Annotated in this window: 91 protein-coding genes; 58 read left to right on the top strand and 33 right to left on the bottom strand. The window is 68.2% G+C overall.

Features of this window, described 5'->3' with window-relative positions; translation table 11 throughout:
* From BM199_RS25585 to hisG, 4 genes are all read left to right on the top strand, one after another.
* Positions 1–1,758, top strand: a 1,758-nt coding sequence (locus BM199_RS25585) for a vitamin B12 dependent-methionine synthase activation domain-containing protein (protein WP_177242786.1), incomplete at its 5' end; no start/stop codon positions are given.
* 23 nt (positions 1,759–1,781) lie between these two features.
* Positions 1,782–2,498, top strand: a complete 717-nt coding sequence (locus BM199_RS25580; RefSeq protein ID WP_281245756.1) for an HAD family hydrolase — start codon at positions 1,782–1,784, stop codon at positions 2,496–2,498.
* A gap of 75 nt (positions 2,499–2,573) precedes the next feature.
* On the top strand, positions 2,574–2,837 hold the full coding sequence (locus BM199_RS25575) for a phosphoribosyl-ATP diphosphatase (RefSeq protein ID WP_091676391.1): 264 nt from the start codon (positions 2,574–2,576) through the stop codon (positions 2,835–2,837).
* Between the two features lie 58 nt (positions 2,838–2,895).
* Positions 2,896–3,741: an ATP phosphoribosyltransferase gene (gene hisG / locus BM199_RS25570; RefSeq protein WP_091676389.1), complete on the top strand. Its 846-nt coding sequence runs from the start codon at positions 2,896–2,898 to the stop codon at positions 3,739–3,741.
* A 48-nt stretch (positions 3,742–3,789) separates the two neighbouring features.
* Here the strand turns inward: hisG and BM199_RS25565 are convergent, their stop codons facing one another.
* From BM199_RS25565 to BM199_RS25555, 3 genes are all read right to left on the bottom strand, one after another.
* The gene (locus tag BM199_RS25565) at positions 3,790–4,737 is read right to left on the bottom strand and encodes a ParA family protein (protein WP_091676386.1); all 948 of its coding nucleotides are present in this window, start codon (positions 4,735–4,737) and stop codon (positions 3,790–3,792) included.
* A gap of 147 nt (positions 4,738–4,884) precedes the next feature.
* Positions 4,885–5,661: a thioesterase family protein gene (locus tag BM199_RS25560; RefSeq protein ID WP_091676383.1), complete on the bottom strand. Its 777-nt coding sequence runs from the start codon at positions 5,659–5,661 to the stop codon at positions 4,885–4,887.
* 18 nt (positions 5,662–5,679) lie between these two features.
* Positions 5,680–6,633, bottom strand: a complete 954-nt coding sequence (locus BM199_RS25555) for a RecB family exonuclease (RefSeq protein ID WP_091676463.1) — start codon at positions 6,631–6,633, stop codon at positions 5,680–5,682.
* Between the two features lie 211 nt (positions 6,634–6,844).
* On the opposite strand from BM199_RS25555, the gene BM199_RS25550 reads away from it, so the two are divergent.
* Complete coding sequence (locus BM199_RS25550) at positions 6,845–7,957, top strand: site-2 protease family protein (protein WP_091676461.1); 1,113 nt, start codon at positions 6,845–6,847, stop codon at positions 7,955–7,957.
* Positions 7,958–8,050: 93 nt separating this feature from the next.
* Positions 8,051–8,875: a tRNA (adenine-N1)-methyltransferase gene (locus BM199_RS25545; protein ID WP_091676458.1), complete on the top strand. Its 825-nt coding sequence runs from the start codon at positions 8,051–8,053 to the stop codon at positions 8,873–8,875.
* Between the two features lie 51 nt (positions 8,876–8,926).
* Here the strand turns inward: BM199_RS25545 and BM199_RS34015 are convergent, their stop codons facing one another.
* Positions 8,927–9,721, bottom strand: a complete 795-nt coding sequence (locus tag BM199_RS34015; protein WP_177242785.1) for a nuclear transport factor 2 family protein — start codon at positions 9,719–9,721, stop codon at positions 8,927–8,929.
* Between the two features lie 87 nt (positions 9,722–9,808).
* Positions 9,809–10,594 carry a hypothetical protein gene (locus BM199_RS25535; protein ID WP_091676381.1) on the bottom strand — a complete coding sequence of 262 codons (786 nt, stop codon included), beginning with the start codon at positions 10,592–10,594 and terminating at the stop codon, positions 9,809–9,811.
* Between the two features lie 321 nt (positions 10,595–10,915).
* On the opposite strand from BM199_RS25535, the gene arc reads away from it, so the two are divergent.
* The 5 genes from arc (at position 10,916) to BM199_RS25510 (ending at position 16,356) form a co-directional block, all read left to right on the top strand.
* A complete protein-coding gene (gene arc / locus BM199_RS25530; protein ID WP_091676378.1) occupies positions 10,916–12,802 on the top strand; it encodes a proteasome ATPase in 1,887 nt (628 codons plus the stop codon).
* Between the two features lie 274 nt (positions 12,803–13,076).
* Positions 13,077–14,141, top strand: a complete 1,065-nt coding sequence (locus BM199_RS25525) for a glycoside hydrolase family 5 protein (RefSeq protein ID WP_091676456.1) — start codon at positions 13,077–13,079, stop codon at positions 14,139–14,141.
* 82 nt (positions 14,142–14,223) lie between these two features.
* Entirely contained in the window at positions 14,224–14,574 is a 351-nt protein-coding gene (locus BM199_RS25520; protein WP_091676376.1) for a hypothetical protein, read from the top strand.
* A gap of 146 nt (positions 14,575–14,720) precedes the next feature.
* The gene (locus tag BM199_RS25515; protein WP_091676372.1) at positions 14,721–15,647 is read left to right on the top strand and encodes an aldo/keto reductase; all 927 of its coding nucleotides are present in this window, start codon (positions 14,721–14,723) and stop codon (positions 15,645–15,647) included.
* A gap of 7 nt (positions 15,648–15,654) precedes the next feature.
* The gene (locus BM199_RS25510; protein ID WP_091676370.1) at positions 15,655–16,356 is read left to right on the top strand and encodes a hypothetical protein; all 702 of its coding nucleotides are present in this window, start codon (positions 15,655–15,657) and stop codon (positions 16,354–16,356) included.
* Between the two features lie 22 nt (positions 16,357–16,378).
* Here the strand turns inward: BM199_RS25510 and BM199_RS25505 are convergent, their stop codons facing one another.
* Positions 16,379–16,891: an NUDIX hydrolase gene (locus tag BM199_RS25505; RefSeq protein ID WP_245788675.1), complete on the bottom strand. Its 513-nt coding sequence runs from the start codon at positions 16,889–16,891 to the stop codon at positions 16,379–16,381.
* Positions 16,892–16,928: 37 nt separating this feature from the next.
* On the opposite strand from BM199_RS25505, the gene dop reads away from it, so the two are divergent.
* The 4 genes from dop to prcA all read left to right on the top strand — a co-directional run bounded on the left by dop (position 16,929) and on the right by prcA (position 20,719).
* Positions 16,929–18,431, top strand: coding sequence for a depupylase/deamidase Dop (gene dop / locus BM199_RS25500; RefSeq protein WP_091676368.1), 1,503 nt, complete (start codon positions 16,929–16,931; stop codon positions 18,429–18,431).
* Positions 18,432–18,727: 296 nt separating this feature from the next.
* Complete coding sequence (locus BM199_RS25490; protein ID WP_091676363.1) at positions 18,728–18,922, top strand: ubiquitin-like protein Pup; 195 nt, start codon at positions 18,728–18,730, stop codon at positions 18,920–18,922.
* Between the two features lie 83 nt (positions 18,923–19,005).
* Positions 19,006–19,857 (top strand): proteasome subunit beta, encoded by an 852-nt coding sequence (prcB, locus tag BM199_RS25485; protein WP_091676361.1) that lies wholly within the window; start codon positions 19,006–19,008, stop codon positions 19,855–19,857.
* A gap of 79 nt (positions 19,858–19,936) precedes the next feature.
* Positions 19,937–20,719, top strand: coding sequence for a proteasome subunit alpha (gene prcA, locus BM199_RS25480; RefSeq protein ID WP_091676358.1), 783 nt, complete (start codon positions 19,937–19,939; stop codon positions 20,717–20,719).
* A gap of 169 nt (positions 20,720–20,888) precedes the next feature.
* On the opposite strand, the gene BM199_RS25475 is transcribed toward prcA, so the two are convergent.
* Positions 20,889–22,316, bottom strand: coding sequence for a bifunctional phosphatase PAP2/diacylglycerol kinase family protein (locus BM199_RS25475; RefSeq protein WP_091676450.1), 1,428 nt, complete (start codon positions 22,314–22,316; stop codon positions 20,889–20,891).
* A gap of 135 nt (positions 22,317–22,451) precedes the next feature.
* Between BM199_RS25475 and pafA the strand changes: the two genes are divergently transcribed.
* The 12 genes from pafA (at position 22,452) to BM199_RS25415 (ending at position 34,980) form a co-directional block, all read left to right on the top strand.
* Positions 22,452–23,810 carry a Pup--protein ligase gene (gene pafA / locus BM199_RS25470; RefSeq protein ID WP_091676355.1) on the top strand — a complete coding sequence of 453 codons (1,359 nt, stop codon included), beginning with the start codon at positions 22,452–22,454 and terminating at the stop codon, positions 23,808–23,810.
* Between the two features lie 65 nt (positions 23,811–23,875).
* Positions 23,876–24,859: a helix-turn-helix transcriptional regulator gene (locus BM199_RS25465; RefSeq protein ID WP_091676353.1), complete on the top strand. Its 984-nt coding sequence runs from the start codon at positions 23,876–23,878 to the stop codon at positions 24,857–24,859.
* A complete protein-coding gene (locus tag BM199_RS25460) occupies positions 24,856–25,827 on the top strand; it encodes a helix-turn-helix transcriptional regulator (RefSeq protein ID WP_091676351.1) in 972 nt (323 codons plus the stop codon). The genes BM199_RS25465 and BM199_RS25460 overlap by 4 nt, the downstream gene beginning before the upstream one ends.
* Before the next feature lie 18 nt (positions 25,828–25,845).
* Positions 25,846–26,103 (top strand): bacteriophage holin, encoded by a 258-nt coding sequence (locus tag BM199_RS25455; protein ID WP_177242783.1) that lies wholly within the window; start codon positions 25,846–25,848, stop codon positions 26,101–26,103.
* Positions 26,100–26,450, top strand: a complete 351-nt coding sequence (gene tatA, locus BM199_RS25450; protein ID WP_091676349.1) for a Sec-independent protein translocase subunit TatA — start codon at positions 26,100–26,102, stop codon at positions 26,448–26,450. Before BM199_RS25455 ends, tatA begins: the two co-directional genes overlap by 4 nt.
* A gap of 98 nt (positions 26,451–26,548) precedes the next feature.
* A complete protein-coding gene (gene tatC / locus BM199_RS25445; RefSeq protein ID WP_091676447.1) occupies positions 26,549–27,526 on the top strand; it encodes a twin-arginine translocase subunit TatC in 978 nt (325 codons plus the stop codon).
* 4 nt (positions 27,527–27,530) lie between these two features.
* Positions 27,531–28,412, top strand: a complete 882-nt coding sequence (locus tag BM199_RS25440; RefSeq protein ID WP_091676346.1) for a diacylglycerol/lipid kinase family protein — start codon at positions 27,531–27,533, stop codon at positions 28,410–28,412.
* Positions 28,413–28,565: 153 nt separating this feature from the next.
* Entirely contained in the window at positions 28,566–31,400 is a 2,835-nt protein-coding gene (locus BM199_RS25435) for a DEAD/DEAH box helicase (protein WP_091676345.1), read from the top strand.
* Between the two features lie 157 nt (positions 31,401–31,557).
* Positions 31,558–32,232 carry a DUF4333 domain-containing protein gene (locus BM199_RS25430; protein WP_091676342.1) on the top strand — a complete coding sequence of 225 codons (675 nt, stop codon included), beginning with the start codon at positions 31,558–31,560 and terminating at the stop codon, positions 32,230–32,232.
* Between the two features lie 41 nt (positions 32,233–32,273).
* The gene (locus BM199_RS25425) at positions 32,274–33,473 is read left to right on the top strand and encodes a GNAT family N-acetyltransferase (protein WP_091676340.1); all 1,200 of its coding nucleotides are present in this window, start codon (positions 32,274–32,276) and stop codon (positions 33,471–33,473) included.
* A 170-nt stretch (positions 33,474–33,643) separates the two neighbouring features.
* Positions 33,644–33,937 carry a DUF4333 domain-containing protein gene (locus BM199_RS25420; protein ID WP_177242782.1) on the top strand — a complete coding sequence of 98 codons (294 nt, stop codon included), beginning with the start codon at positions 33,644–33,646 and terminating at the stop codon, positions 33,935–33,937.
* Between the two features lie 80 nt (positions 33,938–34,017).
* On the top strand, positions 34,018–34,980 hold the full coding sequence (locus BM199_RS25415) for a helix-turn-helix transcriptional regulator (protein ID WP_091676336.1): 963 nt from the start codon (positions 34,018–34,020) through the stop codon (positions 34,978–34,980).
* Positions 34,981–34,997: 17 nt separating this feature from the next.
* Here the strand turns inward: BM199_RS25415 and BM199_RS25410 are convergent, their stop codons facing one another.
* The gene (locus BM199_RS25410) at positions 34,998–35,948 is read right to left on the bottom strand and encodes a 5'-3' exonuclease (RefSeq protein WP_091676334.1); all 951 of its coding nucleotides are present in this window, start codon (positions 35,946–35,948) and stop codon (positions 34,998–35,000) included.
* Positions 35,949–36,045: 97 nt separating this feature from the next.
* Between BM199_RS25410 and BM199_RS25405 the strand changes: the two genes are divergently transcribed.
* The 11 genes from BM199_RS25405 (at position 36,046) to BM199_RS25360 (ending at position 46,079) form a co-directional block, all read left to right on the top strand.
* Complete coding sequence (locus tag BM199_RS25405; RefSeq protein ID WP_091676331.1) at positions 36,046–36,588, top strand: Clp protease N-terminal domain-containing protein; 543 nt, start codon at positions 36,046–36,048, stop codon at positions 36,586–36,588.
* A gap of 174 nt (positions 36,589–36,762) precedes the next feature.
* Positions 36,763–37,374 carry a winged helix-turn-helix domain-containing protein gene (locus BM199_RS25400; protein ID WP_091676329.1) on the top strand — a complete coding sequence of 204 codons (612 nt, stop codon included), beginning with the start codon at positions 36,763–36,765 and terminating at the stop codon, positions 37,372–37,374.
* Positions 37,371–38,645, top strand: a complete 1,275-nt coding sequence (locus BM199_RS25395) for an MFS transporter (RefSeq protein ID WP_245788671.1) — start codon at positions 37,371–37,373, stop codon at positions 38,643–38,645. The genes BM199_RS25400 and BM199_RS25395 overlap by 4 nt, the downstream gene beginning before the upstream one ends.
* Positions 38,646–38,811: 166 nt before the next feature.
* Positions 38,812–38,970: a hypothetical protein gene (locus tag BM199_RS34010; protein WP_177242780.1), complete on the top strand. Its 159-nt coding sequence runs from the start codon at positions 38,812–38,814 to the stop codon at positions 38,968–38,970.
* 488 nt (positions 38,971–39,458) lie between these two features.
* Positions 39,459–40,064, top strand: coding sequence for an RNA polymerase sigma factor (locus BM199_RS25390; RefSeq protein WP_091676326.1), 606 nt, complete (start codon positions 39,459–39,461; stop codon positions 40,062–40,064).
* Complete coding sequence (locus BM199_RS25385; RefSeq protein WP_091676324.1) at positions 40,061–40,537, top strand: hypothetical protein; 477 nt, start codon at positions 40,061–40,063, stop codon at positions 40,535–40,537. The genes BM199_RS25390 and BM199_RS25385 overlap by 4 nt, the downstream gene beginning before the upstream one ends.
* Positions 40,538–40,584: 47 nt before the next feature.
* Positions 40,585–43,185: a CHAT domain-containing protein gene (locus BM199_RS25380; protein WP_091676322.1), complete on the top strand. Its 2,601-nt coding sequence runs from the start codon at positions 40,585–40,587 to the stop codon at positions 43,183–43,185.
* A 296-nt stretch (positions 43,186–43,481) separates the two neighbouring features.
* Positions 43,482–44,627: a M24 family metallopeptidase gene (locus BM199_RS25375; RefSeq protein ID WP_091676319.1), complete on the top strand. Its 1,146-nt coding sequence runs from the start codon at positions 43,482–43,484 to the stop codon at positions 44,625–44,627.
* Positions 44,624–45,079, top strand: a complete 456-nt coding sequence (locus BM199_RS25370; protein WP_091676316.1) for an Lrp/AsnC family transcriptional regulator — start codon at positions 44,624–44,626, stop codon at positions 45,077–45,079. The genes BM199_RS25375 and BM199_RS25370 overlap by 4 nt, the downstream gene beginning before the upstream one ends.
* A 119-nt stretch (positions 45,080–45,198) precedes the next feature.
* A complete protein-coding gene (locus BM199_RS25365) occupies positions 45,199–45,519 on the top strand; it encodes a DMT family transporter (RefSeq protein WP_091676313.1) in 321 nt (106 codons plus the stop codon).
* Complete coding sequence (locus BM199_RS25360; RefSeq protein WP_091676311.1) at positions 45,519–46,079, top strand: TetR/AcrR family transcriptional regulator; 561 nt, start codon at positions 45,519–45,521, stop codon at positions 46,077–46,079. Before BM199_RS25365 ends, BM199_RS25360 begins: the two co-directional genes overlap by 1 nt.
* 57 nt (positions 46,080–46,136) lie before the next feature.
* Here the strand turns inward: BM199_RS25360 and BM199_RS25355 are convergent, their stop codons facing one another.
* The 6 genes from BM199_RS25355 to BM199_RS34290 all read right to left on the bottom strand — a co-directional run bounded on the left by BM199_RS25355 (position 46,137) and on the right by BM199_RS34290 (position 52,053).
* Entirely contained in the window at positions 46,137–47,216 is a 1,080-nt protein-coding gene (locus tag BM199_RS25355) for a GDSL-type esterase/lipase family protein (protein ID WP_091676308.1), read from the bottom strand.
* A 37-nt stretch (positions 47,217–47,253) separates the two neighbouring features.
* Positions 47,254–47,928, bottom strand: a complete 675-nt coding sequence (locus tag BM199_RS25350; RefSeq protein ID WP_091676305.1) for an ABC transporter ATP-binding protein — start codon at positions 47,926–47,928, stop codon at positions 47,254–47,256.
* Entirely contained in the window at positions 47,925–48,563 is a 639-nt protein-coding gene (locus tag BM199_RS25345) for an ABC transporter ATP-binding protein (protein WP_091676302.1), read from the bottom strand. Before BM199_RS25345 ends, BM199_RS25350 begins: the two co-directional genes overlap by 4 nt.
* A 241-nt stretch (positions 48,564–48,804) precedes the next feature.
* The gene (locus BM199_RS25340) at positions 48,805–51,378 is read right to left on the bottom strand and encodes a permease (protein WP_091676300.1); all 2,574 of its coding nucleotides are present in this window, start codon (positions 51,376–51,378) and stop codon (positions 48,805–48,807) included.
* A gap of 90 nt (positions 51,379–51,468) precedes the next feature.
* Positions 51,469–51,819, bottom strand: a complete 351-nt coding sequence (locus BM199_RS25335) for an HPF/RaiA family ribosome-associated protein (protein WP_091676297.1) — start codon at positions 51,817–51,819, stop codon at positions 51,469–51,471.
* Positions 51,820–51,873: 54 nt separating this feature from the next.
* The gene (locus BM199_RS34290; RefSeq protein ID WP_143101918.1) at positions 51,874–52,053 is read right to left on the bottom strand and encodes an RGCVC family protein; all 180 of its coding nucleotides are present in this window, start codon (positions 52,051–52,053) and stop codon (positions 51,874–51,876) included.
* Between the two features lie 221 nt (positions 52,054–52,274).
* On the opposite strand from BM199_RS34290, the gene BM199_RS25330 reads away from it, so the two are divergent.
* Complete coding sequence (locus tag BM199_RS25330; protein ID WP_091676295.1) at positions 52,275–52,781, top strand: GNAT family N-acetyltransferase; 507 nt, start codon at positions 52,275–52,277, stop codon at positions 52,779–52,781.
* A 10-nt stretch (positions 52,782–52,791) separates the two neighbouring features.
* Complete coding sequence (locus tag BM199_RS25325) at positions 52,792–53,166, top strand: MmcQ/YjbR family DNA-binding protein (RefSeq protein WP_091676292.1); 375 nt, start codon at positions 52,792–52,794, stop codon at positions 53,164–53,166.
* A 422-nt stretch (positions 53,167–53,588) separates the two neighbouring features.
* On the opposite strand, the gene BM199_RS25320 is transcribed toward BM199_RS25325, so the two are convergent.
* The 3 genes from BM199_RS25320 to BM199_RS25310 form a co-directional block, all read right to left on the bottom strand.
* Positions 53,589–54,872, bottom strand: coding sequence for an RNA polymerase sigma factor (locus BM199_RS25320; RefSeq protein WP_091676289.1), 1,284 nt, complete (start codon positions 54,870–54,872; stop codon positions 53,589–53,591).
* 10 nt (positions 54,873–54,882) lie between these two features.
* Positions 54,883–55,302, bottom strand: a complete 420-nt coding sequence (locus BM199_RS25315) for a YciI family protein (RefSeq protein WP_091676286.1) — start codon at positions 55,300–55,302, stop codon at positions 54,883–54,885.
* A 148-nt stretch (positions 55,303–55,450) separates the two neighbouring features.
* Positions 55,451–56,857 (bottom strand): KamA family radical SAM protein, encoded by a 1,407-nt coding sequence (locus tag BM199_RS25310; protein ID WP_091676283.1) that lies wholly within the window; start codon positions 56,855–56,857, stop codon positions 55,451–55,453.
* A gap of 152 nt (positions 56,858–57,009) precedes the next feature.
* Here BM199_RS25310 and BM199_RS25305 point away from each other — a divergent pair, with 152 nt between their 5' ends.
* From BM199_RS25305 to BM199_RS25295, 3 genes are read left to right on the top strand one after another with little or no spacing between them, the layout of a single operon-like run.
* Positions 57,010–58,629: an amidohydrolase gene (locus tag BM199_RS25305; protein ID WP_245788669.1), complete on the top strand. Its 1,620-nt coding sequence runs from the start codon at positions 57,010–57,012 to the stop codon at positions 58,627–58,629.
* Positions 58,630–58,637: 8 nt separating this feature from the next.
* Positions 58,638–60,242 carry an apolipoprotein N-acyltransferase gene (gene lnt / locus BM199_RS25300; RefSeq protein WP_091676439.1) on the top strand — a complete coding sequence of 535 codons (1,605 nt, stop codon included), beginning with the start codon at positions 58,638–58,640 and terminating at the stop codon, positions 60,240–60,242.
* A 2-nt stretch (positions 60,243–60,244) separates the two neighbouring features.
* The gene (locus tag BM199_RS25295; RefSeq protein WP_091676280.1) at positions 60,245–61,030 is read left to right on the top strand and encodes a polyprenol monophosphomannose synthase; all 786 of its coding nucleotides are present in this window, start codon (positions 60,245–60,247) and stop codon (positions 61,028–61,030) included.
* Positions 61,031–61,101: 71 nt separating this feature from the next.
* Here BM199_RS25295 and BM199_RS25290 read toward each other — a convergent pair whose 3' ends face one another.
* The 3 genes from BM199_RS25290 to BM199_RS25280 all read right to left on the bottom strand — a co-directional run bounded on the left by BM199_RS25290 (position 61,102) and on the right by BM199_RS25280 (position 63,992).
* Positions 61,102–61,446, bottom strand: coding sequence for an RNA polymerase-binding protein RbpA (locus tag BM199_RS25290; RefSeq protein ID WP_091676277.1), 345 nt, complete (start codon positions 61,444–61,446; stop codon positions 61,102–61,104).
* A 223-nt stretch (positions 61,447–61,669) separates the two neighbouring features.
* Complete coding sequence (locus BM199_RS25285) at positions 61,670–62,422, bottom strand: thymidine kinase (protein ID WP_245788667.1); 753 nt, start codon at positions 62,420–62,422, stop codon at positions 61,670–61,672.
* Between the two features lie 145 nt (positions 62,423–62,567).
* Positions 62,568–63,992, bottom strand: coding sequence for an MFS transporter (locus BM199_RS25280; protein ID WP_091676272.1), 1,425 nt, complete (start codon positions 63,990–63,992; stop codon positions 62,568–62,570).
* 184 nt (positions 63,993–64,176) lie between these two features.
* Between BM199_RS25280 and BM199_RS25275 the strand changes: the two genes are divergently transcribed.
* Positions 64,177–64,842, top strand: a complete 666-nt coding sequence (locus tag BM199_RS25275) for a transglycosylase family protein (protein ID WP_091676269.1) — start codon at positions 64,177–64,179, stop codon at positions 64,840–64,842.
* Positions 64,843–64,856: 14 nt separating this feature from the next.
* On the opposite strand, the gene BM199_RS25270 is transcribed toward BM199_RS25275, so the two are convergent.
* Positions 64,857–65,642, bottom strand: coding sequence for a glycerophosphodiester phosphodiesterase family protein (locus BM199_RS25270; protein ID WP_091676267.1), 786 nt, complete (start codon positions 65,640–65,642; stop codon positions 64,857–64,859).
* Positions 65,643–65,708: 66 nt separating this feature from the next.
* Between BM199_RS25270 and BM199_RS25265 the strand changes: the two genes are divergently transcribed.
* On the top strand, positions 65,709–66,089 hold the full coding sequence (locus tag BM199_RS25265; protein ID WP_091676264.1) for a hypothetical protein: 381 nt from the start codon (positions 65,709–65,711) through the stop codon (positions 66,087–66,089).
* Positions 66,090–66,465: 376 nt separating this feature from the next.
* The gene (locus BM199_RS25260; protein WP_218160437.1) at positions 66,466–66,891 is read left to right on the top strand and encodes a sigma-70 family RNA polymerase sigma factor family protein; all 426 of its coding nucleotides are present in this window, start codon (positions 66,466–66,468) and stop codon (positions 66,889–66,891) included.
* Positions 66,892–66,944: 53 nt separating this feature from the next.
* On the opposite strand, the gene BM199_RS25255 is transcribed toward BM199_RS25260, so the two are convergent.
* Together BM199_RS25255 and BM199_RS25250 are read right to left on the bottom strand one after the other, a co-directional pair.
* Positions 66,945–67,613: a GNAT family N-acetyltransferase gene (locus BM199_RS25255; RefSeq protein WP_091676261.1), complete on the bottom strand. Its 669-nt coding sequence runs from the start codon at positions 67,611–67,613 to the stop codon at positions 66,945–66,947.
* A 77-nt stretch (positions 67,614–67,690) separates the two neighbouring features.
* The gene (locus BM199_RS25250) at positions 67,691–68,671 is read right to left on the bottom strand and encodes an acyl-CoA desaturase (protein WP_091676258.1); all 981 of its coding nucleotides are present in this window, start codon (positions 68,669–68,671) and stop codon (positions 67,691–67,693) included.
* Between the two features lie 71 nt (positions 68,672–68,742).
* Here BM199_RS25250 and BM199_RS25245 point away from each other — a divergent pair, with 71 nt between their 5' ends.
* The 3 genes from BM199_RS25245 (at position 68,743) to BM199_RS34690 (ending at position 70,238) form a co-directional block, all read left to right on the top strand.
* A complete protein-coding gene (locus BM199_RS25245; RefSeq protein WP_091676255.1) occupies positions 68,743–69,315 on the top strand; it encodes a TetR/AcrR family transcriptional regulator in 573 nt (190 codons plus the stop codon).
* 66 nt (positions 69,316–69,381) lie between these two features.
* Positions 69,382–69,966: a class I SAM-dependent methyltransferase gene (locus BM199_RS25240; protein ID WP_245788665.1), complete on the top strand. Its 585-nt coding sequence runs from the start codon at positions 69,382–69,384 to the stop codon at positions 69,964–69,966.
* Positions 69,963–70,238: a hypothetical protein gene (locus BM199_RS34690; RefSeq protein WP_245788663.1), complete on the top strand. Its 276-nt coding sequence runs from the start codon at positions 69,963–69,965 to the stop codon at positions 70,236–70,238. Before BM199_RS25240 ends, BM199_RS34690 begins: the two co-directional genes overlap by 4 nt.
* Positions 70,239–70,278: 40 nt before the next feature.
* Here the strand turns inward: BM199_RS34690 and BM199_RS25235 are convergent, their stop codons facing one another.
* From BM199_RS25235 to BM199_RS25205, 9 genes are all read right to left on the bottom strand, one after another.
* Complete coding sequence (locus tag BM199_RS25235) at positions 70,279–70,749, bottom strand: hypothetical protein (RefSeq protein WP_091676253.1); 471 nt, start codon at positions 70,747–70,749, stop codon at positions 70,279–70,281.
* A gap of 43 nt (positions 70,750–70,792) precedes the next feature.
* Positions 70,793–71,608 carry a putative protein N(5)-glutamine methyltransferase gene (locus BM199_RS25230; protein WP_091676250.1) on the bottom strand — a complete coding sequence of 272 codons (816 nt, stop codon included), beginning with the start codon at positions 71,606–71,608 and terminating at the stop codon, positions 70,793–70,795.
* Positions 71,609–71,727: 119 nt separating this feature from the next.
* Positions 71,728–72,153: a VOC family protein gene (locus BM199_RS25225; protein WP_091676247.1), complete on the bottom strand. Its 426-nt coding sequence runs from the start codon at positions 72,151–72,153 to the stop codon at positions 71,728–71,730.
* A 93-nt stretch (positions 72,154–72,246) separates the two neighbouring features.
* Positions 72,247–72,540, bottom strand: a complete 294-nt coding sequence (locus tag BM199_RS35010) for an alpha/beta hydrolase (RefSeq protein ID WP_281245759.1) — start codon at positions 72,538–72,540, stop codon at positions 72,247–72,249.
* A gap of 10 nt (positions 72,541–72,550) precedes the next feature.
* Complete coding sequence (locus BM199_RS35005; protein ID WP_281245758.1) at positions 72,551–72,826, bottom strand: alpha/beta hydrolase fold domain-containing protein; 276 nt, start codon at positions 72,824–72,826, stop codon at positions 72,551–72,553.
* Positions 72,814–73,164, bottom strand: coding sequence for a hypothetical protein (locus BM199_RS34680; protein ID WP_245788661.1), 351 nt, complete (start codon positions 73,162–73,164; stop codon positions 72,814–72,816). The genes BM199_RS35005 and BM199_RS34680 overlap by 13 nt, the downstream gene beginning before the upstream one ends.
* Before the next feature lie 53 nt (positions 73,165–73,217).
* Complete coding sequence (locus BM199_RS25215; protein WP_218160436.1) at positions 73,218–73,862, bottom strand: LysE family translocator; 645 nt, start codon at positions 73,860–73,862, stop codon at positions 73,218–73,220.
* Positions 73,863–73,949: 87 nt separating this feature from the next.
* Positions 73,950–74,588, bottom strand: a complete 639-nt coding sequence (locus BM199_RS25210; protein WP_091676244.1) for a histone deacetylase — start codon at positions 74,586–74,588, stop codon at positions 73,950–73,952.
* Positions 74,589–74,660: 72 nt separating this feature from the next.
* Positions 74,661–75,458: an alpha/beta hydrolase family protein gene (locus BM199_RS25205; protein WP_091676242.1), complete on the bottom strand. Its 798-nt coding sequence runs from the start codon at positions 75,456–75,458 to the stop codon at positions 74,661–74,663.
* 389 nt (positions 75,459–75,847) lie between these two features.
* Here BM199_RS25205 and BM199_RS25200 point away from each other — a divergent pair, with 389 nt between their 5' ends.
* A complete protein-coding gene (locus BM199_RS25200; RefSeq protein WP_425425585.1) occupies positions 75,848–77,110 on the top strand; it encodes an RNA polymerase sigma factor in 1,263 nt (420 codons plus the stop codon).
* Positions 77,111–77,190: 80 nt separating this feature from the next.
* Here the strand turns inward: BM199_RS25200 and BM199_RS25195 are convergent, their stop codons facing one another.
* Positions 77,191–77,391: a cold-shock protein gene (locus BM199_RS25195; RefSeq protein ID WP_091676239.1), complete on the bottom strand. Its 201-nt coding sequence runs from the start codon at positions 77,389–77,391 to the stop codon at positions 77,191–77,193.
* Between the two features lie 361 nt (positions 77,392–77,752).
* Here BM199_RS25195 and BM199_RS25190 point away from each other — a divergent pair, with 361 nt between their 5' ends.
* The 8 genes from BM199_RS25190 (at position 77,753) to BM199_RS25155 (ending at position 84,202) form a co-directional block, all read left to right on the top strand.
* Positions 77,753–78,646, top strand: coding sequence for an acyl-CoA desaturase (locus BM199_RS25190; protein WP_091676431.1), 894 nt, complete (start codon positions 77,753–77,755; stop codon positions 78,644–78,646).
* A 78-nt stretch (positions 78,647–78,724) separates the two neighbouring features.
* Positions 78,725–79,300 (top strand): TetR/AcrR family transcriptional regulator, encoded by a 576-nt coding sequence (locus BM199_RS25185; RefSeq protein ID WP_091676236.1) that lies wholly within the window; start codon positions 78,725–78,727, stop codon positions 79,298–79,300.
* Between the two features lie 441 nt (positions 79,301–79,741).
* Positions 79,742–80,686, top strand: a complete 945-nt coding sequence (locus BM199_RS25180) for an NADP-dependent oxidoreductase (RefSeq protein ID WP_091676233.1) — start codon at positions 79,742–79,744, stop codon at positions 80,684–80,686.
* Positions 80,687–80,817: 131 nt separating this feature from the next.
* Positions 80,818–82,056, top strand: coding sequence for a helix-turn-helix transcriptional regulator (locus BM199_RS25175; protein ID WP_342741732.1), 1,239 nt, complete (start codon positions 80,818–80,820; stop codon positions 82,054–82,056).
* 64 nt (positions 82,057–82,120) lie between these two features.
* Positions 82,121–82,405, top strand: a complete 285-nt coding sequence (locus BM199_RS25170; protein ID WP_143101917.1) for a hypothetical protein — start codon at positions 82,121–82,123, stop codon at positions 82,403–82,405.
* On the top strand, positions 82,402–82,641 hold the full coding sequence (locus tag BM199_RS25165; RefSeq protein ID WP_091676226.1) for a hypothetical protein: 240 nt from the start codon (positions 82,402–82,404) through the stop codon (positions 82,639–82,641). The genes BM199_RS25170 and BM199_RS25165 overlap by 4 nt, the downstream gene beginning before the upstream one ends.
* A gap of 194 nt (positions 82,642–82,835) precedes the next feature.
* Entirely contained in the window at positions 82,836–83,327 is a 492-nt protein-coding gene (locus BM199_RS25160; protein ID WP_091676223.1) for a glycine-rich domain-containing protein, read from the top strand.
* Positions 83,324–84,202: a phosphotransferase family protein gene (locus BM199_RS25155; RefSeq protein ID WP_245788659.1), complete on the top strand. Its 879-nt coding sequence runs from the start codon at positions 83,324–83,326 to the stop codon at positions 84,200–84,202. The genes BM199_RS25160 and BM199_RS25155 overlap by 4 nt, the downstream gene beginning before the upstream one ends.
* The last annotated feature ends 40 nt before the right edge of the window (positions 84,203–84,242 follow it).

The following is an 84,242-nucleotide window of genomic DNA, read 5'->3' as shown; positions in this document are numbered from 1 at the left end:
TACGACCGGCGGCGGGAGGGTTATGACCCGTTGCAGAAGCTGATGAGCTTGTTCGAGGGCAAGACGGCGGCGTCGAGCCGGGAGTCGCGGGCGGAGGAGCTGGCGCGGCTGCCGCTGTTCGAGCGGCTGGAACGGCGGATCGTCGACGGTGAGCGCAACGGTCTTGAGGCCGATCTGGACGCGGCGATGACCGAGCGGCCGCCGTTGCAGATCATCAACGACACGCTGCTGTCGGGGATGAAGACGGTCGGTGAGCTGTTCGGGTCGGGGCAGATGCAGTTGCCGTTCGTGCTGCAGTCCGCCGAGGTGATGAAGACCGCGGTCGCGCACCTGGAACCGCATATGGACAAGGACGACTCCGGTGGCAAGGGCAAGATCGTGCTCGCCACCGTCAAGGGCGATGTGCATGACATCGGTAAGAACCTGGTGGACATCATCCTGTCCAACAACGGCTACGACGTCGTCAACATCGGCATCAAACAACCGATCACCGCGATTCTCGGCGCGGCGGAGGAGAACGAGGCTGACGCGATCGGCATGTCCGGCCTGCTGGTGAAGTCGACGGTGATCATGAAGGAGAACCTCGAGGAGATGAACTCCCGGGGTGTCGCGACCCAATGGCCCGTCCTGCTCGGTGGCGCCGCTCTGACCCGATCCTATGTGGAGAACGACCTGACGGACGTCTACTTCGGACAGGTCCGGTACGCGCGGGATGCCTTCGAGGGACTACGGTTGATGGACGCGATCATGGCGGCCAAGCGGGGAGAGTCGCCGCTGATCGACGCCGAGGCCGAGGCGAAGCGCGCCGAGCGCAAGGCCCGCAGGGAACGTTCACTGCGGATCGCCGAGGCCCGCAAGGCCAAGCAGGTAGAAGGGGAGCCACAACCGGTCCCAGCCAGGTCCGATGTGGCCACCGACGTTCCCGTTCCGACGCCACCGTTCTGGGGCTCGCGGGTGGTCAAGGGTATTCCGCTGGCCGAGTACTCGGCGATGCTCGACGAGCGGGCCACCTTCATGGGGCAGTGGGGACTGCGTGGGGCCAAGGGCGGGTCCGGGCCCACCTACGAGGAGCTGGTGGAGACCGAGGGCAGGCCGCGGCTGCGGTACTGGCTCGACAGGCTGGCCACCGACGGGATTCTGGCCCACTCCGCGGTCGTCTACGGATACTTTCCCTGCGTCTCCGACGGAGCCGACGTGGTCGTGCTCAGCGAGCCCGATCCGGACGCCGTCGAACTCACGCGGTTCGGTTTCCCGCGCCAGCAACGGGACCGGCATCTCTGCCTCGCCGATTTCTACCGGCCGAGGGAGCTGGCTCGTGCCTCCGGTGAGGTGGACGTCCTGCCGCTGACCCTGGTCACAATGGGACAGCCCATCGCGGACTACGCCAACGAGTTGTTCGCGAACGACGCCTACCGGGACTACCTGGAGGTGCACGGGGTCGGGGTACAGCTGACCGAGGCGCTGGCCGAGTACTGGCACCGGCGGGTCCGCCAGGAACTGCGGTTCAGCTCCGGTGCGTCGATGGCCGACGAGGATCCCTCGGAGATCGAGGAGTTCTTCAAGCTCGGTTACCGGGGAGCGCGGTTCTCGCTCGGCTACGGCGCCTGCCCGAATCTCGAGGACCGGGCGAAGATCGCCGAGCTTCTGCGGCCCGAACGCATCGGGGTGAAGCTGTCGGAGGAGTTCCAGCTCCACCCCGAGCAGTCCACCGACGCCATCGTGGCCCACCATCCGGAAGCGAAGTACTTCAACACCTGAATTTTCACAGTGGGGAGAACAAGGTGGCTGTACCGTCCATCGGGGACGGAAGCGGTGGGTTTCCCGCCGCCGTGCTGTGGGATATGGACGGCACGCTCGTTGACTCGGAAAAGCTGTGGGACGTAGCGCTGTACGAGGCGGCTGACTGGCTCGGCGGTGGGCTCACCGAGGCTGACCGCGCGAGTCTGGTGGGGTCCAACATGGACAGCACCGCCCGCTTCCTGCTGCGGATGGCGCAGCGGGAACCGCTGCCGGCGGCGATTGCCGAGGTGGGGGAGTGGATTCGCGGCCGAACGGCCACACTGTTCACCGACGAACTTCCGTGGCGGCCGGGGGCTCGGGAGGCCCTGGCCGCGATCCAGGTCGCCGGGGTGCCATCGGCGCTGGTGACCTCCACCGAGCGTGGCCTGACCGAGCTGGCGCTGAACACCATCGGTCGGGAGTACTTCGACGTCACGGTCTGCGGTGACGAGGTCGGCGGACAGAACAAGCCCCATCCCCGCCCGTACCTGCTGGCCGCCGAACTCCTCGGCGTCGAGGCCACACAGTGCGTGGCGGTGGAGGACTCGCCCCCCGGCGCGATGTCGGCGGAGGCGGCGGGGTGCACCGTGCTCGTGGTGCCCAACGACGTCGCGGTGGACGCCGGCGAGCGGCGGGTGTTCCGGCATTCGCTCGTCGGCGTGGACGCCTCCGTGCTCGCCGGCCTCGCCGATCCGCGTGGTGTTCAGTCGATGGAGTGAGCCGGACGTGACCTGTGGCGCATCGCCGTAGCCCGGCCACGTGGACGACGGGGGAGGATGGAAGGATCGGCGCCCGTGAAGACCTTCGACGAGCTGTTCGCCGAGCTGACCGAGCGCGCCCGCGCCAGGCCGGAGGGATCGGGCACGGTTGCCGCGCTCGACGCCGGTGTGCACGCCCAGGGCAAGAAGGTGCTCGAAGAGGCGGGCGAGGTGTGGATCGCCGCCGAGCACGAGTCCGACGACCGGCTGGCGGAGGAGATCTCCCAGCTGCTCTATCGCGTGCAGGTGCTGATGCTGGGCCGGGGAGTCTCGACCGAGGATGTCTACCGGTACCTCTGACGCGCCGGTTGCGCCAGAGGGAGTCGATCGCGGGCGAAGCCCGGCGAGGAGGAACGTGATGCTGCGAGTCGCTGTACCGAACAAGGGTGCGCTGGCCGGGCCCGCTTCGGAGATGCTCGGTGAGGCCGGCTACCGGCAGCGACACGAGCAGCGCGACCTCACGGTCCTTGACCCGGTGAACGAGGTGGAGTTCTTTTTCCTGCGTCCCAAGGACATTCCCATCTACGTCGGGTCCGGCGAGCTGGACCTCGGAATCACCGGCCGGGATCTCGCCCTGGACTCCGGTGCGCCGGTGGCCGAGACGTTGAAGCTGGGCTTCGGCGGCTCGACGTTCCGCTACGCCGCCCCGGCGGGTCGCGACTGGACGACCGCCGACCTGCAGGGCAAGCGCCTCGCCACCTCCTACCCGCGCCTCGTTCGTGACAATCTGGCGGCGCAGGGGATCGAGGCCGACGTTATCCGCCTCGACGGCGCGGTGGAGATCTCCGTGCAGCTCGGCGTCGCCGACGCGATCGCGGACGTGGTCGGCTCCGGGCGGACGCTGCGCCAGCACGACCTGGTGGCGTTCGGTGAGCCGATCTGCACCTCGGAGGCGGTGCTGGTGCACCGGGCGGACAGCCCCGAGTCACGGGCGAAGGCTCAGCTCGCGGCCCGCCTGCAGGGAGTCGTCTTCGCGCAGCAGTACATGATGCTGGACTACGACTGCCCCCGCGAGCTGCTCGACAAGGCCATCGCGATCACGCCGGGGCTCGAATCGCCCACCGTCGCGCCGCTCGCCGATGCCGACTGGGTGGCGGTGCGCGCGATGGTCTCACGCAAGAAGGTGAACAAGATCATGGATGAACTCGCCGAGGCAGGCGCGAAGGCGGTACTCGCCTCCGACATCCGCTCCTGCCGCCTCTGAGTCTCGTCCTCCGGATCGGCGCGCCGCGTACTGAGCCGCCTTGGTGGTTCAGCGCGGTGGGCGTGGGCGCTTGGGCATCAGGTCATAGAGCTTGCGCCGTGAGCCGTTGTCGTTGGCGTTACGGGCCTGTGAGACGTCGGCGATGAAGTCCTCGAAGACGAAATCGTCCTGCTCGGCCGGTGCGATGTGCTGCACCGGGTGCTGGGCGGCCTCGGCCGCCCGCGAATCCACGAGGTGCGCGATCTGCCGGAACGCCGCCGCCTGCACGGTCTCCGGCGCGAACGTGGTCACCGGCATGCCACGCATCGCAGCCTCGTTCATCACCACACCCAGCGGAAGATGTGGAAACACGGGGATGTCGAACTCGTGCAACTCCCGGAGCGCGACCGTCGCGTACCCCGACATCGGCCGCCGGTAGAGGCTGGGTACCAGTCCTAAATAGACGACAGGTGGTCTGCTGATCGTCTGCTCCACATAGGAGATCTGGTCCTTCAGTAACCGCAGCGCCCTGATGCTGGTGCGGTCCGGCTGGACCGGAACGAGGATGCCGTGTGTTGCGGCGAGGGCGTTGTTGGTGAGCACGTCCAGCGCGGGTGGGCAGTCGATGATCACGTGCTCGTAGTTGGCGAACTGGATCACCCTGGCGAGTTGCCAGCCGGGAACGCGGAACTGGTCCAGTCTGCGGATCAGATCGAACATGCCTGGCGAGGTGGGAATGACGTCGAACGCTCCACCCCGGCCGATGTTGCTACGCGGGTGGGAGACGATCAGCTCCTCGACCGGCCCCTTCCACGTCTTGGTCAGGGCCCTGGCCAGGTTCGGGGCACCCATCGGGGCCTCCGGCAGACCGAGAAGTTCGGTCGTGGCGTGGCCCTGCGGGTCGAGGTCGATGAGCAGTGCCCTGCGCCCACGTTCGGCGAGCGCGGCCGCTAGACCGACGCTGAGCGAGGTCTTGCCGACCCCGCCCTTCTGATTGACCACCGAGGTGATCTGCATGCCAGGCGACTCCATGCTGTTCGTCGTTCACGGCAGGTTAGTGGATAACGCCCGGCTCCGCTCTCTCCTCACCCCGTGTGTCCGGAAGTCGCCGTTGAGGCCCGGTCGGTGAACTCGGATCCGCGATCCACCGTTCGCTGTGCCCGCTCAACGCGGCCGGACCAGCAGCGCCTGTGCGCCGATCGCGACCTGTCCGCCCTCGTCGTGCAGCCTGCTCGTCGCGGTGCCGACGCCGTTCGGGCCGATCGTGGTGGTGGCGTCCAGACCGATCCACTCACCGGAGGGCGGGCGCTGCAGATGGACCGTGAGCTCGGAGTTGATGAACCACCACTCGGCAGGATCGAGCCTGCCGGAGACACCGCTGCCGGAGTCGGCGATCGCGAACAGCCGCTGCAGCCTGCTGGGCTTCTCACCGTCGACGAGCGCGACTCGCTGCCGCGCCCACACCGCAGCGGCACCGGGCCCCGCGACCTCACCGGAGATCACGCGCCACTCCACCGCCTGCAGGTAGCCGCCGAGCCAGCTCGACGGCCAGTCCGCCGGGGGACAGGTGCCCGGGGCGGGCGGCGCTTCGGCGAGTCCCGCGCTCACGTCGGAGGTGTCCGAGGCGGCGAGCCGCCACGCCGACGCGCGGGCCACGACTCGCTCGTCGGTCGCGAGCTCGGCCGACAGGTACTCGACGGCCTTGCCGGGGCGTTCCAGCCGGGCGGTCAGCGTCAGCTCGCGGAGCGGCGCGGGCCCGAGGATCTCCACGGTGACCCGGCTGAGCATCATCTCGCGCTGCGCCGGCACCTCCTCCAGCGCCCGGACGAGCAGCGCCGAGGGCGGTCCGAAGTGCTGGGCGTCCGGTGTCCACGGGCCCGAGGTGTGTTCCGTCGGCAGGAAACGGCCCGCACCGAGCGGTACGTAGAAGGCATCGGCCACGTCGTGCTCCTCGATCTGTCAGTCGGCGCGGTCGAGTGGGGATTCCTCGCCGGAGTCCGGTTCCGGCCAGCCCGGATACTCCGGCGGTGTTCCCCCGAACGAGGGGCAGCGTGCCTTGTGGTCGCACCAGCCGCAGAGCTTGCTCGGACTGGGCCGGAAGTCGCCCGTTCGGCCCGCCTTGAGGATCGCCTGCCAGATCGCCTCCAGTGTCCGCTCGAAGCGGCGGAGTTCGGGTTCGTCCGGCGTGTAGGCGAGGGACTGGCCGTCGGTGAGGTACATCAGCTTCAGTTGGCGGGGGACGGTCCCGCGCAGCCGCCAGAGCACCACCGCGTAGAACTTCATCTGGAACATCGCCTTGGCTTCGCCGATCTCTCTCGGCGCCGTGCCGGTCTTGTAGTCGACGACGCGGATCTCGCCGGTCGGCGCGACGTCAAGCCGGTCGATGTAGCCGCGCAGGAGCACGCCGGAGCCCAGTTCCGTCTCCACATGCAGCTCGCAGGCCTCGGGGTCGATCCTGCGCGGGTCCTCCAGGCCGAAGTAGGTGTCCACCAGTTCGGCCGCGGACTCCAGCCACGCCGTGACCTGCTCCGTCTTGCCGTCCCCCTCCGGGAACAGCTCCGTCCATTCCGGACGATCTTCGGCGAGCTCCGTCCAGGCAGGAGCGAGGAGATCCTTGGCCCGTTCCGGGTTCCGGTCGGACTGCGGCAGGGCGAACAACCTCTCCAGGACCGAGTGCACGAGCGTGCCTCGCAACTGGGCTTTCGTCGGGGTCTCGGGCAGCCGGTCGACGGCGCGAAAGCGGTACAGCAGCGGGCATTGTTTGAAGTCCGCCGCACGCGACGGCGACAACGCCGGGCGTCTGGAGCCCTGCCTGCCCACCTGTTGGCCCGCCACACAGGACGCCTCCGTGTTCGGAGTGTCGGGCGGGGCCGACGGCTCGGCCGCCTCCTCGCCCGATCCGGTGGTTGCCATGAACCCGCTCTGCGCCGTGGGCGTGCTCTGTGACATGTGCGCAGCGTAACGGTCACCTCCGACAACGCGGCCGAGGCAGGGTGCGGGTCGTCCTGTCCGTTTTCGGCGCGGTGTCACCCTCATCTGACACCCGGGGTTCTACGCTGTCCGGGTGGAGGCGACCGGCGGGCAGGCGCAGGGCGCGCCCGGGCGTGGTGCGTCCGGGCGGCGTCTGGTGCCCGACGGTGGGTTGCTGCTGTTCCGTGTCGACGGGGTTCCGGTACTGCTCGCGCCGTCGTGGTGGATCGGCTCCCTGGTCGTCGTGGTGCTGTACACCCCCCTCGTGGGACGGTTGCTCCCCGGCGCCGGAACAGCGACCGCCTGGGTACTGGCCGCCGCGTTCGCGGTGCTGCTCGGGCTGTCAGTACTGGCGCACGAACTCGGCCACTGCGTGGTGGCCCTCCGACTCGGCATTCCGGTCCGCAGAGTCCGGCTGTTCCTGCTCGGCGGGCTCTCCGAGGTGTCCCGCACCCCGCGCAAGCCCGCGCATGAGGGGCTGGTCGCCGCGGCAGGGCCGCTGGTGTCCATCCTGCTCGCGGCGCTCTGCGCGCTCCTTCTGCTGGCGGTGCCCTCCGGGGGAGCGGCCTGGCTCCTCGTCGCGCAGTGCGCGGTGGCCAACCTCGCCGTGGGCGTGTTCAACCTGCTGCCCGGCCTCCCGCTCGACGGCGGGCGGATGCTGCGGGCAGGAGTGTGGGCGCTCACCGGTGCCAGGGTCAAGGGCACGAAGGCCGCCGTGGTCGGCGGGGGCATTGTCGCGGTGGGCCTGCTGGTCTGGGCGCTGTGGGGACTCGCGGAGGGGAGTCCCGACCGCTGGCTGCGCCTTGGCGTCTGCGTCGTGACGGCGTGGTTCGTCGCGGCGGGGGCCAGCGCCGAGCTGGCGGCGGAGAATCGCAGGAGCTGGCCGGACGGCCTTGCCGTGACCGATCTGGTGCGGCCGGTGCTGCAACTGCCTGCCGAGAGTCCGGTTTCCGATGCGCTGGCGGCCTCGGCGGGCCGAGGGGTCGTGCTCGTGCGGGCCGACGGGGTGGCTGCCGGGTTGCTGGACGAGGCGTCGGCACAGCAACTGGCGATGTCGTCGCCCCATTCGCCCGCCGAACTGGCGGCCGAACCGATCAGGGCGGAGACCGTGCTGCTGGTCTCGGAACCGGGGGAGGACATCGCCGAGCGCGTGCGCGAGACCGCGGCGTGGCAGTTCCTCGTGGTCGACGACGAGGGCAGGCCGGCGGGCGTGCTCCGGCGGGAGGACCTGCGCGCCGCGATGTCGCCGCGCGGTCGTTCCTGGTGACCCCGGCCCCACCTCGGGCGGCCCGAGGTGGGGCAGACCTGGCTGATCTGCGACGATCTGGCGCTGGCTGTTTCGCGCGATCATGGAGGTGCAGTGTCCGCAGGGGGTCCGTTCCGTCCCGGTGACCGAGTCCAGTTGACCGATCCCAAGGGGCGGCATTACACGCTGGTACTCGCCGAGGGCGGGGAATACCACACACACCGCGGCGCGCTCCCGCACGACGACATCATCGGGAAGCCCGAGGGGTCGGTCATCACCTCCGGCGGCGGCACCAGCTACCTCGCGCTGCGGCCACTGCTGCCGGACTATGTGCTGTCCATGCCGCGCGGCGCGCAGGTGATCTATCCGAAGGACGCCGCGCAGATCGTGATGTGGGGTGACATCTTCCCCGGCGCGCGGGTGCTGGAGGCCGGAGCCGGCTCGGGTGCGCTGAGTTGCTCGCTGCTGCGCGCGGTGGGGCCGGAGGGCAGTGTCACCTCCTACGAGGTGCGGGAGGACCACGCCGAGCACGCCGTCCGGAACGTGGAGAAGTTCTTCGGCGAGCACCCGTCGAACTGGGACTTCCGGATCGGCGACCTGGCCGGGCACGAGGGCGAGGTGGACCGGGTCGTCCTGGACATGCTCTCCCCGTGGGAGATGCTGCCGACCGTGCGGGCGAACCTGGTGCCGGGCGGGGTCCTCGTCGTGTACGTCGCCACCGTCACCCAACTCTCCAGCATCACCGAAGCGCTGCGTGAGCAGCAGTGCTGGACGGAGCCGCAGTCCTGGGAGACGCTGATGCGCCCGTGGCACGTCGTGGGGCTCGCCGTGCGTCCCGATCACCGCATGGTCGCGCACACGGCGTTTCTGCTCACCACACGCAGGCTGGCCGACGGCGTCGTCCCACCGCGGCCGCGCAGGCGGCCGAGCAAGGGCTGAGCCACTGCTCCGGCCGGGTACACGCCCGGCCGGAGCAGTGGTCGATCGACACTAGCCGACGCTGGCCCAGCTGTAACTGGCGCACCACTCACCGTCGCGCTTGAGCAGCGCGAACGTGAAGTCGTCCTGGCTGTTGCCCTGCTTGCCGCGCATGGTCCCGGTGGCCGTGTCGCCCTGCACGGTGGGGGGCTCGACGACCGTGAACTCCGGCTTCCCCGACGCGGCCGCGGCGTCGAACTTCTTCGCCTCCTCCGCGGACGGCTGCTCACAGGCGATGGGCGCGAGTCGGGCACTCTGGCCGCTGCTGAGTGCGGCGGCGTACTCGTCGGCGAGTGCGACCGCGGCGGCGGTGTCACTGTCCCCCGGGGGCGCCGACCGGGACGACTCGCCGCCCGGTTCCCCGTCAGCTGTGGGCAGGCCGGACGTTGGTGCACCCGGCGCGGAAGACGTGGCCGGCGGTGCCGCCGCGTCCCCATCCTCGTCGTCGCCGGTCAGTAGCAGGAAAGCGGTGATGCCGCCGCCGATGAGTACCGCGGCCGCGACAACCAGTCCGATGATCAGGCCGGTCTTCTTCTTCGGCGGTTCACCACCGGGACCTCCAGGACCCCCCGGGTATCCCGGATGGCCGTACTGGCCGTAGCCCGGTGCGGGTGGCTGACCCGGGTACTGCGCGGTCCCGTACGGGTCCGGCTGGCCGTACTGCGGGGGCTGGCCGGGGTACTGGCCCTGCGGTTGCTGCTGGGGCGGTCCCTGCGCATAGCCGCCTGGCTGCTGGCCGTACGGCCCCTGCTGGCCGTAGGGATCGGGCTGGCCGTACTGGCCTGGTTGTTGAGGGGGGTATGTCATCGGGCGCCTTCTGTTGTCGAGCCGGATACCGGGCCGGGTGGTCGGGGCCGGAGAACCGGCCCCGACCGGCGGGGGATCAGTGGCAGATCAGCCCGCGACACACCAGCGGTCGTCGTCGCGCTTGACCGGGAGCGGAACGTCCCGCTCCTGGCCGTTCTCGCCCGCGCGAACGGGAACCTCCGCGGTGTCGCCGTCGATCACCGGCTCACCGACGATCTCCAGCGTGGCGTTGGCGGGTACGTCATCGAACTCGTTGCCCGAAACCGAACTGGGGTCACAGGACACCTCCCTGGCCAGGTCGGTGTTTCGCGTGAGAATGGCCTCGACGGCCTTCTCCGCGACCTCCTTGACGGCCGCGACGTCCTCGGCGGAACCACCGGAAGCACCGGAGTCCCCGGACTCGTCGGACGGCTCGGCGGCACCGGTCTCGTCGGTCGACGTCTCGCTGCTGGGCAGCGCGGGTGCGGAGCTGGCCGAACCCGGTGTGGTGGATGGCAGCCCGCCCGCCTGGGGATCCTCGTCGTCGCCGCCGGTGAGCAGCAGGATCAGGGTCACCACCCCGCCGATGAGCACTACCGCCGCGACAACCAGCCCCACGATCAGGCCGGTCTTCTTCTTCGGTGGTTCACCACCGGGGCCGCCCGGGTATCCCTGTTGCTGGCCGTACTGGTCGAAACCGGGCTGCGGGCCCTGTCCCGGCTGCCCGAACTGCTGCGTGCCACCAGCCGAAAACTGCTGGGTGGGGTCGGGCGCGCCACCTGGCTGCGGAACCGGCCCTGGCCCTCCCTGCGGGTAGCCGCCCGGTTCCTGACCGTGCGGTCCTTGCTGGCCGTAGGGGCCGGGGTGGCCCGGCGGCTGCGGCGGATACGTCATGAACTGCCCCTCACTGAACTTCCTGCGGAATCCCGGCCATCAGGCGGCTGAGGGGAATGATGCTATCGCCGCGCAAGGCCCCCAGGTGGACCGGGAGACCACCGGGAACCCCCGTCGCTCGTGTGGCAGATTCGAACACGATGGGTGATGGGGACACACCGTAGTCGGCGAGCCGTCCACGCGCACTCCGGTTGGCCGCTTGTGCTGCCGTGAGCCACGTGCTTCCCATTGCGACGCGCCGATCTTGTGATGCGGAAAGGGCTTTTCTTGTCGGTGATCGCCGGTACCGTGGGAAGAAATGCATTCCGAGGAGGTGCCGAAATGCAACATGACCTTCCCGGAGGTCGGCACGAGGAGGCCGACCCGAACGATCCGGCAGGAACGGCAGGGAACTCGGACTCGGCTGGCCACCTGGCTGAACAGTCAGCGGCAGGAGCGGCGGAGTCCGGACAGATGTCAGAGTCCGAGCAGGCGCGGCAGGTTCGGTTCCTTCAGGAAGAAGTCACTCTGCTCCGGCGCAAACTCACCGACTCGCCACGGCAGAACCGGGTGCTCGAACAGCGCCTTGCCGAGGCGACGGAGCGTGTGAGCCAGCTCACGGAGCGGAACAACAAACTCATCGAGACCTTACGTGAGGCCCGCGGCCAACTGCTGGCCCTGCGTGAGGAGGTCGACCGGCTGGCGCAGCCGCCGAGCGGGTACGGCGTCTTCGTCGCAGCCTATGAGGACAACACGGTGGACGTCTTCACCTCGGGCCGCAAGATGCGGGTGTCCGTTTCGCCCGCGGTCGAGGTGGATTCGCTGCGCCGCGGTCAGGCGCTGCGCCTGAACGAGGCGCTGACGGTGGTGGAGGGCGGCGACTTCGAGCGCACCGGCGAGGTGTGCGCGTTGCGCGAGATCCTGCTTCCCGACGTCGAGGGAGGCAGTTCGCGCGCGCTGGTCGTCGGGCACGCCGACGAGGAGCGGGTGGTGTGGCTCGCCGATCCGCTCGCGGAGGCCGTGCTCAAGCCCGGCGACTCGCTGTTGGTGGACTCGAAGGCGGGGTACGCCTACGAACGGGTGCCGAAGGCCGAGGTCGAGGATCTCGTGCTGGAGGAGGTGCCGGACGTCCGGTACGAGGACATCGGTGGTCTATCCCGGCAGATCGAGCAGATTCGTGATGCGGTGGAGTTGCCCTTCCTGCATGCTGATCTCTACCAGGAGTACCAGTTGCGCCCGCCCAAGGGCGTGCTGCTGTACGGCCCTCCCGGGTGCGGGAAGACGCTCATCGCCAAGGCGGTGGCCAACTCGCTGGCGAAGAAGGTCGCCGAGTTCCGCGGTGCCACAGGCGCGGCGCAGGACCCGTCGGAGGCGAAGTCCTACTTCCTCAACATCAAGGGTCCCGAGCTGCTGAACAAGTTCGTTGGCGAGACCGAGCGCCATATCCGGCTCATCTTCCAGCGGGCGCGGGAGAAGGCGTCGGAGGGCACACCGGTCATCGTGTTCTTCGACGAGATGGACTCGATTTTCCGCACCAGAGGAAGCGGTGTCTCCTCGGATGTGGAGACGACCATCGTTCCCCAGTTGCTGTCGGAGATCGACGGTGTCGAGGGCCTCGAGAACGTCATCGTGATCGGTGCCTCCAACCGGGAGGACATGATCGACCCGGCGATCCTGCGCCCCGGCAGGCTGGACGTGAAGATCAAGATCGAGCGTCCGGACGCCGAGGGCGCGAAGGACATCTTCTCGAAGTACCTGCAGGACGGTCTGCCCGTGCATGCCGACGACCTGGCCGAGTTCGGTGGCGACACCAAGGCCACGTTCGACGCGATGATCCAGCACACGGTCGAGCGCATGTACGAGGAGAGTGACGACAACCGGTTCCTCGAGGTGACCTACGCCAACGGGGACAAGGAAGTGCTCTACTTCCGCGACTTCAACTCCGGCGCGATGATTCAGAACATCGTGGACAGGGCCAAGAAGTCGGCGATCAAGTCCGTCTTGGAGACCAAGCAGCCCGGGTTGCGGGTACAGCACCTCCTCGACGCCATCGTCGACGAGTTCGCCGAGAACGAGGACCTGCCGAACACGACCAACCCGGACGACTGGGCCCGGATCTCCGGCAAGAAGGGGGAGCGAATCGTGTACATCCGCACCCTCGTCACCGGCAAGAACCAGGACTCCGGCCGTGCGATCGACACAGCGAGCAACACCGGCCAGTACCTCTGAGTCCACCCGATGGCCCCGGCCGATCCACGGATCGGCCGGGGCCATCGGTGTTCGTGGACGGTGCGATGTGCTCCGTTGCCGCCTGCCCGCCGTCGTGGCCGTGCCTCGTCCGGCCGATTGACCGGAAATCGGCATGATGGCTATGTTCGGCAGGTCGAGGAGAAACGTGGTGGACCCTCACCACAAAGGACGTTTCATCTCGACGGCCAGCCGCCGCCAGCGCACGGCCGTTTCCTTATCGGATGCGGCCATGACCTCCGTGAAGGAGAAGCTGATGAGGTGGCATGCACGCCTGCGGGCGTTGGCGGTACTCACCGCGACAGCACTGTTGCCGGCCACGTTCGCCCAGGCGATTTCGAGTTCGTCCCCGCCTGATCCGATGAGCGCAACGGCGGCGACTCCGGTCCAGATCAACGGCAAGGTGTCGGTCTGCGGGCTGACGTTGTGCAACAGCAGCGGCAGGCCGATCCAGCTGCGCGGGATGAGCACACACGGCCTGCAGTGGTACGCCCAGTGCGTCAACAGTGGATCGCTGGACGCGCTCGCCGACGACTGGCGCGCCGACGTCCTGCGGATCTCCATGTATGTGCAGGAAGGCGGCTACGAAACGGATCCCGCCCGGTTCACGGCGATGGTCGATCGCTACATCGAGGAGGCCACCCGGCGAGGGCTGTATGCGATCGTCGACTGGCACATGCTCAATCCGGGCGACCCCCACCACAACCTGCAGCGAGCGAAGACCTTCTTCAGGGAGATCGCGGACAGGCATCGGGACAAGGGCAACGTGTTGTACGAGATCGCGAACGAGCCAAGCGGTGTGAGCTGGGACCGGATCCGGCGCTACGCCGAGGAGGTCATCCCGGTGATCAGGGCACAGGACCCCGATTCGGTGATCCTCGTCGGCACCCGAGGGTGGTCCTCCCTTGGTGTGTCGGAAGGTGCGGACGAGCGGGAGATCGTCGCGAACCCGGTCAACGCACGCAACATCATGTACACCTTCCACTTCTACGCGGCTTCGCACCGCGAGGCCTATCTGAACACCCTCGCCAGAGCCGCGGCGCGGTTGCCGATCTTCGTGACCGAGTTCGGCACGCAGAACTACGCGGGGGAGGGGGCCAACGACTTCGGGCAGGCGCGGCGGTACCTGGACCTGTTGAGGTCAAGGAAGATCAGCTGGGTGAACTGGAACTTCTCCGACGACTGGCGTTCGGGGGCGGTGTTCAAGGACGGCACGTGCGGAGCGGGACCGTGGACCGGAACGGCTCCGCTGAAGGAGGCAGGGGTGTGGATCCGTGATCAGCTCCGTGGATCGGCGGCGCTGTTCTCGGACAGGCGGTGAGGCGCGCCGTGGGCGGGGCCAGCGTCCCGCCCACGGAGTGTCGCGCCCCGGATAGGCGTATAACAACCTATACGCTGCTGCCATGGACAATCCGGAATACCCCGTGCCGCACGCGCCCGTCACCGGCAGGGCGGTGCTGAACTGGCTCGAAGACACCGCGGAGTCCGTCCGCAGGGGAGAGGTGTCGCCGGAGGATCTCATCGTCCTGCTCGGCGAACTGCGCCGCGCGTCCACGGCCTGCGCGAACGCGTCGGACTGGACGTTGCTCGCCGCGCGGGAAGCGGGTGCGAGCCTGCGGCAGATCGCTCCGGTCTTCGGAAAGGGTTACGTCCGGGCGCCTGCGGCCCGGCTGGAGAAGCTGCACAGGCAGGTGCTCAACTCCGACCAGTTCCTCGAGTTGCTGCGCCGCCGGGAGTCGGACGATCGGGGCTGACCGCGTCGTCTCCAACTTCGTGTGTATAACGTCCTATACGCTGCCGCTTTGGCGGTACGGTTCGCGCCGGTCCGTACCGCGTCTCCAGCCAGATGACTCGACAAACGCAAAGACAGGCACGGGCGGTGGCGTGCGAGCATGAAGCCATGAGGTCTGCTGATCTGAGCCGTGTCGCGATCGGTCTGGCCGCACTGGGGCGTCCGGCCTATATCAATCTCGGGCGGGACCTGCCGAAGGACCGGTCGGTCGCGAGCCTGCGCACGACTACTCGCCAGGTGCTGGACGCCGCCTACGAACGCGGGGTACGACGCATCGACGTCGCCCGCTCCTACGGACTGGCGGAGGAGTTCCTCGGCGGCTGGCTGGCTGATCGTGGTCATCGCGACGTCATCGTGTCCAGCAAGTGGGGCTACGAGTACGTCGGAAACTGGCGGCTCGATGCGGAGGTGCACGAGTCCAAAGAGCACTCACTGACGCGGTTTCGTACACAGTGGCGGCAAACCCGGGAGCTCCTCGGCGACGCGGTGTCGTTGTACCAGGTGCATTCCGTCACTCCGGAAAGTCCGATCTGGACGGATCGGGCGCTGCTGGCGGAACTCGCCGGGCTCGCGGACTCCGGGGTACGTGTGGGCATCTCGACGTCCGGACCCGCACAGGCAGAGGTGATTCCCAGAGCACTGGCGCTCGAGGTCGACGGCATCCGGGTGTTCACCGCGGTTCAGTCCACGTGGAACCTGTTGGAACGCTCGGCGGAGAAGGCGCTGATCGACGCGCACGGAGACGGCGTTCTTGTGCAGCTCAAGGAGACACTGGCCAACGGGCGGCTCGCGGTCGACCCGCCGGCCTCCGTGTCGGCAGCCTGCGCCGAACACGAGGTGTCTCCAGCGGCGATCGCGATCGGCGCCGCGCTCGCACAAACCTGGGCGGATGTTGTGCTGATCGGTCCGTCCGGAACCGGTCAACTCGCGGACAACCTCGCCGCACTCGAACTCGATGACGTGGAGGTGCCGGCGCACCTGCTGGAAGCCCCAGAGCGTTACTGGGAGCGGCGCTCCGACCTGAAATGGAGCTGACCGGACCGTGCACTACTGTCGGTCCCTGCCCGCCGATCCGCGTGGTGGGCCCGAATCCCCGAGCCTGCCGGAGGTCGAGACGGTGCGTCATGGGCGGCTGTTCGCGGTCACGGCGATCGCGCTGGCTGGATTGTCCGGCTGCGCCGACCGGCCGAACGACCTGGACACCTACTACGAGGATCCGACCCAGAACGCCGAAACCAGTGCGCGCACGGCGAACAGCTCGCCGCGGCCTGTGGCCCCACCGGTCACGACGACACCTCCGCCACCGCCGATCGAAGCCCTGACCTCGGTGGTGTTGACCGACGCGGACGTCGCCGCGGAGGGAGTCAGCCCGGCTGACACACCGTCCGCAATGGAGGGCTGTCTGGCCGAGCTCCAGGCAGGGCGGTCGACTTCGGCCGGGTGGCGGTATCCGACCGGGTCCGAGCTGACGCAGCACGTACTCGGCTTCGGCGAGAGCACCGCCGCTGTGGTCGAGGAACTCCGATGCGCCGATGCCGAGCCGCTCCCGCTCACCGCGCCGGAAGGCACGACCGCGCACCAGGCCTGGTGCGCCGCGGCAACTTGCACGGTTGTACTGAGCAGGGACGAACTGGTCTCGGCGGTGCAGGTAGCGGCAAGCAGTCCGGATCGGGCGGCGGAGGCCGCTGTTCGGCTGGCCCCTGTCGTCGGCACGGCACTGGCCCGCGAATCGACGCAGCGCTGACGGTCACAGCACGCACGACCACTCAGCCGAAGCGGCGAAACCACTCGAGCAGCCCCACCCGGCCGTCCGGGACCAGCGGCCCTTCCGGGTCGGCCGCCCACGCCATGAGTTCGTTAACCGGCATCCAGCGGCCATCGACGATCTCCTCTGGCTGGTGCACGATCGGCCCGTCCCAGCGAACCTCGAAAGCGAAGTTGTGACAGCGGATGGGAGGAACATCGAAGACGTGGGTGAACAGCGGCGCGGGCGGCACACCACTGATGCCGAGTTCCTCGGCGAGTTCCCGCCGGGCGCACTCCGCCGGGGTCTCGCCCGCGGCGACGACGCCGCCTGCCCAGCAGTCGTAGGCGCCGGGGTAGACGTCCTTGTCCGGTGACCGCAGGTGCACGTAGACCTGGTTGCCGTCGCCCGAGCGCACAAGCACCACGCCCGCCGCGTGCCAGAGGCCGTCCGCGCGGACCTTCGCGCGGTTGGCCTGGCCGACAACGGTGCCATCGGCGTCGTAAACCGCAACGAGTTCGTCACCGGGTAGCACCGCAGCATCATCGCATGGCGGGCCGTAGGGTGGACATATGCGGCGGATCATGGGAACCGAGGTCGAGTACGGCATCGCGGTGCCGGGAGACGCGACTGCGAACCCGGTACTGACCTCCACTCAGGTGGTGCTGGCCTACGCGGCGGCGGCGGACATACCGCGGGCGCGCAGGGCGCGCTGGGACTACGAGGTGGAGTCGCCCCTGCGGGACGCGCGTGGCTTCGATCTGGCGGGCCCCGGCAACCAGGGGCCGGACCCGGATGTCGAGGATCTGGGCGCGGCCAACGTCATCCTCACCAACGGCGCGCGGCTCTACGTGGACCACGCCCATCCCGAGTATTCCGCTCCCGAGGTGACCAACGCGCGGGACGCGGTGATCTGGGACAAGGCCGGGGAACGGGTGATGGAGGAGGCGGCGATCAAGGCCGCCACCGTGCCGGGGCAGCCGCCACTGCAGCTGTACAAGAACAACGTGGACGGTAAGGGTGCGAGCTACGGCACCCACGAGAACTACCTGATGGCCAGGTCGACGCCGTTCACCGCGGTGATCGGCGGGTTGACGCCGTTCTTCGCGTCGCGCCAGGTGATGACGGGGTCGGGCCGGGTCGGTATCGGTCCGCAGGGTGAGACCGCGGGGTTCCAGTTGTCCCAGCGCTCGGACTACATCGAGGTCGAGGTCGGGCTGGAGACGACGCTCAAGCGCGGGATCATCAACACCAGGGACGAGCCGCACGCTGATGCGGACAAGTACCGCAGGCTGCACGTCATCATCGGGGACGCCAATCTCGCCGAGTACTCGACGTACCTGAAGGTCGGGACGACGGCGCTGGTGCTCGACATGATCGAGGCCGGGGTGCGGTTCGACGATCTCAAGCTGGACGAGCCGGTGCGGGCCGTGCACCAGATCAGCCACGATCCCACCTTGAAGGTGAAGGTCGAACTCGCCAACGGCCGGAAGTTCACCGGGCTGGACCTGCAGTTCGCCTATCACGAGATGGCGGCGGCCCACCTGGACAAGCACGGCGGTGACACGGTCGCCAAGGACGTGCTGCGGGTGTGGGGTGAGGTGCTGGACGCGCTCGCGCGGGATCCGGCGGAGTGTGCCGACCGCCTGGACTGGCCCGCGAAGCTGCGGTTGCTCGAGGGGTACCGGGGCCGGGACCAGCTCGGCTGGGCGGCGCCGCGGTTGCACCTGGTGGACCTGCAGTACTCGGACGTGCGGCTGGACAAGGGGCTGTACAACCGGCTGGTGACGCGGGGCTCGATGAAACGCCTGGTCACCGAGGAGGAGGTGCGTGCGGCTGTGACCACGCCGCCGTCGGACACCCGGGCGTACTTCCGCGGCAGGACGCTGGAAAAGTACGCGACCTCGATCGCCGCGGCCTCCTGGGATTCGGTGATCTTCGATGTCGGACGGGAGTCGTTGGTGCGGATTCCCACACTGGAGCCGCTGCGTGGCACGAAGGCGCACGTGGGAAAGCTGCTGGACGACTCGGCGACCGCAGAGGAACTCGTGGAGGCGTTGACCGGGTCCGACTAGCTGCTGACCAGGCCGGACTGGCCTTTGCGTCGGGTTTCCTTGATCGGGACGACGCGAAGATGCAATCCGATCGGCAGTGTCTTGCCCGCGCGCGGACGGACGAACGTCGACGGGCCCGTGGGTACCAGTGGCGGCTGATCCGCGACCAGGGCCCGCCGCCGCCCGCCCGTGCCTCCGGCAGGCGCGCGCCTTGTGGTTTCCTTGATCGGGACGACGCGAAGATGCAATCCGATCGGCTGCAGTGATTGTCGGTGGCACTGGGTAGGCTTGCAGCAACGGCCACATCGGGAGGCGAGATGGCGCAGGAAAAGGTCGAGAAGCACGGCGGCGGAGACTCGGACGACGAAGTCGAAGCCGGCGGTCCAGCTGGCCAGGAACGGCGCGAGAAGCTCGGCGAGGACGTGGACACGATCCTCGACGAGATCGACGATGTCCTCGAGGAGAACGCTGAGGACTTCGTTCGCGCGTACGTGCAAAAGGGCGGCCAGTAGTTAGTCAGATCTGTACCGGACCGCTCGCGTGGTGGCCCGGGCCCGTCCCTGCCGAACTTCGTTGATGGGAACTACGAGCACGTATGGACAACATTTCCGGTCACTCCGGCTCCGCGCTGCCCTCGGCGTACCTGGCGTCGACGACGTCGTCTTTCACGGACTTCCTTCGGGTGCAGGCGCCGGATCTGCTTCCCAGCTCCCGGTCGATGCCGGGTGCCGCCGGTGCCGGGCCGGACGTTCCGCACGGTACGACGATCGTGGCGTCCACCTTCAGCGGCGGTGTGCTGATCGCCGGTGACCGGCGGGCCACGTCCGGGAATCTGATCGCCTCGCGTGACCTGGAGAAGATCTTCGTCACCGACGAGTACTCGTCGGTGGGGATCGCGGGTACCGCGGGCATCGCGATCGAGCTGGTGCGCCTCTACATCGTGGAGCTGGCGCACTACGAGAAGATCGAGGGTGTCTCGCTGTCCCTCGACGGTAAGACCAACAAGCTGGCCAACATGGTGAAGGGCAATCTCGACGCGGCGATGGCGGGGCTCGCGGTGCTCCCGTTGTTCGTCGGTTATGACGTCGAGGCAAGCGATCCCAAGCGTGCGGGCCGGATCATCTCCTTCGATGTGACCGGCGGCCGGTACGAGGAGAACGCGGGCTATCACGCGATCGGCTCGGGTTCGCTGTTCGCGAAGTCGTCGCTGAAGAAGCTGCACGATCCGGATGCCGATGCCGATGCGGCGGTGCGGGCCGCGATCGAGGCGTTGTACGACGCCGCGGACGACGACACCGCGACCGGCGGCCCTGATCTGGTGCGCCGGATCTATCCGAACGTCGTGACGATCACGGCTGAGCACGGCGCCGTCGCGGTGCCCGAGGAGCAGACCTCGGCCGTCGCCGAGGCAGTGGTCCAGGAGCGCACCGAGCGGGCCCGGCACTGACTGCGCGGCCCATCCACACTTACCAGTCCCGTGATTCCGGCAAGGCCGGAGTCCTGACCAGCAGAGCGGAGCCAACGCTGTGACGATGCCGCTGTACGCCTCACCCGAGCAGTTGATGCGCGAGCGTTCGGAACTCGCGCGCAAGGGCATCGCGCGGGGACGGAGCGTCGTCGCGCTGAAGTATCGCGGCGGTGTGCTGTTCGTTGCGGAGAACCCGTCGACGACGTTGCACAAGGTCTCGGAGATCTACGACCGGATCGGTTTCGCCGCGGTCGGCCGCTACAGCGAGTTCGAGAGTCTGCGCCGCGGTGGAATTCGACACGTGGACCTGCAGGGCTACGCCTATGACCGGCGTGATGTGTCGGCGCGGCAGTTGGCGAACGTGTACGCCCAGACGTTGGGCACGATCTTCACCGAGCAGCTCAAGCCGTTCGAGGTGGAGATCTGTGTGGCCGAGGTGGGGGCGACGACGGCGGACGACCAGCTGTACCGGCTGACCTATGACGGTTCGATCGGGGACGAGCCGCGGTTCGTGGTGATGGGTGGTCAGGCGGACACCATCACCACGAAGATGAAGGAGACGTTCGAGGAGGACATGGATCTGGCCTCGGCGCTCGGTGTCGCGATTGTCGCGTTGCGGGCGAGTACCGCGGCCACCAGCAACGGCACTGAGGGCGAGCCGGGCAAGCTCGAGGTGGCGGTGCTGGATCGTGAGCGGCCGGGGCGCAAGTTCCGCCGGATCACCGGTGCGGCTTTGGATGCGCTCCTGCCCTCGACGGATGCGGCGTCACCGGCCGAAGCCGGCACCCCGGCCGCCGACGCCAAGCCGGACACCGACAAGGACGCTCCCCCCGAGTCCTGATCACTCCCGACTCTGCCGTACCCGGCCAGGTTGGAGTGTCTGCAAGTACGCCCAAGCAAGATCCACAGCGCACTTTTCCGCTGCCGAGTCGCCTCGGGTTGGCGGCGGTTGACGCCGTTTTCGATCTTGCTTGGTGGTACTTGCAGGCGCGCCGAAGGTGGAGGGGTGGTCAGAGGCGGTAGATCGTCAGGGCGCTGGGGCGTGAGCGGAAGCGGAATTCGTTGCCCAGCGGGCCCACCTCGCCGTCCGTGGCGACCCTGCGGTTGCCGTTGAGGAGGCGTATGTGCAGGTCGGGTAGGTCGGCCTGGCGGTAGACGTGGCTGGCGTTGAGGGTGTTGGTGAGGGCGGCGAGGATGAAGCGCGCCCTGGAGTACGGCAGGTCGGCACGCAGGTAACGGACGTCGAGCAAGCCGGTGTCGAGTGCGGGCCGGGCTGAGGGGACCAGTCCCTTCGGGGCGTAGGTGCCGTTGCCGACGAAGAGCAGCCAGATCGAGGTCGGTTTGCCGTTGAGCACGACTTCGAGTGGTTTGGCCCGGCGCAGGGTGCGCACCATCGCGATCGCGGCTGAGGGCCATTTCGGGTGATGTTGCTGGATGTGTTCCCTGAGCCGGACCATTTCGGGGTAGCCGCCGAGTCCTGCGGTGTTGACGAACCAGCGGCGGGCGGTTCCGCCGGTGCCGTTGATTTCGATCTCGCCGAGGTCGATGCCAACGGCGGCGCCCTTTTCGGTGGCGGTGTCCGCATCGGCCATGGATCGGACGCCGACGTCGCGGGCGAAGTGGTTGAGGGTGCCCGCGGGGATGAGGGCCAGAGGGAGGCCGTGGTCGGCGGCGACCGACGCGACCGCGGCGACGGTGCCGTCACCTCCGGCCACGGCGAGTGCGCGGATCTGGCCTGCTGCTTCCCGGATGTGCGTGGCGAGTTGGGTGCGGATGTCGAGGCCGGGCTGGGGGTAGACGATGGTCGCCTTGGGCCAGGCGTAGACGGCGTCCTGGATCGGGTCGTGCGCGTGGTCTCCTGAGCCGGGGTTGACCAGCGCGAGCATGTCCTCGCCGTCGCGCATCACCGGCGCCTCGGCCCGGTGGGCCGTCTCCGCCGGGTGTTGGGCGGGGAGGGGCCACCAGTGCCGGGTGGCGAGACCGACAGCGACGCCGAGGGCGGCGCCCGCGGCGACATCGCTGGGCCAGTGGGTTCCGGTGTGGATGCGGGAGTAGGCGACCGCGCCGGCGACGGGAGCGAGCGCGAGTGCGGTTCTCGGCGACTCCATGGCGACCGCGGTGAGGTAGGCGGCTGCCGATGCGGAGTGCCCTGATGGGAAGGACGAAGATGTCGGGCGCTTGACCAGCTGCCGGTGCTCGGACACCTCGTCGGCCGCGGGGCGGCGGCGGGGGAACAGGGGTTTTCCGACGAGGTTGGCCAGTGTGGAGGCGCCGCCGACGGCGGCCGCGCCACGCAGGGCGGCCCGGCGGGTGCTGCCTCTCCTGCTGGCCAGGAGGAGGGTGACGGCCCACCACAGCCTGCCCTTGTCGGCGGACCTGGACAGTACTTGGAGTGCGTGATCGGCGGGGCTGGGCCGGATTGCGGCACTGCGCCGCATGAGGGACCTGTCGGTTCGTCCGACGGTCCGCAAGGGGCGCTTGATGTGCGACAACACGAACTGCAACGTAGCCGACGGCGTGTCGCCGCCCGAACGGCCCACCGGTACGGCGGGTGAAGCGCCTACCCTTGAGGGATGCAGCGGCGGATCTTTGGGATCGAAACCGAGTTCGGGGTCACCTGCACGTTTCACGGGCAGCGCAGGCTCTCACCTGACGAGGTGGCCAGGTATCTGTTTCGGCGGGTGGTGTCCTGGGGGCGCTCGTCGAACGTCTTCCTGTCCAACGGTTCCCGGCTTTATCTGGACGTGGGCTCGCACCCGGAGTATGCGACCGCGGAGTGTGACGACCTGACGCAGCTGGTCACGCATGACAAGGCAGGGGAGCGGATTCTCGAGGACCTGCTGGTCGACGCGGAGCGCAGACTGGCGGACGAGGGCATCGGCGGGGACATCTTCCTGTTCAAGAACAACACCGACTCGGCGGGCAATTCCTACGGTTGCCACGAGAACTACCTGGTCACGAGGGCGGGTGAGTTCTCCAGGATCGCCGACGTGCTGTTGCCGTTCCTGGTGACCCGGCAGCTGATCTGTGGCGCGGGCAAGGTGCTGCAGACGCCGAGGGGGGCGGTGTACTGCCTTTCCCAGCGTGCGGAACACATCTGGGAGGGCGTTTCGAGCGCCACCACCAGGTCGCGGCCGATCATCAACACCCGGGACGAGCCGCATGCCGACGCGGAGCGGTACCGCAGACTGCACGTGATCGTCGGTGACTCGAACATGGCCGAGCCCACCACGCTGCTCAAGGTCGGTGCGGCGAATCTGGTGCTGGAGATGATCGAGCAGGGCGTGCAGTTCCGGGACTTCACGCTGGACAACCCGATCAGGGCGATCCGCGAGATCAGCCACGACCTGACCGGTCGCAGGCAGGTGCGCCTCGCGGGTGGCCGGGAGGCGTCGGCGCTGGACATCCAGCGGGAGTACTACGCCCGTGCGGTGCAGCATGTGCAGGCGAACGACTCCGGCCCCGTGGCCGAGCGGGTCATCGAGCTGTGGGGGCGTGCGCTGGACGCGGTGGAGCAGCAAGACTTCAGCAAGATCGACACCGAGATCGACTGGGCGATCAAGCACCGCCTGGTGGAGCGCTACCGGAACAAGCATGATCTGGACCTGTCGAGTCCCAGGGTGGCGCAGCTGGATCTGGCCTATCACGACATCCGGCGTGGCCGGGGGATCTTCGATCTCCTGCAGCGCAAGGGCCTGGTCCGCCGGGTCACCGATGACGGTGAGATCGAGTTGGCGAAGGACACTCCGCCGCAGACGACCAGGGCGAAGCTGCGTGGTGACTTCATTGCCGCCGCTCAGCAGGCGGGCCGTGATTTCACGGTCGACTGGGTGCATCTCAAGCTCAATGACCAGGCACAGCGAACGGTGTTGTGCAAGGACCCGTTCCGTGCGGTGGACGAGCGGGTGGAGCGGCTGATCAGCTCGCTGTAGCGGCACGGGCGTGTCCTACCGTGGACCTCCTGAACGGCGCGGGCCGGGAGGGTTAGGGTTGTCGTGTGTCCACTGCACGCGCGGAGCGCCTGGTCAACCTGGTGCTTGCCCTGCTGTCCACCCGGCAGTTCCTCGCTGCCGAGCGGATTCGCGGGATCGTGTCCGGATATGCCGACGCCGTGTCGGACGAGGCGTTCTCCCGGATGTTCGAACGGGACAAGACCGAGTTGCGAGAGCTGGGGATCCCGTTGGAGACGGGCCGGAACTCCGGCTTCGACCCCGTGGAGGGCTACCGGATCGCCCGGCGTGACTATGAGCTGGGCGAGATCGACCTCGCTCCGGACGAGGCGACCGCGGTGGCGCTCGCGGCCCGGTTGTGGGATTCGCCCGAACTCACCGGTCAGGCCAGGGGCGCGCTGGTGAAGTTGCGCGCGGCAGGCGTCGAGGTGGATCAGAACGCGCAGACGGTGGTCGAGCCGAGGGTGCGTGCCGAGCCGGCGTTCGCGCCGTTGCTGGCGGCTGTGCAGAAGGGCCAGGCCGTGCGGTTCGGGTACCGGCGCAGCGGGTCCCCGGAGCGCGCAAGCCGGACGCTCGAGCCGTGGGGTGTGGTGTCGTGGCGCGCTCGCTGGTACGTGGTGGGGCACGATCGGGATCGTGACGCGCCCAGGTGTTTCCGGTTGTCCCGGATTCTTGGTGACGTAATGCCGGTGGGTAAACCCGGCGCGGTGCGCAGGCCGCCCGATGTGAACCTCCTGGAGTTGGTTTCCGTCACCGGCGGGCAGGAGCCGGCTCCGGCCGCGCGGGCCCGGCTGTGGATCGCCGATGGGCGGGCCGCCGGGGTACGCAGGCGGGCGACGGTGGTCGACCGGATGACCGTGGGGGGCATACAGGGCGACGTGGCCGAGTTGGACCTGTACTTCCCGGAGAGTGCGGCCGACTGGATCGCGGGTCACGGGCCGGACGTGCTGGTGCTGGAGCCCGACGTGCTGGCGAAGTCGGTACAGGACCGGCTCGAACTCGCCCTGCATCACCAGGCGGACCGGCGATGACCGGATCGACCGAGCGGATGCCCCGGTTGTTGGCGCTCGTGCCGTACCTGCTGGCGCGGCCGGGGATTCGGATCGACGAGGCCGCGCGCGATTTCGGGGTGACTTCCAAGCAGTTGCGCCGTGATCTGGAACTGCTGTGGATGTGCGGACTGCCCGGATACGACCCGGGTGACCTGATCGATCTCTCGTTCGACGAGGACACCGTGTCGGTCACCTACGACGCGGGTATGCGCAGGCCGCTGCGGCTCACCGGGGGCGAGGCGACCGCTCTGCTGGTGGCGCTGCGTGCGCTCGCCGAGACGCCGGGGGTCGTGGACACCGACTCGGTGCAGCGGGCGATCGCCAAGATCGAGGGAGCGGCCGGCGAGTCGCGACCGTCCGGTGTGGTGGTCGGCAACGGCGTCCGGGAGCGGGCGGAGACGGCCAGGACCCGCGAGACGATCCGGCAGGCATTGCAGCAGCGCAAGGCGTTGCGGATGCGCTACTACACGGCGTCGAAGGACGAGATCAACGACCGGACCGTGGATCCGATGCGGCTGCTGATCGTGCAGGCGATCGGGTACCTGGAGGCCTGGTGCAGGCGGGCGGACGCGGTCCGGTTGTTCCGGCTGGACCGGATCGACGACCTGGAGGTGCTCGAGGAGCCCGCTGCGCCTCCACCGCACGCCAGGCCGACCGACCTCTCCGGCGGTGTGTTCTCGCCTGGGCCGGAGCAGCAGGAGGCCGAACTGGTGCTCGAGCCCGATGCACGGTGGGTGGCCGAGTACTACCCGTGTGCCGAGCTCGCCGAGCTCGACGGTGGGCGGCTGCGGATCAGCATGCGGTACGGCGACGAGTCGTGGATGGTGCGGCTGGTTCTGGGGCTCGGCGGTGGTGCTGTGGTGGAGCGACCTGCCTCCCTCGCGTCGGCAGTTCGTCAGCGTGCGGCCGACGCACTGGCGCGGGCTCGTCATCTGACGGCAAACTAAGGGAAGTACGGTGGTCTGGTGCTGTACGTACTGAGCATCGCATTGGTTGCGATGGGGCTGATCGTGCTCGGAGCGCTGGCCTTTCAGGTGGCCAAGGCCTTGCGCCGGTTCAACCACACCGTGAGCATGGTGTCTAGGAATACCCAGGACGACGTGGGGCTGTTGCGCGCTCGTTCAGCCGGGGTGCGGGTCGCGATCGCGAGCCGGGCACACCGGAACAACAGTGACGAACAAGACAGTAAGATCGGTCTGAACGAGTTAGGAGGCCACCGATGAACGCATTGCAGCCGTGGCACTTGATCATCCTGGTTCTTGTCGTGGTGCTGCTGTTCGGCGCCAAGCGACTGCCGGACGCCGCGCGGTCGATCGGCAAGTCCATGAAGATCTTCAAGGCCGAGACCAAGGACATGCGGGGTGGCGACGCCGATGGTGAGGCCACCGCGTCGACTGCGTCGAACTCGGTGGAGGCGGAGACCAGGCAGCTGCCCCAGTCCGGGCAGGCTTCCACCGAAGCCGCGGACGGCACCGACAAGCAGGTCGCCGAGCTGCAGCGGCAGCTGGACGAGCTGAAGAAGCAGCAGGCGGCCGCGACCCCGGACCAGGCGCAGAAGAACGTCAGCTGAGTCCTGCCGTCCGGATGGACGGGGACTGAAGACAAGCCAGGTGCCCGGACGGCATCATGCCGTCCGGGCGTGCAGCACTGATCAGAACGGAACTCGCCGTGGCGGACCCTGCCTCCGACAAGCGTGAGCGCCGCGGGACGCGGCGTCGGCGCAGCCGTCGGTACAACCCTGACGGCACGATGACGCTTATCGAGCACGTGTACGAGTTCCGGCGCAGGCTCGCTTACGGGCTCCTCTCGGTCGTGCTGGGCGGGATCGTGGGCTTCATCTGGTTCGAGATCTCGGTGGGCAGGCTGCCTTCTCTGGGCACGCTGATGACCGGGCCCTACTGTGACCTGCCGAGTTCCGGCCCGGACAAGCTGCGCGTCCAGTTCGATGAGACCTGCACACTGCTGCAGACCCAGCCGTTCGAGTCCTTCATGATTCAGTTGAAGGTCGGCATAGCGGCAGGCATGGTGCTCGTGGCACCGCTGTGGCTCTACCAGGTCTGGGCGTTCATCGCTCCAGGTCTCTACTCGAAGGAGCGCAAGTACGCGCTGACCTTCGTCGGCTTCGCGAGCATCTTGTTCGCGGCCGGTGCGTTGCTCGCCTACCTGCTGGTGCCCGGCGCGCTGAAGTTCCTGGTCGGTTTCGGTGGTGACGTGTTCTCCACCGCGCTCACCGGTGACAAGTACATCTCGTTCGTCCTGGCGCTGCTTTTCATCTTCGGGGTGAGTTTCGAACTGCCGTTGCTGATGGTGATGCTGAACCGGGTCGGGATCCTCAAGTACGACCAGCTGAAGCGGTGGCGTCGCGGCATCATCATGGGCCTGTTCGTGTTCGCGGCGTTCGCGACGCCGGGCAACGACCCGTTCTCGATGCTGGCGCTGGCACTCGCGCTCGTGCTGCTGGCGGAACTGGCGATCCAGATCTCCCGCCTGCACGACCGGAAGCTGGCGAAGCAGCGCAGGGCCGAAGGGCTGGAGAACCTCGCCGACGACGAGGCCGCTCCGTTCGAGTACACGCCGAGTTCGGTCGACGACGAGCCGTCGGCCACCCCTGGCGCCGGGCGCTCGAAGACCGACGACGTCACCTGACGCGGTGGGCGTGCACGCGGCGCTCGCCGTGCATCCTGACTCCGGGCGTGGGGCGGCGGCGAGGATCGCCGGAACGGTCGCCGACCGGCTTCGTGCCGCGGTTGACCGGCTCGATCTGCTGGTGGCCACCAGTGTGGCCGAGTCGCAGGCGTTGATGGCGAGATCCCACGAGGACGGGCTCGACGTGCTGGTCGTCCTCGGCGGTGACGGGGCCGCACATCAGGGTGTGCAGTTCTGCGCGGGCAGCGGGACGGCGTTGGCCCTGGTCCCCTCCGGCACGGGCAACGACCTCGCCAGGGCTCTCGGAGTCGATCGTGACCCGCTGCGTGCGGTGGACGAGGTCGTGGCCGCGCTGGCCGACGGCCGCAGGCGGCGCATCGATCTGGGACGGCTGGGGGACACCTGGTTCAGCACGGTGCTCTGCGCCGGCTTCGACGCCGCGGTGAACGAGCGGGCCAACCGGATGCGCTGGCCGGCCGGGCCCCGTCGCTATGACCTGGCCATCCTGGGTGAACTGGCCGCGTTCCGGCCGCGGCACCTCGTGGTGGACACCGGCGCACGCAGGGAGGAGTTCGAGGCGACACTGGTCGCGATCGGCAACACCGCCTGGTACGGCGGGGGAGTGCCGATCTGTCCCGAAGCCCGGCCCGACGACGGTGTGTTCGACGTCACGGTCGTCGGTCGTGCGAGCAGGCGCGAACTGCTGCGGATGCTGCCCAGCCTGCGGACCGGGCGACACGTGCGGTACCCGGGGGTGCACACCATGCGTGCGGTGAGCGTCGAGCTCTCGGGCAGCGAGTGGCCGGTGTACGCCGACGGCGAGGCACTGGGACAGCTGCCGATCACTGCCCGGTCCGTCCCGGGAGCACTGACCGTGGTCGGTTGAGCGCGGTGCCACCGACCTCGTCGGACCCAACCGGAACACACCAACCGCTACCCGCAGTGATCGGCACACCGTGGCCGGGCGCGGATTGCACAGGCAAGTGCCCTCGGCAACCGCCGCATGCGAGCGCATGACCACGTGTGAAACCCTGAGGTCGTGGCCCCATCCGCTTCTCATTCCCCTGCCGAGGCCTACTCGGCCTCCCGTCGCAGGGGCCGTTATCCCCAACTGGCCGATTTCGCCGGCGAGGTGGCGTTCGGCTTCGACGACTTCCAGGTTCGTGGTTGTGAGGCACTCGAGGACGGTCACGGCGTCCTCGTCTGCGCCCCGACCGGGGCGGGCAAGACGATCGTCGGAGAGTTCGCCGTACATCTCGCGCTGGCCGAGGGCCGCAAGTGCTTCTACACCACGCCGATCAAGGCGCTGTCGAACCAGAAGTTCGCGGACCTGACGGCCCGCTACGGCAGCGACGCGGTAGGCCTGCTCACCGGCGACACGTCGATCAACGGCAACGCGCAGATCGTGGTCATGACCACCGAGGTGCTGCGGAACATGCTGTACGCGCGCTCGGCGACCCTGAACGACCTCGGCTACGTGGTGATGGACGAGGTGCACTACCTCGCGGACCGGTTCAGGGGCGCGGTCTGGGAGGAAGTCATCCTGCACCTGCCCGAGCACATCCGGGTCGTCGGTCTCTCCGCGACCGTCAGCAACGCCGAGGAGTTCGGCGAGTGGCTGGTCGAGGTGCGCGGAGACACGACCGTGGTCGTGGACGAGCACCGGCCGGTTCCGCTCTGGCAGCACATGCTGATCGGCAACCGGATGTTCGATCTGTTCGCTGGGGACAGTGGTGACGGGGAGAACCGCATCAACCCGAGTTTGCTGCGCCGCGCCGACGAGGTGGGCAGGCACTACGGGTTCGGCAGAACGCAGCGCGGCCAGCGCGGACGCGGCGGCCACAACGGCGGGCCCCGGTTCCGGCCACCGTCCAGGGTGGAGGTCGCCGAGCGGCTCGACAGCGCGGGTCTGCTGCCCGCGATCGTCTTCATCTTCTCCAGGGCCGGTTGCGACGCCGCTGTCGGGCAGTGCGTTCGCGCCGGGCTTCGGTTGAACTCTCCTGAGGAGATCGAGGAGATTCGTCAGGTCGTCGCGGATCGCACCGCGGACCTGCCTGAAGGCGACCTCGGCGTGCTCGGCTACTGGGAGTGGCGCGAGGCGCTGGAACGTGGGGTCGCCGGGCACCACGCGGGGCTGCTGCCCGCGTTCAAGGAGACCGTGGAGGAGCTGTTCGTCCGCGGCCTGGTGAAGGTCGTGTTCGCGACCGAGACGCTCGCACTGGGCATCAACATGCCTGCCCGCACCGTCGTCCTCGAACGACTGGTGAAGTACAACGGGGAAGCCCACGTCGACCTCACCCCGGGCGAGTACACCCAGCTCACCGGCAGGGCGGGCAGGCGCGGGATCGACATCGAGGGGCACGCCGTCGTGGTGTGGCAGCCCGGCGTGGATCCGAAGCAGGTGGCCGGCCTCGCGTCGACCCGTACCTATCCGCTGCGCTCGTCGTTCCGGCCCGGCTACAACATGGCCATCAATCTGGTTGCCCAGCTCGGCGCGGCGCAGGCCCGTGATCTGCTCGAGCAGTCGTTCGCGCAGTTCCAGGCGGACCGGTCCGTGGTGGGCCTCGCCCGGCGGATCGAGCGCAACAAGGAGGCGCTTGACGGATACGCGGAGGCCATCACCGGCGACTTCGACCAGATGCTGTCCTACGTCGAGCTGCGCAAGAAGATTTCCGCCAGGGAGAAGGCGCTCGCCAGGCAGAACAGCGTGAGCCGCCGCGCCGACACGATGGACTCACTGGAGAAACTACGCAGGGGCGATGTCATCGCGGTGCCGTCGGGGCGGCGGTCCGGGCTGGCCGTGGTGGTCGACCCCGGCCTCGATCCGATTCGCGAGCCGCGTCCCGTGGTGGTCACCGAGGACCGCTGGTCCGGCGCGCTGTCGGTGGCCGACTTCCCGTCGCCGGTGGAACCGCTGGACCGGATGCGGCTGCCCAAACACGTCGAGTTGCGTTCGCCGAAGACCCGCCGCGACATCGCGTCCCGGCTGCGCGATCTGGGAGTCTCCGTGCCGTCGCGGTCCAAGCGGCGCTCGGACGCCAACTCCGACGACGAGTTGATCGACCTGCGCAGGGCGCTGCGCGCGCATCCCGCCCACGGCCTGGCTGAGCGCGAGGCGAACCTGCGCTGGGTGGAGCGGTACCAGCGGCTCGCCGCGGAGACCGAGCAGCTGGAACGCAAGGTCGCGGCCACCACCCACTCGCTGGCCAGGGCGTTCGACCGGATTCGGGCGCTGCTCACCGAACGCGGGTATCTCGCCCCGGTGGACACCCAGCTCCCCGAGCACCCAGCGGACGTGGCGGGTACCGAAGACACGGCGGACGCCGGGAACACGGACGTCTTCGAGGCCAACGGGGTCACCGAGCACGGCCGCAGGCTGGCGCGGCTGTACAGCGAATCCGACCTGCTGGCCGCCGAGTGCATCCGCCACGGCGTGTGGCAGGGGCTGAAGCCACCGGAACTGGCGGCCGTGGTTTCGGCCCTGGTGTTCGAGTCCCGCAGGGACGCCGCGGGGGAGCCGAGGCTGCCGTCCGGGCCGGTGCCCAATGCGTGGCAGGCCACGGCGCGGATCTGGCTCGAACTGGCCGAGGACGAGCAGCGGCACCGGCTCAACCGCACCCGCGAACCCGACGCGGGGTTCGCCTGGCCGATCTACCGCTGGGCACGCGGAGAGTCGCTGGAGAAGGTGCTCACAGCGGCCGAAGCCAACGGGCAGGAACTGTCCGCGGGCGACTTCGTCCGCTGGTCTCGCCAGGTCATCGACCTGCTGGACCAGATCCGCGACGTGCTCGGCAGGTCCGACCCCGTGGGTCAGTCCGCGAGCGACGCGGTTCGCGCACTGCGTCGGGGTGTCGTGGCCGCTGGTGCGACGTGACGACCTTGACGCGTGCGTTACCCGTCCCTGTGGTTGGATCGCCCCGGACAGTGAGCACAACCGGCACAGCCGTGCCGGAGACTGGGGCGGCGCACGGGCGCGGTCCTACCGGGACCATGGCGATCCGACCGACGACGTCGATTGGCGGAGGCGAACAATGAGCACGCCGTACGGAGGAAACGACCCGCAGCAGTGGGGACAACAACCCTACGGTTCCGGGCCACCGTCCGGTGGGTTCCCCGAGCAGCAGCCCGGCTACGGTGCCCAGCCGCCGCAGTACGGGCAACAGCCACCGCCCGGATACGGCCAGCCGCCGCAGTACGGCCAGCAGCCCGGCTACGGCTACCCCCAGCAACCAGGGCAGGGCCAGCCAGGGCAGCACGGGCAGCCGCAGTACGGCGCACCGGGCTACCCGCAGCAGTCCGGCTATCCGCAGGGCTACGGCCAGCCGCCCCAGCAGGGACAGTTCGGCTATGGCCAGCCGGGGGCCTATCCGCCGCCCGAGGGCGGCAAGTCGGGCAAGGGCCTCTGGTTGATCATCGGCGGAGTGGTCGTCGTGGTCGCGCTGGCTGCCGTGGCCCTCTTCGTCTGGCCGGGCTGGGCGGCACCGGGGAAGACGTTCGACAGCGAGCGCATGCAGACCGACGTGCAGCGGGTGCTGGTGGAGAACTACCAGATCGAGGGCGTCGAGAGCGTCTCCTGCCCGTCCGGGCAGAAGATCGAGGAAGGCGTCACGTTCACGTGTGAGGCCGTGATCGGCGGGCAGCCGAAGCAGGTGCCCATCACCGTGACCGGCAACAACAACGAGTACGAGGTCGGCATGCCGCGGTAAACCATTGGCCTCGCCATGGTTCCTGCGACGATCATCCAGCTATGACCGATCACGTCACGAGACTGCTCAGCCAGGACGAACTCCGGACCGCGAACACCCTGTTTCGCGGCACGCTGCACGTGGCGCCCGCGACAGACGAGGAGTGGGCGCGTTCGACCGAGTCCTACCAACCGGACCGCACCCTCGGCGTGTTCGACACCGAACTCATCGGCACCGCGCGCTCGTTCGACTCCGACCTCACCGTGCCAGGTGGCGCGCGGGTGCCGCTGTCAGCGGTGACCGGTGTCGGTGTCCGTGCGGACCGGACACGGCGCGGCGTGCTCACCGAGCTGATGCGAACCCAGCTTGAGGGCTTCGCCGATCGGGGTGTTGTGGCCGCGAACCTGTATGCCTCCGAGGGACTCATCTACGGCCGGTTCGGATACGGGGTGGCCACGCTGTGGCGCCGGTGTGTCGTGGACCGGCGCAGGGCCGTCGTTCGCGCCGGGGCGCCCTCGGGTGGTGAGGTCGAACTGCTGGACCTGGAGACAGCCAAAACGAGGCTGCCGGAGATTCACGACGGGCTCGACGACGACCGGCCGGGCGCGATGCGCAGGTCCGAGTACTGGTGGCCCGGTCTGTACCGGCAGTTGAATCGCGCGGAGGCGCCGGTGAAGACCGTTCTGCACCACGGCGCCGACGGTATCGACGGCTATGTCGTCTACCACACCTCTCGTCCCAACCCCGCCGATCCCGCAGTGCTACGGGTGGAGGAGTTCCACGCCAGGACACCGGACGCTTACGCCCGGATGTGGCGGTTCCTGCTCAGTGTCGACCTCATCGACACCATCGAGGTATCGGAGATGGCGCTCGACGATCCGCTCGAGCTGCTGTTCACCGACCCACGGGCGGTCAAGGTCACTGGTGTGGAGGACGAGACCTGGCTCCGGCTGGTGGACGTTCCCGCGGCACTCGCCGCCCGCGAGCGCGGCGACGCCGAAGTCGTACTCGAGGTGGCCGACCCGATCCTGCCGCGCAACTCGGGTCGTTACCTGGTCAGCAAGGATGCGGTCACCCGAACCGATGCGCCTGCGCAGCTGAGCATGGGAGTCGACGTCCTTGCCATGATCTACCTCGGCACCTGGCGGCCGTCGGCGCTGGCGTCGGTCGGTCGTATCGACGTGGCAGACTCCGGCGTGGCGGAACGTGCCGATCTGTTGTTCGGTACCCGTGTCGCCGCGTGGTGCGGTACCTTCTTCTGACCTTTTGAACGATCAACTTCTCGGGGTGTAGTGCCGTGCGGTTACGCGCTGTGCTGGTGGGACTCGGATGTGCCGCTGTCGTGACAATGACATCGGCCTGCGACGGTACGGCTCCGGCAGACGACGCGCCTCCGCTGACAACGTCGTCGCCCGCGCCCGACTGGAGCACGATGACGGCCACCGCGACGCCCGGGACCACCACGTCCACCGACCGGTCCTCGTCCGTACCGGGCACCAGCGTCACGAAGGTGTTCGACGCCGAGGCGATGCAGAAGTCCGTCCGGGAGATCCTCACCGAGGAGTACCTGGTGGAGGATCTGCGATCCGTGACCTGCCCTTCCGGCAAGCGGGTCGAGGTGGACAGCACCTTCGAGTGCACGGCACAGATCGGCGGCGAGTCAAAAGCCGTCCCAATCACCGTGACCAGCGAGAAGGGCGACTATCAGGTGGGCATGCCCGCCTGAGGACCAGCGCGTGGGGCCGCGCCCGCATCGAGGTGGCTTTAGGCACGTTATGTTCCTAACGGGATGACAGACTTCGAGCCATGTTGGAAACTTCGGCTCGACTGCTGCGGCTGCTGGCGCTGTTGCAGATGCGACGTGAGTGGACCGGCTCGGAGCTGGCGGACCGGCTCGAGGTGAGTGGACGCACGGTGCGCAATGATGTCGAGCGGCTGCGGACGCTCGGCTACCCGGTCAACGCGACGCGTGGTTCGGTGGGCGGCTATCAGCTGGGAGCGGGGGCGGCGATGCCGCCGCTGGTGCTCGACGACGAGGAGGCCATCGCGGTCGCGGTCGGCCTGCGGACGGCGGCGGGTGGCACGATCGCCGGCGTCGAGGAGACCTCCCTGCGGGCGTTGGCGAAGGTGGAACAAATCCTGCCGAACCGGTTGCGGCGCCGGGTCAGCGCACTGCAGAACTACACGGTGCCGGTGCCTCGCGACGAGTCCGGACCGCGGGTGAACGCCGAGGTGCTGAGCACGCTCGCCGCCGCATGCCGGGATCAGGAACGCGTGCGGTTCGCCTACCGCAACCACGACGGCACCGAGAGTAGGCGCATCGTGGAGCCGTACCGGCTGGTGACCTGGGGACGGCGGTGGTATCTGGTCGCTTGGGACGTCGATCGTGACGACTGGCGGACCTTCCGCGTGGATCGGCTGGACCCGCGGCCGCCCTCCGGGCCCCGGTTCACGCCACGAGAGCTACCGGGCGACGTCGTTGACCGGGTCCGCAGTGGTGTGTCCTCGGCCGCGTGGCGGTACCGGGCGCGGGTCATCGTGCACGCGCCTGCCGAGCTGGTCGCCGATCGGATCAATCCGGCGGTCGGCACCGTGGAGGCCATCGATGACGACACCTGCGTCCTGCACACCGGCGCGGACACGGTGGACACGCTCGCCGTCCACCTCGGTCTGCTCGGCGTCGACTTCACCGTCACCGAACCGCCCGAACTGGTCGAACTGGTACGGACGCTCTCCGGTCGCTATCGGCGGGCCGTCCGGAGCGGGTGAGACGGCGGTGTGACGGCTCAGCCGGGCAGTGCCGCGAGGAGCCGCTCCGTGGAGCGGCCGAGATTCCACCGCTGCCCGAGTTCGGCCACCCGGTCGGGATCGGCGGCGGCCGCCGGCACCCGGTCGTCCCTGGACATCCGCACCGGGGCGTCGGGCACGACTCCGACCACTCGTGGGGCCACGAGGAGATAGTCCGCCGCGTCGAGGATCCGCGTGCGCGTCTTCACCGGCAGCTCCGCGCTGCCGTTCGCCGCCGCCGCGACCAGCGCGTCGAGCGATCCGAACTGGGTGATCAGTTTGGCCGCGGTCTTCTCGCCGATGCCCGCGACACCGGGCAGGCCGTCGGAGGGGTCGCCACGCAACACGGACATGTCGGCGTAGCCGGGACCCGCGAGTTCCAGGGGGACGCCGTACTTGTCGGCGATCTCGGCGGGGCCGAGCACCTCGGCCTTCGCCCACCCCTTGCCCACGTAGATCACCGATGCCGGTGTCGGTTCGCTGCGAACGAGCTGGAACAGGTCGCGATCACCGGTGACGACCTCGACCGGATCCGTTGCCTCGCGTGCGGTGAGGGTGCCGATCACGTCGTCGGCCTCGAAGCCCTCCGCCTCCGCGGTGGCCAGCCCGACGGCGTCAAGCAGGTCCAGGATGATCGGGACCTGCGGGGTCAGGGTGTCGGGCACCTCCTCGGCGGTGCCGGAACTGTCGGAGGTGTCAGTAGTCTCCGCGACCCGGTGTGCCTTGTAACTCGGCAGCAGGTCGACGCGGAACTGCGGACGCCAGTCGGCGTCGAGGCACGCGACAAGGCGGCTGGGCCGCCGGTCGGTGAGGATCCGCGCGACGGTGTCGGCGAACCCGCGCACCGCGTTCACCGGGGTGCCGTCGGGAGCGGTCAGGGACTCGGGGAGCGCGTGGAACGAGCGGAAGTACAGGCTCGCTGCGTCGAGAAGGGCTAGCGGTGCGGTCACCCGGACAGCCTGCCACGACCTCGCCGTGTCCTGTACTCACGCCGCGCCGGTTGGTCGGCGGGCGGTCTGGGGCCTGCCGGGATATGAGCGTGCGTGTATGTCGAGCTGCCCGTGCTTGAGGTTGACGAGCCGTTACGACGTTGAGACGGGTGTCGCCGCGATATCAGGGTCTTCACCGATGCCTTGTCGCTTCGTGGTGAAGGATGCTGGTCGTATGTTGGAGATCCTTACCGATCAGGCCAGGCGAGCATTCGTTCTTGCAGAGGAGTACGCGAGCAGTCTCAACCATCCTTATATCGGTACTGAACATGTACTAGTGGGCCTGCTCGACGAGGGCGGCACCGCGGCGTGCGCACTCGAATCGCTCGGCGCCGGCGAGTCCACCATCCGCAGTGGCATCGAGGAGATCATCGGCCGAGGAGAGCCCCGCACCACCTCTGCCGCACCCTGGACGAAGCGAACCGAACGGGTCGTGCGGCTCGCGAAGGCGGCAGCCGCCGATGAGGGACGCGAGTTCGTCGGGACGCCGCACCTGCTACTCGGCTTGCTCAGTGACGACGACGACGCGGGAGTTGCTGTCCGCGTCCTCGGCTCTCTCGGCGTCACCAAGGACGCCGTACAGGCGGCGTTGGCCGCCTGATCGATCGAGAACCGGGCTGGCGTCGTCTCGAGCGCGGGCAGCGCGATCGCGCCTCGGAGCCGGCCGGATCGGGAACCGCCCGGGCCCCGTCTGCGGACAGCGGCGCGCCGAATGCAGAGAAGACTTTGCAGAGAACTCTTTGCAAAGTCTTCTCTGCAAGATAGCGTCTGTGGCATGAGCGATCCCGGCAACATCGACGGTGTCCAACCCGGTGCCCAGCGGTCGAGCACCGCCAATCTGGATGCGCGGTCCCTGCGCGCTCTGGCCCACCCGTTGCGCGTTCGGTTGCTGGACCTGCTGCGCGCCGACGGTCCCGCCACGGCGTCCGGGCTGGCGCAGCGGGTCGGCGAGAGTTCCGGGACCACCAGCTGGCACCTGCGCCAACTGGCCGAGCACGGACTCGTCGAGGAGGACGCCACTCGAGGGACCAAACGGGAACGGTGGTGGAAGCCCACACACGAGAGCCACTCGATGCGTGTCGCCGACTTCGTGGACGACCCGGAGCTCGCTGGCCCGCTCAACGTCTACCTGCAGTCGCTGATCCAGCAGCGCTTCGCCGTCGAGTCGCAGTTCGTCGCCGAACTGCCGCAGTGGCTCGACCGCTGGAAGGACAAGGCCAGCTTCTACGACGACCGACTCTTCCTCAGTCCGGCGGAGGCGCTCGCCCTCACCGAGGAGGTGCAGGCGGTGGTCGAGCGGTACCGGCGCATCCGCAGGGACGGTGATGACACCGTCGTCACCCACTGGGCGGCGTTCCCGAGAGCGACGCGTCCGGAGGAGTCGTGAGGCGCCGCGCGCCGCTGCTCGCCATCCTCACGGCGTCGGGACTCAGCGCCGCCGGGTCGGCGATGACACTGATCGCCATTCCGTGGTTCGTCCTGGACAGCACCGGCAGCGGCGCGCGCACGGGGCTGATCGCCGCACTCGAAACTCTCGGACTGCTGCTCTCGGTCGCGCTGGCGGGGCCGCTGGTGGACCGGTATGGAGCACGGATCGTCAGCGTCCTCGCCGATCTCGGCACGGTCGTGGCGGTCGCGGCGATCCCTGTCGCGCATCTGAGCACTGGGCTCTCCTTCACCGCGTTGGCAGCCCTGGCGTTCGGTATCGGCCTCGGGCGCGCGCCTGCCCGGACAGCCAAGTCCGTACTGCTGCCGCAGGCGATCGACGCGGCAGGTGCGTCCGTCGAGCGGGGAACCAGCGCTCAGGAGGGCGTGCAACGACTGGGTGACCTGCTGGGCGCACCTACGGGTGGCGCCCTGATCGCCGTCCTGGGAGCGGCGCCCGTGCTGCTGATCGATGCGGGCGCGATTCTCGGTGGCGCCCTGCTCGTGGGAGTGCTGGTGCCCGCCGCGGCACGACCGGGAAACGCGAGCACCGGAGTGCGCGGGTATCTGGGCGACCTTCGGGACAGCATGAGGCGGCTACGGGCCGACCGGCTGCTGCTCGCGGTCGGCGTGGTGGTCGCGGCCACGAATGCGCTCTTGGTCGGTCTGGCCTCGGTGCTGCTGCCCGCCTACGGTGCGCTGGTCTGGCACAACAGTGCCCTCGTCGGAGCGGCCATCGCGGCGGTCGGCGTCGGCGGGCTGCTCGGCGCCGTGCTGTACGGCTGGCTCGGTGCCCGGCTGCCGCGCAGGCTGACCTTCGTCGTGTGCTATCTGCTGTGCGGGCCGCCGATGTTCGCCGCGCTCGCGCTGAATCCGCATCCCGTACTGCTGCTGGTGCTGGTCGTCGTGTCGAGTCTCGGCAGCGGTCCCCTCAACCCCATCCTCGCCGGAGTCAAGTACGAGCGGGTCCCCGTCGAGTTCCGTGGCCGGGTCTTCGCCGCGCTGACCACCATGGCGCTCGCGGCGATGCCGCTGGGCACGCTGCTCGCCGGTGTGCTCCTCGACCTCGTCGGGCTCCGGCCTGCCGTGCTGGTGATGGGCGGGCTGTGCCTGCTGGCCACGCTCTGCCCGGTCGTGTTCCCCGTGTGGCGAGAACTGGACCGGCCGGTATCCACAGCCACCAGCACTAGTCCGAATGAGTCATCGGTGTCGACACAGATTTACGCAGAGTAGATTTCCTAGGTCGTCTATTGCGCCGAATGGATGGTTGGGCCTCGGCTACGCGAACTTCTTCAAAAAAGTTTGGGGATCTCTGTATCTGGCGGTGCCCTTGCTGCGTCCTATTCCGCGAAGACAGTGGTCCGATGCCAGGGCCAGACGCGGTTGAGGAGAACCAACAATGAGCACAAAGGACACAGACGCGACCGCTTCCTCCGTGGAGCAGACTGCCTCGGACACCGAGTTGGAAGGGGACGGCTCGAAGACCCCGACCACACCGCCGACCAAGTCGCCTACGCCGTTGGGTAACTGGGACCCGAACAGCCCGCCAGCCAACTGATCTGGACAGCACAGGTCACTGGGGGATGGTGGTGTCCGGTAGCCGAGGGGGCTACCGGACACCACCGCCAAGACGGGCTCACATGGAGAACGCGGTGCCTCAGGTGTGCGGGATCGGGCCGGGGAGGACCGACTTCGCACTGAGAGCCTCGGATGCTTGACCCGAAGGCTGTCGAACGGCCTGCGGCACCGCGGGGTCGGCGAATGCCGTGGGGGCAGGGTGACCGCCGGCAGACATCGCCACGTGAGGCCGGCCCACCCCGAAGGGGGTCGGGCGGGTCCGGGGGAGGATCCGCCTGGGGTGGGTGGGGCGACCGGCCGGTGCCGACACTGTCGAGCACCGGCCGGTACCCCGGATCAAATACAACTACTGCTCCGAACGAGTGAGAGATGCCTTCAGGTTGCCTTTTGGTGGTCACTGACCGCGATACGACCGGGATACTGCGACCGCTGACATCAACAGCAGTCGACCGAAGTGAGGCAGATACGGTGGCCGATGCGCAGACAGTGGAAGCAGACCCTCCCTGGGAGGGACTGCAGGGTAACGAGCTGTATGCGGCATGCCTGCACGCCGCACGTGCGGGCGACCGCGCGGCGATGAACCGTCTCGTGGCCGAGCTGAGCCCATTGCTGTGGCATGTCGCGCGCAGTAACGGACTGGACCGGCACACCGCCGAGGACGTGGTTCAGACGGTGTGGCTGGCGCTGTTCAGCCACCTGCAGCAGCTCAACGATCCTCGCGCTCTGGCCGCATGGTTGATCACGACGGCCCGGCGCGAGGCACAGCGCGCGCACGGCCGCAAGGCCCCACCGGTACCACTCACGGACGAACTCGCCGAGAACATGCTCTCCGATCAGCCGTCGCCTGACGTGGAGGCACTGAGGTCGGACCGGGACCGCAGGCTCTGGGCCGCCTTCACCAAACTTCCGCAGCGCTGCCAGGAGCTGCTCAAGCTGACCGTCCTCGCCGGGCGCACCGAGTACCGCCTCGTCGCCCAAGCGCTGCGCATGCCCCACGGCAGCATCGGACCGACACGTGGACGCTGCCTGATCATGATTCGCGGCCTCCTCGAACGCGAAGGGGGCACAGCATGAACGAGACCTCGCCCGGGCGCAGTGCGTTTCCTGACGACGAGACGCTGCTCGACGATCTGGACCGGCTGCTCGACAGCGTGGACCCGGTTCCCGACGGCCTGGTCGAACGCGTCCAGTTCGCCATGGCGTTGGAGAACCTGGACGTGGAGGTCGCTCGCTGGGAGCGTGCCGATGCGCTGAGCGGTGTGCGTGGAACCGACCAGGGCACGATCACCTTCACCGTCAGCGATCTGACGGTGATGATCAACCTGACCCGGGTCGGGAAGCACCATCGGATCGACGGCTGGCTCGTCCCGGCGGGGGAGTTCGGCGTGGAGGTCCGAGTCTCGGAGCACGGCTCGTCCCGCACGGTCGCGGATGAAGGCGGCCGTTTCGTTCTCGATCAGGTTCCGAGAGGGACGACTCAGATCGTCGTGACGGTCGGTGACCCGACGTCAGGTCGCACCGTCGTAACGCCAACCGTGATTCTGTAGGCGGCCAGACGGCACGTGGAATTGTGAGGTGTGCTCCTATTGTTCCTGTGCCCGGTTCACGACCTGACCCCGCCATCGTTGCCCGAGCGCGCCAACTGTACGAACGTGCTGCAAACGTCGCTTCTGATCAGCGTCCAGCTGAAGCCGTTCAGCTACTGACCCACGCACTGCGGCACCTTGACGATCATCTCCCTGGTGGTGACCTTGACGCTCTCGCGCTTCGCGCCCGGATCACAATTAGCCTTGCCTCCGCGGTCGCGGAGACGGAATCGCCAAAGGCGGGACTGGCGCACCTGGCGCGTGTCGAATCCGTACTGAATCAGTTACCTCGCGGCGATCGACGGAATTCACTCGCGGCGGTGACGGGCTTGCAACGTGCAGTGGTCCTGTTCAGAGCCGGCCAGCTCCCTGAGGCCCGTCAACTACTCGACAACATTCTGCCTACGTTGGACCTGCGTGTGCCCGAGAACCGGCTGTTGTTGACGCGCAATCTGCTGAATCGATCGCACGTCCACCTCCTGATGAATGATCCTGACGCTGCGCTAACCGATCTCAAGAGAAGCCTTGCCCTAGCCGTGGAGCACGGGTATCGCCTGCTTGAAGCGAAAATCCGACACAACCTTGGCGATCAGGCGCACTTGGTCGGGGACGTCCCGGAGGCGTTGCACCACTACGAACAAGCCGCACGCATCTTTGCGCAGGAGGGCACCGGTTCCCTGCCGAAGATTCAACTGGACCAGGCAAAGGCGCTGCTGACCGCAGGATTGGCGGAAGAGGCTGCCAAGCACCTGGACGAGGCTCTGCCAGAACTGCAGCGCAACGGTGTGGTGCAGGACGTGGCCGAGGCTCAGGTAGCCCGTGCCGCTGCCGCGATGTTGCTCGGTGATCTCGACATGGCCGTGCAACTGGCGCGCGATGCACGCCGCAGCTTCCTCCGTCGTGGCCACCAATCCTGGGCCGAGGTCGCCATGCTCACCCGGCTGCGTGCGGAGACACTCGCGGTCCTCGACAACGCGGCATCGCGGCCACCTGCTCGGCTCGTCACCAACCTCGATGGGCTCAGTGACCGGCTCGCAACGTTGGGACTGCGGGACGAGTCGGCGGTCGCCCGGTTGCTGGCGGTCCGGTTACTGATCCGCCGTGGCGCGCTCGACACCGCGGAGGGTCAGCTCGCGAAGGTGCCGCGACCGCGCCGGACCACGCCCGTCGACCACCGGATGCTGCTACGACTGTGCAAGGCGGAGCTGGCCGTGGCCGTTGGGCGGCATCGGTCCGCGGTGGCCCAGGCCCGCGCGGGACTGACGGAGCTGGGTTGGGCCCGTGATCGGATGGGCGGACTCGACCTGCTCTGCGGTACCGCGGTGCACGGCCAGGAACTCGGCAGTCTCGCGGTCCGGCTGCTGCTGCAGAAGGCTCGCGGGCAGGCAGGTGCTCGCCGGGTGCTGGCGTGGCAGGAACGAACCAGGGCACAGGTGTACCGCTACGAGCCGCTGCCCGCCGTCGAGGACCCGGTGCTCGCCAAGCACATCAACGAGATGCGCCACGTCCAGCGCACGGTGCAGCAGCGACGCCTCGAGGGCGAGCCGGTGGCCGCGCTCGAACAGCGGTACGCCTGGCTGCAACGGGAAGCCAGCAGGCTCGGGTGGTACACCAGCAAGTGGGGCAAACCGAGGCCGGTGTGCACGCCGGACGAGGTCGCGCGGCGACTCGGCAGCCGCGTGCTGGTGAGCCTCGCGGCCAACGAGGGTGCGCTGTTCGCCGTCGTCGTCCGCGACGGCGGCTTTCGGCTCGTGCGCCTTGGCTCCCTCGCCGAGACCGAGGAAACGGCACGCCAACTGCACGCCGACCTCGACGCACTTGCTCCGGACCACCTCCCGAAGCCGCTCGCCGACGCGGTGGCGGCCTCCGCGCGAAGGCGCGCCGACCTGCTGGATCGGTTGTTGATCCGGCCGTTGCTCGATCTGGTGGGCGACAGTGAACTCGTGGTCGTGCCCATCGGGACGCTGTACTCGCTCCCGTGGTCGGTTCTGCCCTCGCTGCGTGCCCGGCCGGTTTCGGTGGTTCCTTCGGCCACCGCCTGGGTGGCGGCAGCCGATCGCAAGGAACCCGGCAGCGCGAGCCCGATCGTGCTCGTGGGCGGCCCCGGCGTCCCCGGAGCGATCGGTGAGGTGCGGCAGCTGCGATCGGTGTACCCCCGAGCCGGAGTCGTCGACGGCGATCAGGCCACCAGTTCGGCCGTACTCGCCGCACTCGACGGCTCCAGGCTGGCGCATCTGGTCGCGCACGGCACCCACGAGCCCGCCAACGCGCTCTTCTCCCGGCTGGATCTCGTGGACGGTCCCATTTTCGCGCACGAGACCACTCGGCTTGGGGCGCCGCCGGAACACGTCGTGCTCGCCGCGTGCGAGCTGGCCATGAGCCACATCCGGCCGGGGGAGGAGGCCCTCGGCTTCGCCGGAACCCTGCTGGCCAGCGGGTCGAAGACAGTCGTCGGCGCGGTGGCCAGGGTGGGCGACCAGGCCGCGGCCGAGACGATGTCCGCCCTGCACAGCGGGCTCGCTGCGGGGGTCTCGCCCGCGCTGGCGCTCGCCGAGGCGAACGCGGTCGATCCGTTGCGCCGTCCGTTCCTGTGCCTCGGCTGCGGATGAGGGCACGGCCTCGCTCCGCGTGCACCTCGCTGCGCCGGCTCACCCTGGGCACCCGGACCCACACCAAGCGCACCCGGCTACGCGCAGTGCCGATCGGCCTCGCTCCGCAGGCTGCGCTCCGCGTGCACCTCGCTGCGCCGGCTCACCGTGGGCACCCGGACCCACACCAAGCGCACCCGGCTACGCGCAGTGCCGATCGGCCTCGCTCCGCAGGCTGCGCTCCGCGTGCACCTCGCTGCGCCGGCTCACCCTGGGCACCCGGACCCACACCAAGCGCACCCGGCTACGCTCGGGCCATGTCGCGTCGCTCCCTTCACACTCCCGCCCCTGACGTCACGAGCCTGCGCGCCCGCCTCGACCGCGCCCGTGGTGCGGCCGCGAACGCAGGCACCGACGCACTGCTGATCGCGCCCGGATCCGATCTGCGCTACCTGATCGGTCAGGCAGGCGGTTCGTTCGAGCGCCTGACCACACTGGTCATTCCGGCAGACGACGGCACACCGGCGCTCGTGCTGCCCAAGCTCGAGGCGCCCGGGTACGCCGACGTCCCGTTGGACGATCTCGGCATCGAGGTCGTCACCTGGGTCGACGGCGAGGATCCGTACGGGATTGTCGCGAACCGCCTCGGCGCACCTGGCCGGGTGGCGGTCAGTGACACGATGGTCGCCCTGCACGTCCTCGCGCTGCGTGGCGCGCTCGGTTCCGCCGAGCAGACGCTGGCTGGCCCGGTGGTACGGGAACTGCGCATGCGCAAGGACGCCACCGAGATCGCGGCACTGCGCAAGGCAGGCGCGGCGATCGACCGAGTGCACGCGCGCATGGGCGAGTGGCTGCGTCCGGGGCGGACCGAGGCCGAGGTCGGCGCCGACATCGCCGCCGCGATCGTCGAGGAAGGACACACGGAGGCCGAGTTCATCATCGTCGGCTCCGGGCCCAATGGGGCCAGCCCGCACCACGACGTCTCCGACCGTGTGATCGAACACGGTGATGTCGTGGTGGTGGACATCGGTGGCCCGATCCCCGAGGGCTACAACTCGGACTCCACCCGCACCTACGCCGTCGGAGCACCGAAGGACAGCGACGTCGAGGACACCTACGCCGTGCTGCTCGCGGCCCAGCGTGCCGCCGTGGAGATCGTGCGTCCCGGCGTGACGGCCGCGCAGATCGATGGTGCGGCCAGGGACGTCATCGCCGACGCGGGCTTCGGCGACTACTTCATTCACCGGACCGGTCACGGCATCGGCCTCGACGTGCACGAGGAGCCCTACATCATGGGCGGCAACGACCTGACCGTCGAGGAGGGCATGGCCTTCAGCGTGGAGCCGGGGATCTACCAGGCCGGTCGGTGGGGCGCGCGCATCGAGGACATCGTCGTCGTCACCGCCGACGGTGTGGAGCCACTGAACAATCGGCCGCACGAACTCGTTGTGCTCGACGCATGACCGCCGGGCCTCTCGAACCTCTCGATCAGGCGATCGCCAGGGAACTGGCCGCCGACGGACGACGCAGTTTCACCGATCTCGCCGAACGGGTCGGCCTTTCGGTGTCGGCGGTGCACCAGCGGGTCCGTCGGCTGGAGCAGCGCGGTGTCATCCGCGGTTACACGGCCCGGCTGGACGGGGAGCAGATTGGCCTGCCGCTGACCGCGCTGATCTCCCTCACCCCCAACGACCCGGCCGCGCCGGACGACTATCCGCAGCGGCTGGAGCACATCACCGAGATCGAGTCGTGCTACTCGGTGGCCGGGGACGAGTCGTACATCCTGCTCGTCCGTGTGGCGTCCCCGTTGGGTCTGGAGGACCTGCTCCGCAGAATCCGCGAGGCCGCCAAGGTGTCCACCAGGACAACGGTCGTGCTCTCCACACCGTTCGAGGGACGTTCGCCGAATCTCTGAGTGCGGTGTCGCTCGCCTGGTACCGCGACCGGCCGCCCGGCTGATCGACGTCGTGTCGGCGCCACCGCCGTTATGTACACTTGTACAGGTCGGTTCCCGGTGAGCGTCAGGTGGTACGAATGGGCTGGGTGTTCCTGATCGGCGCGATCCTCACCGAGGTTTTCGCGACCACCTGCATGAAGCTGTCGGAGGGCTTCTCCAGGCTCTGGCCCAGCATCGGGATGGTGGCCGGGTACCTCGCGGCGTTCGCCCTGCTGACCTTCGCCCTCAAGTCCTTCGAGGTCGGTACCGCATACGCGCTGTGGGCGGGACTGGGCACCGCCCTCGTCGCGATCATCGGGGTGCTGTTGCTGGGCGAGGCGTTCACGTGGACGAAGGTGGCCGGGGTCGTGCTGGTGATCAGCGGCGTGGTGGTGCTCAATCTCGGTGGAGGCCACTGATGGCTCCCGCAGCGGACAACCGATCACGAGTACGTCGCCACGACCCGCACCGGCGGGAGCGCATCGCCGACGCGGCCGAAGCCGTCATCGCCGAACTCGGTATCGAGGCGCTGACCCATCGGGCGGTGGCCGAACGTGCCGATGTGCCGCTCGGATCGACGACCTATCACTTCGCGTCACGGGACGACCTGATCCAGGTGGCGCTGGAGCGGGCCACCGAGCGGTTTCTCGCACACCAGGCCGCGTGGCCGCAGCCGGGAGCCGATCTCGCCGGCGCGCTCGCGGATCAGGTGCTGGACTACTGCTTCGGTGAATGGCGGACGCGCTCGGTCGTCTGTTACGAGCTGTATCTCGCCGCGCTGCGCCGACCGGCACTGCGGGAAACCGCCAACCGGTACAACGACGCGGTCGCCGAATCACTGGCCGCGGTCGTCGGCCCGGTGCGGGCATCCGCCCTCACTGCGTTGCTCGACGGACTGAATCTTCGTTGCCTGCTCGCACGGCGCACACCGTCGCGCACCGAGTTGCGCGACCTCGTCGCCTGCGTGCTGCCGGAATGAGCACGGGCCCCGGTGTCTGCTTGAGACCAGTGGCCAGCTCCGTTCCCAGACGCTCTGTCAGTTCAGCGGCCCGGCCATTGTCGCCGCATGCAACTGACCGTCGTCACCTTCCAGACACGCCGCAGCGGGATCGCTGGTCGCGAGGAACTCGCTGACACAGCGGGCAAACTGCGCATGCCCCGCCGCGTTGGGATGGAACGAGTCCTGGATCGCATGCCCGGCACGGTCGGCGTCGGTGAGGTCGGTCCACTGGACCGTGAGTCTGCTGAACCACTCCGAACTCGGATCGTCGCCACCACTGCAGGCCTCGTGTCCGTCGCCCGCGGCGGACAGGTCGAGCAAACGTGCCGATGTCTGTGCGGCGACGTCGCGCAGCCCCGCGGTGAGTGTCTTCACGGCCTCGTTCTTGACCCAGCGCAGATCCTCCTTGCGGAACGGGCAGCCGTTGAGCGAGCGGTACTCCTCCGGGATGTCCGGGCCGATCGGCGCCGCGTAGGTCTGCAGCACCAACTGGTAGTCCTCGGTGTCGTATCCGGCGCGGCGCAACACCTTTCGGATGTCCTCCAACGCCCCGACGACCTTCGGCACCATCGCGTCGACCCGGTTCTGCCAGTCCTGTTTGATCCGCTCACTGCACGGCGGGATGCGCTCGCTGAACCACGCGCGGAAGCACTCCGAGATGAGTCCGGAGAAATGCGGGTCGTCGTTCGCGCCGAGAGCGACCACCACCGCGGAGATCCGGTGTGTCTTGGTCAGCTCGGCCAGCTGCTGTGCCTGGGACGGCTCGGTCCACTGCTTGATGTCGCCGAGTGCGACCTGCGCCGAGGGCGCGCCAGAGCACGCGAGGTTGATCTTCTTCTCGATCCCCGGCGCTTCGATCTTGAAGACGGAGGCGTTGGGGGAGCGGTGACACCAGTTCCCGTTCTGCCCGTTGGTCTCCTGCAGGTAGTTACCCGCCCCCTCGCCGGACAATGTGCTGTCGCCCATCGCGACGACGGTGAGCGGACCGGTGCCGGGCGGACCGGGCAGATCGTCCTGCGGTGCGGGTGGTTGCCTGCCGAGCAACGCGAACACCGCGACGAGGACCACGACTCCGGCAAGCGCCAGCCCCCCGAACCACCACCTGTAGCGTCGCATCGCCACTGATTCTACGGACGCTCGAACATCGCGGTGATCACGTGTCGGTGAGGACTCCGTCTCGGAGCGCGACCCGGCGATCGGCTATCCGGTGCACGGCATCGTCGTGGGTCGCCACGATGAGCGCGGCACCTTCGTCGGCACAGCCGCGCAGCATCCGCAACACCGCGGGAGTGCTTCCCGCATCGAGGTGGGCGGTCGGCTCGTCAACGAGCAGCACCGCCGGCCTGCCACTGACGGCCCTCGCCAAAGCCACCCGTTGCTGTTGCCCGAAGGACACCTCCAGCGGGTAGCGCTCGGCCAGCTCACCGATACCGAGCCCGGTGAGCAGTTCGCGCACCCTGGCCGCGATAGCCGGCGCGCCGAGCCGCAGGTCCGGCCGGAGCCGCAGCGGCAGCGCGACGTTCTCGGCGACGGTCAGCTCGGTGGCGAGTCCGAGGGCCTGTGGCAGCACCGCGCAGGTGTGCCAGGACGGCGCCCCGTTCATCGGCTCACCGTCGAGCAGGACCGTGCCCGAATCCGGCGAGTCGAAGCCGCACAGCAGGGCCAGCAGCGAACTCTTGCCCGAGCCGGAACGTCCCGACACCGTCACCAGCTCCCCGCGGGAGACTCGCAGTTCCAAGCCCCGCAGCACGGACACCGCGCCACTGGGATGTGGGAACCGCCGGTGCAGATTGACAGCGTGCACGGCGGGGTGTGCCAGTTCGGTCATGAAATCGCATCCTTGATCTCGTCCACTCGTCCCGCGTGCAGCCGGACCACCCGCGTCCCCAGTTCGATCAGGCGCTCGTCGTGCGACGTGACGACCAGGGCGACGTTCCGGCGTGCCAGCTCGCGCAGGGTGTCGAGCACCAGATCGGCCGACTGCTCGTCGAGCTGCGAGGTCGGTTCGTCGGCGAGGACCACCGACGAACCACGTGCGAGCGCGCAGCCGAACGCCAGCCGCTGCTGCTGCCCGCCGGACAGCGCGGACACCGGCCAGGAACCCGTTCCACCGAGACCGAGTTGCTCCAGCAGTACCTCCGGCGCACACACCTGGTTCGCGGACCCGGCGGCCGCCAGCAGGTTCTTCGCGGCGCTGAGGTAGTCGAGCAGGTTGTCGGTCGGATTCTGGAACACCTGGCTGAGGTCATGCCGACGGATGGCTCTGCGGCCGGCATGACCGAGACCGCCGACGTCGGTACCGCGGAAACCCAGCCGCCCTCGCGCCGGCCGCTCGAAAAGGCCCAGGACCCGCAGCAGGGTGGACTTGCCCGAGCCGGACGGCCCGGCCAGCACGGTGATACCTGTCGCGGGCACGGACAGGGTCACGTCGTCCACGCCGGCGACGACTCCGGCGGGAGTCACGTAGTCGACGCCGACCCGGTCGAGTTCGAAGACGTGTTCTGCCCTCCCGTCGCCCGACCACCGCCCCCCATGGAGGCGCTCCGCGCCGCTAGCCCTCCCGTCGCCCGACCACCGCCCCCCATGGAGGCGCTCCGCGCCGCTAGCCCTCCCGTCGCCCGACCACCGCCCCCCATGGAGGCGCTCCGCGCCGCTAGCCCTCCCGTCGCCCGACCACCGCCCCCCATGGAGGCGCTCCGCGCCGCTAGCCACGAAGCAGCTCCGCGGTCCGGGCGGTGCGCACCGAGCGCATCGCGAGCCAGCCCGCCAGTGCCACGACAACGGCTCCGGCAGCTAACAATCCGAGCACGAACGGGATGAGGTTGGGCAGTTCCGACTGTGGCGCCAGCCAGCCCGCGGGGTCGAACCGCGGTACCGAGATCCCGGCGACCGCCGCCCCGCACACGACTCCGGTCAGCAGGGCGAGCCCGGCGAGGGCGCCTACCTCCAGCAGGTAGCTGCCCAGCAGCGCCCTCGGCCGCAACCCCATACGCAGCACCAGGGCCCCGGCGAGCGCGTTCTGTCTCCTGCGGACCTCGACGGCCACGAGCAGGGCCAGCGCCGCGACGAGACCGAGTACCGCGCCGAGCATCGTCACGTAGGCGAAACTCCACTCCACGACGTAGAAGGGCAACGCGTCGAGTGCCGAATCGCGGCTCATCGGGTTGAGTTGCAGCACTCCCGCGTCGGCCAGCCCCGCCGACAGCTCGTCCGGGGAGAGCGAGGACAGGATGCTCCAACGCGGTATCGAGGCGAGTTGTTCCTGTGTGAGGGCGTCCCGGGAGATCACGTACCCGGGCTGGGACCCGATGATCGGGAACACCGGCACGTCCGCGACCGGACGCGCGTCGGGAAGATCGGGGAGTGCCAGCGCCTGCTCCGAGGTGTGCCCGACCCGGATCGCCGGTGTGCCGGCGGTGGGGGCTGCGGGACCTGCGGCGCCGAGCGTGCGCAGTAGCGCCGCGCTGTCCGGCACAGCCGCCAACCAGGCCACCGAGCCGACCGTGGTGGGATCCACGACCAGCACCACGCTCCCGGTCCCGGTCAACTCGCCGACCACGGTGCTGTCGTCGCGGACCGGCGCGGGCAACGACTTCTCACCGAGCCCCACCGGCTGCTCGGTGTCCACCCGGGAGTTGGCGCCGACGAAAGTCCCGGACTTGGTGTCGAGCGACTGTCGTTGAGCGTCGGCGATCGCGTTGCCCGCCGACAGCGTGCCGATGGCGACGACACCGATGGCCAGTACGGCGATCACGGGTGCGCGCGCGCTGGCCATGCGCCGGATCGCCAGTTGCAGGGTGGGTCGCGACCAGAAGACCGCACGTGGCGACAGGCGGAGCACCAGCCAGGCCAGGCGCGCGGCGATCATCGCGGCCGTGAGGACGACGAAAACCGGATAGGTCAGCGCGATCGGATCCACCTGCGGCAGCGGATTGAGCGACCCCGACGACTGGCGGTACTCGGTGAGCCGGATCCAGCCGAACAGTGCGAGCGCCGCCGTCACCAGTTCCCAGGGGATCCAGGCCAAGATGCGGCCGCGGCCCTTTCCATGCAGGCGGCCGAGTTGGAACTCCCGATGGCTGCGGTGCGCGACGATGGCCGCCAGCAAGCCGAGTGAGACGAGCAAGACCGCTGCGGCCGCTCCGCCCGCGGCGATCACCGCGGTCGTGCTCGCATGGCCGGGTGGCCCGTACCCGTCGAGCAGCAGCCAGGCGAGAGCGGCTCCGGACACCCCGCCGACCAGCAGCGGAAGGCCCAGCTCGGCCACCGCGAGACCCCCGATTCCGGCAGGGCTCGTGCCCCGCGCGGCGAGCAGCCGGGCCACGCTGTGCCGCCGCTGGAACCACTGCAGCCCCACGGTGCCGACTCCGCCGATTCCCACCAGCACGCTGATGAAGGCCAGCGGAAGAATGGACCCGAGCACGTTCGTCTGTGCCTTCTGCGCGATCTCCGCCGACCGCGCGAACGGCGACCCCGAGTTGAGCTGCTCGGCCAGCCCTTGGCGGGCCAAGTCCGCTCGTGCTCCGCTTACCGCGGCCTCGGACCTGCGTACCTGGTCGTAGGCTTCGTCCAGGTCGCGCGGCGCGGGGCCGGGGAAGGTGATGTTGAACCACTCCACACCGTCGGTGCCCGCTGCCCGCGCGGCGGCGGTGAAGGTCTCCCTTTCGGTCGCGAAGATCACCGCCCCACCCGGCGGATCGACGATCCGCTGCTGCACGGCCATGTCCCGCTGTGAGCACCACCAGCGCGGGACGGGTTCATCGAGATCGCTGTGCAGGCTGACGATCGGCGGCATCGAGCCCTGCTGGCCCTTCGTGCCGATCGGGATGTCTTCCTCGAGTGCGAGCCTCGTGCCCATCGACAGTCCCGGGCGTCCCGGGTCGCCCTCGACCACCTGGAGGTGCTCGATACCGCCGTCGGCGTAGCCGAGCCGGGTCTTGTACTCCGTGCCCGCGAACTCGGTCTCCGGCAGGTCGAAGGTGTACATGGCAACCTGAGCCGCACCGAACCCCTGCTCGGCCGCATGCCGTCGCACCGTGTCGACGATGCGGGGAATGTCGTCGAGATGTACCGAACGGCCGGTGAAGGCCGGGCCGTGGGCGTCAGGGCAGGCGTTGTCGGACTGGTAGTCGACAGCCGCGCCGCCCGCGGCCGAGGCGTGCAACACCGCGGCGGTGGCCAGGAAGCACGCGAGCAGCGCGGTCACTGAGGCGGCGACGAGAGTCAGCGGGCTTGCCAGCGTTGCCTTGGGAGCCGCCCGCCACGGCAGTCTTCGCATAGTGGAACGGTACTCAACTGACGCGCGGCGCGGTGGGGACTTGGCGGATCTTGCTCGCCAGGAGGTGACCTCGTGGCGAGCGACGGCAGGTCAGTGGCTGTGGCCGTCCCGGATCGTCGCATGCCCTCCGCGGTCCGCCAGCCGGCCGAAGCTGCTCTCGAGCAGGTGCTTGAGCTTCTGTGTCGCACCGCTACAGGCCTGGTCGATGGTCTCCGCATTGTGGGTGACGACGACGGGTTGCTGCCCGGCAGGCCGGGCTTCCAGCATGCACCGCTTGTCGGTGTTCCCCGGCCGCTGTCCGTTGTCGTCGCTCAGGTGTACTTCGATACGGGTGATCTGCTCGTCGAACCGCGCAAGCGCCGCGCTGATCTCTGCCTCCACGTGTGCGAGAAGCGCTGCGTTACCTTCGATGTTGGCATCGGTGTTGACCTGGACCTGCATTTGCGCTCCCTGTCGGAAAGTTCCGGACAACCCGTCTGCGACGATTCGCGCAGGTCAGGATTTGCTGCGAGCCGTGCAGACGCAGCCGCGGCGATAGGAGCCTGCCGCGGTGGCACGGCAGAAGCGGGCCGCGATCTGGTCGTGCGTGCTCAGCGGGTGATCGCATGCCGCGCACCCGTTGGCGACGTGCTCGCTGCTACCGGAGGCGCTTGATCTCGCGTCGGTCGTGGGCATACTGCTCCCGTTCGTGCTTGTGCTCGTGCTCGAAATCAAGCGGTGCGAATAGCACCGGGAGACCGCGGCGATAGTTTCGCGCAATTTCAGGCTACACCTCGGCGGTGGGTGGGGACTGCCGTGTGCTGCGGTGCCCGGGTGTGCGGTGCGACCGTCCGGCCACTCACCGGTGAGGCCGCGAGAGTCCACAGGTCGTCGGTGCTTGTTCCTACACTCGTCCCATGACGGCCGATGCGAATGTATGTCCTGCCCGCCCTGACGATGCCGGGGCCGTCGCGGAAATCTGGTACCGGGGATGGTGTGACGGTTACCTGGGAAACGTCCCCGAGCACCTGGTCGCGATCCGGACCCGGGATTCGTTCTGGACACGAGCCGAACAGCACGTCGACGACACGGTGGTCGCAACGGTCGCCGACGAGGTGGCGGGATTCGTGATGGTGGTCCGCGACGAGGTCGAGCAGGTGTACGTCGCGGGGCGGCACCGGGGCAGCGGCATCGCCGCCGTTCTGCTGACGGAGGCGGAACGGTTGGTCGTCGCGAACGGATACGGGCGGGCGTGGCTCGCGGTCGTCGCGGGCAACACCAGGGCGCGGAGGTTCTACGAGCGCAACGGCTGGGTCGACGAGGGACCGTTCGACCATCACGCGCCCGGCGCGGACGGGCCGGTCCTGGTTCCGGCCCACCGGTATGTGAAGCGGGTCGGCGGAGCCGGATCAGTTGACGGCTAGTCTCGCCTCCATGACCCCCGACGTACTCAAGGAGATGTGTCTGAGCTTCGCGGGCGCTCGCGAGGAGTTCCCGTTCGGCGAGGCCACCAGTGTCTTCAAGGTCGCGGGCAAGATGTTCGCGCTCAGCAGCCTGACGTCCCGGCCGTTGCAGGTCAGTCTCAAGTGCGATCCCGATCTCGCCGTGGCGCTACGGGCAAGGTACCCGGGCATCACGGGCGGCTATCACCTGAACAAGCGGCACTGGAACACCGTGGTCCTGGACGGCTCGGTGCCCACTGCGCTGGTGGCGGAGATGATCGAGGACTCCTACGATCTTGTCGTCGCCGGAATGTCCAAGCGACAGCAGGAGAAACTGGGATGGGCGGCCCTGCGGCAGGAGCGCTGAGTTTCAGGGGTCGAAACCACAAAGTTTCCACTCGTTCGCCCTCGCGATTGTGCTTTGATCACATTCTTGTGCCGCGGTCTCGTTACTGGCAAACAGGGTCTTCGGGCACCTCCGTCTGATTGTCGCGCCCCGTAGAGCGCTCTAACGGTCACCTTTGGTGACGTCCTTCGCAAGTAATCGCAAGAGTGCCGAACGTCCGCGAACGCCGGGGACGGCGAACCGCGGACCAACACAACTTCAAGTTCATCTCCGCGGACAAACTGATCAGGGCCCTGGATCTCGATCTCTGAGCCCTGCGCCACGGAAACCGCAAGGGAGAACGAGCGGGGTCCCGGAAACGGGATCCCGCTCTACTCGGCGGACTGCACCCGTCACGGTCAACCCGGCGCGTTCCGGCCCGTGAACGGTGAGCTCCACGGGCGTCAGCCGAGGGCGGCGAGCTTGCGTTCCAGGACCGCCCGCTCGCGCCCGTTGCCGCACAACCGGATGGCTGCCTCCAGTTCGGTACGGGCCTCAGCTGTGCGCCCCAGCCGGGTGAGCAGCTCACCGCGCACGCTCGGCAGCAGGTACGAGTTCGACAGCGCCTCGGCGGACAGCAGTTCGTCCACGATCGGCAGCGCCGCAGCGGGTCCCCGGGCCATGGAGACGGCCACCGCCCGGTTGAGGTCGATCACCGGTGACGGGGCGAGCCGGCCGAGCGCCTCATAGATGAGCACGACGCGTTCCCAGTTCGTCTCGTCGACGGACGGGGCGAGTGCGTGGCATTCGGCGATCGCCGCCTGCAGGCCGTAGGCGCCAAGGCCCCGGCCTACCTGTCCCGCGTGGGCCAGGGCGGCCCGCCCCCTGCCGATCGCCGCACGGTCCCAGCGGCGCCGGTCCTGCTCGTCCAGCAGCACCGGTTCGCCGTCCGGCCCGGTGCGGGCGGGGAAGCGCGCCGATGTCAGCTCGAGCAGCGCCAGCAGGCCGTAGACCTCGGGTTCGTTCGGCATCAGCCGGGTCAGCACCCGGGCGAGGCGCAATGCCTCCCCCGCGAGGTCGAAGCGGATCAGACTGTTGCCCGAGCTGGCCGACGATCCTTCGGTGAAGATCAGGTAGATCGCGCTGAGCACCGAACCGAGCCGCTCGGTTCGGTGCTGTGGCGGCGGCACCTCGAACGGCACCCGCGCCGCGCCGAGGGTCTTCTTCGCCCTGGTGATCCTGGCCTGCACGGTGGCGGTCGGCACGAGGAACGCCTTGGCGATCTCGTCGCTCGTCAGACCGCCGACCACCCGCAGCGTGAGCGCCACCCGTGCCTCTCGCGACAGCACGGGGTGGCAGGAGATGAACATCAACGCGAGCACGTCGTCGTCGATCTGGTCCGGATCCCACAGCACGTCCTGCGGGTCGGGGGCCGGATCAGCGGGGCTGCCCGAGGCGGCGCCGCCCTCGCCCAGCTCATGGGCGAGGGCGGCGTACCTCTCGTCGAGGGCGGAGCGCCTGCGGAACATGTCGATCGCGCGGCGCCTGCCGACGGTGAGCAGCCACCCCGCGGGGTTGCGGGGTGTGCCTTCGCGTGGCCAGGTGACAAGCGCCTCCGCCAGTGCCTCCTGGGCGAGGTCCTCGGCCAGCGCGAAGTCGCCGGTGTAGCGCGCGAGCGCGCCGACGATCCGCGCGGACTCGATCCGCCAGACGGCGGTGACGGCCTCACGGCCCGTCGGATCGACCATCAGCAGCCTGTCAGAGCTGGCCCGTGGATTCGCGCCAGGCCTTCTCCTTCTGGATCCACTCGTTGTCCTGCGGGAACTCGTCGATCGAGGGGACCCTGCGGATCTCGCACTTGCTGCCAGCACCGGCCAGCGGCGCCCGCTTCGCCCATTCGATGGCCTCTTCCTTCGATGCCACGTTCAGCAACCAGAACCCGTTGAACAACTCCTTGGTCTCGCCGTACGGGCCATCGGTGACCACGGGCGGCTCGGAGGAGTAGTCGACCACGACGCCCTCGGCGGCGTCATCGAGGCCCTCGGCGGCGACAAGCACACCCGCGCGGATCATCTCGTCGTTGAAACGGCCCATCGAGTCCATGATCTCGTTGAAGTCCGTGTTCTGGAACTCCGCGAAGGTCTCGTCGGTGGCACGCATGATCAGCATGTACTTCATGGTTCCGTCTCCCTGAGTCATCGGGCCCCTCTCGGGCCCTTGCACCCCTAGGTCGAACGGCGATTGCCGTGGATCGACACATCCGCCGAACTTCTTTCGAGGAATTCTGGCAGAGGGCGATGCGTCGTCCACCGATTTCGGCGGCGAGTCAGTCCGCCTGTTCGGCCCACCACTTCTTCCCGGCCTCCGGGAGCGTGGAGATCGGGTCGTAGTACGGGTAGCGCCGCTGGAGGGCCTCCGGGTCCTCCAGCTCGATTCCGGTGCGGTAGTTCTTGGTCCAGTAGGAGATGCCCTTCTCCCGGTCGTACTCCGCGAGCTGGTGCACCCAGCGCTTGCCGACGTAGGGCACGTCGCAGACGATCCGCGGTGTGGCGTAACCGGGCAGGTAGCCCATGATCGCGTGCTGCAGTTCCTGTGCCTCGTGCACCGACACCCGCCAGTGCTCGGAGTTCGGGATCATGTCGCACATGTAGAAGTAGTACGGCAGGATCCCGGCTTCACCCTGCAGCGCGAAGCACAGATCGAGCAGCTCGTTCGGGGTCGCGTTGACCCCCCGCATCAGCACGCCCTGGTTGCGGACGTCCCTGACTCCGACGTCGAGTGCGGTCCTGGTCGCCTCGGCCACCAGCGGCGTGACCGACTGGGCGTGGTTGACGTGGGTGTGGATGGCCAGGTTCACCCCGCGCCTGCCCGCCGTGCCCGCGACCCTGGCGAGACCCTCGACGATCTTCGGCTGCAGCCAGTGCTGCGGAAGTCCCGCCAGCGCCTTGGTGGCCAGCCGGATGTCGCGGACGGTCTCGATGTCCATCAACCGCATCAGGAACGACTCGAGCTGATGCCATGGGACGTTCGCGACGTCACCGCCGGAGACCACCACGTCGCGCACGCCCGGGGTCCGCTTCAGGTAGTCGATGATGGCGTCCTGCCGGTCCACCGGCTTCAGCGACAGCTTGTGCTTGTCGACCTGCTCGGTGGAGTTGCCGACGAGGTCCATCCGAGTGCAGTGCCCGCAGTACTGCGGGCAGGTCGAGATCAACTCGGCGAGCACCTTGGTGGGGTAGCGGTGGGTGAGCCCCTCGGCCACCCACATCTCGGCCTCGTGCAGCGAGTCCCGTTCAGCGTGCGGATGCGAGGCCCATTCGGTTTCCCGGTCGCTGCGCACGGGCAGCATGTACCGACGAATCGGGTCGGCGTAGAACTCCTCGGTCACCTTCCGGGGGTCCGAACCCGCGTGCGGCGCCATCGTGTTGAGCATCTGCGGTGGGAGCAGCATCGACATCGTCGCCATCTCGCGCTGGTCCGCCAGCAGGTCCTCGTAGAACCGGTCTTCCAGCAGATCACCCATCAGCGCCCGGAGCTGCTTGATGTTGCGGACGCAGTGCACCCGCTGCCACTGCGCGTCCCGCCACTCGGCCTCGGTCACGTCCTGCCAGCCGGGCAGTCGACGCCAGTCCGGCTCGACCAACTCCGTCCTGGCATAGACGTACGGCTGCTCGGGACCCAGCTCATGCTGGGCACCGGGGGCAGTCGAGGCAGGTTCCTGGATCGCAGTCACATCTGCTCCTCAAGTTCGAGATAACGTGAAATTATCCTGTCACAGAGCACTACGAACGTAAATTTTGCCGTTATGCGGGTGTTATCTGTAGAGGTCACAGCGCCCGATCCCCGGTGTGGACGCGCAACCGGCACCAGGCAGACTCTGCAGATGTGAACAGCGAAGAGCGGACGCTCCTGCTGACCGGAGGACGCGTCCACAGCCCGAGTTCGCCGGACGCCACGGCCATGGCCGTCACCGGGGACACCGTCGTCTGGGTCGGGCAGGACGGCCCGGGGCGCGCGCTGCACCCGGATGCCGAGGAGGTCGCCCTGGACGGCGCCTTCGTCGCCCCCGCGTTCGTCGACGCCCACGTGCACGCCACCGCCACCGGACTGCACCTGGCCGGGCTCGACCTTTCGGCCGCGCGCAGCGGCGCCGAACTCCTCGCGGCCGTCCGCTCGGCCGCTAAGCCCGGCGAGGTACTGCTTGCCCACGGCTGGGACTCCTCGGCATGGCAGGACACCCGCGTGCCCAGCCGGGCGGAACTCGACGAGGCCGCGGGAGACGTTCCCGTCTACCTGAGCCGGGTCGACGTGCACTCCGCACTGGTCTCCACCGCCATGGTCGAACTCGCCCCTGCCGCCCGCTCCGCTGCCGGCTGGTCCGCCGACGGCCCGTTGACCAGGCAGGCCCACCACCTGGTGCGAGCCGCCGCACGAGCCGCCATCACCCCTGGCCAGCGCCACGACGCGCAGGTGGCCTTCTTACGCACCGCTGCCGCCCGCGGCATCGCCACCGTGCACGAGTGCGCGGGCCCCGACATCTCCGGCGTCGACGACCTCACCGCACTGCTGGACCTGGCCAAGGATCCGGACCTGCCCGCGGTGGTCGGCTACTGGGGCGAGACCGGCGCCGTCGACCTCGCGAACCGCCTCGGCCTGCCGGGACTCGCCGGCGACCTCTTCGTCGACGGCGCACTCGGTTCGCACACCGCCGCCCTGTGCGCGCCGTACACCGATCAGCCGCACACCAGCGGCGCCCGCTACCTCGACGCGCAAGCCATCGCCGACCACGTCGTCGGCTGCACCGAGGCCGGCCTGCAGGCCGGTTTCCACGTCATCGGTGACGCAGCGGTCGGCGAGGTCGTCCAGGGGTTCCAACTCGCCGAACGGGCAGTGGGCAGCCGCGCTCTCGCCGCCCGCCGTCACCGGCTCGAACACGTGGAGATGATCGACGCGGAACAGGCTCGCATCCTCGCGAGCTGGGGAGTGGTGGCCTCCGTCCAGCCCTTGTTCGACGCCGCCTGGGGCGGGCGGTCGGGCATGTACGCCGAACGCCTGGGCGCCGAGCGCGCTGCCGGGCTCAACCCCTTCGCCACCCTCGCCGCCCAGGGCATGCCGCTGGCACTGGGCTCGGACGCCCCGGTCACACCGCTGAACCCCTGGGCCAGTGTCCGGGCCGCCGTGCACCACGGCACGCCGGGAGCAGGGCTCTCACCCCGCGCCGCCTTCACCGCGCACACCAGGGGAGGGCACCGGGCAGCGGGCGTCGCCGACGGCATCACGGGCAGCCTCGTCCCCGGCGCGCCCGCGCACTACACGATCTGGAAGGCCGCCGACCTCGTCGTCGCAGGCTCGGACAAGCGGGTGCAGCGCTGGTCCACCGACCCCCGCTCCGGAGTTCCGGGCCTGCCCGCGCTCGAGCCGTCCGCCCAGCTGCCACGATGCCTGCGGACCGTGCGCGCGGGCCGGGTCATTTACGACGAGCTCGCCGTGTCCGGCCGAGCGTGAGCACCACCATGACCGACACGGTCGCATCGCCCGGCGCGGCCACGCGGCGCTGGCGTCCCGTGGCCGCGCGTCTGCTCCTGACCGCGCTCTCCGGGTTCGTGCTGTACCTGAGCTTCCCGCCGCGGCCGCTGTGGTGGCTGGCGCCGCTGGCCTTCGCCGGACTCGGCCTCGTCCTGTTCCGCAGACGATTCTGGGCAGGAGCGGGTTACGGCCTCGTGTTCGGGCTGGTCTTCTTCCTCGCCCACCTCGTGTGGATCCAGGACTTCCTCGGCGCCGACTTCGGCAGCGCCCCCTGGCTCGGGCTCTCCGCGGTCATGGCCCTGTTCGTCGCCGCGGCCTGTGGCCTGATGACGCAGGTCACCACCCTGCCGGCCGCACCCGTGTGGATGGCGATGGTGTTCCTGCTGCAGGAGACCGTGCGCTCCCGGTGGCCGATCAACGGATTCCCCTGGGGCCGGGTGGCGTTCGGTCAGCCGGAGGGCGCCTACCTGTCACTGGCCTCGGTCGGCGGGGCGCCGCTGGTCGGCTTCGCGGTCCTGCTCACCGGGTTCGGACTGGCTCGGCTCGGCGTCCTCCTCCATGCCGGGCACCGCAGGCCCGACCCGCGCTGGATTACTCCTGTCGCGTGCACCCTGCTGCCCGTCATCGCCGGCCTGGCACTGTGGCCCACGGTGGGCACAACCGCCGAGGCCGGCACCCGCTCGGTCGCCGTTGTCCAGGGCAACGCGCCTGACGCAGGACTCGGCCTGCTCGGCCAGCGGGCCACGATCCGCCGCAACCACCTGGAGGCGAGCGCGCAGCTCGCACGCCGCATCGAGAGTGGTGCGGTCCCTCGGCCCGACCTCGTGGTCTGGCCGGAGACCGCGACCGAGGTCCGCGGGCCCGATCCCGTACTGAACGAGGTGGTCGACGCGTTCGGTGCGCCGACCCTCATCGGCGCCCTGTACCGGTTGCCCACGGGGCAGGCGCAGAACACGGTGATCGAATGGCAACCGGGGACCGGCCAGGTGGATCGCTACGCCAAACAGGAGCTGGTGCCGTTCGCCGAGTACGTCCCCCTGCGGTCCATCGCCCGGCTGTTCACTCCGTTCGTCGATGACACCGGCGACATGCTGTCCGGCACCGAGCCCGGGGTGTTCGACGTCGCGGGGACGAAGGTCGGCCTGGCCATCTGCTATGAGGCCGCCTATGACTACGTCTCGCGTGAGGCGACACGGGCGGGCGCCGAGTTGCTGGTCATCCCGACCAATAACGCCTGGTACGGGCCCGGGGAGATGAGCTACCAGCAGCTCGCGATGTCCCGGGTCCGCGCAGTCGAGCACGGTCGCGCGGTCGTGGTGGCGGCGACCAGCGGGGTCAGCGCGATCGTCCGGCCCGACGGCAGTCTCGACGCCTCCACCAGCCTGTTCACCCAAGAAACGCTGCTGCGGGACGTGCCCCTGCGGCAGCAGACTACCCTGTCAGATCGACTCGGTGCATGGACCGAGTACGTGCTGGTCGGGGCCGCGTTGCTGGCGGTGGCGAGCGGTGTCGTGCTCACCCGTCGCACCCGGCGTGCGAACGCCGAGAAGACCGACGAGAGTGCGGCGCGCGGCGTCGCCGAGGAGGGTTAGGTATGGCGCAGGGGGTTCCCGCCGAGGGGACGCGGCATGGGGAGAGCATCGAGCCGGTGCTGGTCGTGATCCCGACCTACAACGAGCGGGACAACCTCCCCGACATTCTGCGGAGGCTGCACGAGGCCAATCCCGCCGTGCACGCGCTGGTGGTGGACGACGGCAGCCCGGACGGCACAGGGGTGCTCGCGGACGACCTGGCGGCCGCCGACGAGCGCGTGCACGTGATGCACCGCTCGGAGAAGGCCGGGCTGGGCGCGGCCTACGTCGCCGGCTTCCGGTGGGGTCTGGCCCGCGACTACGCGACGCTGGTCGAGATGGACGCCGACGGCTCGCATGCGCCGGAGGACCTGCCCCGCATCCTGGACGCGCTCGGTGATGCGGACCTCGTGCTCGGCTCCCGCTACGTGCCCGGCGGCAGTGTGGTGAACTGGCCACTGCGCAGGCAGATCCTGTCCCGCGGTGCCAACCTGTACTCCAGAATCGCGCTCGGCGCCCGGATCAACGACATCACCGCGGGCTATCGGGCCTATCGGCGACAGGTGCTGGAGAAGCTCGCGTTGGACGAGATCGCCTCCCGTGGCTACTGCTTCCAGATCGATCTGGCCTGGCGCACGGTCTGCGAGGGCTTCACCGTGGTCGAGGTGCCGATCACCTTCACCGAACGCGAGATCGGCGAGTCGAAGATGAGCGGGTCGATCGTGCGGGAGGCCATGGTGCGGGTCGGAATCTGGGGCTTGCGACACCGGCTCGACCAACTGCGCTCCATCTTCACCCGAAAGAGCTGACACGTACAGACGCGGGCCCCGCACCAGTTGGTGCGGGGCCCGCGTCTGTGGTGGGAGCGGTTAGCCGGCGCTCATGCGGAGCGGGTCCGGCGTCCCTTCAGCTCGGCGAGACGCTCGTTGAGCAGGTCCTCCAGTTCCGGGATGGAACGACGCTCCAAGAGCATGTCCCAGTGCGTCCGGGGAGGCTTCACGTCGCGCTGCGCAGGCTGACCGCCGTCGATGATCTCTGACTCGCTGCCGTGCAGTCTGCACTCCCACACCGACGGGATCTCGGCGTCGTCGGAGAACGGCACCTCGAACTCGTGGTCCTTGGGGCATGCGTAACGCACGGTACGGCGCGGGGCTAGGTCGTGATTACGGTCGGTCTCGTAGCTGACCGCTCCCAACCGGCTTCCACGAAGAACACGGTCGGCCATGGTGGGTCCTTTCAGTCGGCTCTGTCGAGAGCCAGGGCGATGCTCACCCTATGCAACGACCGGGCCGGTCGGGGGATTCCCGTACCGGCATGTCGTTGCTCACGATGAGCTTCGTCACCCGTCGGCAACAGCTTCCTCTAGTAGGACGGAATTTCGCCGTCGGCGTGACGCGTTATCGCCCGTCTTCTTGGGATTATCGCCCGTATGGGCTATCTAGCGCTACTCAGGTCAGGCGTAATTGCTCTGGGTGTTCCGAGTGGGGTCCAAGATCACCAAGCCGGAAGTGTCGGCGGCACAGAACCTGGTAACGCACCGTAGTTGACTGGGTCTGCGAGCGTGGCATAGGTGAATGTTCAACATATCCTTCGGCGTCCGCGACAACGACGGTGTCGCCCGCCCGTAGCACCTGACCGTCGAGGACCCGCGCGTTGAACCGCCCCGGAAGACCGCACCAGCAGAGCACCTCGACCTGAACCGGCTGCAACTCGTCGGCCAGTTCGAACAGACGCCGGGCACCCGGGAACAGCTGGCTGCGAAAGTCCGTCGCGATACCGAAGCAGTAGACGTCCAGCTGGACGTCGTCGGCGAGTTCGGCGAGCTGTTCGACCTGTCCGGGGGAGAGGAACTGCGCCTCGTCGATGATCAGGTAGTCGACGTGCAGTCCTCGCGACCACTGCCCGCGCACCAATTCGCGGAGATCGGTCTCCGGTCCCACCTCGAGCGCTCTGCGGGTGATCCCGATCCTGCTGGTGATCTGCGGCTCCCCGGACCGGTCGTGGCGAACCAGCAGCAGGCCACGCCTGCCTTGTCTGGCGTGGTTGTGGTCGATCTGCAGCGCCAGCGTCGACTTGCCGCAGTCCATCGGCCCATAACAGAACTTGAGCCTGCCGACGACGGCACCGCGTCTGCGGTCACCGGCCGCCGGAACCGAGGACAGCGCGCCTGCCGGGTCCAGCTCTTCTTCAAGCGTGGTCACGACGAGGCACCCTATCGGGCGAGCGTCCGCGCGGTTGGGAGTACGGGCAGTGAACCCTCCGTACCGCATCGGGTACGAGTCAGGGCCAGTCTGAAACGCGCGACATGATCGACTCCGCGGGCCAGCTCGGTTCGCGGACGCACTGTCAGATCACCGTCGGCTCCCGGTTGCCCGCCGCGGCGATGGCGCGGCGCACCGGAACCAGAGCCACCAGCACGAGGCCAATCACGAAAAAGACCGTCAGCGCGATGATCGCGTACCGGAAGGAGCCGGTGGCCTGCCCGACGGCGGCGAACAACAGCGGGCCCATCCACGACGTTCCCCGCTCGCCGATCTCGTAGAGCGAGTAGTACTGCGCCTCCTTGCCCGCCGGGATCATCTGACTGTAGAGCGACCGCGACAGGGCGTTGGTGCCACCGAGCACCAGCCCGATCCCCACGGCCACCGCGTAGAACTGGAACTGCTGGCCCGCCTGGACGAAGAACGCGGCCCCGATCACCAGGATCCACACGCTGAGACTGCCGAGGATCGTCTTCTTCGCGCCGAACCGCCGCGCGATCATGCCGTGGGCGACGCCGCCGAAATAGGCCACGAACTGGATCACCAGGATTGTCGCGATCAGCACCTCGTCGGCGAACTTCAGCTCCTCCTTGCCGTACTGCGCCGACACGGTCACCACCGTCGAGATCCCGTCGGTGTACACCAGGTAGGCGCCGAGAAAGGCCAGCGTCAGCGGGAACGCCCTGGCCGCCTTCACGGTGTCCCGTAGTTCGGTGAAGCCTGCCCGCAGCACCGAGACACCCTGCTCCCTGCCGTGTGGCTCCTGGTGCTCCTGCAACCTCCGCAACGGGATCAGCGTGAACGCCGCCCACCAGATCCCGGAGGTGAGGAAACAGATCCGGACCGCCGTCGACTCGCTGACGCCGAACGCGTCCCTGCCGAGGTAGAACGCCAGTTGCAGGGCCAGCGCGACACCGCCGCCGAGGTACCCGAACGCCCACCCGCGCGAGGAGACCGCATCCCGCTCGTCCGGCGTCGCGATGTCGGGAAGGAACGAGTAGTACACGACGATCGAGGCGCCATAACCGATGTTGCCGAGCATGTACAGGACGACGCCCAGCTCCCAGTTGCCGTCCGCCACGAAGAACAGCAACGCCGACGACGCGGCACCGAGGAACGCGAAGCCGCCGAGGATCTTCTTCTTGCTCTGGCTGCGGTCGGCGATGGCTCCGGTCACAGGCAGCACGAGGACCTGGACGATCGTCGCCGCGGCGAGCAGGTACCCCCACAGCGAGCCCGCGGGGAAGGTCAGTCCGAAAAGACCGATGTCGCAGTTCTGCAGGGTGCTGTCGCGCCCGAGATCGTCGACACAGGGTATCGGGCCGTTGCGGGTGAGATCGGTCCGTGCGTCGTCGGCCGCCACCGACCCCATGTACAGCGCACCAAACACGGTGATGACAGAGGTGAAGAAGGTCGAATTGGCCCAGTCGTAGAAGTACCAGCCGCGTTGCTCGCGCTTGCGCTGCCTGGCGTCAGCCGCGGGAGCCGGGCCGGACGGGATGGTGGTCATGCCAAGCTCCTGCAACTCGTGACGTCTGGCCAGAGCGGAGACTACTTGCCCGTCAGGGGAGAGGGGAGCGCACCGCCGACTTCCGCGAATGTCGCCAACATGGCGAACCACCCGTGCGGGGGGTGATGCGGGTGTTTTGCCTGGTTCTGTTGTGGCTGGTGAGGTTGTTTCTTACTGTTCAGTCATGACGACACCGCGGCGGGCCCACGTTCTCCGGTTCCTCGTGCGAGCCGTGCTCGTCGGGGTGGCCGTGGCGGGTGTTCAGTTCGCGACGGCGCTTCCCGCCTCGGCCGACCCCAGCGCCGCAACGTGGGCGAAGCTGCGCATGTGCGAGTCGAGCGGCCGCTACCACGTCAACACCGGAAGTGGCTTCTACGGCGCATACCAGTTCGATCTGCCCACCTGGCGCAGTGTCGGCGGAGAGGGGAGACCGGACCAGGCGAGTCCGCGGGAGCAGGACTACCGCGCGCTGTACCTCTACCGGATGCGCGGCTGGCAACCGTGGGAGTGCGCGGGCATGCTGGGCCTGCGCGGCGACAGTGACGCCCGGAGCAAGCGTAAGCCGAGTTACCGCGAGTCGGCCTACATGGGGAACGGAGCACCGGCCGATCCGACCGTCGCACCGGCGTGGCCGGGAGTGGTGTACGTCCACGGCGACTGCGCACCCGCGCTCCGGGTGTTCCAGCTTCGGATGAACGAGTTCGGCTACGGCTTCAGCGGCACCGGCTGCTACTACGCGAAGACGAAGGTGGCGGTGCTGGAACTGCAGCGCGCCAACGGGATCAGGGACTCAGGACGTCTCGGCCCGAAGACCTGGAAGGCGGCGTGGGACGGAAAGCCTCCCCGGTAGCCGCCGAACGGCGGTCATGCGGCGGTGTGCCAGGCGCCGCGTTCCAACAGCACCTCGCGGAGCACATCGGGGCGATCCGTGACGATGCCGTGCACGCCGAGATCGAGCAGGTCGCACATCTCGGCCCGATCGTCCACGGTCCAGGTGTGCACCTCCGCGCCGGCGAGCTGCGCCGCGCGCAGGAAGCCACGGTGCACGATGGTCATCGCCCCCTGCCTGATCGGCACCTGCGCCATCGCGCCCCGGCAGAACGTGCCCAGCCTCAGGAACGGCGCGTATCCGTGCGCCCAGAGCGCGGCCACGGACCTCGGGCCCATCGCCGTGAGCAGTCGCGGGCCCGCGAGCCGGCGGAGCCGGGCCAGTCTGGCATCGGAGAACGACGCCGCCGCGACGCGATTATAGGTTCCGGTGCGCGCGAGCACCTCGAGGAACGGCTCGACGGCCGCGGCGGACTTCACGTCCACGTTGAAGAACGCCGAGGGGAGTTCCTCCAACAGGTCCTCCAGCCGCGACAGCTCGACCTTTCCGCCGATCTTCGCCCGGCGGACTTCGGCCCAGCGCTGCCCGGCGACAGGTCCGGTCCGGTCGGTGGTGCGATCGAGTGAGACGTCGTGGAGTGCCACCAGGACCCCGTCGGCGGTGGCGTGCACGTCGGTCTCGAGGTAGTGGTAGCCCTCGGCGACCGCCCGTTGGAAGGCAGGCAGGGAGTTCTCCAGCTCGGCGAGCTCACCGAGATGCCACCCGCGATGGGCGAAGGCGCGGGGGCCAGGTGTGGCGAGATACGGATGCTGGGGTTGCACCCTTCCAGTGTGCCCGCTCGGCGTGGCCTCGGCATGAGCAGCGAATGGCCAGCTAGGGTCTGGCGGGTGAGTGAGGTCGCGGAGCACGTCGAATCGTCACGTGACGCAACAGCTGAGGCGCGGCGCAACGCGTTCCGGCACTGCGGGTGGTGCGGTCGGCGACTGGAGCAACGTGGAAGTGTCGGCAGGCGTCGTCGTTACTGTGGACAGTCCTGCAGGCAGCGGGCGTATGAGCGCAGGAGCGCGGTCCAGCGCAGCGGCCTGCCCGAGGATTCTGTCGTGCTGTCCGACACGGAGATCGCGACTTTGCAGGACCGGTTGTTCCAACTGAGGTGTGCCGCGGAGGACGTGGTTACCGCAGCCGACGACGGTGCGGACGCCCGCGAACTCCGGCGAATGGCCACCGAACTGGCAGCCGCGGCTCACGACCTCGAACAACTACGCTGACAAACGTCCAGCCACCCTGCCGCGAAACGTCACGGTGACGTATTGGGGCAGGGTGGCTGGGACAGGGAAGTGGGGTCCGCGACTCCCTGAGCCCGCGGTTACCGCGCCGGTTAAGGCGACGGCGGAGTTGTGCACTGGGTGGCGGGAGGAGATCTGGCGCCGGATGGTTTGTCCCGCAGTGTGTGAACGGCCAGAAGGCGAGCTGGTGAGGCGCAGGCCGGAGCTGGCATCCGTGCCGCCGTTATCGCAGGTCACGAAAACGCCGATAAGCTACATTATGTTAAGTAGACGGTATCGTCAGGCGGGGGCCACTCCCTCGGGTGTCTTGCCTCGGTGAAGATGAATCCTGTCTGCCGGCCGAGTTGCCCCGTCTCAGATGGCTCCCCACAACCTCGCCGACGTCCTCCGGGACGTGGTCTCCCCTGCCGAGACCCGGGTCGCGCTCGCGGCGTTCCAGCGGGCGGTTGAGACGGGCGACCTGCAGGGTCTGCTCGACATCCTCGCGCCGGAGGTCGTCGTCCTGAGCGACGGTGGCGGGGTCAAGCGGGCCGTGCCGCGTCCCGTCGTGGGCGCCGACAAGGTGGCCCGCCTGCTGGCCGCCGGCCTGACCAGGGTCGGCACCGCGATGTCGGTCGAGCCGGTGCAGGTCAACGGCTCGCCTGCGCTGATCGTCCGGATCAACGGGGAGATCGACGGTGTCATGGCGGTGCAGGTCGAGCAGGGCCTGGTCGCCGGGCTCTACTACGTGCGCAACCCCGAGAAACTGTCGCATGTGGATCAGGAAACCGCGGTGAGCCGCTGATTCCATCCGCACTCCCCCTATCGCACTTTCCCGGGAAAGTGCGATAGGGGCCGCTACCCGGTCCAGGGTGACCGGGCCACCTCGGCGCTCGCGGGCCGCCACATCGGTTGCAGCCGTGGACCGTCGGGAAGCTCGATTGGGTCGCCCACGTCGGTGAACCCGACTCGCTCGTACAGCCTCCGGTTCCGTGGCGAACTGGCTTCCAGGTAGGCCGGCACGCGTTCCGCGTCCAGTTGCCCCAATTGCTCGCGGAGCATGGCGCCACCGATGCCCTGTCCACGCCGGTCCGGGTCGACCACGACGTTCGACAGGTACCAGTACGTGCCTGCCTGCGGACGGCGCTGTCCGGTGAGCTCGATCAGGAGTTTCATCCGGTCGGCGAACTCGCCGTAGGTGTGCTCGATGAACTGGGCGCCCTCCGGGTCCTGCAGGGTCGATGTGCCGGTTCCCTGCGAATAGTCGATCCGCTCCCAGATCGAGATCCCGGCCACAACTCCGGTCTTCTCCTCGGCGATCACCAGCGCTCCCGAGAGGAGAATGCTTTCCAGGTAGGGCATCGTCACCTCCGGCCCGGTGTCGACTGCGAGCCGTCGCCGTGCGTCCTCGTCGTCGATCACCCAGCTCAGGACCGGGTCGTGCAGGTTGGCCGCCGTGTAGGCCTCGGCGACCGCCGGTAGTTCGGCCCGCTCCGGTCGGCGGATCCTGATCCGATGGTTCGTCATGACTCTCCTCCGGGTTCTCGGGCCCCGTCATGTTGGACAGGGTTTCGTGGTCGGTGAGGGCTCCGGCGTCCGAGCCCTCACCCTCGGGCGGTACTGGTCCGATCGGCGAGGCGGTTGAGCCGTCGGCGGGGCGGCCAGCGCACGTCGTAGGCCCAGCCGAGCTTCTCGAACAGCCAGATCACGCGCGCGGAGATGTCAATCTGACCGCGTTGCACGCCGTGCCGGGCGCTGGTCGGGTCGGCGTGGTGCAAGTTGTGCCATGATTCGCCGAACGAGACGATCGCCAGCGGCCAGAAGTTCGCGGACTTGTCTCTGGTGGTGAATGGCCGCGTCCCGAGCATGTGGCAGATCGAGTTCACCGACCAGGTCACGTGATGCAGTACGCAAACGCGCACCAGTCCGGCCCAGAAGAACGCGGTGACCGCGCCCCACAGTGACCAGGTGATCAAGCCACCGAGCAGAGCGGGAACGGCGAAGCTGAGCAGGGTCCACAGCAAGAACAGTCGGTCGATTCTGCTGATGAGCGGGTCTTTGACCAGGTCTGGCGCGAACCGATCGATGTTGCTGACGTCCCGCGAGAAGTTCCAGCCCATGTGCGCGTGCCAGAACCCCTTGGCGATGGCCCATGGTGTGGTGCCGAATAGCCACGGCGAGTGTGGGTCCCCAAGCCGGTCCGCGAACGCGTGGTGCCGTCGATGATCGGCCACCCACACGGTCACTGGCCCCTGCAGCGCGGTGCTGCCTGCGATCGCGAGCGCCGCCCGCAACCACGGTTTCGCTTTGAACGAGCCGTGTGTGAAGTGCCTGTGGTAGGCAACCGTGATACCAAGCCCGCTGATCCCGTAGAAGACCAGGAACAAACCGATATCGATCCAGCTCAGTCCCCATCCCCAAGCCAAGGGTACCGCTGTGATTAGCGCGAGCATCGGGACGAGCAGGCCGATGTAGACGGAGAACTGCGCCGTGGGGTTGCGCCTGCCCGAGACGATGGGCTTCGTGCCCTTGGTGGGCGGTTTTCCCTCGGAAGTGGTGGCAGGAGGGGAAGAGTTGGTCGCCATGGGCTTGATCGTACGTACGTTCAAATCCACTCCGCAAGGCGTACGTACGTCAAAGTGCTAGTGTCGGCTGCGTGAGTCAACGCGACGACCTATTGGCCGGTGCACGAAAATGCCTGGTCGAGAAGGGATACCACCGCACGACCGCACGCGACATCGCTGCGGCGTCGGGATCGCATCTGGCCTCGATCGGCTATCACTTCGGCTCCAAGGACGCGTTGATGAACCTCGCCGCGCTGCAGGCGCAGGATGAGTGGGGCGACATAATCGCCGCGTCGGTGCGGGCCGCGGCCGGGGCGGCTCCGGCCCAGCGACTGCAGATTGCTCTCGAGAAGCTTTTCACGTCGCTTGCCCCGCACCGGGAGCTCGTCGTGGCCAGCGTGCAGGCCTATGCCCAAGCTGATTTCGCTGATGACATTCGCGACGCCCTGCGTGACGCCACCCGGATCGCTCGAGCCGAACTGGCCGCCATGTTGCTCGCCCGGGACGTCGATGACATCGATGTGGCGACCGCCGATACCGTCGGCGCGGTCATCCATTCGTTGGTGGTCGGCTTTGTGGTGCAGTCACTTGTGGCTCCCGATTCACTACCGAGTGGTGAGCAGGCCTGCGTGGCGCTGCGCGCACTGGTGGCCGAGCACGTCTGAGTGACGATCGTGCGCGTAGGATCGCCTGCTCGCGTCGAACCAGCGACGTCGAACCGAAGGGTCCGAATGGCCATTGACGGTGCCGTACCGGTCTCGAACGACAATGCGGAGCAACTGAGCGCCTGGGACGGCGATCAGGGGACGTTCTGGGCGGACCGTGCCGACCGTATCGACGAAGGCGTAGCCAGGTACCACGAGCACCTCATGGCCGCTGCGCGGATCGGGGCCACCGACATCGTGCTCGACATCGGCTGCGGCAACGGGCAGGCGACCAGGGACGCGGCCCGCCGGGCCACGGCAGGATGGGCGCTCGGGGTCGACCTGTCCTCCCGGATGCTCGAACTCGCACGTCGGCTGGCCGAGCGCGATCAACTCTCCAACGTCACTCTCCGGCAAGCGGACGCGCAGACCCATCCGTTTCCCTCGCAAAGTTTCGACCTCGCGATCAGCAGGCACGGTGCGATGTTCTTCGGCGACCCGCCTGCAGCTTTCGCCAATATCGCCCGAGCTATGCGCCCTGCCGCCCGCCTGGTGCTGCTGTCCTGGCAACTGCCACAGCACAACGAATGGCTGACCGCTTTCCGGGCGGCGTTCACCAGCGGCCGTCCGGTGCCACCGCTGGACCGGACGCACCAGGACCGATGTCGTTGAGCGATCCTGTGGTGGTCCGTGGACTGCTGACGTCGGCGGGATTCGCCGATGTACAGCTGCGCGATCTACGCGAACCGATGTACTTCGGCCGCGACGTCGAGGACGCTTGCGAGTTCGTCTCGGCACAGTTCGGGGGAATGCTGAACGGGCTCGACGAGGATGAGCGTGCACGGGCGCTCGACGCGTTGCGATCCGACATGTCGGACCACCACAGTTCCCGTGGTGTCTGTTACGACTCGGCAGCCTGGCTCATCGAAGCACGGCTGCCGTGACCGGCCTTCGTTCGCTGGTCCTACTCCCCTGTAACGACGGTCAGTGGGGAAGGTCCTCGGGAACGGGCAGGTTGAGGGCGTCGAGGAAGCGGGCGGTGCGCACCTCGACGAAGATCTCGTCGTCCTCGAACTGTCCGATGGCGTCGTCGGTGAGCACTGCGGGATCGACCTCTTCGTCGTCGGCGAGGTAGGTGGCGAACAGCCGTTCCTTCTCCGCTCTTTCGGACTCGCTCGTGTCACCCTTGACCTGCGTCCACCAGAACGCGAGACCGGCTGCCTCGCGCGCGACGTCCGTCGGCTGCGACGCGTCCTCCTCCTCGAAGTAGTCACGTGGGGTGAAGCCGAGATAGGCGACACCGCTGCCCGGACCCGTCGGGCTGTAGGTGACTGTGGTGAAGTCGCTGTCGTAGATGTCCACGGTGAGCCACGGCCCCGCGACATCCGGCTTCTGACCGGGACGATGAGGCCGCCACCCGGCTTTGTCGAAGACGTACGCGCCGAAGAACCCCATGTTGCTCCCTGTCAGCCGGTTGTCTGGCCACGAGGCGGGAATGTTATCGCGTGCACGATCCACTGTGGACGGCCGGTCTGGTCCCGATGACGACCGAGGCGTCGAGCTCCTCGCAGGCGGCCGTTCGCGGGACCAGACCGTTGCGGGCGAACATCTCGGCCGTGTGCGGGGCCTGGCGCTCGCTCGCCTCGATCAGCACATGACCACCGGGCGCGAGCCAGTCGGCCGCCTCTGCGGCCACCCTCCGGTGGATGTCCAGTCCGTCCACTCCCCCGTCGAGCGCGACCCTCGGCTCGTGCAGACGGGCTTCGGGCGGCATCAGTTCGATCGCGCCGGTGGGCACGTAGGGGGCGTTGACCACGAGGACCTCTACGCGCCCGCGCAAGCCGTCGGGGACGGGCTCGTAGAGGTCACCCCCATAGACCCGGCCGCCGGCCGCGGCGATGTTGCGGCGAGCGCAGTGGACGGCGGCCGGGTCTATGTCGGCCGCGTGGAGTTCCACATCGTCCAGTTCGGCGAGGAGCACCGCGCCCACCGCGCCGGAACCGCAGCACAGGTCGAGGACGAGTGGTGCTGGTGGGGCGACAGCGGCGGCCTGGGTGACGAGGAACTCGGTACGGCGGCGCGGGACGAAGACTCCTGGATCCACGACGATGCGGTGACCACGGAACTCGGCCCAGCCGAGAACCTGTTCCAGGGGCAGTCCGTCGACCCGCTGGTCGACCATCGAGGTGAGGTCCGAGTCGGTCCGTGCCTCGGAAATGAGCAGCTGGGCCTCGTCCTCGGCGAACACGCATCCCGCGGCCCTGAGCCTGGAGACGACGGCGGCGTGAACGGCTTGTTCGGCTGGCGCTGACACTAGGGCAGGCGAACCATTCGGGCGTTGGACGAGAGCACTCGGCCTGAGCTGGCGGTCATGGGTGCTCACCGTCCTTGCCGGTCCGCTGATGAATCTCCGACCCTACAGACCGGTCGAGGTCAAGCGGGTTCGCGTCCCGAAAAACCAGCGAGAACGTCAAGGTAGTGCGGACTTTTCATGATGCCGAGGACGTTGCCGAACGGATCGATCACCGAGGCGGTGACGAACCCCTCCTCGCGGACGGTCAGCGCCTCGTGTTCTCTCGCCCCCTTGGCGAGCAGTGTCTCGAGTGTGGTCTCGACGTCGTCGACGTGCCAGTACAGCACCACTCCCCCTGGGGCGGGGGGCGGAACGTGGGGTGCATAGCGACTGTCGATGATGCCCAGTTCGTGTTGATAGTCGCCGACGCGGAACTCGACGTACGCGAGCGGTCCATCAACGGGGCGCTCGAAGTATGGCTCGAGCCCCAAAAGGTCGGTGTACCAGTGCTTGGCTGCCTGGATGTCCTCGGCGAAAAGGCTGATGGTGGAGAATCCGCGCAACATCGGTGTTCCCTTCGGCGGCGTGACTTGCTGACAAGGCCAGCATCAGGGCCGAAGTGCTCACCTTCTGAGCACTTTGCTGTCGGCGATCGAACTTCAACTGGAGGCGGTGAAGAAGCGGTCGGCGAGCCAGCACTCGATATCGTGCAGCGCTGCTTTGGCCATGCCGGTCGAGCGGGAGGTGAAGGCGTGGGGGGCCTCCGGGTAGATCCGGAGGTCGACTTCGCCGCCGGCCGCCGAAACCCGGGCAGCCATAGCCGTGTTGTCCTCGAGCAGGATGTCCGAGCTGCCGACGACCAGCAAAATCGGACACAGGCCGCGCAGGTCCCCGTAGACCGGGGAGATGTCGTGGACCGTGCGGTCAGTCACGTGACCGGCGTATGCCTGAATGAAGTACTCATCAGCGATCAGCCGACCTGCGGGGGTCAGACCGCTCAGATCGTACGTGCAACGCGGCCCCGCCGAACGCGTCGGCGAGACCGCGGTCGCGCAGGCGCAGCAGTACCGCCATGGCGAGGGTGGCCCCCGCCGAAAAGCCGCCGATCGCCAGTCTTGTCGTGCCGAAACGAGTTCCGGCCTGCTCAAGGAGCCACAGTGCGGCTGTTTCGCAGTCGTCGGGAGCGGCGGGCCAGGGATGTTCAGGAGCGAGCCGGTAGTCCACACTCACGACGACGATTCCGAGCGCATCCGCGAGCTGCTGGTTGCGCGCGTCCCCCTGCGCCGCCGAGCCATGTAGAAGCCGCCACCGTGGATGTCCAGATATACGCCGCGTGGCACGGCTCCGCCGGGAGCGAGGACTCTCACGGGCACTCGCCGACCAGCGGCTTCGGCTACCTGTTCGACGGCCGACGAGTCGGCAGGTGATGTGACCGCGGCCCGTCTGGCCCGTACTTCCAGCAGCTCACCCAGCGTGCTCGGGCCCTTCGCGGTCCCCGACCCGGCATTGGCCGCCCGGCACTCGTCGACGTGTGCCACGAGCTCCGCGTTGATGAGACTCTTCAACCCCAACCGCATGAGCGTCCCCCGGTGTTCGATCGCGACCGGTCGTGATTATCCCTTGCCGGGGTTCAGGCGGCCGCGGGCCGGGAGTGGTCGGTCGCGAGTTTGATCGCCAGCGCGCCGAGCACGGTGCCCATCAGGTACCGCTGGATCCGCAACCAATTGGGGCGACGGGCCAGAAAGACCGCCAGGGTCCCGGAGACCAGCACGATCGCGAAGTTCACGGTGAGCGCCACGACTATCTGCACTCCGCCGAGGAGGAATCCCTGCAGCAGCAGATTCCCTGCGGTGGGGTCGATGAACTGGGGAATCAACGACAGGTACAGCACGGCGATCTTGGGGTTCAGCAGGTTGGTCATCAGCCCCATCACGAAGAGCCTGCGCGGCGAGTCCGGGTCGAGCTGCTGCGGCGCGAACAGCGACGCTCCGCCCGGTCGCAGTGCCTTCCAGGCAAGCCAGCCGAGGTAGGCGGCGCCTGCGAGCTTCACTGCCAGGTACAGCTGTGGCACCGCGACGAAGACCAGGGAGAGACCGAGGTTGGCCGCGGCCATGTACACCAGGAATCCCATGGCGACTCCGCCGAGGGAGATGGCTCCCGCGCGCCTGCCCTGGGTGATGCTCCGAGAAACGAGGTACATCATGTTGGGCCCGGGAGTCAGAACCATTCCCAGTGCCACTGCGAAGACTCCGAGCGCGGAGCCGAGACTGATCACGTCCGGATGCTGTCACGTGCGGTGGTTCGTGGTCGCGGTCCAATTCGGCGAAAGTGGCCTCGCGAACCGGCGACCGAGATCGTCGCCTCAGAGAAGGGCGGCGATGTCCGCGGCTTTCCAGGCGCCGTTCGCGCCGGGAAGGCCTGCGAGATAGCGCGCCGCACGGTGGATGTCCCACTGGTGGGCTTCCCCCAGCCCGCCCGCGAGCATTCGCAGGTAGGGCGCTGACGGCGCGGCGTGCTCGACGGCGTCAGCCGGCCATGGCGCGGTGAAGGTCAGCACCGGGTGACCGTCGACTTCGCCGAGATGCAGCAGTGTCTCGTATCGGCCTGGACCGAGTTGGGCACGGCCTGATTCGAGGACACGGCTCAGGTCGAGGGCGCCGTGCGGCTCCGGCACCCGGTGCATCTCCTGTGCGGCGATGTCGGTGAACTGTTCCGCGGTGACCAGGTAGGCGCGGGCCGGCGCCGTCCCAGGGAGAGCGGGGTCATAGAACGCGATCCCGCCGCCCCACAGCTTCGACTCGGTCGCGAAGTAGATGCCGCCTGGTAGTTCGTGTTTGGTGTCGGCCAGCGGTGGTCGCTGGTCTCGGCAACCCGGGCACGCGTTGCGTGCGCCCGGAGGTGTGCCGCCCTTGAGGTAGCAGGTGAGTCGGTCGGCGTACATGTTCGACCCGTAGCTGACGTACCAGACGTGACTGGGCTGGGCCGAGTGTGCTGTGGACATCGCGCCCGACCGTACTGACGCCGTCGGCGGGGCAAGGGGGCAGGTCGATCAAGCAGCTGAACGCCGGTGCGCCTAACTCACGTTCGTGAGCTGGCGGTGGAACCACCTGGTCAGGCCGTTGTCCACCTCGCGAGCCAGCGGCAGTTGTGGCGCGGGTTCGATTCCGGGCTCGTCGGCGAGCGGATGCCCCAGCCCAGGAATCGACAGCAGTTCGGACCGCTCCCCCACAGCCGTGACCAGGCGCATCGCATCGATGCGCAGCTCCGGGTGATCCTGCTCGCCGCTGACCACCAGCAGCGGTGCGCGGCCGGCGATGACGTCCGCCTTCGCGACGAAGTCCAGGCTGTCGACGGCCTCCTCGGACTCGGCGTCATACGGGTAGTCGCCGGGGAACAGGCCGACGACGGACCGCATCCGGATGGCGGCGTTCACCACGGCACCGGCGAAGACCGGTGTCTCGGTGTCGGTGAGGACACGCAGTGCGACGGCACCACCCAGCGAACCGCCGAGCACGCCTATCGGTCCGTCGTCGACCGGCAACTGCGCGCGGATCGACGCCAGCGCGGCCGGGAACTCCTCGGTCGCTTGCCGCACGAACGGGTACAAATAGGACATCAGGACGTCCTTGCGTATCAACTCCAATCCGGCGTCCATGCTGCCGTCGACCATGCGCGCTCCACACATCGGCATGCCGAGGTGGACCCGCCACGCGGGCACGTCGTTCATCGGCAACGCGGCAGCGAACGCGGCGTCCGACCTCGGCGCGTCGAGCATGTGCCAGGTGACGATCAGGGGGGCGGGGCCCGCGTCCGCAGGGGGTAGGGCGGTGAACGGCACACCCGCCGCCGTACCGGTGATCAATGAGTCCATGCGGTCACGCTAGGGGCGCTGCCGCACGCCGGAAACCGATTACGCCACCAGCGGACCAATTCGGCTGCTCGGCCACGACACCACGGCGTGCGGGGCCCAATATCGGAAGTTGTTCTCCGAGTCGGTCAGAATGGCGCTCAGGGGCGGGAAGCGTGCTTCACGGCGATTGGCGTTGTCGCATGTTCGCCTCACAGGACTCCCCCGGCTTGAGGTGACCAGGTAGCCGGATGTGTTCCAGTGGGTATCTGGTGGCGGCCGGGCCGGACAGTGCACCATGTGCGATTACGGGAGCTGCACCAGCTGGCATGGCGGGAGAGGGGCACCTTGCATTTCATGACCACCCGTGACGTTGTCGAGGACACCGAGGCCGGATCGTGACGGTGCTCGACGTGTCCGACACGCATCGGGCGATCGACGCGGTGTGGCGCATCGAGTCGCCGAGACTGATCGCCGGGCTGATGCGCATCGTCCGCGATGTGGGTCTTGCCGAGGAACTCGCGCAGGACGCGCTGGTCGCCGCGCTGGAGCAGTGGCCCGAGTCGGGCGTGCCGGACAATCCCGGCGCCTGGCTGATGACGACCGCGAAACGTCGGGCGATCGACCTGGTGCGCAGGCAGCAACGGCTCGAGCGCAAAGTCGAGGAGATCGGCCGTGATCTGGAGCTCGGCGGGGCCGGATCGGTGCCCGAGCCCGAGGCATTTGTGGTGGACGACCACATCGGTGACGACCTGCTCAGTCTGGTGTTCACGGCGTGTCATCCGGTGCTGTCCACCGAGGCCAGGGTGGCGCTCACGCTGCGCCTGCTCGGTGGCCTGACAACGCCGGAAATCGCCCGTGCGTTCCTCGCTCCCGAGCCCACCATCGCGCAGCGGATCGTGCGTGCGAAACGGGCGCTGGCAAAGGCGAAGGTCCCGTTCGAGGTGCCGGAGGGCGCCGAACTCGCGGAGCGGCTGTCCTCGGTGCTCGAGGTCATCTATCTCGTGTTCAACGAGGGGTATTCCGCCACCGCCGGTGCGGACTGGATGCGGCCCGAACTGTGCGCGGACGCGTTGCGTCTCGGTCGCATACTCGCCGAGCTCGTCCCGAAGGAGCCCGAGGTACACGGCCTGGTGGCGTTGATGGAGATCCAGGCGTCGAGGACCAAGGCACGTACTGGGCCGACAGGCGAGCCGATCCTGCTGCTCGACCAGGACCGGGGGCGGTGGGACCAGTTGCTGATTCGCCGCGGGCTCACCGCATTGGAGCGAGCGGAGACGGTGGAGGGGCCACGCGGTTCCTACACCCTGCAGGCGGCGATCGCGGCGTGCCATGGCAGGGCACGCACCGCCGGGGAGACGGACTGGGAACGGATCGCGGACCTCTACGCGGAACTGGCGACCGTCTCGCCGTCTCCGATCGTGGAACTCAACCGCGCTGTCGCGTTGATGATGGCGTTCGGTCCGGAGGCGGGCCTGGAACACCTCGGCGGCCTGGCCGACGAGCCGTCCCTGCGGAGTTATCACCTGCTGCCGAGCGTGCGCGGGGACTTCCTCAGCAGGCTCGGCCGTCTCGAGGAGGCCCGTGCGGAGTTCGAACGCGCGGCGGCGCTGACCCAGAACGAGCGGGAACGCGCACTCCTGCTCGAGCGTGCCGAGGCGTGCGAACTTCCCTGAACACGCGGCGAGGGGCCGACACCAGCTGGTGTCGGCCCCTCGCTACATGACAACCGTTGCAGACTTGCGCCTGCGGTGGCTCAGACCGAGCGGACTGCGGTGGCCTGCGGGCCCTTGGGGCCCTGCGCCAGCTCGAACTCCACGTGCTGGTTCTCGTCGAGGCTACGGAAACCGTTGCCCTCGATCTCCGAGTAGTGCACGAAGACGTCCGGTCCGTCGTTCTGGGAGATGAAGCCGAAGCCCTTCTCCGCGTTGAACCACTTGACTGTTCCCTGAGTCATTTTGCTCCTTACAGGGCTGGATGAGGGGTCCGCACTCTGCGGTGCCCCTGGCCGGTTCTCGACGCGGCTTCTCCAGCTGACTGAAGGAAAGCGGCGCGCCCGCAACATCGTTCCTCGCGAGCGTGCAGGTAACACGAACACTCAAAAACTACGACCACCCTGTACAACCCACCCGGCCGCCGATTCATTCCCGGCCGCGGCCACGCGTTGTTTTCCGCCACGCAATAGGGGAACCCGATACCCGAGTTGAGACGAGAGCAAGGACAAAGAGGAGTGGAGTACCTTGACCACCACCTCGGAGAACGCGCCATCCACACAGCCCCCGGCACCGACTCGGGAGCCACGCAGATCCCGGCCGCCGATCGTCGCCGGTAGACGCCCCCGCAAGGAAATCGTCCTGGTAGGCACGTTTGTCGTCGTGCCGTTGCTGGCGGTGGCGGCGGCCGTGCCCGCGGCGTGGGGCTGGGGAATCGGCTGGACAGACATCGGCCTGGTGGCCTTCTTCTACGCGCTGAGTGGGCTCGGGGTGACGGTCGGGTTCCACCGGTATTTCACCCACGGGTCGTTCCGGACGGTGCGGCCACTGCGGATCGGGCTGGCGGTGGCAGGCAGTATGGCCATGCAGGGCCCGGTCATCAGTTGGGTCGCCGATCACCGCAGGCACCACGCCTACGCGGACAGGGAGGGTGATCCGCACTCGCCGTGGCGGTTCGGTACGACCGCGACCGCGCTGGTCAAGGGATTCTGGCACGCCCACGTGGGCTGGCTGTTCGACCGGGACATGACCAACATCGAACGGTTCGCCCCAGACCTGCTCGCCGACCGCGACATCGTCCGCGTGAACCGCCTGTTCCCCCTGCTCAGTGCGGCAACCCTGCTGCTCCCTGCCCTGCTCGGCGGACTGCTGACGTGGTCCTGGACGGGGGCGCTGACCGGCTTCTTCTGGGCGGGACTCGTGCGGATCGCGTTGTTGCACCACGTCACGTGGTCGGTCAACTCGATCTGCCACATGCTGGGCGAGCGTCCCTTCCGCAGCCGTGACCGCTCCGCGAACTTCTGGCCCTTGGCGATCGCGTCGTTCGGTGAGTCGTGGCACAACTCCCACCACGCCGATCCCACCTGTGCGCGACACGGGGTCGAGCGCGGGCAGCTGGACATCTCCGCCGCGGTCATCCGGTTGTTCGAGCGGCTCGGCTGGGCCTGGAAGGTCCGGTGGCCGACACCGCAGCGGCTGGAGAAGCTCCGCCAGCCGTGACGTGGCGGCCCCACCCCTTGCACGACCGACAGAGTACTGTGCATGTAGTGGTTACGGGCTACCTGTGAAGCGGTGTCGATGGTGCGCAGGAACAACGAGCGACGGGCGGCTCTCGTCGACGCCGCCATCGAGGTGCTGGCGAAGGACGGCGCACGAGGGCTGACGTTCCGGGCCGTGGACACCGAGGCCGCGGTGCCGCCCGGCACGGCTTCCAACTACTTCGCCAACCGCGATGACCTGCTCACGCAGGCCGGTGCCCGGGTCTACGAACGGCTTCAGCCCGACGACGAGCTGATCGCGCGCCAGCGGGCGGCAGACGCGGATGTGCGGACCTACACGTTCCTGATGCGGGAACTGGTCGGTCGCGTCAGCGCATTTCGCAGCGGCTACCTCGCGCTCCTCGAACTGCGGCTCGAGGCGACCCGCCGCCCCGCGCTACGCGCCGTGCTGACCGAACGTGTCCGCGCCGACATCGACGCCAACGTCGCCTATCACGAGGGCTCTGGCCTGCCGGGGGATGCGACCGCCGTCCGCCTGCTGTACTTGGCGTTCAACTGGCTGATCGTGGAGCAGCTCACGCTGCCGGACGTGCTTTCGGAGGCCGAGCGCGAACGACTTGTCACGGCGGCGGTCGAGCGCATCGTGTTTCCCTGAACGGCATCGTGGCTGACGGAGCCGATCTGAGTGGGCGCCAACAGGTTCCGCGCCTGGTCATAGGTCACCTCGGCGAGGCGCTGCAGTGTTGCCGCCATCCCCCGCAGATCCGTGCCAGGCAGCGAGCCGAGCACCGCGTTCGCCTCCGTCGTGACCGGCTGCCAGATCTCGCACCTCCACTCGTTGTGGCTGGCGGCGACCTCGATCACCTGGGCATGCCGGTCCGTGAGGCTCGGCCGGCGGGTCACATAGCCGGCCACGTCGACCCGCTGGGCGGACTGTCCGGGCCCGTTGTCTGGCTGCTCGCGGCGGCCTGCGCCACGGTAGCGCTGTGGCAGGAGCCCGTGAGGTCCTAAACCACCGACGAGCGCACACGCGGCGACAAACCGGTTGCCACTGCTGCGACGATATTGATCGGCACACGCAGGAGGAGGTCCTGGGGTGAAGGCGGTGCGCTACCACGAGCACGGAGATGCCGACGTCCTGCGCGTCGAGGACGTCGACCTGCCGAGTCCGGGACCAGGGCAGGTGCTGGTGCGGGTCGCGGGAACCTCGTTCAACCCGGTCGAGGTGGACATCCGAGCGGGCCGTATGCGACAGGTGTTCCCGGTGGGTCTCCCCCACACTCCCGGCCTGGACGTTGCGGGCACGGTAGCCGAAGTGGGCCGCGGAGTAACGAGCTGCGGCGTGGGAGACCCCGTCGTCGGTTTCCTGCCGATGACGGCCACCGGCGCGGCTGCCGAGTTCGTGCTGGCGCCGGCGAACCTGCTCACCGCCGCGCCTACCGCACTCTCCCTCGCCGACGCCGCGGCACTACCCCTGGTGGCACTCACCGCGTGGCAAGCCCTGTTCGAACACGCCGATCTACGGCCGGGACAACGCATCCTGATCAATGGCGCCGGCGGTGCGGTGGGCAGGCTGGCTGTCCAACTTGCGAAGCGGGCCGGAGCGACAGTGGTCGCAACTGCGGGCCCGCGCAGCATCGACGCCGTTCGCGAACATGGTGCAGACGAACTCATCGACCACACCGAGACCGGCGTGCGCGACATCGTCACCGATCCGGTGGACGCGGTACTGAACCTGGTACCGACGTCGCAGTCCACCACAGCCGATCTGCGGTCCCTGCTCGGCCGGGTGAATCCGGGCGGTGTGTTCGTGACCGCCGTTCCTCCCGAGCCTGCTCCGGAGGAAACCGGAACACGGGTGGTGGGTATGTCCGCGCGCGGTGACGCCCATGAGTTGGCCGAGCTCGTCCGACGGGTCGATGCCGGTGAGCTGCGGGTCGACGTCGGTGGCAGGCTTCCGCTGCGACAACTCCCCGACGTGCACGAACGCAGCGCGGCCGGAACCCTGCGAGGCAAGGTCGTTCTGCTTCCTGACTTCTGACGAGGTCTCAATCTCCTATATCGGACACGGGGACCATGTTCACCCTGTCATGAGCTGGCTACCCTGGTGTGCCTCTTCGCGGAGACCGTCCGGTTGACGGGGGATGCGAAACGAGGTCGACTCCGCGAAGGATGTGGGTTCATATGCCACAGCCAGACAACGACATGCACATTGGCAATCGCATCAAGGCACACCGTGAGCGACGCGGAATTTCCCGCCCGGTTCTGGGAGGGCTCGTAGGAAAGTCTGCCGAGTGGATCAAAGCCGTCGAGAACGGGCGATTGCAGACTCCGCGCCTGTCCATGCTTCTCAAGATCGCGCACGCGCTCGAACTCACCGATCTCGCTGTGCTCACCGGCAACGGACATGCGGTCTCCGTCGAACTGTTCGCAGGCGACCAGCACGCCGCGCTCGGCGCGGTACAGGCTGCGCTCACTGAGTACCGAGTTACCCCGGATGCCGACGGTGCACCTGACGTCGCACACCTGAAGAGTCGCCTCGAACAGGCATGGCGGGTGCGGCACGCCTCCCCTGACCACCGTTCACAACTCGGCTCATTTCTGCCCAGCCTGATCCGAGACGCACAACGCGCCGTGCGTACCTTGCGCGGTGAAGAACGCCGCGATGCCCGTCGTGTTCTCTCCGGCGTCTACCAGCTCGCAGATTTCTACGTCGCGTACCAGCCAGCGCCAGAGCTGGTGTGGATGGTGGCTGATCGAGCTCTCACCGAGGGCCAAGAGGCCGACGATCCGTACGTGATCGCCGGCGGAGCGTGGGCGATGGTGCAGGCACTTCGGGATGCCGGGCGTTGGGATGAAGCGCTGGCACTGGCACGCGATGCGATCACTCAGCTTGAGCCGCACCTCGACGCGGCACCAGCGGACTGGCGCGGGATGACAGGCGCGCTCGAGGCGGAGATCGCCTATGTGCACGCACGCCGGGGCCGTCATGGTGACGCATGGAGGCACTGGGAGCGCGCTGAGCGAACAGCGCGGCTGCTCGGCCCGGGCTATCGACACATCCAGACCAGCTTCTCGCAGCTGATTATGGGGGCACACGCCGTTACTCTTGGCGTCGAGTTGCGTCGTGCGGGCGAGGCATTACGAGCGGCTGACGCGGTCGACGCCGCAGGGATACCTTCGCTCGCCCGGAGGAGCCGGCATCTGATCGAGGTCGCCCGCAGCCACGCTCAGCGTGGTGAGCGGCCAGCGGTGTGGGCTCTGCTGAACACGTCCGAGCGCACGGCGCACGAAACCATCCGCTACAACGGCTTCGCACGGGAGATGCTGCTCGACCTTCGTCGTAGACCGCCAACCGGACTGGCGACGGACGTGCACGACCTCTGTCAGCGAGTTGGCATCGCCGGATAGACCATGCGGATGAAGGTATAAACCGTACCCACCCCGATCGATGATCGCCCATAGCGTCGAAGTCATGACAGACGGCAACGGGAGTGTGATCGGCAGCCCCGCCGATCCCAGCTACGAATGGCGCAGGAAGCACTTGGTCTGGTGTGTGAACTGCAAGGACGGGCGACAGGTACCGGTCGAGTTCGGGATCCTCCATACCCGCGACGGTCTACAGCTTGCGTTGCAGACCGATGGCCAGAGCGAGCCGACGCTGGTGTCGTTCGTCGCAGCGCCCAAGTTGCTCGAGGCGATCCGGCAGTCGATCAGCGACCTGCTCACCGACACGAACTACCAGCGAGCGCGAGCATGATCGCCATCGACCACGACCTCATGATGCGGGTCGCCAAGGCCAACAAGTGCATTGGCGAGGTGATGATCGAGGCGATGAACGCTCCAGACAACAGGACACGTGTTCTCCGGCTTTGCGAGCTCGGCCGATATCTCGAGGGGCTGTCCGCCGACGTCCTCGCCTACGCCGTTGCCCTCGACGGCCGCGTGCTCGGCACGAGGTGGCGAGACGTCATCGACGAACAGTCGATCAGGTAACCGGGCCGCGCGAGCATCACGCGCCAGGCCAACATCGTCCGCCGCGTACTCACGAGCGCGCCGGCAAGTTGACGAAACGGCTCGGTCAACAGCCCCGATCGATGTGACGCGGAGCCCTCTCGCGACGCGTCAACCGGACCTCCACGTTCCAACGTGGGGCGGCAAAAGCAGGTCAACACGAAAGGCAGCGAGACATGGCTATCACCGGCGAAGAACTCACTGGACAGGGCCTCGTGTCGGAAGAGCTGTTCAGCAGGCTCGTGAACCGGATCGTCAAGGAGCGCAAGAACTCCCGCGAACAGGCCGCGAGGATCATGGACCAGGCACTTGCTTTCCTGGCCGCCTGTGCCAATTCCACAGAGCCGCTGTCGCCCAGCGACGCTATCGATATCGGGTGGCATACGTTCATCCTCTACACACGCGAGTACGCAGCTTTCTGCGACCGCATCGCGGGCCGTTTCATCCACCACGACCCGACCGACACCAGGGCGATCCCGGTAACCCGGACTCCTGTGGACCCGTTGAATGTCACCATGAAAGCCGTTCGAGAGGCAGGGTATGCCGTTGATCTCACACTCTGGACGGCATCCGCGAAGTGCAACCAGTGCACGCAAGGGTGCACTCACTCCAGTGGCGACACAGGATGTCATCACCACCCTGTTCGCACTGATACGGTCCCGGCGTGATCACGCGCTTTCAGTGGGATGAACTGCCCGACGCTGTGCACGAGGCGGTCCGGAAGCACCTCGACACGGTTACCGTGGTGCGGCCCGTGGAACAAGGACAGAACTGCAACCTTGCTCTCGTTCTGCGCAGCGAGGAGGGCGACGTCTTCCTAAAGGGGGTCAGGGAAGTCAGTTCGCGAATGCGTTGGCTCCGGAATGAAGCTGAAGCCGGAGATCTCGCTCCCGGGCTTGCTCCGGCGACCCGTTTTAGCGAAGACGTGGATGCGGATGTCCCATGGCTTGTCGTCGGCTTCGAGTACGTCGAAGGGCGTCCCGCCGACCTGTCGCCGGGCTCTGCCGATCTCGCCGTCGTGCGGGAGATGCTGGCCAAACTGAACAGCCTCCCCGGCGGTGACACTCAACCGCTCAGCAAGCGGTGGGCCTCCGCGGACTGGTGGACTAAATTCGCGGCCGAGGCTCCGGAAAGGGTCGTTGATCTGGACGTCGTCGAGTTGACCGAGTGGTGTCTCGCAGCCCCGCAACTGGTCGAAGGGGAAGCTCTGCTGCACACCGATCTCCACGAGCACCAGTTCATGATCAAGGACGGCTCGCCGGTACGTGTGATCGATTGGGGACGCCCGGCTTCGGGGGCTGCGTGGATAGACACCGCTTTTCTTGTCGTGCGACTTGTCGCGGCAGGCTTCGGCCCAAGAGAAGCCGAGGAGTGGGCGGCGTCGGTACCGCGTTGGTCCACGGGATCGGACAAGGCAGTCACAGCGTTCGCCTGCTATGTGGCAGGGCTATGGGGCTACCGCGCAGCCACGGCCCCGTTCCCCGGCGCTACGCGGCTGAGCAACGCTGCCACGCGGTACGCCCGTTACCGATTAGCGAGGTAGTGGAGCGCAAGTACCGGCTGCATTGTGAGTCTCTCGCGTT

Source organism: Amycolatopsis marina, assembly GCF_900111885.1.
Taxonomy (GTDB): domain Bacteria; phylum Actinomycetota; class Actinomycetes; order Mycobacteriales; family Pseudonocardiaceae; genus Amycolatopsis; species Amycolatopsis marina.
This window is presented reverse-complemented; position numbering and strand designations above follow the sequence as displayed.

Excerpts from the sequence above, each read along its gene's own strand:
- BM199_RS34290 (WP_143101918.1), bottom strand. The coding sequence starts at position 52,053 with ATGCCCACGACCGACGCGAGATCAAGCGCCTCCGGTAGCAGCGAGCAC.
- BM199_RS25340 (WP_091676300.1), bottom strand. The coding sequence starts at position 51,378 with ATGCGAAGACTGCCGTGGCGGGCGGCTCCCAAGGCAACGCTGGCAAGC.
- BM199_RS25335 (WP_091676297.1), bottom strand. The coding sequence starts at position 51,819 with ATGCAGGTCCAGGTCAACACCGATGCCAACATCGAAGGTAACGCAGCG.
- BM199_RS25175 (WP_342741732.1), top strand. The coding sequence starts at position 80,818 with ATGTGGGTTCATATGCCACAGCCAGACAACGACATGCACATTGGCAAT.
- BM199_RS25415 (WP_091676336.1), top strand. The coding sequence starts at position 34,018 with ATGTTGGAAACTTCGGCTCGACTGCTGCGGCTGCTGGCGCTGTTGCAG.
- BM199_RS25360 (WP_091676311.1), top strand. The coding sequence starts at position 45,519 with ATGGCTCCCGCAGCGGACAACCGATCACGAGTACGTCGCCACGACCCG.
- tatA (WP_091676349.1), top strand. The coding sequence starts at position 26,100 with ATGAACGCATTGCAGCCGTGGCACTTGATCATCCTGGTTCTTGTCGTG.
- BM199_RS25260 (WP_218160437.1), top strand. The coding sequence starts at position 66,466 with ATGGCTCCCCACAACCTCGCCGACGTCCTCCGGGACGTGGTCTCCCCT.
- BM199_RS34010 (WP_177242780.1), top strand. The coding sequence starts at position 38,812 with ATGAGCACAAAGGACACAGACGCGACCGCTTCCTCCGTGGAGCAGACT.
- BM199_RS25520 (WP_091676376.1), top strand. The coding sequence starts at position 14,224 with ATGGACAATCCGGAATACCCCGTGCCGCACGCGCCCGTCACCGGCAGG.
- BM199_RS25170 (WP_143101917.1), top strand. The coding sequence starts at position 82,121 with ATGACAGACGGCAACGGGAGTGTGATCGGCAGCCCCGCCGATCCCAGC.
- BM199_RS34680 (WP_245788661.1), bottom strand. The coding sequence starts at position 73,164 with ATGCGGTTGGGGTTGAAGAGTCTCATCAACGCGGAGCTCGTGGCACAC.
- BM199_RS25275 (WP_091676269.1), top strand. The coding sequence starts at position 64,177 with ATGACGACACCGCGGCGGGCCCACGTTCTCCGGTTCCTCGTGCGAGCC.
- BM199_RS25425 (WP_091676340.1), top strand. The coding sequence starts at position 32,274 with ATGACCGATCACGTCACGAGACTGCTCAGCCAGGACGAACTCCGGACC.
- BM199_RS25515 (WP_091676372.1), top strand. The coding sequence starts at position 14,721 with ATGAGGTCTGCTGATCTGAGCCGTGTCGCGATCGGTCTGGCCGCACTG.
- BM199_RS25160 (WP_091676223.1), top strand. The coding sequence starts at position 82,836 with ATGGCTATCACCGGCGAAGAACTCACTGGACAGGGCCTCGTGTCGGAA.
- BM199_RS25235 (WP_091676253.1), bottom strand. The coding sequence starts at position 70,749 with ATGGGGTTCTTCGGCGCGTACGTCTTCGACAAAGCCGGGTGGCGGCCT.
- BM199_RS25430 (WP_091676342.1), top strand. The coding sequence starts at position 31,558 with ATGAGCACGCCGTACGGAGGAAACGACCCGCAGCAGTGGGGACAACAA.
- BM199_RS25325 (WP_091676292.1), top strand. The coding sequence starts at position 52,792 with ATGACCCCCGACGTACTCAAGGAGATGTGTCTGAGCTTCGCGGGCGCT.
- BM199_RS25460 (WP_091676351.1), top strand. The coding sequence starts at position 24,856 with ATGACCGGATCGACCGAGCGGATGCCCCGGTTGTTGGCGCTCGTGCCG.
- prcB (WP_091676361.1), top strand. The coding sequence starts at position 19,006 with ATGGACAACATTTCCGGTCACTCCGGCTCCGCGCTGCCCTCGGCGTAC.
- BM199_RS25295 (WP_091676280.1), top strand. The coding sequence starts at position 60,245 with ATGGCGCAGGGGGTTCCCGCCGAGGGGACGCGGCATGGGGAGAGCATC.
- BM199_RS25565 (WP_091676386.1), bottom strand. The coding sequence starts at position 4,737 with ATGCAGATCACCTCGGTGGTCAATCAGAAGGGCGGGGTCGGCAAGACC.
- BM199_RS25185 (WP_091676236.1), top strand. The coding sequence starts at position 78,725 with ATGGTGCGCAGGAACAACGAGCGACGGGCGGCTCTCGTCGACGCCGCC.
- BM199_RS25350 (WP_091676305.1), bottom strand. The coding sequence starts at position 47,928 with ATGACCGAACTGGCACACCCCGCCGTGCACGCTGTCAATCTGCACCGG.
- BM199_RS25205 (WP_091676242.1), bottom strand. The coding sequence starts at position 75,458 with ATGGACTCATTGATCACCGGTACGGCGGCGGGTGTGCCGTTCACCGCC.
- BM199_RS25400 (WP_091676329.1), top strand. The coding sequence starts at position 36,763 with ATGAGCGATCCCGGCAACATCGACGGTGTCCAACCCGGTGCCCAGCGG.
- BM199_RS25240 (WP_245788665.1), top strand. The coding sequence starts at position 69,382 with ATGGCCATTGACGGTGCCGTACCGGTCTCGAACGACAATGCGGAGCAA.
- BM199_RS25320 (WP_091676289.1), bottom strand. The coding sequence starts at position 54,872 with ATGGTCGATCCGACGGGCCGTGAGGCCGTCACCGCCGTCTGGCGGATC.
- BM199_RS34015 (WP_177242785.1), bottom strand. The coding sequence starts at position 9,721 with ATGACATACCCCCCTCAACAACCAGGCCAGTACGGCCAGCCCGATCCC.
- BM199_RS25370 (WP_091676316.1), top strand. The coding sequence starts at position 44,624 with ATGACCGCCGGGCCTCTCGAACCTCTCGATCAGGCGATCGCCAGGGAA.
- BM199_RS25210 (WP_091676244.1), bottom strand. The coding sequence starts at position 74,588 with ATGTCCACAGCACACTCGGCCCAGCCCAGTCACGTCTGGTACGTCAGC.
- BM199_RS25165 (WP_091676226.1), top strand. The coding sequence starts at position 82,402 with ATGATCGCCATCGACCACGACCTCATGATGCGGGTCGCCAAGGCCAAC.
- BM199_RS25315 (WP_091676286.1), bottom strand. The coding sequence starts at position 55,302 with ATGAAGTACATGCTGATCATGCGTGCCACCGACGAGACCTTCGCGGAG.
- BM199_RS25250 (WP_091676258.1), bottom strand. The coding sequence starts at position 68,671 with ATGGCGACCAACTCTTCCCCTCCTGCCACCACTTCCGAGGGAAAACCG.
- lnt (WP_091676439.1), top strand. The coding sequence starts at position 58,638 with ATGACCGACACGGTCGCATCGCCCGGCGCGGCCACGCGGCGCTGGCGT.
- dop (WP_091676368.1), top strand. The coding sequence starts at position 16,929 with ATGCGGCGGATCATGGGAACCGAGGTCGAGTACGGCATCGCGGTGCCG.
- BM199_RS25225 (WP_091676247.1), bottom strand. The coding sequence starts at position 72,153 with ATGTTGCGCGGATTCTCCACCATCAGCCTTTTCGCCGAGGACATCCAG.
- pafA (WP_091676355.1), top strand. The coding sequence starts at position 22,452 with ATGCAGCGGCGGATCTTTGGGATCGAAACCGAGTTCGGGGTCACCTGC.
- BM199_RS25365 (WP_091676313.1), top strand. The coding sequence starts at position 45,199 with ATGGGCTGGGTGTTCCTGATCGGCGCGATCCTCACCGAGGTTTTCGCG.
- hisG (WP_091676389.1), top strand. The coding sequence starts at position 2,896 with ATGCTGCGAGTCGCTGTACCGAACAAGGGTGCGCTGGCCGGGCCCGCT.
- BM199_RS25490 (WP_091676363.1), top strand. The coding sequence starts at position 18,728 with ATGGCGCAGGAAAAGGTCGAGAAGCACGGCGGCGGAGACTCGGACGAC.
- BM199_RS25420 (WP_177242782.1), top strand. The coding sequence starts at position 33,644 with ATGACGGCCACCGCGACGCCCGGGACCACCACGTCCACCGACCGGTCC.
- BM199_RS25330 (WP_091676295.1), top strand. The coding sequence starts at position 52,275 with ATGACGGCCGATGCGAATGTATGTCCTGCCCGCCCTGACGATGCCGGG.
- BM199_RS25290 (WP_091676277.1), bottom strand. The coding sequence starts at position 61,446 with ATGGCCGACCGTGTTCTTCGTGGAAGCCGGTTGGGAGCGGTCAGCTAC.
- BM199_RS25195 (WP_091676239.1), bottom strand. The coding sequence starts at position 77,391 with ATGACTCAGGGAACAGTCAAGTGGTTCAACGCGGAGAAGGGCTTCGGC.
- BM199_RS25385 (WP_091676324.1), top strand. The coding sequence starts at position 40,061 with ATGAACGAGACCTCGCCCGGGCGCAGTGCGTTTCCTGACGACGAGACG.
- BM199_RS25375 (WP_091676319.1), top strand. The coding sequence starts at position 43,482 with ATGTCGCGTCGCTCCCTTCACACTCCCGCCCCTGACGTCACGAGCCTG.
- BM199_RS25255 (WP_091676261.1), bottom strand. The coding sequence starts at position 67,613 with ATGACGAACCATCGGATCAGGATCCGCCGACCGGAGCGGGCCGAACTA.
- BM199_RS25355 (WP_091676308.1), bottom strand. The coding sequence starts at position 47,216 with ATGCGACGCTACAGGTGGTGGTTCGGGGGGCTGGCGCTTGCCGGAGTC.
- BM199_RS25475 (WP_091676450.1), bottom strand. The coding sequence starts at position 22,316 with ATGCGGCGCAGTGCCGCAATCCGGCCCAGCCCCGCCGATCACGCACTC.
- BM199_RS25555 (WP_091676463.1), bottom strand. The coding sequence starts at position 6,633 with ATGGCAACCACCGGATCGGGCGAGGAGGCGGCCGAGCCGTCGGCCCCG.
- BM199_RS25280 (WP_091676272.1), bottom strand. The coding sequence starts at position 63,992 with ATGACCACCATCCCGTCCGGCCCGGCTCCCGCGGCTGACGCCAGGCAG.
- arc (WP_091676378.1), top strand. The coding sequence starts at position 10,916 with ATGCAACATGACCTTCCCGGAGGTCGGCACGAGGAGGCCGACCCGAAC.
- BM199_RS25405 (WP_091676331.1), top strand. The coding sequence starts at position 36,046 with ATGTCGAGCTGCCCGTGCTTGAGGTTGACGAGCCGTTACGACGTTGAG.
- BM199_RS25535 (WP_091676381.1), bottom strand. The coding sequence starts at position 10,594 with ATGACGTATCCGCCGCAGCCGCCGGGCCACCCCGGCCCCTACGGCCAG.
- BM199_RS25525 (WP_091676456.1), top strand. The coding sequence starts at position 13,077 with ATGAGGTGGCATGCACGCCTGCGGGCGTTGGCGGTACTCACCGCGACA.